The sequence below is a fragment of the Amycolatopsis sp. NPDC003865 genome (assembly GCF_053605345.1).
Genome location: NZ_JBSGJA010000011.1, coordinates 1 through 111,858, shown reverse-complemented (window position 1 = coordinate 111,858; position 111,858 = coordinate 1). Strand labels below are relative to the sequence as shown.

Below are 111,858 nucleotides of genomic sequence, written 5' to 3'. Positions count from 1 at the left end.
GACCCGACTTTGCCGGAACCCTGCCCGGGACGGGGTGGCCCGGGGGATGGCGGTGGCTCGTGGGTGGCTGGCAGTCTGCATGACAGCTGCTTGATCACCCACGAGAACGGACCCCCGCATGCTCCTCGAGACCGAACGGGCGGCCGTGTGCGCCTACGCGCGGCGGATGGTCGGGGATGGCCTCGTCGTCGGGACCTCCGGGAACGTCTCCGTCCGGGCCGGTGACCTCGTCGCCGTCACCCCGACCGGCGTGCCGTACTCCAGCATGAACCCGGCGGACGTCGCCGTCGTGGACCTCGGCGGCCAGGTCGTCGACGGCTCGCTCAAGCCGACCAGCGAACTGCCGATGCACCTGTCCGTCTACTGGGACGTGCGCGATCCCGACGGCGAGCCCGTCACCGCCGTCGTGCACACGCATTCGCCGCACGCCACGGCCGTCTCCACGCTCGTGCGCGAGGTGCCGCCCATCCACTACATCCTCGCCACGGTCGGCCCTTCGGTGCGCGTCGCGCGCTACGCCACCTACGGCACACCCGAGCTGGCGGCGGCGGTGCTGGCGGCCCTCGAAGGGCGCCGCGGCTGCCTGATGGCCAACCACGGCACCCTCACCTACGGCGACGGTCTGGAGGCCGCCTACCACCGGGCCCAGCAGCTCGAGTGGGCGTGCCGGGTCTGGCTTCTCGCGCAGGGCGCCGGCCGGCCCGCGCTGCTGCCGCCGCCCGAGGTGGCCAAGGTCGTCGACCTGCTGCGCGGGTACGGGCAGGGCTAGGACGCCAGCGCGTCGACGGCGTGGACCGCGTCCAGCAACTCCGCCACCGTCGGGTCGTCGACCGCCTCCTTGATGCACTGCCACAGCTGGAGGTTCGCCATCGCCCAGCGCGAATACGTCGCCGCCGCCTCGGGGTTGTAGAAGTAGTACCCCTCGTCGTGGACGTCGCACTGCTCGCCGACGATCTTGTCCGCCAGCTCGCGCAGGCTCAGCCCGTTCTCGCGCAGGTACCGGTGCGCGAGCACCACCGGTGTCACCGGCAGCGCCTTGAACAACGTGTCCGCGTCGCTCAGCGCCTGCGCCTCCAGCGAAATGTCGCGGCCGCGCGTGGCCATTTCGGCTTCGTCGACGATTTCGTCGATCCACCGGGCGACGCCGGCGGGCACCCCGCACTCCGCGAGGATCTCCAGCCGGAGGCTCCGGCCCGCCGCCGCGGGCGAATTGCGGAGCACCAGGTAGTTGACGTCGTGCACCAGCGCCGCGACCTCGACCACCGCGCGGTCGGCTCCGTTGTGCTGGGCGAAGCCGGCCGCCTTCGCGCGGACGAAGCTCACGTGGTGCCAGCCGTGGAACGGCAGCCGTTCGGCATAACGGCGGCAAAGCCGGTGAATCCGGTTTGCGACGGCGTCGACGATGACGTGGTCGATCGTGCTTTCCTGCGTGCGCATACACCTCTCCGATCCCGGCCGTGGTGTTCAGACGGGTGGAGTAATGGTAAGCGCCGCTGACGGCGGTGTGTAGCTAGATGCGGTCGGCCAATTCCCCCAATCGGACCTCTACCGGAACGTGACGATGGCCGATTCCCGTGGCGGGGTCGAAAGAAAGGCTGAAACTGCTCACCGGGCGTGATTTCACCAGGAACGTCATCGTGCCGTCCGCCGCTTCGGGGATGCGGTGGAATTCGTCGGCCAGCATGGTGATGCACGCGCCGGCCTGGCACAACGTGCTTCGCCGCCGCCGTGCGGAGGTGATCAGCCCGGTGCCGGCGTCGACCGTCGTCTCGTATCTCTCGTGCTGGTAGTCACCACGGAGAATGGTGGTGCAGAAGTGGTACCTGTGGTTGTGCACGGAATCCGCGTACCCCTCCCGCCAGTCCTCCTGCGCCTTGTATTCGTGCAGCCAGAAGGAAAACGGGTCGGCCGGCGAATCGAGCAGGCACCAGGCGAAGTGCGTGGTCGTTTCCCGGGACGAGCGCAGCACTTTCGCGGCCTGCTCGGACGACAGCGCGCGCAGTTGCGAACGCAGCTCGTCCCGCAGACCCGGCTGGGCGGCCCACGGCCGGAACCACTCGTCGACGGCGCGCCAGCCGGCGGCCGGCGGGAACTCGGCCGCGCGCAGGCGCGTGGCCAGTTCGGAAAGGGGGGACAGGCGGGTGAGCAAGGTCAGCTCCCTAGCTCGGCGACTTCGGAGAACTCCGCGCGGAAAGCGTGGAACTTGCCTTCCAGCTCACGGAACTGCTCCTCGGACAGGGGGGATCCGGTGATCTTTTCGAACAGCGCCAGGAAATCCGTCCGCGTCGTCGCGGACGTGATGCGGAAGTGGCGGCCGGTCCGGGACTGCGAGACGCGCACGAACTCGGCGCGCTCCATGTTGTAGAGGAAGGAACCCTCGGTGAACCGCAGGGACCGCGGGTACAGCTTCGTGGCGCCGCGGACGTCGCTGTAGAGCGACACCCACACACTGTCGTCGAAGATCTCGAGGCGGTCGAGCGGCGGGTCGGCGACGACGGTGATGTCGACCTGCGCGCAGCGGCTGCGCGCCAGGAAGAGGCCGACGAGCCCGATCCGGATCTCTTCGTCGAGCCGGGTCTGGATCTGTTCGGAGTCGACGTCGCCCGCTTCCCGGCGCAGCAGGTAGCGGGCGCGCCCGCTGATCGAGCTGGCGTCGCGGGGGTCGGCGATGACGGCCCGGAGTTCCCGTTCGGTGCGGGAAAGCAACAGGCGGGCGGCCGCGTGCCGCCCGGAGAAGCCGCGGAAGAAGTACTGCCGGGTCGCGTTGAGGTCGGCCATCAGCAACCGGTTGAAGCCGGGGTCGGGGTCGGTGGTCGCTTCGAACACGTCGGTGGGGAAGAACTCCTTGTTCAGCGCGCGGTATTCGGCGCTCAGGTCCTCCAGCGCGCGCCTGCTTTCCTCGATCACCGGGGTCACCAGCGCCTTCTGCGACGCGCTGGCGGTGATCAGCGTGGTGCCGAACCCCACGATCGCGGAGATCAGGGTGCCGGTGCCCAGCGACGTCACCAGGTTCTTCCCGGTGCCGGGGTCCATCAGGCCGGCGAGCCACAGGCTGAGGCCGGCGACGACGACGAGCACCGTGAGGAGCAAGCTCGTCCTGGTCCAGAAGATCTCCTGCAGTGGGGTACGGCGGCGGGATCCGCCGTCCGCGACCACGTGCTTCACCTCCCTCGAACCACCCGAACGGACGAATGCGTAAAGTGTCTGTTCGAGCGCGGGGAGTTACTTTACGCGCCCTACGGGACCTGCGAAATAAGAAGTTCGGGGGACAAGGATGACGGACAGGCGTCACTCTCGGCAATAATTAACCAGCTTGCGGAGGTTTTCGAAAATCGCGGAAAACCGGCTTCAGAGCGTGGCCGGGAGCCCCTTTTCGTACCAGCCCGGCCCGGGCCGGGCGGTCTTCAGGAAGTCCACGACGACCGGCGCGGGGGCCGGGTGGATCTCCGGGTGATCGCGTTCGCCGCGCGTGGAGTCCACCGGCCAGGCCAGTTTCTCCGTGTCGAGCGAAAACTCCCCGCGGGCGCCCGTGCGGTTGCCGCGGGCGTCGAGACGCCGCCATTTGCCGTGCAGGTACACGGCATTCAGCCCGTGCAGCGCGGACAGCTCCTGGTAGCAGAAACCGGCCGGAATCCCTTGTGCGCGCAGCAAAGCGGCGAGCAGGTGCGCTTTCGCGTAGCAGATCCCGACGCGCTCGCGCAGGACGTCCGACGCCCGCCAGGTGACGCGCGGATCGCGCGCGTCGATCACGTGGTCGACTTCGTCGCGGACGAACCGGAACGCGGCCTCGGCGCGGGCTACGGGGTCCTTCCCGACCGCCCGGAGATCGTCGGCGAGGGCGCGGATCGCGGGGTGCTCGTGGTCGACGACGGCGTCCGCGGCGAGGTAGTCGCTCAGCCGATCGGAGGTGGGCGACGGAACGGGACTCATCCGGCCATCCTGACAGGTGCGGCCATTCGGGCGAGCCTCCTTTTTCCCGGTGGCAACGCTACGCGTTCACCGGTTACGGAAGGTAAAAGTCGGGGGAGAAGCCCGTCCAGCGCAGATCCGCCGTCAGGTGAGCGACGTCGTTGTAGGTCAGCAGGGCCGCGGGGCGCCCCGGCGAGTAGCGGATCACGGTCAGGGCGGCGTTGGCGTGATTCAGGGCGAGCCACCGCCACGGCGGCGCGTCCTGCGAGGCGCGCACCAGCCAGCCGGCGAGGAAGTTGTGCGTGACGAGCACTTCGTACCGCGTCTCGGCGCCCGGCACGGGCCCGGTGAACCGCCGTTCGGCCTCGGCGGCGAGTTCCTCGTCGGCGGGCGGGAGCTGCCGGGTGAAGGCGTGCAGGAGGTCACCGGAGGTTTCGGGCAGTTCCTCGCGCATCGGCGTGTAGGGGACGAAGTCGTCGGCCGCCTTGTCGACGTAGATCGGGACACCGGGCAGCTGGGTGCCGATGAGCGCGGCGGTCTGGCTCGCGCGCGGCAGCGGACCGTGGTGCACGGCGTTGACGGGGATCTCGCGCAGCCGCCTGCCGAGCAGGAGCGCCTGCCGGCGGCCGGCCTCGGTGAGGTCGCCGGTGGGTGCCGCTTCGCCGTGGCGGGTGAGGAAGAGGTACCGCGTCGCGAGCATCAGCCGACGGGGACGAGTGCACCCTGCGGGCCGTGGCTCGGCGTGAACTGGGCGAGCAGCCGGATCGGGGCGGGGTGCGGTGGGAGGACGGTCGAGGCGAACGGCGTGATCGTGTGCTCGTAGCCGCTGTTGGTGTGCAGGTGGACGCTCACGTGGACGTTGCGGTCGGCGGGGATTTCGAAGCTCACCGAGCCCCACGAGACGACGTACTGGCGGCCGTCGATGCTGGCGATCGGGGCGTAGGCGCGGACGGTGTGGCCGAGGTGCGGGATCTCGACGGCGAGCAGCCGGCGGGGGCCGTCGTGGTGGTCCACGTACGGGATCACGCCCGGTGTCCTGGCCAGCTCGCTCATCGCGGTACCCCTCTCGATCGTGCTCATGCTGCCAGGTGGGCGTCGGAGCAGCAGGTTTGACTCATGTCAGGATCCTGACATAGAGTGCTTTGATGTAAGGAACCTGACATCAAAGGAGCACGACATGCCCGCCACCGGACCCGACTTCATTTCGCTCCAAGCGCGCGACCTCGCCGCGTCGCAGGCGTTCTACGAGCGGTACCTGGGCCTCGTCCGCTCGCCGGCCGGCCCGCCGCACGCGGTCGTCTTCGACACGAAGCCGATCGCGTTCGCACTCCGCGACGTGGTCCCGGGCACCGACCTCGACTCCGTCACCCAGCCGGGCATCGGCGCGGCGATCTGGCTCCACGCAACGGAAGTCCAGGCGATCCACGACGCTTTGGCCGCGGACGGCCACCCGATCGTGGCCGAGCCGATCGACGGCCCGTTCGGCCGGACGTTCACGTTCGCCGACCCCGACGGGTACCGGATCACCCTCCACGACCGCGCTTGACCGGCCGTCGCTGCGCGTCGGGCGGCGCTAGAACTGGTAGTACAGGAACGGGCTGAACGTGCCCGTCGCGATCAGGATCGCCGCGTAGACCAGGCCCACCGTCATCACGCCGATGCGCAGCGCCGTTGCCGGGCGGCTTCGGGACGACTCCAGCAGCGGGCCCGTCACCGGGTGGGCCGGCAACAGGAACACCGCCAGCGCCGCCAGGAGCAGCACCAGCCGCTGGTTCGTGAACGCCTCTTCCACCCCCGCGCCCAGGCCGTCGAAGTCCGGGATCAGCATGTGGCCGATCATCGACAGCGCGTGGCCCAGGTCCGCCGACCTGAAGAACACCCAGCCGAACACCACCAGCAGCATCGTCAGCGCCCGGCGGCCGATGCGCGACCAGCGGGAGGCCGGGTCCAGGTCGAAGCCGAAGCGGCGCTCGATCACCAGCAGTGCCCCGTGGTAGCAGCCCCACACCAGGAACGTCCACTGCGCTCCGTGCCAGAAACCCGTCAGCACGAACACGATGCACAGGTTGCGGTACGTGTGGGCCGCGCCGTTGCGGTTGCCGCCCAGGGGGATGTACACGTAGTCGCGGAACCAGCGGCTGAGACTCATGTGCCAGCGGCGCCAGAACTCCGTGATCGTCACCGACGAGTACGGGCGGGCGAAGTTCTCCGGCAACCGGAAGCCCAGCATGCGGCCCAGGCCGATCGCCATGTCCGAGTAGCCCGAGAAGTCGAAGAACAGCTGGAGCGTGTAGCCGATCGCGCCGAGCCACGCCGTCGCGAACGTCATCTCGTCCGGGGGCACCTTGAAGCACGCTTCGACCAGCGGGCTCAGCGAGTCCGCGATGATCGTCTTCTTGCACAGCCCCAGCGCGAACCGGGGGAAGCCCGCCGCGATGTCGTCCAGCCGGTGCGACCTCAGCTGCGGGAGCTGGTCGGCGATCTCCCGGTAGCGCACGATCGGGCCGGCCACCAGCTGCGGGAACATCGCGATGTACGCCGCGAACGCCACCGGGTTGCGCAACGCCTGGCGCTCGCCGCGGTAGATGTCGACCACGTACGAAATATGGTGGAACGTGTAGAACGAGATGCCGATCGGCACCACCAGGCTCGCCACCGGCACGCTGCCGCCGAACCAGTGCGCCACCGCCGCGATCTGCTGCGTCGCGAAGCCGGCGTACTTCCAGATCAGCAGCACCGTGACGTCCAGCGACACCACCGCGATCAGGATGCGGCGCCGCCGGACGCCGTTGACGTCGAACGGGTTCGGGGCCAGCAGCGGGCCGGCCAGGAAGTTGACCACCATGCAGCCCAGCAGCAGGAACACGAACGGCCCCGCGCCGATCGTGTAGAACAGCAGGCTGCCGACCGCGACGATGCCGTTGCGCCAGCTCCGCGGGCACACCAGCACGGCGACGAGCACCGCCGGCATGAAGTACCACAGGAACAGTGGCGATACGAACGACATCGGGTCCCCTCGGCTTTATCCGATGGTGACCTTAACCCGACCGGGTGGTGCCGTCAGACCCGACCGGCGACACGGCGGCGCCGCGCCACCTCGGCGAGCAGCACGCCGGCCGCGACCGAGGCGTTCAACGACTCCACGCCCGCCGCCATCGGGATCGACACCGTCGCGTCGCACGTCTCGCGGACCAGGCGCGACAGGCCGCGACCCTCCGAGCCCAGCACGATGACCAGCGGACCGTCGGCGAGGTCGAGCGAGTCGATCTCCACCGAGCCGTCGGCGTCCAGGCCCACCAGCATCAGGCCCTCGTTCGCCCACGACTTGAGCTGGCGCGTCAGGTTGGTCGCCACCGCGATCGGCAGCTTCGCCGCCGTGCCGGCGCTTGTCCGCCACGCCACCGCCGTCATGCCCGCGCTGCGCCGCTCCGGCAGCAGCACGCCCTGCGCGCCGAACGCGGCCGCCGAGCGGATCACCGCGCCCAGGTTGCGCGGGTCGGTGACGCCGTCCAGCGCGACGAACAGCGGGGTCTGGCCCGAGTCGCGCGCCGCCGCCATCAGGTCGTCCGGGTGGGCGTACTCGAACGGCGGCACCTGCAGGCCCAGGCCCTGGTGCACGGCCCGGTTCGTCTTGCGGTCCAGCTCCTCGCGCGGGATCTCCAGGATCGAGATGCCCTTGTCGCCCGCGAGCCGGACAGCCTCGTTGACGCGGTCGTCGATGTCGATGTTCAGCGCGACGTACAGCGCCGTCGCCGGCACGTCCGCGCGCAGCGCCTCGACCACCGGGTTGCGCCCGGCGATCAGCTCCGGCTTGTCGGCCTTCTTCTGACGGGCCTGCTCGCGCTTGTTCTGGGCGTTCGCCTGGCGGTACGCCTTGTGCCCGGGCCGGTCCTCCGCCTTCGGGGTCGGCCCCTTGCCTTCGAGGGCCTTGCGGCGCTGCCCGCCCGAGCCGACGACGGCGCCCTTCTTCGTGCCCGTCTTGCGGATCGCGCCCTGGCGCCGCGAATTGCCTGCCATGGTGAAAGTTTCCTTGCTTAGTAACGGGATCAGTCGGACTTGACTGTCCACTGAGGACCGTTGGGGGTGTCCTCCACCACGATGCCCGCCTGCGAGAGGCGGTCACGGGCGGCGTCCGCGCGGGCGAAGTCCTTCTCGGCGCGGGCCTGCTGGCGCTCGGCCAGCAGCCCTTCGACGATCCGGGACAAAGCTTCCTTGGTGGGCGTGTCGGAACCGCCCGCCTCGGACCAGCGCGCGGACAGCGGGTCGAGGCCGAGCACGTCGGTCATCGCGCGGACGGCCGCGGCGAATTCGAGTGCCTTGGGGGTGTCGCCCGCGTCGAGGGCGGCGTTACCGTCGCGGACCGTGGTGTGGACCACGGCGAACGCCTGCGGGGTGGCCAGGTCGTCGTCGAGCGCGTTGGCGAACGCCTCCGGGATCGTGCCGACCGGGACGGAACCCGACGCCGCGGCGCGCCGCAGGAACGTCTCGATCCGCCGGTAACCCTGCGCCGCCTCGGACAGCGCGCCGTCGGAGTACTCGATGGTCGAGCGGTAGTGCGGCTGGACCAGGTAGTAGCGCAGCTCCGGGGCCCGGTAGCGCTCCAGCATCGACGGGATCGACACGGTGTTGCCGAGCGACTTCGACATCTTCTCGCCCGACATGGTCACCCAGGCGTTGTGCAGCCAGAACCGCGCGAAGGCGTCGCCGGCCGCGTTCGACTGGGCGCGCTCGTTCTCGTGGTGCGGGAAGACCAGGTCGATGCCGCCGCCGTGGATGTCGAACTCCGCGCCGAGGTAGGCCGTCGCCATCGCCGAGCACTCCAGGTGCCAGCCCGGCCGGCCGTTGCCCCACGGCGTGGGCCACGACGGCTCGCCCGGCTTCGCGCTCTTCCACATCGTGAAGTCGCGCGGGTCGCGCTTGCCGCGGGTCGGCGTCTCGCCCTGCTGGACGTCCTCGAGGACCTGGCCGGACAGCTTGCCGTACTCGTCGAACGACTTGACCGAGAAGTAGACGTCGCCGTCCGCGACGTAGCCGTGGCCGCTCTCGATGAGGCGTTCCATCAGCTCGACCATCTGGGTCACGTGCCCGGTCGCGCGCGGGTTGATCGACGGCGGCAGGCAGCCGAGCTGCTCGTACGCGGTTTCGAAGGCGCGCTCGTGCGTCGCGCCCCACTCCCACCACGGCCGGTCGTGCTCGGCGGCCTTGGTGAGGATCTTGTCGTCGATGTCCGTGACGTTGCGGACCAGCAGCACGTCCAGTCCACTGTGGACGAGCCAGCGGCGCAGGACGTCGTAGTTCAGGACGCCGCGGACGTGCCCGATGTGCGGAACGCCCTGCACGGTGGCACCACACACGTAGATCGACGTTGTTCCGCTACGGACGGGGTGGAACTCCCGCACGCTCCGGGTCGCTGTGTCGAAAAGGTGAAGGGCCACCCTCAAAGGGTACGGGGTCGGGCAGGCGGTTTTTCGCTGGCCCTCACGCCACGCCGAAGCCGCGCAGGGCCGTGAGCAGGGCGTCCGGCCGCTCGGCCGTGGGCAGCGGGTCGACCAGCGCGAACTCGCAGCCGAGCGCGCGGGCGCCGCCGTCGGCCTCCTCGCTGTCGCCGACCATCAGCGTCTCGGTGGCCGGGACGCCGAGCGCCTGCACGGCCTTGCGGAAGATCTCCAGCTCCGGCTTGATGGCGCCGACCTCGAAGGACAGCACGAACTCGTCGACGTAGGCGTCCCACCCGCGCGCGGTGAAGGCCGGCCGGATGTCGAAGGCGATGTTGCTCAGCACGCCGACCTTGAGGCCCCGCTCGGACGCCGCCTTGAGCGCGGCTTCGGTGTCCGGGTACGGCGTCCACTGGCTGGGGTCGATGAGCCGGTTGTAGAGCGCTTCGGCCTGGTCGACGTGCGGGACGCCGGACTTCTTGAGCACCTCGAGGTAGACCTTCCGGTGCAGCCCGGGGTCGCGGTCGCGCTCCCGCCAGGCGTGCACGTGCTCGGCGTCCAGCTCGACGACCTGCCCGACGGGGGCGGTCATCCGGCGCATCAGCTCGGCCTGCGCCTCGATGTCGAGCGGCTCGCCTTCGTGGTTCGTCAGTTCGGTGAGCCAGGACTCGTCCTGCTCGAGCCGGAAGAGCGTGCCGGAGAAGTCGAACAACACGGCCCTGATCGTCATGGTTTCCAGCCTAACGGGACCGTCAGGCCGAATGCCCTGTGATGTGTTCGGGAAAAACGCGCACGAGCACGCGCACGACGCCGGCCGGCTCGGGCGGGAAGACGTCGCCGGTGTACTTGCGGGCCAGTTCGTCGTTCAGCTCGGCGCCGCCTTCGACGGTGACTTCGGCGCGGCCCCGGATCTCGACGTAGTTCTCGGGGTCGGCCAGGTCGAAGACCGAGAGCGAGACGCGGGGGTCGCGCCGGATGTTGCGCTCCTTGCGCCGGCCCTGGACGGTCACGAAGACCACGGTGTCGCCGTCCCGCTTCGCCCAGACGACGGAGCTCTGCGGCGAGCCGTCGGCGTTGGTGGTGGCGACGACGGGGTAGTTGGCGCCGTCGAGCAGGGCCTTGGTGGCTTCGTTGAACATGGTCCCCGACCCTACGTCCGGGCCAGCAGCAGGGCGGTGGCGAAGGCCGCGATCCCCTCGCCGCGGCCCGTGAGACCCAAGCCGTCCGACGTCGTGCCCGACACGCTCACCGGGCCCCCGACCGCCTCCGACAGCACTTTCTGGGCCTCTTCGCGCCGCTTGCCCACCCGCGGCGCGTTGCCCACGATCTGGACCGACGCGTTGCCGACCCGCCAGCCGGCCGCCTCGATCAGCCCGCGGACCTCCGCGAGCATGTCCGTCCCGTGGGCGCCGTCCATCCGGGGGTCGCCGGTGCCGAACACCGCGCCCAGATCGCCAAGGCCGGCCGCCGACAGGAGCGCGTCGCACAGCGCGTGCGCCGCCACGTCGCCGTCGGAATGGCCCGCGCAGCCGTCCACGTCCGGCCAGCGCAGGCCCGCCATCCAGCACTCGCGGCCCGCCTCCACCGGGTGGACGTCGACCCCGTTGCCGATCCTCACAGCGTCTCCTCGTTCTTCGGTGCCGCCGCGATCGCCTCGGCCAGGGACAGTTCGAACTCCGTTGTGACGCGCATCGCGTCCGGGTGGCCGGCCACCAGCGCCGCGCCCGTCACGTCCCACGGGTCGGCCGCCGAGAGGAACGCCGGCAGCGCGTAGCCGATCGGGGTCTGGGCCGTGCGCAACCGGTTCCGGTCCTCCGTGCCGACGATGAACGAGGCGTCGGTCACCTTCACCGTGTCCGCCATCGGCAGCACCGGGACGACGATCGGCGCGTCACCCACCGCGTTGATGACCTCACGCACGGTTTCCGCAGGAATGAAGGCCCGGAGAGCGTCGTGGAGGAGTACAACTGTGTCACGGGGAAGATCGGGCTCGACGGCGGCGAAGGCCTGCCGGAGCGAGCCGGGGACGACCCGGCAGTCCAGGCCGCGAACGGCCTCGGAAAACAACTGCGCACACCGCTGGGGGGCCGCCACGAGCACCAGATCGATTTCCGGTACGCCGAGCAGCCCCCGCACGGTGTGCGTGAGTAGCGCCTCACCATGGACCGGCGTGAGAGCGAGCTCTCCGTCGGAGGCATGATGTGCGACGGTCACGATCGCGATGACGTTCATCGGTTCGCGATCGTAGAGGCATCCACCCGCCCGTCGGGCGAACGCCCTGGGCTCAGACCGTCGCGGTTTCCAGAACTTCGTCGAGGAGGACTTCAGCCTTGTCCTCGTCGGTGCCCTCCGCGAGCGCGAGCTCGCTGACCAGAATTTGCCGCGCCTTGGCGAGCATGCGCTTCTCGCCCGCCGAAAGCCCGCGGTCCTTCTCTCGCCGCCAGAGGTCGCGCACCACTTCGGCCACCTTGTTCACATCGCCGGAGGCGAGCTTCTCGAGGTTGGCCTTGTACCGACGAGACCAGTTGGTTGGCTCCTCGGTGTGCGGAGCACGCAGAACGTCGAAGACCTTGTCCAGTCCTTCTTGCCCGACGACATCGCGAACACCGACGATCTCGGCGTTGTCAGCGGGCACGCGAACCGTGAGATCCCCTTGCGCGACCTTGAGGACGAGGTACTTCTTTTCCTCGCCCTTGATCACGCGGGTCTCGATGGCTTCGATGAGTGCGGCACCGTGGTGCGGGTAGACGACGGTCTCTCCGACCTTGAAAACCATGTGTCCTCTGCCCCTTTCGCTGACTCCATCCTAGCACGGTCCGCCAGTGCCCACCTAGCGGGCCGGACTCGTCCTCGCAGGTCAGCGGCCTGGGCGGGGGTTGACAAACGTCCGACGCCCGTGCTCATGCAGGTGACCGGGACGCGTTTCCCGAGGTGATGGGAATCCTTTGTGGACGGTTGATCTTGGGCGCAACGCGGACCGGTTCTGCCCGGGAGATCGCGCCCGGCTAGTCTTCGCGGTGACGAGGCCGTGAAAGTGGAAGGACTGCGACGTGAGGCTGCAGAATCGTCGCGTGCTCGGCGCGGGCGTGCTGGCGCTCGGTGCCGCGCTCGTGCTCGCCGGGTGCGGGGCCGGCCAGATCACCCAGACCGCCTCGCAGCAGCCTGCGGTCAATGGCACGTATGCCCAGGTCAAGACCATTGTCCTGCGTGACGCGGCGGTGCAGTACCCGACGTCGGGTCCCGGCTACCCGGCCGGCGCGACCCCGTCGCTGACGCTGACCGTCGTGAACATCGGCACCCAGGACGACTCGCTGGTCTCGGTGACGACCGAGGACGGCACCCAGGCGACCCTGGGCGGCTCGAAGGCCGTCGTCGCCGGGCACTCCCTGGTGATCGGCCCGGACGACGCGGTCGAGTCCACCAATGAGGTGCAGACCACACCGCCGAGCGCACCCTCCTCGACGGGCACGTCGGCCGGCTCGAGCGCCACGCCCACCAAGTCGGAGACGAACACGCCGGGCAGCCTGACGGCGTCGTCGACGTCCGAGGTCCCGTCGTCCGGCCCGGCCGCGACGCCGACGGCGCCGGAGAAGGTGGGCCAGGCCACGGTGCAGCTGCCGGCGCTGAAGCAGCCGCTGTGGCCGGGGCAGACCATCAAGGTGACGTTCGTGTTCCAGAACGCCGGCCCGGTGACCGTCGAGCTGCCCGTCGCGGCTCCGGCGCACGTCAAGGAGTAGGTCCCCGGTTTTGTCGGTGGTCGCCGCTAGCCTCGCGGGGTGAAGAAAGGGACCACCTACCGCTGCGGGAGCTGCGGGTACGAAGCGGCCAAGTGGCTGGGCCGGTGTCCGGAGTGCCAGGAATGGGGCTCCTTCGAGGAACGCGGGGCGCCGGTCAAACCGGCCATCCAGCGCGTCGCCGCCGGGGCGCCCAGCGCTCCCGCGCGGCCGATCGGCGAGGTCGACGTCGAAGCCGCGCGCGCCCGGCGCACCGGCGTCTCCGAGCTCGACCGGGTGCTCGGTGGCGGCCTCGTCCCGGGCGCCGTCGTCCTGCTGGCGGGTGAGCCCGGGGTCGGCAAGTCGACCCTGCTGCTCGAAGTCGCCTACCAGTGGGCGAAGACCGTCGACAGGTCCCTCTACGTCACCGGCGAAGAGTCGGCGGGCCAGGTCCGGTTGCGCGCTGAGCGAACGGGCAACGTCCACGACCGCATGTACCTCGCCGCCGAGAGCGACCTCTCGGCCATCCTCGGCCACGTCGACGACGTCAAGCCGGGCGTGCTGATCGTCGACTCGGTGCAGACGATGGCGTCGCCGCAGGTCGACGGCTCGCCGGGGGGTGTCACGCAGGTCCGCGCGGTGACGTCCGGGCTCGTCGCGCTGGCCAAGGAGCGCGGGCTGCCCGTCGTCCTGGTGGGGCACGTCACGAAAGACGGCTCGGTCGCCGGCCCGCGTGTGCTCGAACACCTGGTGGACGTCGTGCTGCAGTTCGAGGGCGACAAGCACTCGACGCTGCGGATGGTCCGCGGCATCAAGAACCGCTTCGGCGCCGCCGACGAGATCGGCTGCTTCGAGCTGCAGGAAGAAGGCATCGTCGGGGTGCCGGACCCGTCCGGGCTGTTCATCAGCCGCACGGCGGAGCCGGTCCCCGGCACGGCGATCACCGTGTCCCTGGAGGGCAAGCGGCCGCTGCTGGGCGAGGTCCAGGCACTGGTGTCGTCGACGTCGGCGCCGCAGCCCCGGCGCGCGGTGAGCGGGCTCGATTCGGCGCGCGTGGCGATGGTCCTGGCCGTCCTCGAGAAGCGCGGCGGCCTGAAGCTCGGCGACAAGGACGTCTACACCGCCACCGTCGGCGGCATGAAGATCACCGAGCCCGGGATCGACCTCGCGCTCGTGCTGGCGCTGACGTCGAGCTTCGAAGACGTCGCCTTGTCACCCCGCTTGGTGTCCGTGGGCGAGGTGGGGCTGGCGGGTGAGATCCGCCGGGTGCCCAGCGTCGGACGGCGGCTCGCGGAGGCCGCGCGGCTGGGCTTCACGCACGCCCTGGTCCCGCCGGACTCGGGGAAGCCGCCGGCGGGGATCCGCGTGCTGGAGGTGGCGAACGTCGCGGACGCGTTGAACGCGGCCAGTCACGCCCGCTGATCACCCCGAGGTCCAGCTGATCGAGAACGAGTACACGGCGTCCGGCTCGCCGAACTTCTGCGCGGTCGGGGGGGCCGGCGGGATCTCCGAGGACATCGTGACGGTCGTCGAGGGGAACGACTCGGAGCTCGGCGGTGGTATCCGCGACGTGCTCAGCGGGACGTTGGTGGACCCGCCCGTCACCGAGAACACGCCGTCGGCCGCGGCCATCAGCTGGGCCGTCGTCGGGTCGAGGTACAGGCGCTGGCCCTTGTCCTTCCCGACGACGACCGTCGCGGAACGCCCGTCGGGGGTGTGCCCGGCCTCGGCGTAGACGCCGGGCATCGCGCTCAGCGCGTCCCGCAGGGCGATCCGGACGTCCTTGCCGACCAGGCCCAGCGCCAGCACGCTGCGCACCATCGTGATCGACTCGGCCGGGCCGCCGTGGTTGTCGCTGAGCAGGGCCTTGGCGACCTCTGCGCGATCGGGGGTCAGCGAGGCGACGAACGCCGCGTCGGGCGCCAGCCAGTTCGTGGGCGGCTGGCCGGGGAACACGCCGCCGGGGCCGTATTCGTCGCGGGGCGTCCGATCGACGCGGACCTTGGCCTGCGTGGTGGGGTCCAGCCCGGTGATCCCGCCCGTCCACCTCGTGCGGCGGTGCCAGACGCCGGTGGGATCGGCGGGGATCCACAGCTCGACCATCTGCTGGAACTTCGACGGCAGCCCGAAGGTCATCTGGGTCACCCACGCGAGCTTCTGCGCGTAGTGGAATTCGCCGGGCGCGAGCGGCCGGTCGGGGTCGGCGAGCTGCGCGGCGGGCTGCGCCGGTTCCGGCGCCGACGGGCGCAGCGAAACGACGATGCCGAGCCCGCCGACCAGCGTGACGACGGCCGCGGCGACCGCGATCCACCGCCAGGTGCCACGCCGGCGGGGCTGGGGGGCTGCTTCGGCGGTGCCGGCCGCGGCCATCAGGGACGCGCGCGCGAACGCCAGCCCGTCGTCCTCGCCGACGTCGTCGTGCAGATCGGACAGGGCCGCGTCGAGTTCGGCGTCGGACCAGATCTTCCGGACGTTGTCTTCACGCAAGGTCCTGCACCTCCTCTTGCTCTTGAGCCGGGGCGTTCGTCCTGAGCCAGCGTCTGATCCGGTGCAGCCGGGACCGGACGGTACCGGGCGGGATGCCGAGGGCCTCGGCGACCTCGGCCGGTTCGAGCCCGGCCCAGGAGACGAGCAGCAGGGTGTCGCGGTCGGCGGGGCTGAGCTTGGCCAGCGCGCCGGCGAGCTGCGCGGCGCGGACCTGGGCATCGACCTGCTCGGCGACGCGGCCGTCGTGCCCGGCGTGGGTGTGGTCACCGGTGCGCGCGAGCCGCACGGTGGCCTGCAGCCCGCGCAGTTCGGACCGCACGTGGTGGCGCAGCAGGTTGGTGGCGATGCCGTAGAGCCACGACCGCGCGGTACCGAGTTCCGGCCGGTAGGACTCCCGCCGCCGCAGCGCGACGAGGAAGGTCTCGGCGACCAGGTCGTTGGCCGGCTCGGGCCCGACGCGCCGGGCGAGGTACCGCCGCAGCGCGGCGGCATGGGCGTCGAAGAGCCGCCCGAACGCCGGCCCGGGCTCGCTTCCGCCCAGGTCCGGGCGGTCGGGCCCGCCGATCTCCGATCCCTCGTGGATCACCTGCATGCCCCCAGTTGCCCGCAGCGCACGCGAGCGTTCACGGGCAGCCGGCCGCCGCCGATTACCTGGTGCGCTCAGTGCGGTCGTCGTACTCTTCGCGGGCTGCGATGACTTCTCCGATGTGCGCCACGGACCACTCCGTAAGCGCCTTCAGCGGTTCCCGCAGCGTCTGGCCGAGCGCGGTCAGCTCATACTCCACGTGCGGCGGCACCTCCGGGTACACGGTCCGGCTGACCAGCCCGTCACGTTCGAGGGTGCGCAGCGTCTGGGTGAGCATCTTCTCGCTCACGCCCGCCAGCGCCTGCCGGAGATGACTGAACCGGGAGGTCCCGTTCCGGCCGAGTTCGCCCAGCACGAGGACCGCCCACTTGCTGCCGATCTGGTCGAGCAGGTCCCGCGACGGGCAGCCGCGCTCGTACGGATCGAACGACGGTATGGGCCCGGTCACGTTCTCGACAGCAGTCATCCGGCTCACCTCAATGCTTTCGCTGCGGTAAGTACCCTACCAACAAGTGGCTACTCCCCAGCAGAGAGTGCGCAGGTCATCCTGTGTTCCACCCCGCGGAGGACCGCGGCAGGCGTGCCAGGCACGCGCGGAAGGAAGGAATGACCATCATGCCGATCGTCGTCACCGGAGCCACCGGCCAGCTGGGCAGGCTCACCGTGGAGGCACTGCTGCGGCGCGGGATGCCGGCCGCGGACATCATCGCGACCAGCCGGGACATCGCCGGGATCAAGGACCTGGCCGACCGGGGCATCACGGTGCGCCGCGCCGACTTCGCGGACCCCGACGGCCTGGCCGGGGCATTCGCGGGGGCGGACAGGCTGCTGCTGATCTCGGCCTCGGTCCCCGTGGGCGAGCGGGTCGCCAACCACCGCCGCGTGATCGATGCCGCGGCGTCCGCGGGCGTGTCGCTGGTGGCGTACACGAGCACGACGCACGCGGACACGGCCACCACCATCATCGGTGCCACGCACGGCGAGACCGAGGCGTACCTGCGGGACCGCGGAATCCCGAGCGTGCTGCTGCGCAACGGCTGGTACCTGGAGAACTACACCAGCCAGCTGCCGCAGATCCTGCTGAACGGCGCGGTCGCCGGTGCCGCGGGCGACGGGCGGATCAGCGCCGCGTCCCGCGCCGACTACGCCGAGGCCGCAGCGGTCGTCCTCACGACCGAAGGTCACACCGGCGCCGTGTACGAGCTCGGCGGCGACGAATCCTTCACCCTGACCGAGCTCGCCGCCGCGATCTCCGCCGCGGCCGGGAAGCAGGTCACCTACGCGGACCTCCCGGTGGCCGACTTCGCCCAGGCACTGGCCGCCGCTGGCCTGCCCGCCGAACTGGCGGAGGTCCTCGCTGACGCTGACCGCGGGATGAACCGCGGCGAGATGTACACCGACTCCGGCGACTTGCGCCGCCTGATCGGCCGCCCGCCCGTGACCTTGGCCGAGGCACTCGAGGCCGCCTTGCGTCACTGATGCGGAACTCGTGGTGTGACCGCGTGCCCCGGCGGCGGGACCACCTTTCGGCGTGATCCATCCGGGGTGGGGTGAGAGACGAACTGCACCCCGGACCCTGATCATCCTCGTGAGGCGCCAACAAACCGGCGTCACAACTGGGGAAGGATCGTCATGCGTAGATTCCGCGCGGGGTTCGTCGCGCTCGTCGCCACCCTCGGGCTCGTCGGCCTGCCCGCCGTCGCCCAAGCCCGTACCGAGGCCGTTCTCACCATCCAGTACCAAGTCCAGGAGACCGGTTATTGGTGCGGCCCGGCCGCCACGCGGATCGCCATGTCCGCGCGGACTGCGAACCTGCCCAGCCAGAGCACGCTCGCCTCGCAGCTCGGCACCACCACCAACGGCACCGACTGGGTCGGGCAGGTCACCGGCGTCCTGAACGCCGACCTCGGCACCTCCTGGTACGAGACCAAGGAGATGCCGAACGACCCGCCCACCCAGGCCCAGCGCGACCTGCTCTGGCGCGACATCACCCTCGATATCAACAACGGCTACGCCGTCGTCGCCAACATCGTCGCGCCCGCGAACAACCACCCGCCCGGCTACCCGAACTACACGATCTACCACTACTTCACCGTCATCGGGTACGACAGCTCGGACATGACCGTCAAGATCGCGGACCCGGCGAGCTTCGGCGGGAACCAGATCTACTGGCTCAGCTTCGACCAGCTCGCGACGCTGATCCCGCCGAAGGGCTATTCCGCCTAGACCCCCAGCAGTCCCCAATAGACCGCCCAGGGGATGAACACCGCGCCCCCGGCCAAGGCCACGCCGAGCCGTGGGGTCCGGTGCCGCCACCACGTCACGGCCGTGGCGATGGTGGCGGCCACCGTGCCCACCGCCAGCAGCTGCACCGCCAGCCACGGCACCGGCCGGCCCAGCACCACCGGGCCCAGGCCCTTGCCCATCGACGTCTGGATCAGCACGTCGACGGCCAGGAAGCCCACCACCGTCAGCAGGCCCGTGATGCCCAGCCGGCGCGTGCCGCGGCCCAGGCCGAAGCCGAACGCCACCAGCAGGAACACCAGTACCGCCAGCTGGAGCCACGTCGACTCGTACCAGGCCAACGGCGTCACCGCGGTGCTCGGCCGGTCCTGCGGTGGCGGCGCGTCGGCCGAAGAAGCCGCGGGCAGGTCGTGCACCCACGTGCCCACCAGCTCGAGGTAGCCCGGCGCGTACCCCGGCAGCTTGTCGTAACCGTCGGTCGTACGGCGCAATTGGTGCTGGGCGTCCGGGAACACCCGCAACGTGTAGTGCGCCAGTGACTCCTGGAGGATCCGGACGGCCTCGCCCGGTGGCGTCAGGACGTCCTTCGCGCCCCACAACCCCAGCACCGGCTGGCGCAGGCTCTTCAGCACCGGCACCGGGTCGTAGTACGCCTCCGGGAACACGCCGCCGCCGACCAGCTGGCGCATCATCGTCGACGACGCCATCCGGACCATCGAGCCGTCCATGTCCAGGCGCCGCAGCTGGTTCTCGATCGCCCACGCCTGTTGCCGCGACGGTTCCACGCCGTTCGCCCCCAGCGTCACGACGAAAGCGACGTCAGCGGACCGGGAAACCGCCAGCGGCGCCACCCAGCCGCCTTCGCTCAATCCCCACACGCCGACCCGCGACGGATCGACCTCCGGCCGTTTCCGCAACGTCTCGACGGCCGCCAGCGCGTCGTCCGCCAGTGTCGGATACGACCGCGAGAACTGCGAATACCCTTCGGTCCGCTTGTCGTAGATGAGCGTCGCTATCCCTTGCCGGGCAAAGGCTTCCGCCTGGTCGCGGTAGTCCTCACGGCTGTGCGCCCCCGAGCCGTGGACCATCACCAGGCCCGGCAGTTTCGTTCCCCCGGGTGGTGCGACGACGCTGCCGTGCAACGTCACGCCGCCGTTCGTGAAGGTCACCTCCGAGCTGTCCGCCGCCGAAGCCGGCGGCGGCACCGAAAGCGCCAGCATCACCCCGGCCACCAGTAGTAGCGCCCCTTTTCGCATGTGAGATCCCCTGTCATGTCGATTCCCCTGGATCCGGGAACGCGAGCAGGCGCACGAGCACGCGCCGCGCTTCCGGTGACCGGTCGTCCTCGGGCCGCCAGTACCGGCGGAACAGCTCCATGTAGTCGTCCCAGAACCGCTTCAGTTCCTCCGCGGTGAGCCACGTGCCGCCGCGGGCGTAGAGCAGCGCGTCCGGCCAGTCGCCGGGCAGCTCCTCGCGCGTTTCCGCGAACCGGTTCAGCTTTTCGAGGTCGTCCTCGAACCCCTGGCGCTGCATGTCGTCGAACAGCACGCGGGATTCGGCGCTCTGCGAGCTGCGGCGCGGCCACCGGATGTCCCGCGGCCGCGTCCGCCACCACCGTTCCTTGCCCTTGGCCAGCTCCGGGACGTCTTCGACGAACCCGAACCGCGCCAGCTCCCGCAGGTGGTAGCTGGTCGCGCCGGTGTTCTCGCCGAGGGTCTGCGCGAGCTTCGTGGCTGTCGCCGGCCCCGCGGACAACACGCCGAGTATCCGGCGGCGCAACGGGTGCGTGACGGCCTTGAGGACGTCGGGGTCCAGTTCTTCCGGTGGTGGAGCGCTGGTCATGCCGCCACTGTAGCCGTGCAAAGAAAGTTGTGCAAAGAAATCTGTGTATGCGGGAATCCCAGATTGCCGGACCCGGGCCTTACTATCCGTGCCCATGTGGTTCCGAGGGGTCAGCCGTGGGTGAGCCGAACCTGCCCGCCCGGCAGCTGGGGCGTCAGCTGAAGCGCATGCGCGAACGGCTCGGCATGACGCAGGACGAAGCCGGCGCGCCGCTGCGCATGTCGACGAGCAAGATGTCGCGCATCGAGATGGGGTACCTGCCGCCGTACCACGACTTCCGCGCGCTCCTCGACCGGTACAACGTGGTCGTTTCGGACTGGGACGAGTACATCGCCGCCTACGACCGCGCCAAGGAGAAGGGCTGGTGGCACCACTACGGGGTGGGGAATCGCGGGTTCCTGCCCATCGAGGCCGAAGCGAGCGCGGTGAAGGTCTTCCAGTTCGGCTACATCCCCGGGCTGCTCCAGACCGAGGCCTACATGCGCGAGGTCTTCGCCGCGGCGCGGCGGCCGATGAAGCCGAAGGTGCTGGAGAACGAGGTCACCGTGCGGCTGCTGCGGCAGCTGCGGCTCACCGACAAGCCGGTCCTGAAGTACCACGCGATCATCGACGAGCACGCGCTCCGCAAGCCGATCCTCGGGCGGGCGGAGCAGAAGGAGCAGCTGCGGCACCTGGTCGAACGGGCGCGGCTGCCGAACGTGACCCTGCAGGTGGTGCCGGAGGATGTCGGCGCCTACGCGGGCCAGAACGGCAACCTGATCATCGCGAGCTTCGACGACCCCCAGGAGCCTGACATCGCCTACGTCGAGCACATCTTCGGCTCGGTTCACGTTGAGAAGGAGGCAGAGGTCGCCGCTGCTAAGCTGGCCTTCAAGGATTTTGCCGATCGGGCCCTGGATGCGGAGGACTCGATCGCGCTGATCGAACGGCTCTGAGCGGGAGGCTGCGGTGTCCACTGTAGACGCACGGTGGGTCAAGAGCAGCTACAGCACAGATGGCCAGGGCAGCGACTGTGTCGAGGTGGCGCTCGGTGCGCGAGTGGGCGTCCGGGACTCCAAGGCACCCGCGGGCGAACTCCACCTGAGCCCCGCCGCCTGGGCCGCTTTCCTCACCACATCGGGTGATCGCTGAACTTCCGCAGCGTCTGCACCGACGGCCGCACGAAGAACGTCCCGGCCACGTACCCCAGCGTGGCGAAGGCGAACGTCGCCACCGTCGTGAGCACGTCCGGCCGCAGCCGGAACACGATCGGCGCCGCGAAGAGCCCGAGAATCAGCACGAGCGTCAGCACGTACGCGAACAGCAGCGCGGTACGCGCCGTCGCGGCGGTCGCGACCACCAGGTAGTCACCGCGCAGGCAACGCCGTGACGTGAGGACCAGCACCGCGATCGCCAGCACGCCCAGCGGCGGCAGCACCGCCGCGCCCTTCCCGATCAGCGAGTCCGGCAAGAGGTGCCCGTCGGCGAGGATCTCCAGGAACGTCGTGAGGCCGACCAGCAGCACCATCGCGGCGATCATCGTGCACCCGACGACCACCGAGCCCGCGCGCACCCGGTCGGCGAAGCGCGGCGGCAGGGGCACGAACTCGACCTGTCCGAAGGTTCCCTGCACCGACCCCACCTCCGAACGCCGTGAAGGCCACCATAAGGAACTCGAGCTTCCTCATGGTGGCCTCGACGGCGATTCAGACCGAAAGGGCTAACTGGCCGCCAGCAAGTTGGCGCACCGGATCAGCCCGATGTGCGAATAGGCCTGCGGATGGTTGCCGAGGGACCGTTCCGCGATGGGGTCGTACTGCTCGGGCAGCAGCCCCGTCGGGCCGGCGGCCGCGACGATCTGGTCGAACAGCTCCTGCGCCTCGGTGCGCCGCCCGGTGAGCAGGTACGCCTCGATCAGCCACGCCGCGCAGATGTGGAAACCGCCCTCACCACCGGGAAGGCCGTCGTCGCGGCGGTAACGGTACACAGTGGACCCACTGCGCAGCTCCGCCTCGATCGCGGTCACCGTCTGCTGGAACCGCTCGTCGGCCGGGTCGATCAGGCCGGTGAGCCCGACGAAGAGCGAGGCCGCGTCGAGGTCCGTGCCGTCATAAGCCGTGGTGAAGGCCTGGACCTCGTCGTTCCAGCCGTGCGTGAGGACATCGCGGGAGATCTCCTCGCGCAATCCCTGCCAGTTGCCCGGGATCTCCCGGCCGTACTGCTCGCCGAGCTTGATCGCGCGGTCGATGGTCACCCAGCACATGACGCGGGAGTAGACCCGGTGGCGCGGCACGTGCCGCTCCTCCCAGATCCCGTGGTCGGGCTCGTTCCAGCGCCGCGTCACGGCTTCCGCCATCGCGCGGACCAGCTGCCAGTCCTCGTCGCGCAGGTCGCTGCGCGCCGCGGCCAGCGTGCCGACGAGCTCGACAACCGGGCCGAAAACGTCCAGCTGCACCTGGTGGTTCGCCAGGTTGCCGACGCGAACCGGGCGAGAACCGGCATAACCGGGCAGCGATTCGATGACCGCTTCGGCGCCGATCACGCTGCCCGCCAAGGTGTACAGCGGGTGCAGCCGCTCCGGGCCGGCCAGCGTGGCGAGCACGCCGTGCAGCCACCGCAGGTAGCCCTCGGCCTCCTCGATCGAGCCCAGGTGCACGAGCTCCCGCACGGTCATCGCGGCGTCGCGGATCCAGCAGTAGCGGTAGTCCCAGTTGCGGACGCCGCCGATCTCCTCCGGCAGCGACGACGTCGCCGCCGCCAGCACGCCGCCGGTGTCGGTGTTGACCAGGCCGCGCAGGGTCAGCGCCGAGCGCAGCACCAGGTCGGTCTGCACCGTCGGGAGCTTCAGCTTCGACGTCCACTCGCTCCAGTACCGGCCGGCGCGGTCGCGTCGCTCCACTTCGGACAGTTCGTGCGGGCCGAGGTCGGTGGTGCCGCAGCGCAGCTCCAGCACGACCGGCTGGGTCGGCGTCGGCTGGACCAGCGCGCTCGCGGTGTCGTGCAGGCCGTCGGAGGTGATGGTCCACTCCACGCCCGGCGAGTACAGCACGAACGGTTCCGACGTGCCGAGGACCCGCACGCCGCCTTCGACGATCTCCAGCTTCACCGGCACCCCGCCGAACTCGGGGCGCGGGGCGAACTTGACGCTCGCGACCGCCTCGCCCGAGATCACGCGGACCAGGTCGGTCCGGTGCTGCGGGCTCTCCGGCTCGAGGTAGTCGGTGACGAGCAGGCGCGACCAGCGCGTCTCGACCGTCATCGTGTTCGGCAGGTAGCGCTGGCCGAGCGGCAGCCCGTTGCGGTGCGGCTTGATGGAGAAGTGGCCCGCTCCCTCGCCGCCGAGCAGGTCGGCGAACACCGCGGGCGCGTCCGGGCCCGGGTGGCACAGCCAGGTCAGCTTGGCGTCCGGCGTCAGCAGCGCGACCGACCGCTCGTTGGCCAGCATCGACAGCCGCTCGATGGGCGGCGCCGACTCGCCGTAGAGCCAGTTGCGCCGCTCCTCCAGCATGAACGCGAGCACCAGCGCGACGTCCACGGTGTCGGGCACCCGGAAGCCGGCGAGCGTCTCGCCGTCGCCGACCTTGATGCCCAGGTCCGGGCCGGACAGGCGGGCGAAGGCCTTCTCGTCGGTGACGTCGTCGCCGAGGAAGATCGCCGCGGTGGCGCCGACCTGGTGGCGCAGGATGTCGAGCGCGCGCCCCTTGTCCGTCTGGACGACCGCGAGCTCGACCACCTCCTTGCCGTCGGTGGTCGACACACCCTCCCATGTGGACGGTCCGGAGTGGACGGCCGCGAGCACGCGGCGCCCGGCCTCGTGCTCGGCGCGGCGCACGTGCACCGCGATGCTGGCCGGCTTGACCTCCAGCGACACGCCTGGGACGTCCAGCACGAGCTGCTCCAGCTCGGCCTCCAGCCGCCGGTGCAGCTCCCGCGCCTTCTCGTCGAGGGCGTGGATGAAGCCGATGTCGAACTCCGAGCCGTGGCTGCCGACGAGGTTGACCTCCGACGGCAGCCGCGACAGCGTCGCGAGGTCACGCAGCGCGCGGCCGGAGATGACCGCGGTCGTCGTCTCGTGCAGACCGGCGAGCGATCTGAGAGCGCCGACGGACTCGGGCAGCGGGCGTGCCTCGTCCGGGTTGAGGGTGATGGGTGCCAGCGTGCCGTCGTAGTCGCAAGCGACCAGCAGGCGCGGCGTGCGGGCGATCTGGACGATCGCACGCCGCAGCTCGGCGGGCAGGGCCTCGGCAGTCAACACTCCTCCTCAGGAGCTCGTGCGTGGTCGTTCGGTCAGTCGACCGCTTCGGCACCCAAAGCCTGCAGGAAGGAGCGCGCCCAACGATCGACATCGTGCGTGAGGACCTGGCGACGCATGGCGCGCATCCGGCGACGGCCCTCAGCCGGGTCGAGCGTAATGGCTGCGACCAAAGCGTCCTTAACCCCGTCCAGGTCGTGGGGGTTCACGAGGAATGCGCTAGAGAGCTCGGCGGCCGCGCCGGCGAACTCCGAGAGCACCAGCGCGCCCCCGAGGTCGTGCCGCGCGGCGACGTACTCCTTGCAGACGAGGTTCATGCCGTCACGCAGCGGCGTCACGACCATGACGTCCGCGGCCGAAAAGAAGCCGGCCAGCTCGGTGCGATCGACCGATTGGTGCAGGTAGTGCACGACCGGGTGGCCCACCCGGGAGAACTCGCCGTTGATCCGGCCGACCATCTGCTCGATCTCGCCGCGCATCCGCTGGTAGTGCTCGACGCGCTCGCGGCTGGGGGTGGCGAGCTGGACGAACGTGACGTCGTCGGGCTGCAGCCGTCCCTCGTGCAGCAGCTCGTGCAGCGCCTGCAGCCGCAGGTCGATGCCCTTGGTGTAGTCGAGGCGGTCCACGCCGAGCAGGACCGTCTTGGGGTTGCCGAGGTCGCGGCGCAGCTGCGCGGCCCGCTCCTGGACGCCCTTGGTGCGGGCGAGGGTGTCGAGGCCGGCGGCGTCGATGGAGATGGGGAAGGCGCCGACCCGGACGGTCCGGTCGCCGACCTGCATGGTGCCCGGCCGCGACCGGACGCCGACCGCGCCGCGCGTCGACTCGAGGCCGATCAGCTGGCGGCACAGCCACAGGAAGTTCTGCGCCCCGCCGGGGCGGTGGAAGCCGACCAGGTCCGCGCCGGTGAGGCCGCGGATGATCGCGGCGCGCCACGGCATCTGCATGAACAGCTCGACCGGCGGGAAGGGGATGTGCAGGAAGAAGCCGATGCGCAGGTCCGGTCTGAGCTCGCGCAGCATCGCCGGCACCAGCTGCAGCTGGTAGTCCTGGATCCAGACGGTCGCGCCCTGGGCGGCGACCTCGGCGCTGGCCTTCGCGAACCGCTGGTTCACCTTGACGTAGCTGTTCCACCACGCGCGGTCGAACACCGGGCGCTCGACGACGTCGTGGTAGAGCGGCCAGAGCGTGGCGTTGGAGAAGCCCTCGTAGTAGTCGCGGACCTCGTCGGCGCTCAGCGAGACGGGGTGCAGCACCAGGCCGTCGTCGTCGAACTCCTCGACGTCGACGTCCGGGATCCCCGGCCAGCCCACCCAGGCGCCCTTGCGCGACCGGAGGAACGGCTCGAGCGCGGAGACGAGCCCGCCGGGGCTGGCCGTCCAGCGGCGTTCGCCGTCTGTCGTGCGTTCGAGGTCCACCGGTAGCCGGTTCGCCACTACGACGAAGTCGGCCTGGTTCCCGTTCTCCCGTTCAGTCACGTGCTGCTCCTCGCGTCCTGGGTCGCGGCCCCAGAGTGAAACCCTATCGCGTGAGCGATGAACAGCCGGTGACCGTCGGGTTACTCCAAGCTTCGTTCGGTCGGTTCGAGCGGACCAGCCATGCGTGGTCCGGCGAACCGCCGCTCGAGCCTGCCCAGGCCGGTCCGCACCGGCTGGGCGAGCCATTCCCCGAGTACCACGCCCGCTGCCAGCGCAAGCCCGATCGCGACGGCCGTCATAAGCGTCGAGATGTTCCCGCTGGGCTCTACCCCGATCTGATACAGACCACGGTAGGTGGACAGGCCCGGAAGCAGCGGAGTGATCCCGGACACGGCTACTACCAGTGGAGTAACACCGAGTCGCCGGGCGAGCACACCACCGCAGAACCCGACGAGCGTCGCGGCGATCGCGGAGGAGCTGACGCCGTCCAGCTGGGCGAGCGTGAGCGACCCGTAGACGGCGGCGCCGATCCCCCCGGCGGCCGCGGCGACCAGCATCGCCCGCATCTTGGAGTAGCTGGCGAGCGCGAAGCAGGCGGCGGCGCCGGCCCCGCCGAGCACGACCATCGGCAGCTGCGTCGCGGTCGACGTCGGCACGTCCGGCAGCGGGGTGCGCGGCAGACCGAGCATGACGGCGATCCGCAAGGCGAGCACGACCCCGGCGATCAGGCCCGCGGACATCAGCGCGGTCTCCATGGTGCGGCCGGCAGCGGTGACGTTGTAGCCGGTGATGGCGTCCTGCACCGCGGAGACGGTGGAGAGCCCGGACAGCAGCACGGTGACCGCGGCGGCGACCACGAGCGTCGGTTTGTCGGTGGTCAGGACGTTGAAGCTGACGATGGCCATGGCCGAGAGCGTCGCGACCAGGCCGCCGATGACCTGCTGGAAGAAGAAGGGGAGGCCGTAGCGGTTCACGAACCGCCCGATGCGGTCGATGACACCGGAGATGACGAAGGCGACGAGCGCGATGTCGAGGCCGCCGCCGAGCAGCAGGGTGATGAAGGCGGCGACGCCACCCCAGGCGAGCGTGGCGGTCCAGCGCGGGTAGGGGTGCGAGGCCTGCGTGATCCGTTCGAGCTCCTGCTGCGCCTGCTCGGCCCCGACGTTGCCGCGCACGATCTGCCGGATGAGCTTCTCGGTCTCGGTGAGCCGGGTGTAGTCGAGGCTCCGGCTCCGCACGACCCGCAGCGCGGTCACGGGCGTGAGGTCGCTGCCGCGGTGGCAGGTGACGGTGATCGAGGTGAAGATGACGTCCACCTCGCAGTGCGGCAGCCCGAGAGCCCCGGCGATGGCGATGATGGTGGCGGTGACGTCGGACGCGCCGGCCCCGCTGGCCATCTGGACCTCACCGATCCGCAGGCTCAGGTCGAGGACGAAGTTGACGGTGGCCTCGTCGGGCAGCTGAGGCCCCACGGGAGCCTCGGCATCGACGGCGGGGAACTCCCCGGTGGGTGCCTCGAGGACGTGCCAGGGGCGGCGCTTGAGGAGGTTCGGGCCATGCACCCGCGGCTTCTGCTCGGGCGGTTCGAGGAGGGGCCATCTGGTCGTGCCGTGCCCGTTGCTGTCGATCTTCAAGATCCACCTCCTCGCTCTGTCGTCCTCCTCCGGGTGCATCGACGGGGGTGTGTCCATCGTTGCAGTGGCGTTGACCACGTTGCTCCATAGTGGCCTGGAGCTGGTGATCTTGCCTCTTGACGGGGCCTCGGGGCGGGGCCGATACACTGGGGTCGGCGCTCTCGGGTGCCAGGCCGCTATAGCTCAGCTGGTAGAGCATCTGTCTTGTAAACAGAAGGTCAGGGGTTCGAGCCCCCTTGGCGGCTCAGGAGATGTTCTCAACCTGCGAATCTCGCAGGTTGGAGACCGCGGAGTGCGGTGAGGATCGACTGGGCCGCACGTCCTCTCCGTGACGCTGAGTCATCCCCTACTGATGCGACCTTCTCCTTGAGCGACGGTCACAGTCGGTGCATCACCCTGCGGGCAGGGCAAGCGGTCGGCCGTGTTCTGTTTCGGCGTACTGTGACGATCGAAGACGAACCGCTCGCTTCCACGGCATCTCCATTGATTGTCACCGCTTGCATGAATTCGCAAGAGGTCCTGGGTTGACACGGCGTTGCGTCTTTGGCAGCGCGAATGATCACAGTCAGTCAATGATCAAGTGGCCGCCTCACCTGGCCTGCTGGTGCGGTCGCCAGTAAAGCGGGATGGGATCGACGTTCCCGACCTCCGGAAGCCGCACTAAACCCTCCGACCCAACCTGCAAGTGCGAGAGTGGTAGGAATCCGGCCGATGTCCGATGCGACGGCGTTACGTCGCATCAGCTCTTCAAGGATTCAGTGAGAGCTTAAGGCCGGCCGTCGAAGTAGCACTGCTCCGGCCGCGCTCGGCGGGCAGCGTACGACTGACTTGAAGTTCTATCGAGGGTGCCCGCCGCGGTCAGCCGACCGTTCGTCGACTGGGTCATGGACAGCCTCAAGTTGCCGACTGTGCAAGCCGATACCTGAGTATCGAGACCCGAAGCAGCTATTTCGCACAGCCGACACATAGAAGGAGGCGCCGGCTTTCGAGCGCACGACGCCTACCTCGTCACAGGCAGCTGCAACCTCCCGGTGAGGTCGTAAGCGATATCTGGATGTGGCGCGGGTCAGGGGCAACCAGCCTTGCGGAGTAGTGCAGAGTCGATCATGTTGGGGAAAAACATGTTGAGCAAGATGGCGGTGAGTCATTGCTGTGCGGCGGATGCGGCGTCGCCCGGCAGGTCACCCGCCCGGGGCAAAGTTGTATCGATCACGGTCACGCTCAAGGAAATGGTGTTGTCGGCAGAATGCTAAATTCTGGATCGGATGATAATACTCCCAGCGGCAGTGATACCGAGTTGTCGGCGGCATTTTTTTCCGAAAATCCCGGTTTCATCGCCAAAATTCACAGGTACACCTGCCGGAGAATGCCCAGCCGACAGTTGGCTGATAAGCTAAACCGGGAAATAATGACGTCTTTCGTGGCTTTTGTTGAGAATTGCGATGTCTCCGAAGATGAGCTGCCGGGAGTACTGTATGCGATTGCGTCGAAGAAAGTAGCCGAATTTCGGAAGCGAGAACATCGAAGTTTAGAGAATTTTACTGACTTTGCCGGTTTTTTTCGACGACGCGATAAGGTTTTGATTGTCAATCTTCGGCGCGACGTCAAGAAAGCCTTGGAAGCCTTGCCGAGCAGGCAGCGGAGAGTGCTCGAACTTCGCTATATCGATAGCTTTACTGCTGCGGAAACTGCCAAAATAATAGGTAAGTCTGTAGCCTGTGTCACGAAACTAACGGACAGTGCGATTCGTTCGATAGAGCTTGGTGGAATGCTTATAGGAAATGATAGTTCAGGCTGGCGGACAGAGGCTTCGGAGGCGCAGGAATGAGCAAAAAAGAGTTCGATTCCATTGTGCACATTCTTAGACAGGTGAGCGTAGTGGTGCCTTCGCAGCAACCTCGCTTGTGGCTGAATCTGGCGAATGTTCGCGCCGATGTGGCCGCTTTGCCGGCTGAGGTGCGGGAGCGATTGGTTCGGGGAGCCGAAGATGCGTACTGCGCACATATAGTCGAGTGTTGGACCGACTACTGTGAACTCGACGACCTTTGGGCCTGTCAGCCTCCGGAGGACTTTGCGCCTCGAATTGCGTATCCAGGTAAGAATTCGGCTGCCGGCTCGACTGGTTCGATATCTGTCGAAAATGCAGGATTCTCGCTGGAAGATCATTCGGGGAAACCGGTCACTAGCGTCCGTGACGCGTCAGACTCTGCCCGGAAGCGTCGAGTTCATGCGAGAATTCTGGAGTTTCAGCCGAGTTCGCGGCCGGGTGCAAAGCTTGCGAGGGGGCCTATCTTCATATTGGGGGCGCTCGGCGGTCTCCTTGCGCTGATTCTTGGAGTGAGTCAAGCTCTGGGTGTCACTGGGGTGCCAACGATTAAACCGGCCTCCGAGGAGCCGTCAATTGTTGACGACTCGGGGTTCGATGGCGTTGATCATGTTTCGCCCGACAGCGCACCTCTAGGGGCTCGAAGTAGCGCCCCTCCGACAGAAAAGCGCAGTTTATCTGCGTCGGCAGATGGTCGCTCCGAAAATGGAATTGCTCGTATGCTGCAGGAGGGGGCTGGGTCGAGTTCGGCCCCATCGTCGGAAAGTGCGCGGATCGCGCCGATGTCAACATCTCAGGTTTCGCCAACGGCGAGCGTGTCGGCTTCAAGTAAAAGCTCGAATTCGGCAACTCCCCGCGTGGATCCCAGTTCGAAAGTCGAGTCATCGAGTGAATCGGTCGCGCCGTAGCCTGCGGTAGTGCTCCAATCTTTGTCGCTCCCCTTTGTGGCGGAGAATAATCGATGAACCGAGCTGATTTTGCGGAATGTCCGATGAGTCCGGAAAATTTCTCGAAATACTGTCGGAGTTTGCCGCGTGCGCACCACCTGTAATTTCAGTGTTCGAAATCACCAAATGAATCAGGATGGCGTGTGTGATGCCTGTTAAATCATCATCCTCGATGCGGCGCGGACGTGCCTTACCTGGCTCCTGGCTGGGCATTGCGCTGATCGTCGCGCTGCCGGTAGTGTTGTTCGCCGCGGCGGCGATATTCATCCTGTCGTTGACCGTGCACCCGGTGAGTGCGCAGGATCGAATTGAGCTGGTCAAGGCCGGTCTGGGTGTAGGGGCTGGTACTGGCGGTGTGGTGGCTTTGGTTCTCACTGGTCGACGCCAGTGGGCAACTGAATATGCCAACCGTGAGACCGAGCACGACGCAACTGAGCGCCGAGCAACTGAACTCTATGCCAAAGCTGCTGAACAGCTTGGCTCCAGCTATGCGCCGGTGCGTCTCGCCGGGCTCTACGCCTTGGAACGGCTCGCCGACACGCACGCTGGCCAACGACAGACTGTTGCCAACCTTCTGTGTGCATATCTGCGCATGCCCTTCGACCATCGCGGTGAATTCGCTGGAGCCGAGGGTGAGGATGCCGGTTCTGCCACGCTCCGCCTTGGTGCGGAGCATCGGCATGAGCGTGAAGTGCGGCAAGCTGCTCAAGCCATCTTGACTGCCCATCTCTCGACCGACGAGCGGCCCGACGCGCTGACCACCGAGCACTGGGACAAGATCAGGTTGAATCTGGTCGGCGCTACCCTTATTGATTTCGATCTTGGGTACGGCTCGGTCGCTCGCGCCGATTTTACTGGTGCAAAATTCGTCGGTGATGTGACTGAATTTTCATATACCGCATTTGAGGAAGGGGCAATATTCATCGATGTCCAATTTCTAGGAGCTGCATCATTTTATTGCAGCAATTTCTTCGACGCGACCCATTTTAGTCGAGCATCTTTTCGTGGTCACGCCAACTTTCGCGGCGCCCACTTTTGGCACCAAGCGTTCTTCAATGAGTCATTTTTTGGCGGCAATGCCAATTTTTCCGAAGTTGCATTTACTGTGGGCGCGACTGGGGCGCCTGGTGTGTGGTTCAACGATTCTCGATTCGAAAGTGTTGCCACCTTTCGGGAAGTTACGGCGGCTGATGCGGTCGTAACTTTCGAGCGAGCCAGCTTTGCTAGTGCAATTTTTGATAAGGCTGTGTTTGATCAGGGTATCGTTGGACTGCATGAAGGCTCTGCTACAAAAGGAATCTCGGTTATTGACGCGACCAGTGTTGGAAAGAATATCACGCTGAATCGGCCATCGTCTGAATGATCGGGTTCCTTTAGTGTTGTGCCGAGGTGACGTAAATAGGACTCGTCGAGACCGTGCGAGTAATCGAAATTTGTGGTGGGGGGCTCTGCCTTTTCCAAAACCTGCAGACTGGCTTGGCACCTTCAATGCCATGCCGGTCACGCCAAGTAGGAACCCACTGTTTGGCCACCTCCGCTCGAAGGTGGTCAGGTGACGGTTGTCCCCCGTGCGAGCTACTCGCAACTGTCCACTCCACGGTGACGTCCCGAGCCGTCGAAATCCCTAGCGTTCTCCACGTCCCCGGCACTCCCGCCAGGGGTTCTCGCTAAGGAGTCGTCGTGCGACTGTTCTTGCAGCTCGTCACCGTCGTGGCCGTTGCCCTCGCCGGTAGCCTGGCCGTTGGCGCCGTTCAGTGGAACGTTCCGCTCACCCTCGTCCTCGGGCTCGGCAGTGCCGCCCTCGCCGTGGTTGCCTACCGGTGGATCGTCCGCAAGACCGAAGACCGCGTGCCGGCCGAAATCGCCAAGAACAACGCGGCTCTCGGGCGGGGGTTGCTCATCGGGTTCTCGCTCTTCGCCTGCGTCATCGGGAACATCGCCCTCCTCGGTGACTACGACGTGCTCGGCTGGGGTTCCGTCGGTGGGGCCCTCGCGCTCTTCGGGTTCAGCGCCGCCGCTGCCGTCACCGAAGAGCTCCTCTTCCGCGGCATCCTCTTCCGGTTCGTCGAACGGTGGATCGGCACCTGGCTCGCGCTGACGCTCACCGGCCTGCTGTTCGGGCTCTCGCACCTCTTCAACGCCCACGCCACGTTCTGGGGCGCCCTCGCCATCGCCGTCGAGGCCGGTGGCATGCTCGCCGCCGCCTACGCCGCCACCCGGACGCTCTGGCTGCCGATCGGGCTGCACTTCGCGTGGAACTTCGCCGAGGGCGGGATCTTCGGCACCGGCGTCTCGGGCACCGACGCTCCGCAGGGACTGCTCCACGCCGTCACGTCCGGCCCGGCCGCGCTCACCGGCGGGGAGTTCGGCCCCGAAGCGAGCCTCTACTCGGTCGTCGCCGGCGTCGTCACCACCGCGGTCTTCATGGTGCTCGCCCGGCGGCGCGGGAACATCGTTCCCCTTCGCCGGCGCACCGCCGACACCGCTACTGTCGTCGCGTGATCGACCTCTGGCGGCGGCTCGACGTCACGGTCCGGGACCTCTCGCTCGGGCTGCTGCTCGCCGGCCTGGCGCTGATCCCGGCCCTCGGCGGCTACGGCACCCAGGTCGGCAACCTGCCGACGCGGCCGATGGACGCCTTCGCGCTCGTGGTGGTCGCCGTCGAGTGCCTGCCGCTGGCCCTGCGGCGGCGGTGGCCCGCCGGGTGCCTCGCGCTCGTGTCGGCCGGCTTCGCCGTCGACCAGCTTTGGGGCTACCACACGGTTTCCGGCACCGCGCTGCCGATCGCGCTGCTGAGCGCGGCGGCTCACCTGCCGCGGTACCGGTGGACGACCGTGGCCATCGCTTCGGCGGCGTACGCGGCACTCGCCGTCGCGCTCGCTTCGCGCGGGTCGTCCGAGGGCTGGGCGGGGTTCGTGACGTTCTACTTCGCCCTCGCCCTCGCGTGGGGAATCGGCGCGTGGCTGCGGCAATCGCGCGCCGCCGAGGCGGAGCACCGCCGCCACGTCGCCGAGACGACCCGCACCGCCGAACGCACCCGCATCGCGCGCGAACTCCACGACGTCGTGACCCACCACGTGACGGCGATGGTCGTGCAGACCGAGGCGGCGCGCTACCTGACCGCGGCGCCGGAGCGGCTCGACCAGGCGCTGACCGCGATCACCGACACCGGGCGGCTGGCGATCACGGACCTGCGCCACCTGCTCGACCTGCTCAACCCGGACTACGGCACCGAGCCGCGCACGTCCGGCTCGCTGGAGACGCTCATCGAGCAGACGCGGCGCGCTGGACAACCGGTCGAGTTCACCGAGGTCGGCTCGCCCGCGGCGCCGGGGAGTGCGGAGGCGGTGGCCTACCGCGTGGTCCAGGAGGCGTTGACGAACGCGCTCAAGCACGCGCACGGCAGCCGCACCGACGTCCGCGTGGAGCACGGCCCTCGCGAGATCGTCGTGGTGGTGACTTCCGGGGCACCGAAACTGTCGGTGCCGTCCGGTAGCGTGGAAAACGGGGGCGCCCCCGCGGCCCCGGTGGTGTTGCGCGGCAGCGGGCGGGGCCTGGCGGGGCTGCGCGAACGCGTCGGCGTGCTCGGCGGGGAGTTCACGGCGGAGCGTCGTGAGGGCGGATTCGTCGTCGAGGCAAGGATTCCCGCGGGGAGGGCTTCGTGATCCGGGTGCTGGTCTGCGACGACCAGGCGTTGATCCGCACGGGCTTCGCGACGATCATCGACGCTCAGCCCGACCTCGAGGTGGTCGGCGAATGCGGCGACGGGCGCACGGCGGTCGACCTCGCCGGCTCGCTGCGCCCGGACGTCGTGGTGATGGACGTCCGGATGCCGGTGCTCGACGGCATCGAGGCGACGCGCCTGCTGGCCGGCGCCGGGGTCGCGCGGCCGGTGAAGGTGCTGGTGGTGACGACGTTCAACCTCGACGAGTACGTGTACGAGGCGCTGCGCGCGGGCGCCAGCGGGTTCCTGCTGAAGGACGCCCCGCCGGCGCAGCTGCTGCACGGGATCCGCACCGTCGCGACCGGCGCGGCGCTGCTGGACCCCGAGGTCACGCGCCGGCTGGTGGGGAAGTACGCCGCGCGGATCCGGCCGGCCGCGTCCGGCGAAGTCGCCTTGGCGCCGCGGGAACTGGAAGTGCTGCGGCTGATCGCCGACGGGCTGTCCAACAGCGAGATCGCCGCCGCGCTGGTGATCAGCCAGGAGACCGTGAAGACGTACGTGTCGCGGATCCTGACCAAACTGGACCTGCGGGACCGGGTGCAGGCCGTGGTGTACGCGTACCGCACCGGGCTGGTCGGTTAATGCGTTGACGCTGTTCGGCCGGATGGGTGAGGATGGTTCCTATGCGAGAACACAATCTTGGAAGGCTCCTCGTGCCGGCGTAGTACGCCGCCACGTCAAGGAGCCGCCCATCGAGCAATCGATCCGGGCGGCTTTTTTGTGCCTTTTTCCTGCGCTCGTCTTCGCCGCGGATGCGGTGGACGCGAGCGCGCCCGCGGCCGTGGTGAACTCGGCGGACACACCGGTCTTCCAAACCGGAGCAGTGGGTTCGATGCCCACCGGCCGCTCGTTTTGCAAGGCGCGTTGGTCCAGCGGTACGGATTCCCGGTTCTCACCCGGGGGACCCGGGTTCGACTCCCGGACGCGCTGCGAGTCCGCCCACCCCACCGCGCGCGGTTCGGCAACCAGCGGGGTCTCATACCCCCCGCCCACGTGGATCGACACCACGGCGCGCGACCACCCGAAACTGTCGGTGCCCCCGGCTACGCTTCCCCAACGTCCGAACTGGGGAGGCACCAAATGACCACGCACACACTGGAAACACCCGAGGCCGACATCGTCTACGACGTCCACGGCCCCGCGCCCGCCGACAGTCCGCGCCCGCCTCTGCTCATGGCCGGGCAGCCCATGGACGCCACCGGGTTCAGCACGCTGGCGTCCTTCTTCCCCGACCGGACGGTCGTCACCTACGACCCGCGCGGGCTGGGGCGCAGCAAGCGCAAGGACGGCCGGGAAGACCACGATCCCGCCACCCAGGCGGGTGATCTCCACGCCGTCATCCAGGCGCTCGGCGCCGGCGCCGTCGAGGTGTTCGGGAGCAGCGGGGGCGCCGTCGCCGCGCTCGCGCTCGTCTCCGCCCACCCGGACGACGTCTCCACGCTCGTCGCGCACGAGCCGCCGCTCGTCGGGGTGCTGCCCGACGCCGACGCGGCCGACCGGGCCGGTAAGGCCTTCCGGGACGCCTACGCGGCGCGCGGCTTCGGGGCCGGCATGGCGGCGTTCATCGCGATGACCTCGTGGAAGGGCGAGTTCACCGACGACTACTTCGCGCAGCCCGCGCCGGACCCGGCCCAGTTCGGCCTGCCCACCGAAGACGACGGCCGCCGCGACGACCCGCTGATGAGCGAGCGCTCGGTGGCCGTCTCCGCCTACCGGCTCGACGTCGACGCGCTGAACGCGGCGCCGACGCGGATCGTGATCGCCGTCGGCGAGGAGTCCCTCGACGTCATGACCGGGCGCGCCGCCCTCGCCACCGCCGCCCGCCTCGGCCAGGAGGCGACCGTCTTCCCCAGTCACCACGGCGGTTTCCTCGGCGGCGAATTCGGCTACGCCGGCCAGCCCGAGGCGTTCGCCCGGAAGCTGCGGGAGGTGCTCGAAGGCTGATAGTCACCCCTCTGGCGAACTGAATCAAACAACTGGTTGACAGAGTAAGTCGACTGGTTGATGCTTGCTGCGTCGAGTTCGCTCGTGGAGCAAGGGGGTCGTCGTGGGGAAGCACGCGCTCAGGTGGTGGGCACTGGCGGTCGTGGTGCTGGCCGTCCTGGTGGACATGATCGACAACCAGATCGTGGCGGTGGCGCTGCCGACCGTCCAGCGGGAGCTCGGCGCCGGAGGTGCCGCGCTGCAGTGGATTTCGGCCGGCTACGCGCTCGGGTTCGCGCTGACGCTGATCACCGGCGGCCGCCTGGGCGACCGGCACGGCACGAAGAAGCTGTTCGTCGCCGGCATGCTGGTGTTCACCGCGGCGTCGCTGGCCGCTGGTCTCGCCGGGCACGTCGGCGTGCTGATCGCCGCGCGCGTCGTGCAGGGCGCCGGGTCCGGGCTGATGGTGCCGCAGGTGCTTTCGTTCGTCCAAGCGGAGTTCGACGAGCGCGAACGGCCGAAGGCGATGGCCTGGTACGCGGGCGCGTTCCCGGTCGGCGGGCTCGCCGGCCCGCTGCTCGGCGGCGCGCTGACCCAGGCCGACCTCTTCGGCACCGGCTGGCGCGCGATCTTCCTGGTGAACGTGCCCGTCGGCGTGCTCGCGCTGGCCGGCGCGGCGGTGACGATGCCGAACCGGCCCGGGTTCCTCCGGCACCGCCTCGACGTCGTGGGCCTCGCGCTGCTGACCGCCGTGCTGTTCGCGGTGTTCTACCCGCTGGTGCAGGGCCGCGAGCTGGGCTGGCCGGTGTGGTCGGTCGTGCTGCTGGTGGCGGCCGCTCCGCTGGCCGGGCTTTTCGCGCTGTACCAACGGTTCCAGGCGCGTCGCGGCGGCGAACCGCTGGTGCCGGCGGACCTGGTACGGCGGCTGGCGAGCGGTCAGGCGGTGCTGTTCTGCGTCAACACCGGCGTCGGCGTGTTCTTCGTCCTCACCCTGCACCTGCAGCTGGGCCTCGGGTTCTCGCCGTGGGAGGCGGCGGTGACGTTCGCGCCGTCGACGCTCGGCATCGTCGCGGGCAACGTCCTGGGCATGCGGCTCGCGCCGTCGCTCGGGCGGTCGTTCGCCGCGGGGGCCGTCGCGGTGCTGCTCGCGAGCCTGGTCGCGGTCGCCGTTCTGGTGCTGTCACAGGGCGCGGCGCTGAGCGGGTGGGCGCTGCTGGGGCCTGTCGTCGGCGTCGGGGCCGGGCTGGGCGCGGTGCTGAACGCGCTGTTCGCGTCGGCGATGGGCGAGATCCGTCCGGACCAGGCGGGCGCGGCGTCCGGCGTCGTGAACACCACCGTCCAGCTGGGCACGGCGACTGGGATCGCGCTCTTCGGCACGGTGTTCTTCTCCCGGCTCGACGGCGGGTACGCGGCCGCGACGGCCGGGGCCGTCCTGGTCAGCGCGGGCGTGCTGGTGCTGGCGCTCGCGCTGACAGCGGCGTTGCCGGTTCACTCATCCGTTCCGCAGAGTCAAGTGGTTGGTTGACGTATAGTCGCGGGCGTGACCGCCTCGAAGCCCCGTCGTTCGCCGAAACCCCAGGAGCGGCAACGGGATCCGGAACGCACTCGCCGGCTGATCCTGGAGGCGGCGGGTGCGGAGTTCGCGGCGAAGGGCTACGCGGGCGCGCGGATCGCGTCGATCGCGGGCCGCGCGGGCGTGAACCAGCAGCTGATTTCGTACTACTTCGACGGCAAAGAGGGCCTGTACCGGGCGTTGTCGGAGCAGTGGACCGAGCAGCAGCGGGACATGGTCGCGCCGGACGTGCCGCTGGCGGAACAGGTGCGCCGGCACGCGCTGTCGAGCCGCGACGGAATGCGGCTGGTGGCGTGGTCGGGCCTGGAGTACGAAGGCGCGGAAACGGATCCCGACCACGCGCCGAGAACACAGCGCCTGGCCGGGACGGTGAAACTGATAGCGTCGATGAAGGCCGAGGGCCGGCTGCCGGAATGGGTCGACCCGGAATGCCTCACGATCCTGCTGATGGCGGCGGCCATGGCCCCGGTGACCCTGCCGCACGTGACCGAGGGACTGACGCGGACCGCGCCGGACGACCCGGAGTTCGTGGAGCGGTACGCCGACCAGCTGGCCAAACTGGTCGAGCACCTGGCGCCGGGCACCTGAGCTCAGTGTTCGACGGGCTCGGAGGTCGCCACGGCGGGCCCCTGGCCGGGCGTGCCCGACGGGGCGCTGGGGCCGTGGAGCGAAAGGCCGGCGACGAGTGCCACCGCGACCAGGAAGAGCGCGGCGCGGACGAGGGTGGAAAACGAACAGACGACCATCATGATTCGCTCCTCGGGATTTCCCCGTTCAACGGGGGTTCGGCGATTCCGGAACTCTATTGATGGTGCGCTTTCGCGGGCCCGGGGAACAAGGCGTTTCCGTTGCCGGAAACGGGTTGTGCGAGGGAAACCCCGCGGGCGTCAGCCGACCGCCGCGCGGTCCCGGTACTCGGCCTCGCCGAGCACTCTCGGATCCAGCGTGACCCGGTACTCCGCCGCCTCGGTCCACCAGCGAGCCGCCGCCCGGCGGTCCCCGCGGCCGGCCGCGGTGTTGCCCAGACCCGTCAACGCGCGGGCCCGCTCGTACTCGCTGCCCGCCTCGTCCGCCAATTCGGCCGCACGGCGATAGCACCCCTCGGCTTCCGCCCACTGGCCCGCGCGAAACCGCACCCAGGCCTCGCAGTTGACCGACATGACCCGGTCCACCGGCAGTTGAGCGAGCCGAACCGCTTCCTGCGCACTGGACAGCGCGGAATCGAACCGCTCCAGCACCGTCGACGCGAGCGCGATGCCGCGAAGCGCGATGACGACGTTGCGCGTGCGCCCGGTCCGGCGGTAAACGGCCAGCACCGTCGTCAAATCCGCCAGCGTCGCTTCCGCCTCGCCGCGGTACAGGCGCGCCCACGCCAGGCTGGACAGCGCGTCGATCGCGCCGCGGTCGTCGCGGGCGCGGGCGAAGCACTCCTGTGCCCGCTCGTGGAAGCGGACCGCCTCGTCGACGCGCCCCGATTCGACGTGGGCCATGCCCAGGTTGTTGAGGATCATGCCGGTCGCGCTCGGGTCGCCGAGCGCGCGCGTCGCTTCGAGGGCGCGTTCGTGCGTCCGGACCCACGGCTCGAACAGCTTCTCCCGGAAGAAGAACGCGCGGAGCACGAACGCGAGCTGCCAGCAGCGATCGTGCAGCCCGTGCCGGAACGCGGAATCGACGAGCTCGGCGAGCGTCGGCCACTGCGCGGCCAGCCAGGCCAGCGCGCCGTCCGCGTCGGTGAACGGGACACCCACCGCCGGGAGGCCGGTGGCCGGGCGGAACCGGTACGGCTCCGCCAGTTCGTCGGCCGCCAGCGTCGCCGCGAGCGCGTGGTCGACGAGCCGGGCCACGGCCGACGAACGGTCCTCCGGCTCGACGCCGGGCAGCGCGTGGGTCGACGCGAACATCCGCATCAGGTCGTGGAGCTCGACGTACCCGCGCTCGTCGCGGACGACCAGGTGGGCGTCGTGCAACCGGTCGACCAGCCGGTCCGCTTCACCGGGCCCGAGGCCCGCGAGCGCTTCGACCGCCGCGGTTTCCGCCGCGGTCGCGGGGTGCAGGGCGAGCAGGCCGAGCAGCCGCCGCTGGTCACCGGGCAGGGACTCGTACGACACCGCGAACGCCGTCGCGACGCTGCGCTCGCCGTCGTCCAGCGTGCCGAGGCGGGTCGTTTCGTCGGCGAGCCGGTCACGCAGCCGCGCCGCCGTCCAGCCGCCGGCGACGAACCGGGCGGCGACGATGCGCACGGCGAGCGGGAGCTGCCCGCAGTACCGGACGATCTCGGTCGCCACGCCCTCGTCGTCCGGTGCGTGGTCACCCGCGACGGACCGCAGCAGCGCCACGGCGTCGCCGAGGGGCAGCACGTCGACCGGGAAGTGCCAGGCGTCGTCGAGCGCGGGGAGCCGGCCCCGGCTGGTCACCAGGATCCGCGACGACGTCTCGCCGGGGACGATCGCGCGGATCTGCTCGGCGGAGCGCACGTTGTCCAGCACGAGGATCATCCGGCGGCCGCGCAGCTGGTCGCGGACCAGGTTGGCCAAGCCGTCCTCGTCGGCGGGCAGCTGGTCGGCCGAGACGTCCAGCAGCCGCAGCAGCCTGCCCAGCGCCTCGCCGGCCGACAGCTCGGCCGCGCCGGGCGTGTGCCCCCGGAGGTCGAAGAACAGGCAGCCGTCCGGGAAGGACCGTTCGACCCGCCGGGCCGCGGCGACGGCCAGCGCCGTCTTGCCCGCGCCCGCCATCCCGTGCACGACGCCGACCCGGGCGTCGTCCGGGTCGAGCAACAGCGCGGAAAGCGCGTCGAGTTCCGTTTCCCGCCCGACGAAGTAGCGGCCGGCGGCCGGCAACCCGGCGATGCCGCCGGCACTGCGCCGCGCGGACGATGCCGGCTCCGTGACGAGGGCGAGCAGTTCGCCGCCCGCGCCGAGTGCTTGGTCGCAGGCCTTGGCCAGTTCCCGGTTCACCCGGGTCTTGCCGTTCTCCACCTTGCTCAGGTAGCCCTTGGTGAAATGCACGGCCGCCGCGAGTCCGGTCAGTGACATGCCGACCGACGTCCGTCGACGTTTCAATTCCGCTCCAAAGTCCGGCATCGGTCAATCATCCTGTATCGGTCGAACGGGGGGAAGGTGAGACCGGCGGCCCGGGCCCGCCGGCCGGTTCCTGATCAGCCCAGCAGGGAGACCAGCTGGCTCAGCACGATGACGATGTGCGTGTGCATCGCTTTCCCCTTTCCGCATCGGATTTCTTGTTCCGCCGAACGGTTTCGGCGGAACAAGCATCACCCGGTGAATGCGGAGCGGACAGGTGTTTCCCGTTGCCGGCCAGGGGGAAACCGTTGCCACCGGATCGGCCTGCGCTGTTTCCCGGTTCCGGAAACCGGCCGGAAACGGGTGACGGCGCGGGCCGCGGCGGAGCACCATGAGTAGACTTCCCCGCAGCGACCAAGACGGAGGTGCGGCTTGGCTCAGGAGGCGGCCGAAGCGAAGATCAACGCTCTCTCATCGGAGCTGAAACTGCTTCGCAAAGGTCTGGGCGTCCAAGCGAAGAACCTGCCGGGGGACGTGGGCGAAGCGCTGCGCGAGGTGTGCGGTGTCGGCGAGGACGACGCGCCCGGAACGGTCCGCGCGAAAGTGGTCGCCACGCTTGTTTCCTTGATCGAAAAGCTGCCCGAATCGCAGCGGGAAACGGCGCGGATCGTGCTGGGGTTCGGCACCGGCGCGAACGAGCGCTACACCGCGCGCCTCGAGCTGCTGGGCACCGGGGCCGACCGCAACGTCCGCACGATGCAACGCCGGGCCGACGACGTCCTGTACCTGATCGCCGAGACCGCCTACCAGTCGCCCGCGGCGTTCGGCGGCGTGCCGCCCGACAGCCGGGACCCGTGGCACACGTCGGCGCTGGCGGTCCGGCTGACCCTCACCGGGGTCGCGGCCGAAGTCTTCGAAACCCGGCGCATCGTCAGCCACGTCGCCGGGCTCGAGGAGATCGAGCACGGCGTCTCCCTCGCGCGGCCCGCCAGCACGACCGCCCCGCCGGACCTCTCCAAGCTCGGCATCGACGTCGTCGCGGGCGGCGAGGTGCACTCCGTGCGGCTGGTGTCCTCCACCCGGGTGGCGTTCCGGCTGCGGCCGCCGCGGCCGCTGGACGCCGGTGACCAGCACGAATTCTTCTTCCGCATCCGGCTGGCGGAGCTGCCGGTGCCGTTCTACTGCTGCACGCCCGAGTTCCCGTGCGACAGTTTCGACCTCAACGTCCGGTTCGACCGGAACGAGCCGCCGCAGCGGATCTGGCGCATCGACGGCGACCTGTCGAAGGACGCGGCCGACCCGGTGCCGGCGCGCAAACCCCTGTTCCTCGACAGCGCGGGCGAAGTGCGCACCCAGTTCCACGGGCTGCAGCCCGCGAGGTCGTACGGGGTGGGCTGGCAGCCCGCCGGCTGACCGCGTCATGCTCCTCCTCACCGTGCGCGTCTTCTCCCAAGATGCCCTATCCGGCGACGGAAAGCCGCACCGGAAACGCGACAGAACCACGACAATTCCCGCGCTCGCCCGCTGACGTCTTTTTCTTTGGATTTCACCGGTCGCTTTTGAAGCGGTGACGATCCGGTCAAGGGGCGTGGCGCCGGTAACGTGTCGAGCTAATGCGGCGACGTCCGCGGCAGAATCATCCAGCGAGGCGCCGTAAAACCGCGAGGAGGTTCGATGCGCCCCCATGATGTCTTCCTCAGTTTCACCTGGTCGGACACCGCCGAGGTGAACGCGCTCGAGAACGCTCTCCGCGCCGCCGGGCTGCGGGTGTTCCGGGATCGGGGAATCGACAGGTTCGATGGTGTCACCGAGAAGCTCGTCTCCGCCCTCGCCGAGTCGAAGGTGCTGCTCGCCTACTATTCCCGCCACTTTCCGACCCGGTACGCGTGCCAATGGGAACTGACGTCCGCCTTTCTCGCGGCCCAGCGCTCCGGCGATCCCCGGCGGCGGGTGCTCGTGGTCAACCCCGAGCCCGACGGGAACCACATCGCGCCGGTCGAACTGGCGGACGCCGCCTACTTCGGACGGCCGCGCACCGAGCAGGACCTGGCCCGCATCGCCGACCGCGTCGCCGAGATGGTCCGGGCGGCGGACACCCCGCTGGGCGCGGTGCGCAGCACGGCACCGCTGCTGCCCCGGCTGCTGCGGCCGCGGCGGTTCGTGGGCCGGTACCGGCAGCTCTGGGCGGTGCACAGCGCCCTGCACGCGCGCGACCTGCCTGCCACCACGCCGCGGACGTCGGCCGCGCTCGCCGTCGTGCGCGGGCCCGCCGGCCTGGGGAAGACCAGCCTGGCCGAGCAGTACGCGTTCCTCTTCCGGGACGCCTTCGCCGGTGGGGTGCGCTGGCTCGACCTGTTCGGAAAGGACGATCCCGCCGGCGCGCTCGCGCGGTTCCACGCGCACCTCCGCACGATCGCGGCGGACCTCGGCGCCGACGTCGGCGACCGGTCGCCGGAAGAGATCCGCGACATGGTCGCCCGGCACATCGAAGCCGCGCGGAAACCGCAGCTGTGGGTCATCGACGACGTCCCGCCGGACCTGCCGGCCGCCGTGCTCGACGAGCTGGTGATGCCGACGTCCTACGTCCGGACGGTGCTGACCACGAGGTCCGGCCACCCCGGGTGGCCCGCACCGGTCGTCGACCTCGGTGGCTTGACCGAGGACGAGGGAACCGAGCTCTACACCGAGATCGCCGGGTCGGCGGACCCCGTCGAGCTCGCGGCCGTGCGCCGGCTCGTCGAGCGGTGCGGCGGGCACCCGATCGTGCTGACGAGCGTGAGCACGGCGCTGCGCGACCGCCGGAGCGCGACCGGCATCGCCGGCGCCCTCGACGCCGTGACCGGCCCCGCCGCCGACGTCCTGCGGCGGGCGGCGACCGCGCGGGCACCGGTGCGGCGGGTCCGGCGGGGGGAGCCGGTCGGCGAGCTCGTCCGGCAGGCTCTGCTGAGCCACTTCGGCGCGGACGGACTGGCTCTGGTCCGCGACACGACGGCGAACCGGCTGATCAAGGCGGTGCGTGCCATCATCGGGCATGGTCACCCTTCGCGACACCCGTGAGCCGGAGCTCAACAGCGGGGTCCTGCCCGGGAACGTGCGGGCCGACGACTGGATCATGCTCGCCCTCGCCGCCGGTTCGGTCGGGTTGCTCGGGTTCATGCTGCTGAGCCCGCCCGCGCGGGACGTCGGCCTGGTGATCTTCTTCGTCGACTGCGGGATCTGCGGTGTCTTCTTCCTCGAATTCCTGTGGCGGTGGCGGAAGCGGCGGTGGGCCCGGAAGTTCCTGGTGCGCAACTGGTACGAGCTGTTCGCCATGATCCCCGTCGCGCACCCCGCGATGGCCGCGCACAAGTTCGTCAGCGTCGTGCTGCTGCTGATCCGGGTCGGGCGGGCGGCGGACCGGGCCGTCGGCGAGCAGTTCACCTACCGGCTCGTCGACAAGCTGTCCGAGCCGATCGTGAAGGCGATCAAGAAGCCGGTGACCATCGCCGTGCTCGACGAGGTCGTCAAGGTGCTCGAAACCGGGAACTACCCGGAAAACCTCGCCAAGTCGCTCAACGCCAGCAAGGCCGAGCTGCGCACGATCATCGCCGAGAAGATCGCCGAAGACCCGCAGCTCGGGAAGCTCAAGCGGCTGCCTTTCCACGACGAAATCGTGCGGACCGTCGTCGACACGTCGTTCCGCGTGCTGCTCGAAGTCCTCGTCGACCCGCGGATCGACGACTTCTTCTCCGCCGTCGTCCGCGACAACCGCGAGCAGATCCGGCAGGCCGTGCAGCTCGGCCTGCACGAGACCGAGGACGACGAGAAGGAAAAGGCGCTGCGCGTGCGCACCCAGCACACGGCCGCGCTCGAGTACGACCGGCTGCACCCGAAGTCACGGCCGTGACCGCAGGTACGCGCCGAGCGGGCCCGCCGCGTCGAGCATGGCCACGCCGCGGGCGGTGAGCTTCTCCCGCCAGGCGTCCAGAGCGTCCACGAGGGACTCCGTGCCGCCGGCGGTGCGGACCTGGGCGACCACTGTGGCGATGTGGTCCAGCGGGTAGCCGCCCCGGCGGAGCAGGTGCGTCAGTTCCGCGTCGCGGATGTCGGCGGCGGAGAAGACGCGGTAGCCGGTGGCGGGGTTGCGGCGCGGTACGAGGATGCCGGCGCGCTCCCACGCCCGCAGGGTCGCCGCCGTGACGTCGAGGCGGTGGGCCAGTTCGCCGATCGACCAGCCGGTGGCGGCCGGTTCCGGCGCCGCTCCGGTGGTCAGGTGGCCGATGGCCGTCTCCACGGCGTTGAGGGTTTCGCGGTCGCGGAGCAGTTGTTCGTGCCCGCGGTCGATGAGGTTCAGCGCGCGATCGAGGTCGTCGTCGTGGACCGCGGTCATGATGCCGCCGGCGGTCGCGTGCCCGTAGGCGGGGACCAGGGCCAGGAACGCACGCAGGGCCGACGCGTGGAGCTCCGTGTAGATCCGGTACCCGCTGGGGGTGCGGGCGGCCGGCGGGAGGAAGCCGTCCTGCTCGTAGTTGCGGACCGCCTGCGTGGAGATGCCGTGCTCGCGGGCGAGGTCAGCGGGTCTCAATCGGATGTTCAAGGATACGATTCAACCACATGGACATCACGGACTGCACCGCCGAACTGCTCGCCTTCGGTGAGCCGACGCACTTCGAACCGGCCTTCGCGCGGATCCGCAACGACCTCTTCGCGCGGCTCGCCGAGCACGGCTTCCGGTCGATCGCGCTGGAGACCGACCGCGTCGCCGCGCTCGACGGCGGGTTCTCGCACGGCTTCGGCGAACAGGACGCCAATCAGGAGCTGCTCGCCTGGCTGCGCGAGTACAACGAGACCGCCGCCGAACCGCTGACCTTCCACGGCTTCGACGCCCCGACGGAGACGTTCAGCGCGCCCAGCCCGCGGACCTACCTCGAACACGCCCGCGACTACCTCGGCGTCAGCGTCGACATCGCGACCCTGGCCGGGGACGACGAACGGTGGAGCCGCTCCGAAGCGATCCTCGACCCGGCCGCGTCGCCCGGCGCGTCACCCGAGGCCCGGGAGCTGCGGGTCATCGCCGACGACCTGCTCATGGCTCTCGACGCCCGCGTCGAGCCGGCCGCACGCGCCGCGAGGATCCACGCCATGGCCGGGCTCGACCTGCTGCGCTACCACGCGGCGTCGGCGTTGCCCGGCGAGCGGGACACGAGGATCGCCCGCCTCGCGGGCGCCCGCGCGGTCATCATGGCCCGGAACCTCTTGGACATCCACAGTTCGCAGCCCGGCCGGACGCTGGTGTTCGCGCACAACGCCCACCTGGGCTCCGGCGCGGGGGCGATCGTCGCGTCGCGGCTCGGCGAGCGGTACGCGTTCATCGCGGGCAGCCTCGGCCACAGCGAAGCCCTCGGCCTCGGCGAGCCCGACCCCGCCACCTACGAAGGCCACCTGCAGCGCGGCACCGGCACCTGGCAGCTGACCGCGGAAATCCCGGCCGGCCGCCCTCGCGAAGACGCCGACTACCGGTACGCGCCGCTCACCCGGGAGCTGCTGGAAAACGCCGACGCGATCCTGCACGTCGCATGAAAAAGCGGCCCCGCACCGGGTCGGGTCCGGTGCGGGGCCGCTGTTCACCCGGGTTACGGGTAGTTCACCACGTTGACCGGCACCGTGCCCGAAGGCGTGACGCCGCCGGTGTCGTTGATGACGTGGGTGATCGTGCCGCGGTAGTTGAGCGACACCGTCAGCAGGCTGTGGAACCGGACGCCGCTGGTGTTCGGCACCTCGAACGCGTGGTAGCTGGACACCGCCGGGTTCGTGTCGAAGAAGCAGTAGCTCCCGAGCCCCCACGCCTCGTGGGACGTCACGTTCGACGCGACCTTGTAGGCGGCGTACCCGGCGACTCCGGACGGCGCGTTCCACGACGCCTGGTTCGGCACGTCGTAGGGCATCTCGTTCTGGAAGAAGATCGTCTTCCCGCCCTGGCCGTTCCAGATCACCTGGTACTTCTGGTAGTGCTCGACGAACAGGCCGGTCGCCGTCACGTTCGCGCCGTTCACCACCAGCCCGGTGTCGGCGGTGTTGGTGGTCCAGCCGACCGTGCCCGAGTTGCCGTGGTCGGCCCGCCACGCCCAGATGTGGTCGATGATCGTGTCGGCGCTGTTGACGATCAGGCTGTTCGTCGCCTTGCCGGCGATCGCGCCGCCGATCCGGAAGAACACGTCCTGGACCGTCGTCGGGTTCGACGCGTGCGACGCCGACGAGCCGGACTGCCCGACCGTGAGCAGGGCCTGCGAGTTCGTCGTGCCCGCGTCGAAGAGCAGGCCCTTGAGCCGCACGCCGTCCACATCGGACACCTGCATCGCGTTGACGCCGTTGTCCGGAACCAGCGTCGGGTAGCCGATGCCGAGGATGGTCGTGTTCGCCTTGGTCACGTTGAGCGTCTGGTTGAGGTGGTAGACGCCCGGCGTGAAGAACAGGTTGCAGCCCGCGGCGAGCGCGTTGTTGATCGAGGAGGCCGTGTCGCCGGACTTCACGACGTAGAACTGGCTCATCGGCGCCGAGGTGCCGGGCGTGCTGCCGTTCGCCCAGCTCGGGCCGGACGCGTTGGTGCGCAGGGACGGCAGGAACACGCGGTACTTGCCGGTGCCGTCGACGTAGAGGTAGGGCACGTCGCGGGACACGGGCGTCGTCGCCAGCGTCGTCTCCGGCGGGTTCGGGAACGTGGTCGCCGGCGCGCCGCTGGTGCCGGAGAAGACCATGTTCCAGACCCCGCCGTTCCAGCTGCCGAGCTGCGAGTCGCGGGTGTACCACTGCTGCTGCGAGACCGACGCGGCCTGACCGGCCACCTTCGTGTCGGCGATGTAGCCGCCACTGGCGTAGCCGTAGCTCGCCGGGTACAGCTGCAGCCCGCCGCGGACGTCCATCCGGCGGAACGGCGCGGCCTGCGCGACGGCCCACCGCTCGTTGCCGCCGGACGGGTTGACCGCCATGTTCTCCGCGGAGCGCCAGAAGTTCTGCAGCGCGACGCCGTTGTCGGACGCGTTGAAGGCGTCGACCGTGACGTCACCGTTGATCAGCACGTCGCCGGGGTTCTGGCCGAGACCGGCGACCGAGGTGTAGAAGCCGACGTTGTCGTGGACGTTGTTGTACGTGCCCGGCTTGAACAGGTGGGCGACGCGCCGGTCCGCCATCTGCGCGGTCAGCGTGTCCTTCTGGTTGTTGAAGTCGGTGTCGAGCTGCGCCTGGATCGTCGCCGCCGACATGCTCGGGTCGAAGATCCGCACGTTGGAACCGAAGTTCGGGGTGTCGGACTGCGTCGGGCAGCCCGCCTGGGTGCCGATCGTGTAGCTCGCGCTCGACACCGCCGACGTCGTCATGCCGGACTTGAGCGCGATCGCGTTGACCGTGCGGGAGTTCGGGACGCTGATCGGTCCACTGTAGAGCGTGGAGGACGCGGTCGGCGTCGAGCCGTCCACCGTGTACCGGATGGTCGCGCCCGAAGTGGCGCTGCTGATCGTCACCGTCTGGGCGGAGGAGTACGTGCCGCCGGGCGGGCTGAACGTCGGGGCCGCGACCGTCGTCGTGCCGCCACCGACGGTGTAGCTGAAGTGCGGCGTGTCGTACTGCGGGCCGCTCTTCTCGTAGGTGAACCAGTAGTCGAGGACGTTCCCGGTGCTCAGGCCGCCGACCGTGGTCCGCCAGGTGCCCGAGCCGTTGGTCATCCGGACGTTCTGCTGGCCGAGGCCCGGGACGCCGGTGTAGTGGACGTCCACGTACAGCGCCGGGGTGGTCGGGGTGAAGTTGATCTGCACCTGCGTCGAGCTCAGCTGGCTGACGCTCTGGGTGTAGTCGTCGGCCGCGAGGGCCGCGGGGGCGCTCAGCCCGGCCGCCACCAGCAGCGCCGATGCGACGAGCGCCAGCCTTGGGCTGTGCCGTCGAAACTTGTCCAAGGTCCGGTTCACGCCGTGACACCTCCGCCGTTGGGGATCCACGAGCCATTTGTTGCGAGTCACAACAAAGTAGCTCCCGCTCAGCGGGCTTTTAGTCACTTTTCGGTAACACTTGTCTGGACCAATAACTCGACCGGGTGAGAAGGTTCGTGACCGTTCGTCCGGTTCGCCGTCCGGTGGGCGAATGACTGAACCGAGAAACATCCTCTTGCCGGGTGACCTCCATCGAGTGACATGCGACGATCCCGTGCCACACCCGGTCCCCTACCGAGGAGTAGCATGGCTCGTTCCCGGCTGTTCCGATCCCTGATCGTCCTTTCCCTCGTGGCGGCCCCGCTTTCGGTGGCCGTCGCCGCGCCCGCCGACGCCGCCCCGCTGAAGAGCGGCGGCGTCGTGAACTTCGGCTGCGCCACCTCCGGCAAGTTCCACTGCCTCGGCAAGGCGATCCGGTCGCCGAAGGGCTCCGGCCCGTTGCTGAACTCGACCCCGGTCGGCTACGGCCCGGCCGAAATGCAGGCCGCCTACAACCTCGGCGGGCTGCACGCGAACGGCCGCACAGTGGCCATTGTGGACGCCCAAGACGCCCCGACCGCGGAGGCGGACCTGGCGAAGTTCCGCGCGGCGCGGGGACTTTCGCCGTGCACGACGGCCAACGGCTGCTTCAAGAAGGTCAACCAGAACGGCGCGGCGAGCCCGCTGCCCGCGCCGGACTACGGCTGGGCGATGGAGATCAGCCTCGACCTCGACGCGGTGTCCGCGACCTGCCCGGACTGCAAGATCCTGTTGGTGGAAGCCAACTCCCCGGACACCGACCCGCTGATGACGGCGGTCGACACGGCCGCGGCGACGCCGGGCGTGGTGGCCATCTCCAACAGCTACGGCGGCACCGAGGACTCGACGATCCTGGCCGCGGACGCCCACCTGAACCACCCGGGCATCGCGGTGACGGCGTCCTCGGGTGACTCCGGCTACGGCGTCAGCTGGCCGGCGTCCTCGCCGTACGTCACGGCCGTCGGCGGCACGACGCTGAAGAAGTCGACGAGCACCGCCCGCGGCTGGACCGAGACGACGTGGAAGGGCAGCGGCAGCGGGTGTTCGGCCCTGGAAGCGAAGCCGTCGTGGCAGCACGACACCGGGTGTGCCAAGAGGACGGTCGCGGACGTCTCGGCGGTCGCGGACCCGGCCACCGGGCTCGGGGTCTACGACACGTACAACAGCTGCGGCAGCTCGTCGTGGTGCGACCTGCTGCTGTCGCTGGGCCTCGCGCAGGGCGCGGACGGCTGGGTGCAGGTCGGCGGCACGAGCCTGTCGTCGCCGGTGATCGCGAGCGTGTACGCGCTGGCGGGCAACTCGGTGACGTCCGGGTCGTACCCGTACGCGCACACCGGCGGGTTGTACGACGTGACGTCCGGGTCGAACGGCAGCTGCGGCGGCAGCTACCTGTGCACGGCGGGCACCGGGTACGACGGGCCCACCGGGCTGGGCACGCCGAACGGCACGTCGGGGTTCTGACCGGGCCGCACGGACGGGTGACGTTCGCTCGGCGCATTTTCGCTGGTCCCCGGCCGGGGTAAGGATGTCTGCATGCTGGACACCGAAGTGCTGGCGCGGACGGCTCCGCGGGCGCTCGACGTCGTCACCCCGCTCGGGGACGTGCGGTTCGCCGTCCGCGCCGGTGGCTGGGACGTGCCCGCGAGACCCGAGCTCACCTGGGGTCTCGGCTCGGGCGCGCGGCTGTGCCGGTGGCGGCACCAGTCCGTCCGGCTCGACGTGCTCTCCGGAGCCACCGGTTCGGGCGAACCCGGCGTGACCCGCGAGACGACGATCTTCCGGGTGCTGGCCAGGGAAGACGTCAGCGAGTTCGTCGTCCAGGCCGAGCTGGCCGGTGCGCCCGAGGACGTCCGGGGCGGGGAAAGCGCCTTCACCATCGAGACGGCCGAAGCCGCGGTGAGCGTCGGCGGCCCGAGCGCCGAAGAGCTGCGCCACTGCTCCCGCGCCGGGCAGCACGTGCCGCCGTACTGGTCGAAGCAGCTGGCCGACGCCGTCGAACTCGGCGGCGGCCGGCTCACCTGGCAGCTGCCCGGCGTCGAACGCGGCGACTACGCCGAGCTCTGGGTGACCGTCGCCTGGAGCGCGGCGGGCGGGGACCCGGGCCGGGCGGTCGACATCGACCCGGCCCGGGTCCTGCGCGAGCTAACCCAGTGAAACCCGATCCAGATCCGGTGCCCCGCCGGAGTCGTTGCCGATCCGGATCGCATTGGCGCCCGCGGTCAGCGTCACCGGGACCGAAGTGGTGTACGGCGTGCTGTTGCCGGCGCCGCTGACCTTCACCTCGACCGGCGCGCCGCCGTTGACCGAGACGAAGTACGACCGGTCGCCGTTGACGGTGAAGTCGAGGTACAAGGTGTACTGACCGGCGGCGCCGGCCGTGACGCCCGGGAACGTCACCGCCGCGCCCGCGCTGCCGCCGATGTTGCGCACCTTCTGCCCGCCCGAGCACGCCGAGCAGCTCGTGACACCGGCGTCGCCGATGTCGTTCGCCGAGTCCTCGGCCTCGCGCATGAACACGCGGTCGGCCGGCCGTTGCCGGACCTGCACCGGCTTGCTGACCGACTTCGCGCGCCCGAGTGTCGTGAAGTTCGCCGTCACCGGGACGGTGACGTCCTGGGCGGCCGGGGCGGTCACCGTCCACGATCCACTCAGGACCTGGCCGAGCCGCAGGTTCGCCGCGGTCACCGGGGCGCCCTGGAGCGTCCAGCCGGCCGGGAGGACCGGGGCCAGCGACACCTGGCCGATCGGGTCGTCGACGTCCAGCCGCAGCGAAGCCGTGATCTTCAGGACCTGCTGTCCCGGCGAAACCCATTGCACCCCGGCCGGTTCGACGGTCAGCGTCGTCTTCGGGGTGTACGACTCGGGTGGCAGCGGTGCCACCGCGATCCGGTCGAGGGCGGCCGTGCCCGACACCTTGATGGTGTTGGCGCCGGCGGTCAGCGGCGCGGCGATCGCGGCCGGGGCGTCGACGGTGATCGGCGCGGCGCCGTTCACGCTCACCGAGAGCGTGCCCGGCGCGGCCGTGTCCAGTTGCAGCCTCGACGGACCCGTGGCCTGGACGTTCCGGTAGACGACCGCGCCGCGGTCGAGGCCGGTGACCGCCGCGGTGCCCGAGCACGCCTCGCACCACACCGGGGACGCCTTGCCCTCGAAGCCGTTGCGCCACGACTCCGCCTCCAGCGGCACCTCGCCGCGGGGGTCGGGGTAGCCGTAGGCGACGTCGATCTCGTCGATCGCGAGCTGGTGGAAGAACGGCTTGGCCTGCGGGCCCGACCACGTGTTCAGCACCTCGAGCTTGAGGTAGCGCGCGTGCACCTCGCCGACGTCGACGAACTGGACGCCGCGGGTGCTCGGCAGGGCGCCGGTGCGCACCGGCGTGCCCCAGTTCTTCCCGTCGTCACTGGCGTAGACGCGGTAGTCCTTGATCCGCGCGGAGTCCTCGGCACGGCCGAAGGATTCGCGTGCGGCCGTCGGCGACGACTCGCGCTCGTGCACCGCCAGGTACGCCGTGGACCGCTTCTTGCCGAGGTCCAGCGTCACCGACACCGGCTGCTGACCGCCGGCGTCCCAGTAGTTCAGGTAGCTGCCGTCGGTGAGGTTCGCCGCGGGGTGCCCGGGCGCCGACGCCGACGCGGTCGCCTTGATCGTGCTCTTGTCGTAGAAGTACTGCTGCCCCGCGGTGTCCACTTGGAACACGGTGTCGTAGGCGTCCCAGTCCGTGATGTCCAGAATGGACAGGTAGCCGCCGGACTGGGCGAACCGCATCGGCTTGCCGGTGCGCACATCGGACACTCCCGTGACGCGGTAGCCGTTGTCGCGCAGGCGGACCAGGTTCGTCGACGGCCGCGTGACGACGTGCACGTACTGGGTTTTCCCCTGCACGGTGATGACGCCGTGCGCGCCGTCGTTCCAGAAGCCGGGCTGCATCCCGCCGTACATGTAGCCGCCGCCTTCGGTGCCTCCCAAGGTCTTCCTGATCGGCTGGGTCCAGGACGCCATGAAGTTGTTGAACGCCTCCTGCTGCGGCGGGAACTTCCCGTTCAGCATGGCGGTTTCGGCCATCAGCGACTTGATCGACGAACCGGCGTTCGTGATGTAGCGGCCGGTGGAGAGCCGGAAGTCGACGGCCTGGTCGCCGCCGCTGTACCACCAGTCGCCGTTGGTCGGCAGCTTGTAGTCGGCCTCGGTGAGCCGCGGCATCGGCGTGTAGATCGCCTGCGGGTAGTCGTAGGACGGCGTCATGCCGGTCTTCTGCTCGTTGCTGACCGTGTCCATGATCGGCGTGTCCTCGTTGTTGTTGCTCAGCAGCCAGGACGGCCGCTTTTCGCGGATGTGCTCGTAGAGCCCGTGCTGCTCCCAGTACTCGTTGTCGTTGTCGATCCAGAAGCCGGCCAGGCCGGAGTAGCGGTCCATGACCTCGTCGAACAGGTCGTAGCTGTACTCGCCGAACCCCGGACGGGTGGTCAGGTCGACGGGGTGCCCCTTGTACGCCGAGTAGGCGGCCGAGTCGAGCGACTCGTGGCCGGTCTCGTTGTGCCACTGGGGGTCGTCGGTCATGTAGAGCATGACGCGGACGCCCTTGGCCTGGCCCGCGGCGATCAGTTCGCCGAGGAAGTCGCGCTGGGTCGAGCAGCTGCCCGGGATCTTCGACGGCCACGGCCGCGCGTAGCCCAGCCGGCTGTGGAAGGTGGTGAGGACGACGTAGGACGCGCCGAGCTTGGTCGCCTCGTCGATCCAGTAGCCCGGCGTCCAGCTGCCGGCGGTGACGTCGCGCTCCCAGGCGGCGCAGTCGGTGTGCCGCGGCGCGGTGAACATGCCCCAGTGCAGGAACAGGCCGGCGGTCGACGCCCGCAGCCAGTCCTGGCGCGGGTGGTACAGCTCGGCGTGCGCGGGGGTGACCAGGGTCGCCAGCAGCACGATGACCGCGGCGAGGCAGGCTCGGACTCTCATGGCCTCTCCTTCGTCGGAGAGATCCGATGATTATGCGGTGATATATCGTACGTCAAGGGAAGATGCCGCTCAGCGGGATGCAGTCGTCAGACCTGTCACAACGCTGTCGTGGGATACGTCAGAGTGGTGACGCGAAAGGACGTGCCCGTGAACGACGAGATCCTGGCCCGCGGCTTCGAGACCCACCGGAGTCACCTGCGCTCGGTCGCCTACCGGATGCTGGGCTCGCTGAGCGAAGCCGAGGACGCCGTGCAGGAGACGTGGCTGCGGCTCAGCCGCAGCGACACGACCGCGGTCGAGAACCTCGGCGGCTGGCTGACGACGGTCGTCGGGCGCGTCTGCCTGGACATGCTGCGCTCGCGCAAGGCCCGGCGCGAGGAGCCGTGGGACGTGGTGGTGCCCGACCCGATCATCAGCCGCGACGACGCCGGGCCCGAGCACGAGGCGCTGATGGCGGACTCGGTCGGCCTCGCGCTGCTGGTGGTGCTCGACACGCTCACCCCGGCCGAGCGGCTGGCGTTCGTGCTGCGGGACATGTTCGCGATGCCGTTCGAGGAGATCGCCCCGATCGTCGGCCGCTCCGAGGCGGCGACCCGCCAGCTGGCCAGCCGCGCCCGGCGCCGCGTCCAGGGCGCCCCGGTCGCACCGGACCCGGACCTCTCCCGGCAGCGCCAAGTGGTCGAGGCCTTCCTGGCGGCGGCCCGCGAAGGCGACTTCGACGCGCTGGTGTCGGTCCTCGACCCGGAGGTCGTGCTGCGCGCGGACCGCGGCACGGCGATGGGCGGCTCGGTCGAGGTCCACGGCCCGGCGGCGGTGGCAGGCCAGGCGCTGACGTTCTCCCGCCTCGGCGCGGACGGCGCGGCGGTCCGCCACGCGGTGGTCAACGGCGCGGCGGGCGTGGTGGCGACCCGAGAGGGGAAGCCGTTCTCGGTGCTGGGCTTCACGGTGGCCGGCGGGCGCATCGTGGAGATCGACATCCTCGCGGATCCCGAGCGCCTCAACCGCCTGGACCTGGCGGTGCTGGACTGACCCGCTCGGGTCAGGGAGCCTCGATGACCGCGCCGGTGCCGTCGGTGATCAGGGCTACCTCCGCGTGCTCGTCGAAGTGCAGGTACTCGCGGTGGCCGTCCGCGTGCTGGCGGACCGTGCCCGCCACCACGACCACCAGCTCGCCGTCCTCGATCGCGTACAGGTCGTCCGGGGTCAGGACCTCGTGGATGTGCGTTCCGGTCGTCGTCAGCGTGCGGACCCGGCGGCCCGAGTGGTCGTAGCCGTACAGCGCGTTGACGCCGTCGTCGCCGTGGACCCCGCGCAGCCTGCCGAACGCGTCGCGGATTTCGCTGCCCTGCCGCGGTTGCGCCGGCGTCCCGGGTGCGATCGGGCGCAGCAAACCACCCGGTCCGCGGACCACGTGCTCCGGCGTGAAGTGCTCGCTCACGCCGTTCGCGTAGTGCACCGCCGTCCGGCGGCCGCGCAGGTCGTACTGGACGGCGTCGACGAACCCCGGCACGCTCACCAGCCGCCCGACCTCGTCGTACTGGTGGCGGACGGTCAGCCGTCCGTCGCCCGCGTCCGGGTAGACCACTTCGGACAGCCGCCCGTCGGCTCGGCGGGTGACGTCCAGCCGGTACTCGACCGCGATGTGCGCCGGCCGCCAGCGCCGCTGGACCGGGTGGCCGAGCGGGTCGTAGCCGAACAGCGTCACGCCGGACTCGTCGGCGACGCGCACGAGCCGCCCGCAGCTGTGCGGACCCGCTTCGAGGGGCACCGGGAGCCCGCCGTCGTGGTAGGTGAACGTCGTGACCGGGGTGCCGCCCGGGTCGTCGACCAGCACCGCGACCACCCGGTCGGCCGCGTCGTGCACGCGGTACACCGTGTGCCCGCTCGCGGTCCGCGTCTCGACCGCGTTGCCGGCGGCGTCCCTCGCGTGCACGACGCCGTCCGCGTCACGCAGTTCCCGGCCCAGCAGGTCCCGCACGACCACCGCCGGATCGTCCGATGTGGACGTCCCCAGTGGACGGCCGAGGGCGTCGTACCGGAACGTCTCGAACGAGCCCGGCGGCTGGGACGCGGGGAAAGCCCGGCTCGTGCGGCACACCAGGCCGCGCGCGCAGTACTCGTGGTGCTCGTCGACGACGTCGCCGAGCAGCTCCGCGTGGCGGCGCTGCACCAGCCGGCCGGCGCCGTCGCGCAGCTCCGAGGTCACCAGCACCTCGGCCTCGCCGGACACCGCGCGCTGCTCGGTCGTCACCCGGGCCCCGTCGTAGCGGTACCGGACGGTCGGCAGGTCCGCCGAATCACCCGGCCGCACCACGGTTTCCGGCCGGCCCAGCGGATCGTGCGTCACCGCGGTCACCGCGCCCGCCGGGTCGGTCACCTCGCACACGCGCGCCGTGCGGACGTCGTGGCGCGTCGTCGTCACGTTCCCCAGCGGGTCCGAGAACACCTCGGGGAAGCAGCGGTCGGCCGAATACCGCACCTCGTGGGTGTGACCGTGCGGCCCGGTCGTCGTGGTGCGCAGCCCGGCGACGGTGTCGAGCCGCCCGTGGAACGTCGTCACCCACCAGCCGTCCTCGCCGGCGCGGCGGTGGTAGCCGTGGTGCCGGAAGTCCGGCACGACCGGGCCGTAGACGGCGGCGACGAGCGCGTCGGTGAGCGCCAGCTCCTCCCGCGCGGTCAGCAGGCCGTGGGAACCGGCGGCGCCGTCGGGCCGCTCGTCGTACCGGAACACCCGGTCCGACAGGACCTTCCCAGCGCCGTCCACGGCCCGGACGCGCGCGGGCAGCGCGGCGAACCGGCGCTCGGGAGCCGTCGCGTACGTCGTGCGGGTGTCGCGGACGACCGGCTCGCGGCCGGGCCGCTTGACGGTTTCCACCTCCCGGACCGGGTTGCCCGCGGTGTCGAAGTCCGTCTCCGTCGTGGTCACCGAGACCGGCCGGTCGCGGCGCTCGAAGTCGGTCGTCACCGACCGGGTCCACTTCGGACGGCGAGCGTGCTCCACCCGGACGTACGGCCGATCCTCCACAGTGGACCCGTCGAGACCGTAGACCTCCTCCTTGTCGAGGAGCCCGCCGTCGCCGAACCAGCGCACGGTCCGCAGGGTCGGCGCGTACTCGTCGCCGAGCTCGTCCTGGACGACGCGGCCGAAGCCGTCGTGGTAGGAGAACTCCGTCACGCCCGTCTGTCCCGTGCCGGCCTCGTGCCGCGTGACGCGCCGGACCACCGGGACCGTCCCGACGGTCGCGTACTCGACCGACGTGTGCAGCCCGAGCCCGTTGTCGATCTCGCTCAGCCGCCCGGTGCGCGGGAGGCCGACGGGGTCGAGGGAGAAGCCGGGCACGGAGTCGTCGAGCAGCAGCACGCCGGCACCCCCGCCGCCGCTACGGGCCGGAGCGGCGACGTGGACCCGCCGCGGCGCCGGCGGTTCCGAGCGGGCGTAGGCCAGTCGCAGCACCGGCGCGGCCGCCTCGGCGCCGTGCGCGTCGAACCCGGTGAGCGCGACCGATGTCAGCAGCGAAGCACCGGTGACCTCGTCCTCGTCGTAGCCGAGGTGCCACCGGCGGACGAGCGGCCGCGCGTCCGACGGCACCCGCAGGTCGACGCGGGTGCACCGCAACGCCGTCGTGACGAGGGTGCCGCTGCGGCCCCAGCGCAGCACGTCCGGCCGTTCCTCGTAGGTGAAGTCGACCTCGTACGGGCCGTAGGACACGCGCGCGAGGTACGCCTGCCCGCTGTGGTGCGCCCAGCCGAAGTCGACGGCGTTCCCGAACGCGTCCTCGGTCCGTTCGAGGTACCAGGCGGTGCCGGCGGACCGGCCGCCGTCGGTCGTGCCGAGCAGGTGCCGGACCCCCGAACGGGTGGTGAGCACGAACCCGTCGCCGCGGCGGACCAGCCTGCCCTCGGCGCCGGAGCGCGCCCGGCCGTCGCTCAGCCGGACGTGCGGCAGCGGGAGCGCGAACCCGCCGCCGAAGACGCCGTTCGGCGCGCCGGTCGTGTAGCGCAGGGCCAGCGCGGGCGCGACGCCGCCGGGACCCGGTGGCAGGTCGAGCGGTACCGCGAAGCTGCCACCACCGGTCGCCGGGTCCGGGGTGAACGCGCCGCCCAGCCCCCGGACCGGTGCGGGCCGCTCCGCCTCCTGCGCGCTCGACCGGAGCACAACCATGCTGATCTCCCCGAATGCATCCGTGACTTCCGGGGGCCAAGTGGGTGAGCCGGACCCGTCAGATACGTCTTCACCCGTTTGCCGTCACCGTTATCCATTCGTGATGCCGGTGTCGTATCCCGGTGGCGGCCCACGGGTCTTTCCCGGGTGCCATCAGTGATCAATGGCGGAGGGTGGACCCGATGGTCGTCAAGTTCGTGCGGGACGAGACCGCGGAAACGGCGGCGGAGGACGCGAGCACGCTCAACGAGCTCCCGACCCCGCCCAGACAGTTGCTCGACCGGCACGGCGCGCGGGTGCTCGACCCGGCCACGGCGGTCGTCGCCGCCGGGCAGCCGGTTCCGCGCACGACCGTGTACCGGCCGGGCGCCTTCCTGCTCCCCAACCGGTACCTGCGCGACCAGGAGACCCTGGCCGCGATCAACCGGGTGCTCGCCCGCATCGGCGTCTACGCCGTCCCCGCCGACGAGGGCGGCGACTCGCAGGAGTACGCCCGCGCCCGGCAGCTCGACGACCTGCCCGCCCGCGCGCTGCTGAACGTCCGCCAGGACTCCGACCCCGTCGTCGTCGACTGCTGGAAGGCGCTGCAGCTGCTGCGCGCGGCCGCGTCCGGGGAGAAGCCCGAGATCGACCCGGAGATCGTCGCGAACGTGTCCGTCGAGCACCTGCTGTTCACCTCGCCGGTGTTCGGCGGGGTGCCGTGGGAGACCAGCGGCCTCGGCGGCACGCCGTGGGAGACCAGCGGGTTCGGCGCGGGCAGCTCGTACGGGCGCACGCACGGCGCCAACCGGATCCCGGTGACGCTGGCCGCGGACCCGCCCTACCGCAGCAAGAAGCCCGCCCACCGGCGGCCGGTCGTCGCCGTGCTCGACACCGGCATCGGCCCGCACCGCTGGTTCGGGGTCGCCGACCGCGGCGGCCCGCCGCCCGCCGGGTCCGGCCTCCGCGTCGCCCCCGACATCCAGGCGGCGATCCTGCAGGCCGAGCTCGCGTCGAGCTCCCTGCCGACCCAGCTGCTCGCGGACTACTGGGACGCGCCGACGACCGGCCAGCCGCTGATCGGCGACATCGACACCGACACCGGGCACGGCCTGTTCATCGCCGGCATCATCCGGCAGGCCTGCCCCGAGGCCGACACGCTCGCGATCCGCGTCGTGCACAGCGACGGCGTCGCGTACGAGGCCGACGTGCTGCTGGCGCTGCACCTGCTGGCCGACCGCGTCCGGAACGCGCAGGCGAACCACCGGCCCGAGGACATGGTCGACATCGTCTCGCTCTCGATGGGCTACTACGTCGAGGACCCGGCGGACGTCGCGTTCACAGGCCTCTTCGGCGCGGCGATCGCCGACTTGCTCTCCTTGGGCGTGCTGGTCGTCGCGGCCGCGGGCAACGACGCCACCACCCGCCGCTTCTACCCGGCGGCGTTCGCCGACCAGCCGCTCGGCAGCGGCTGCGGCCCGCAGGTGATCAGCGTCGGCGCGCTCAACCCCGACGCCGGCGCGAGCCGGGCGCTGTTCTCGAACGAAGGCCCGTGGGTGCGCTGCTGGGCGACCGGCGCCGGCATCGTCAGCACGTACCCGGACGACGTCCGCGGCAGCGCCGCCGCCGACCACGAGCTGCCCGGCCGCGGGTCCTTCGACCCGGACGACTACAGCGCCGGCTTCGCGGTCTGGGACGGGACGTCGTTCGCGGCGCCGCTCGCCGCCGCCGAGATCGCCAAGGCCCTGGTCCACTCCGGCGACCTGGCGACGGTCGACCGCGACACCGTCGTCAAGCGCGCCTGGACCGCGCTGGGCTCGCTGTGAACGTGGCCAAGACCGATCACAGCCGGGTAGCGGCACTGTTCGACGCCGCGCGGTCGGGTGACCGCGCGGCGCTGGACGAACTGGTTTCCCTGCTCACGCCGCTGCTCTGGCAGGTCGCGCGGGACCAGGGGCTGGACGCCGATCAGGCCGCCGACGTCGTGCAGACGACGTGGCTGCGCCTGCTCGGTTCGTTCGCGGAGATCCGCTCGCCGGTCGCGCTGACCGGCTGGCTGATCACCGTGACCAAGCGGGAGGCCTGGCGGGCTGGGGAAAAACGCCAGGTCGAGCGGCCGTTGCCGGAGCTTCCGGAGCGGCTGGCCGAAGCGTCACCGGCACCCGAGGAGGGGGTGCTGAGGGACGACCAGCGCGTGCGGTTGTGGCGCGCGGTCGATTCCCTGCCCGAACGCTGCCGCAGCCTGCTGCGGATCGTGGCGTTCGTGCACCGGCCGGACTACGCCGAAGTGGGCGCCCGGCTGGGAATGCCGAGGGGGAGTATCGGCCCGACCAGGGGACGTTGCCTCGCGCGCCTGCGCGAGCAGCTACTCGCCAACGGCGAAGGAGATTGGCTGTGACCACCGTCGAACCACCCGGCGCGAACGAGCCGTTGGACGAGCTCGACTTCCGGCTGCTGGCCGGAGTGCGCGAGCTGTGGGAAGACGCCGACCCGATGCCCGCCACGCTGGTGGAGCAGATCCGCTTCGCGATCCAGCTGGAGGACGTCGACCTCGAAGTGATGCGGATCCGGGAACAGGAGGAACTGGCTAGCGCGCGAAGCGCCGCGGAGCAGGGCCGGCTGATCACGTTCGACAGCGAGAGCCTGACGATCATGGTGAACGTGAGCCCCGAGCCCGGGGGGACGATCCGGCTGGACGGCTGGCTGACCCCGCCCGCGGAACACCCGATCGAGGTACGCACGGCGGGTGGCCCGCTGACGACCACATCGGACGCCGAGGGGCGGTTCGCGGTGAGCGGGGTGCCGCACGGGATGGTCCAGGTGCTGGTGCGGACCTTGGGACGGTCGAGGACGGTGAGCACCCCGGCTGTCGAGCTGTGACGGGTTGCGGCTCCCCGATCGCCGCGCCCACAAGTGAAAAGCTGTCCACCCGGCGAAAACCCCCGGACCGCCACGGCCCGGAGGTACGATCCGGGACGTCCTTCTCGGCCGAGGGGGACGGCCCCGGCCGGAAGGGCAGCCTGTGGTCGCGTCGCCGAGGGCGGAAGACCGGGTGCGCGACCTGCATCGGCGTGCGGTCGCGGCGACCAACAACGGCCAGCCCGTCGTCGGCGGGCGCCTGATCCGTTCCGCCGCAAGGCTGCTCGGCCTGCCCGCCGCGCAACCGCCGCCGGAATGGCCCGCCTGGACCGATCTCGCCACGCGCGTCCTCGGCACGTACGCCGCCGTCGAAACCGCGCTCGGCAACAGCACCCGCGGCCTCGCCCTGCTCGACGAAGCCGACGTCCTCGTCTCGGACGCCGGGCGCGGGATCCTGCGCCAGCAACGGGGTCTCGTCTTCATCCTGATCGGCCGGATGGACGAAGCGCTGGTCTGCTTCGACGAAGCGATCCCGTTGCTGCGCCAGGCCGGCGAGTTCGTCGTGCTCGCCAGGACGCTGCTCAACCGCGCCATGCTGCACCAGTACGCCGGCCGCGTCCGGCTCGCGCTCGCCGACCTCGACCAGTGCGAGCAGATCGGCGCCGGGCAGGCGTCGGAAGAAGGCTTGGAACGGATCTTCGCGAAAGCCGCGCACGGCCGCGGCCAAGCGCGTGTCCTCACCGGAGACATCCCCGGCGCGCTCCGGGACTTCGACGCGGCCAGCGGGTTCTACGCCGAACAGAGCGTCGGGATGCTGCCGGTGCTGGCCGTCGACAAGGCCCGCGCGCTGCTCGCCGCCGGGCTGCCGCAGGAGGCCGCCGCCGAACTCGACGCGGCGCTCGAGCAGTTCCCGCGGCTGCGGATGAACCAGGAGCACGCCGAAGCCGAGCTGACCCGCGCCCTGGCCGCGCTGGCGAGCGGTGACCCGGCGGCCGCGCGCGGCTGGGCCGGCCGCGCCGAACGGCGGTTTCGCCGTCGTGGCAACGAAACCTGGGCCGCGGTCGCGCAGCTGACCGTGCTGCGCGCGGACTTCGCGGCCGGACGGCGGATCGCCCGCGTCGCCACCGAGGCGACCGCGCTGGCCGCTCGGCTCACCGGGCTGGGGCTGCGCAACGACGCCGAAATCGCCGCGCTCCTGGCCGCCCGCGCGCGCATCGCGCTCGGCGACCTCGACGGCGCCCGCGCCGGCATCGCCCCGCGCGACCGCCGGACGGCGCCCCTGGAAAACCGGTTGGTGCGGCGGCTGGCGCTGGCCGAACTCGGGGCCGCGACCGGCGACCGGCGCGTCACGTTCGCGAACGCGCGCGCCGGGTTGACGCAGCTGGAGCGCCACCGCGGCCGGTTCGGCAGCATCGACCTGCAGACCGGGACGACGTCGCTGGGCAAGGAGCTCGCCGACGCCGGTCTCGCCGCCGCGCTCGCCCAGCGCTCGCCCGGCGTCGTGTTCCGCTGGCTCGACCGCTCGCGCGCGCAGGCGTTCCGGTTCCGGCCGGTGCGCCCGCCCGCGCACCCGGAGACCGTCGACGCCGTGGCGGAGCTGCGGTACCTCTCGATGCAGATCCGCGCCGGTGAGCTGTCCGGGAAGCCGGACGCCCAGGCCGTGAAGCGGTGCGCCGCGCTGGAACGCGAGATCCGCGCCAAGGGGTGGCAAGCCGAAGGCACCGACATCGACCACCCCGAGGCGAAACTGCGCGAAGTCGGCGACGAGCTCGCCGAAACCGGCAGCGCGATGGTCTGCTTCCTCGCCGACCACGGCGCGTTGTGCGCGCAGGTGATCGCGAACCACCGGGTCGCGCTGATCGAGCTGGGCCCGGCGTCGGCCGTCGCCGAACCGGTCGCGCGGCTGCACAGCGACCTCGACGCGTTGTGCGGGCGCCAGCTGCCGGCGAAGCTCGACCAGGTCATCCGCCGGTCGGTGCGGACGCAGGTCACGGCGCTCGACTCGATCCTGCTGGCGCCGCTGGCGTCCCGGCTGGGCGACCTCGACGTCGTCGTGGTGCCGACCGGCGCGCTTTCGGCCATCCCCTGGGGTCTGCTGCCGACGTTGCACGGCCGCCCGGTGACGGTCACGCCGTCGTCGTCGGCCTGGCTCGACGCGGGCCGCCGGCCACGCCGGGCGGCCGGTGCGCCGCTGCTGGTCGCGGGCTCCGACCTGATCCACGCGGAGACCGAGGTTTCGTCGCTGGCGCCGCTCTACCCGGAGGCCGAGGTGCTGACCGGGCCGGACGCGACGGTCGCGGCGACGCTCAAGGCGTTCGACGGCTGCCGTCTCGCGCACTTCGCCGCGCACGGCCACCACGAACAGGAGAACGTGCTGTTCTCCCGGCTCAACCTGGCCGACGGGCCGCTGATGGCCTACGACGTCCAGCAGCTCGCGACGGCGCCGGAGCAGGTGGTGCTGTCGTCGTGCGACGTCGGGCAGGCGGTGGTCCGCGCGGGCGACGAGGTGCTCGGCTTCACGGCGGCGTTGCTCTACGGCGGCAGCCGGACCGTGGTTTCGAGCGTGGCGCGGGTCGACGACCGGACGGCGGGCGGCGTCATGCTGGCCTACCACCGCGCGCTGTCGGCGGGCACGCCCCCTGCGCGTGCCCTGGCCGACGCGGCTCAGGCCGAGCCGTTGATGCCGTTCGTCTGCTTCGGCCGCAGCTGACATTCCTTTTGACGTATCGGGTTCGCCGAGGTTGCTTTCCGGTGATCGACCCCATCCCGGCGCATCCCGGGGCGGGCCCTGGGCATCTCCTCCAGTGAGTCCAGTTGATCACGGAACGAGGGAGGACGACCATGAAGCGCACTGCGACCGCGTTGCTCACCGGGGGTCTGGTGGCCGGCGGGCTGGTGCTCGCGGCGGGGGCCGCGAACGCCATGCCGAGTGACCACCCGTGCGGGGCTTCGGACGTCCGCGTGTCGGTGGCGCCGGACCCGTCGCACGCGGCCGGGCACGAGGCCTACGTGCTCACCTACACCGCGGCGGCGCCGACGACGAACTGCAAGCTCGAAGGCGCGCCGACGGCCGTGGCGTTCCTGGCCGGCGGGCAGCGGCTGGCGGTCTCCGCGACGCCGGACGGCAGCGAGTCCGTGCCGGTGAACCTCCGCGCGGGCCACCCGGCCGAGTCGCGGATCGTCCAGCGCTCGGCGGCGACGCCGTCGGCCACGCCGGACTTCGTGACCTTCGACCTGCCGACCGGGCCGTTCGGCCAGCCGGTGAGCGTCGCGTGGCCCGCGGGTGCGGGCGTGAAGGGCGATTCCGTCCAGGTCACGCCGGTCGGCAACTGAATCCGGGGAGGGGAATCCACATGAAGCGCATTTTGCTCGGGATCGGCACGGCGGCCGGCGCGTTCGCGCTGGCGGCGTGCGGGACTTCGACGGCCGCTCCGGCTGCTGTCCAGCCACCGGCGGGCGGCTCCGGGGGCGGGGTCGCGGCGGCGTCGACCGCGACGCCGCGCTGCACGACGGCGGACCTGGAGGTCCTGCTGGGCAAGCCGGCGGAGAAGAACGACGCGCCGGGTCAGTACGACATCCCGCTGACCTACCGGAACACGACGGACCACACGTGCGGCCTGTACGGCGTGCCGGGCGTCGACCTGGTCGGCCCGGACGACGCGACGTTCGGCCCGGTCTACCACCTGCCGCGCGTCGACAACGGCGTGAAGTACAACGAGGTGACGCCGGGGACGACGGCGTCGGCGACGATCACGGTGCTCAAGCCGGCGGCCGGCGAGCCGGCGTGGACGCCGACGAAGCTGAACACGATCCCGCCGGGTTCTACATCCGCGCTCACCGCACAGTGGCCGGCGGACCTGCCGGTCCTGCGCCAGGACGCGGCCACGCACCCGGGGTCGTACGTGAACGGGATCCTGGCCGACCCGGCCTGATCCGTCTTTGTCACTCGATCGGGTGAAGCGGGGGGCCGCGCGTCATTCTTGGCGTGCGGCCCCCTCTTTCTTCGTGCGGCGGTAACCGGCCGGCACGCCCCCCGACTGGCCGGTTACCGCTGCGGCCTTTCTACGCACGGTGGAGCAGCACGACCGAGTCCGTCTCGTCGACGCGCCGATACCCCGTGGCCTCCAGTTCCGTGACCGCGAGAGCCTTCGTGGCCAGCGTCGTCGGCCACGACTGCTCCGGGCGGGCCACCACCACCCACTCCGGCCGCTCCCGCGTCACGCCGTCGAAGAACAGCACCGTGCAGCGGGACGTCAGCCGCGGGGCCAGCCGGTTCGACGCCAGCACCGTGGCGCCGTCCGGGATGCGCGTCAGCACCGCCTCGATGCCCGCCCGCTGCGACGGCGTCCAGACGCCGCTCGTCAGGTGGGCCGCCTGGAGGGCCAGCGAAGCCAGCCCGGCGACCAACGCGCACGCCGGCAGCAGCCGGGCCGCCCGGCGGGCGCCGTGCAGGCCCGCCAGGAACACGATCGGCATCAGGACCGCGCTGTAGTGGTAGCCCATGCCCCAGTAGCGGTCGTTCGCCGAGACCAGCCGCCACAGCAGCGTCGGCACCGCCAGCAGCACCAACGGCGACCGCAGCGCTGCGAAGGCCGTCGGCACCAGCAGGGCCAGCAGCATCGAGACCTTGACGATCGCGCCGCCGAAGGGGTTCAGACCGCCGCTGTGCGCGTACGCGCCGGCCGGGTTCAGCGCCGGCAGCACCACCAGGAACAGCAGCGCCGAGCAGGCCACGCCGAAGCCGATCACCGCCCAGCCGAGCCGTCGCTGCCGCTTGAGCACCAGCACGACCCCCACCGCGGCGAGCGTCAGCGGCAGGTCCTCCTTGACCAGCACCAGCGGCAGTGCACACCAGACCGCCGCCCGCCAGCGTTCACGCAGCAGGTGCTCCGCGGCGAACGCCACCATCGGGACGGCGAAGCAGACCTCGTGGAAGTCGAAGTTCACCGCGGACAGCAGCCCCCACGACAGCACGTACCCCGCGCCGACGACCGCGCCCCGGCGAGGGCCGAGCAGCTGCACTGCGCACCGCGTCACCGGGACCGCGGACAGCGCGAACAGGAACGCCTGGGCGAGGAGCAGGCACGCCGGCGACGGCCAGAGCAGGTAGAACGGCGCCAGCAGCGCCAAGATCGGGTGGAAGTGGTCGCCGAGCGCCGGCGCGCCCCTGCCGAGCAGGTCCGCCACCGGCCAGTGCCCGTGCGCGTACGACCGGACGACCTGCTCGAAGATCCCCAGGTCGAACCCGCTCGCGTCGAACGTCCGCAGCCGCTGCAGCGACCAGCCGGCGTACCCGGCGAAGGCGACTGCGGCGACGACGTGGGGGACCGTGCGCGTACGCACCTGGACCGGTGCGAAGTCGATCAGCATGGCGGGATGCTCGTGAGCCCACGCTGAACCGGAGCTTAAGCAAGCTGAAGACGTCTTCAGGCAAGCGGGAGCCGCAGCTCGAAAAGCGCTCCCGACGTGCTGTCGGCGACTGCCAAGGTGCCGCCGTGCGAGCGCGCGATCTCCGCGGCGATCGCCAGGCCCAGCCCGGCGCCGCCGTCGTCCTCCCGCGCGCGGTCGGCGTCCAGCCGCACGAACCGGTCGAACACGCGCTCGCGCTCTTCGGCCGGGATGCCGGGGCCGTCGTCCTGAACTCCGAGCACGGCTTGGCCATCGGACGCGGTGATCGTGATCGTGACGCGGCTCCTCGCGTGGCGCTCGGCGTTGTCGACGAGGTTGCGCAGCAGGCGCTCCAGCCGTCCGGCGTGGCCGCGGACCACCGGCATCGCCTCGACGCGCACCTCGACGCCGTCCCGCGCGGTCACCAGGTCCGCCAGCGCCACCGGTTCCGAGCGGGCCGGCTGGTCCGCGTCGAGCTTGCTGAGCAGCAGCAGATCCGCGGTCAGGGTCTCCATCCGCGTCACGTCGAGCACGGCGTTTTCGCAGCTGCGCCGCCAGTCGAGGCGATCGGGGTGGGCGAGCTGCACCTCGAGCTGGGTGCGCAGGGAAGCCAGCGGCGTCCGCAGCTCGTGTGACGCGTCCGCGGTGAACTGGCTCTGCCGCCGCACCGACCGGTCGAGCCGGCCCAGCATCGCGTTCATCGTCACGGCGAGCTCGGTGATTTCGTCGCCGGAGTCGGGCACCGGGACGCGGCGGCCGAGGTCGCCCGCGCGCACGCCGTCGACCTCGGCGCGGATCGCGCCCACCGCGCGCAGCGACCGCCGGACGGCGAACCAGGCGACCCCGCCGACGAGCAGCGCGGCCGCGGGCACGCCACCCCAGAGGATCCGCTGGGCGGTGGCGACGGTTTCGAGGCCGACCGGGTCGAGCTGCTCGCCGGCCGAGACGTGGTAGCGGCCGTCACCGGTCGCCGCGCCGCTGTACTCCTGGTCCTCGAGGCCGTACGGCAGGACGATGACGCAGTCCGGTCCGTAGACCTGGACCGGCTGGTCGTCGGGGAACTGCTCGGCCCGCCCGGTCGAGCAGCGGTTGACGATCTCCGTGCTGATCATGTAGCCACCGCCCTTCGCGTACCGCCGCGGCAGGTCCTCCGGAGCGACCCCGGAGTTCAGCAGCGCGACCAGTGCGTCGACCTTGTCGCTCGCCCGGGCCCGCGCGCTGGTTTCGAGGCCCCCGCGCAGGGCCTGCACGAACCAGTACGACCCGAGGCCGAGGACGAGCGCCGACGCGAGCGCGGCGAAGAGGGCGACCCGCCACCGGGTCGACCGGGGCAGGAGCCGGATCATGCCCCGAAGATAACCGCACCGTGGGAGATCCGGGTCGGGCGTCCGGGCTCCTACCGTCGAACCCGTGACGGTCGAAAAGTGGCGGGCGGTGCGCGCGGCGCTGCCGGAGACCGGCGCCCGGTTCGCGGACCTGGTGGCCGGCGTGCGGGACGGGAACGCGAGGTCCCTCGGCGCGTGGACGATCGCCGAAACGGCGGCCCACGTGGGGATGATCGCGCTGATGTACACGGCGATGATCCGCGGCGACGGCGGTCCGCTGCCGCTGCCGGGCCTGGCGGAGCCGATCGACACGGCGAGCGTCGACACGATTTCGCTGATGAACGCGCTGGCGCTCGAGCTCTACCCGGAACGCGGCCCGGTCCGGCTGGCCGAGCGGCTGCGCGCGGACATCGCGGAGGTGCTGCTGGTCAGCCAGGACCTGGACCCGGAGAAGCCGGTGTGGTGGCTGGGCGGTTCGCGCGTACCGGTGGCCGGGGTGCTCGCGCACCTGGTCAACGAGATGCTGATCCACGGCTTGGACATCGCCCGCGCGGTCCGTCGGCCGTGGCCGGTCCCGGCGGAGCACGAGGCGTTGTTCCTGGAGCTGTTCCTGTTCGGCATGGTGCGCAACGACATGGGCCGCCTGCTCGACGACGCGACCCCATCCCCGCGCCGGATCGCGGTGGAGTTCCGGTCGGCTTCGACGACGCCGGGCGTGCTGGCGCTGCAGCACGGAAGGTTGCGGTTCGAGGAGCCCGACGGGACGGCGGACGTGCGGTTGACGTTCGACCCCTCGGTGCTGGTGCCGATGATGTTCGGCCGGGTTTCCCGCGTGCGCGCGGTGCTCGGTGGTGGGGTGCGGATCGGCGGGCCGCGGCCGTGGCTGTTGCCGGCGTTCCTGCGGACCGTCCGGATGCCTTAGTTCAACACCCGGACGCCGGGACCGTCACCACCCGTCCCCCCATTCCGCGTCGCGGGCAGCCCGGTACCGCGGGCCCTGCTTCTTCGAGACCGCCACGCCGGGCGCCAACCCGTCGGCCGCCGTGCACAAATCGAGCGCCACCCAGCCCTTGTGCTTCTTCGGGTGCCGGATGATCCGCGCGGACGGCCGCTCCGGCACCGACCGCGAAGCGACGACGTAGGCGAACTTCTCGTCCTCGAACCCGAGCGTGCCCGCCTTGAGCCGCCGGTGCAGGCCCGAGCGGGGGAGCCGCGCGGCGAAGTGGCACCAGTCCTCGCCCGGCACGATCGGGCACGCCGCGTCGTGCGGGCACGGTGCCACCACATGCAGGCCCAGCTCGATCAGCTGCGCGCGGGCGGCGCGGATCCGTTCGTACCCCGCCGGCGTCCCCGGCTCGATCAGGGCAACCGCCCCGGCCGACCCGGCCAGCCAGCGCACCACGTCCGCGCGGGTGGCCTCCGGCAGTTCGCCGAGCACGTACGACAGCGTCACAAGGTCGGCGTCCGGCGGCGGCGCGGCCGGGTCGACGAACCCGCGCCGCCACTGCGCGTCCCGGACCGCCGGCAGCGAAGCGCCCGCCGCGAGCCGCTTGCCCAGGCCGATGGCCCCGGCGACCTGCTCCAGGACCGTGCACTTCGCCAGTGACGGCCACACCGCGGCGGCGGCCCAGACCGCGGCACCGGTTCCACCGCCGACGTCGATCTGGGTCCGCGGCTCGAAGCCGGGAGCGCGCGAAGCGGCTTCGGCGAGCACCGCGTGTACAGCGGCGTACGTCGCCGGCATCCGGTAGCCGGCGTATGCGGCGACGTCGGCGTCGGAGGTGAGGATGGGTGAGGTCGCCGCGTCACCTTGGCGGTAGCGCGTGCTCAGCCGGTCGACGGACTGCGTCAGCCGGGTCAGCGGGTGCCGGGCCAGCTCGTCGTCGAGCGCGGAGGAGAGGTCGTCGGGGAGTACCGCCACGGCTGACGATTCTCCCCTGTCCGAATTGCCCGCCCGGACCGGCCCTGAGCTGCTAGTTTTCCCGCGCGGAAGTTTTCCGGCGGACGTTGTCGATCCGGGGCGTGGCCGTTCGACGCGTAGGCAGCAAACGAGCGAAGGGAGACCGCTGTGCGGTTCATGGTGATCGTCAAGGCGAACGAGGAGTCCGAGGCCGGGCACGGCCCGAGCGCCGAGCTGCTGGCCGAGATGGGGAAGTTCAACGAGGAGCTGGTCAAGGCCGGCGTCCTGCTCGCCGGCGAGGGCCTCACGCCCAGTTCGGAAGGCGCCCGGGTCGTCTTCTCGGGCTCGGAGACCCCCAAGGTCGTCGACGGTCCGTTCGCCGAGACCAAGGAGCTCGTCGGCGGTTTCTGGATCCTCCAGTGCCGCGACCGCGACGAGTGCGTCGAGTGGATCAAGCGGATGCCGAACCCCGACGGCCAGGCCGGTGTCGTCGAGATCCGGCGCGTCGCCGAGGCGTCCGACTTCGAGAACATGACGCCCGAGGTCGAGGAGTTGGAAGGACGGCTTCGCGCGCAGAGCGCCAAGGAGGCGTGATGCGCTTCCTGGTGATGGTCAAGGGCAGCCCGGAGTCCGAAGCCGGCGTCGGACCCAGCCGCGAAGAGCTGGAGACGATGTCGAAGTTCAACGAGGAACTGCTGAACGACGGCCGGATCGTCCTCGCCGAAGGGCTGACCCCGAGTTCCGAGGGCGTGCGCGTCCTCTTCGAAGGACACGCCGAGCCGAAGGTCATCGACGGCCCCTTCGCCGAGTCGAAGGAACTCGTCGCCGGGATCTGGGTGCTGAACGGAGAATCCCTCGAGGACGTCGTCGCGCTGATGAAGCGCGCGCCGAACCCCGAGGCGAAGGGCGGTGTCATCGAGATCCGCCCCATCAGCGAGTAGTGGGTTGCACCGCATCCGATCACCCTGTCGAATGGCCGGGTGACGGTTGCGGACGCCCAGAGAACGGTCGAGACGGTGTGGCGGATCGAGTCGCCGCGGCTCATCGCGGGCCTGGCCCGCATGGCGCGCGGCGACGTCGGGCTCGCCGAGGAGCTGGCGCAGGACGCGCTCGTCGCGGCGCTGGAGCAGTGGCCCGAGTCCGGCGTGCCGCGCAACCCCGGCGCGTGGCTCATGACCATCGCCAAGCGCCGCGCGATCGACCAGTTCCGCCGCAACGAGCGGTACGCGGAGAAGCTCGAGGAGGTCGGCCGCGGCGAGCGGGTCGGGGAGGGCGTCCTGCCCGACTTCGACGCCGCGCTCGACGACCACATCGAGGACGACCTGCTGCGCCTGCTGTTCGTCGCCTGTCACCCGGTGCTGAACACGCAGGCCCGCGTCGCGCTGACGCTGCGGATGCTCGGCGGCCTGACCACGGACGAGATCGCGCGCGCGTTCCTGGTCCGCGAGTCGACGATCGCGCAGCGGATCGTGCGCGCGAAGAAGGCCCTCGCCGCGGCGAAGGTGCCGTTCGAAGTCCCGGAGGGCGACGAGCGCGTCGCCCGGCTGTCGTCCGTGCTCGAGGTCATCTACCTGGTGTTCAACGAGGGCTATTCGGCCACCCGCGGCGACGACTGGATGCGCCCGGCGCTGTGCGAGGAGGCGATGCGCCTCGGCCGCGTGCTGGCCGGGCTGATGCCGGGGGAGTCCGAGGTGCACGGCCTGGTCGCGCTGATGGAGCTGCAGTCGTCGCGGTCGAAGGCCCGCACCGGCCCGAACGGCGAGCCGGTGCTGCTGCTCGACCAGGACCGCACCCGCTGGGACCGGTTCCTGATCCAGCACGGCCTGGCGGCGCTGACGCTGTCGGAGCAGATCGCCAACGGCGCGTACGGCCCGTATTCGGCCCAAGCGGCGATCGCGGCGTGCCACGCCCGCGCCCGCACCGCCGACGAAACGGACTGGGCCCGGATCGCGGCGTTGTACGAGGGGCTCGGGAAGCTCCAGCCGTCCCCGGTGATCGAGCTGAACCGCGGGGTGGCGGTGGCGATGGCGGACGGCCCGGCGGCGGGCTTGGCGGTGGTGGACGCGGTGGCCGACGACCCGGCGCTGAAGGAGTACCACCTGCTCCCGAGCGTCCGGGGAGATCTGCTGCAGAAACTGGGCCGGCTCGAGGAGGCGGAGCAGGAGTTCCGGCGAGCGGCGGAGATGACGGAGAACGCGCGAGAGCGGGCGCTGCTGCTGGACCGCGCGAAAGCGGTGGGCCGCTGACGCCGTGCTCGCCTCGCTGCTACCCGGGTTCCGGGAAGTCCGTAGCGCGCTGGTGGCGGGCTACATGTGGTTCTGCGCCGGCTGGCTGCTGATCGGCCACTACCACCCGCCGTCGGCCGGACTGCTGGGCCGGCCGGCGCTGGAGCTGCTGGAGCTGTTCGGGGCCGGCGGCCGGCTCGCGGCGATCAGCGTGCTGTGCCTGCTGATCGGCGAGGTGACCGGCAGCCTCGTCGCGGCGACCTTCGGCCGGCTGAGCCAGGCCTACCTGCACCGGCTCACCGCGGCGGACCTCGACCACCTACCCAGTGGCCCGCTGTCCGTGTTCCGGCCGGTGAGCGGCCGGACCGTAGACCGCATGCGCGGCCGAATCCGGCAGGAGCACCGGCAGCGGCAGGAGCAGCTGGCTTCCGACGCCACGCCGCGCGGCATCGACCCGCACGAGGTCGACCGGATCGCGCTCGACGCGGTGCGCGAGGTCCTGCACGTGTCCCCGCGGCTGATCGTCGCGAAGCCCGAGTTGTTCGCGGAGTACAGCCGGTTCAAGGCGGAGAGCGAATTCCGCGACGCCATCCTGCTGCCGCTGCCGGTGCTCGCCGTGGCGGTGTGCGTGAACCTGACCGCGTCGGCGTGGCTCAAGGCGATCATCATCGCCGCGGTCCTGCTGGCCGACGGTTACCTGTTCGCCCAGTCGCGCAAGCGGTTCCGCCAAGCGCACAGCCTGATCGGGCACAGCGTCGCCGACGGGACGATCAGCTCCGCGGCGATGAGCGACTAGCGGTCCCGCCAAGCCATCGGTGACAGCGTCAACGCGGCTTCCGCGACCCGCTTCGCGGTCTCCGTGGTGAGCCCCTTCCGCGCCGACTCGATCCACTCGTCCACCCGCCGCACCCCGACGTCCCGGTACTCCAGCGCCTGCAGCAGCATCTCCAGCTTGTCGGCGTCCTTGGCGCACAACGCTTCCGCCGACTCGCGGGTCTCGTACTCGTCCACCGCCGCCCGGACCAGCTCACGGGACCGCGAAGGCAGCCCCGCCGTCTGGTCCGCCGTGATCGCCCGCGGTTCGGGCTTCTTCAGGTAGTCGACCGCCGTCAGCGGCAGGTCACCCGTCCGGGTCTCCTGCGTGTCGTGCCACAGCGCCAGGAACGCCGCCCGCTCCGGCGACGCTCCCTCCTCCGCCGCGATCAGCGCCGCCAGCTGGGCCGCCCGCAGGCTGTGCTCGCCCACCGACTCCGGGTCGCGGACCCCCGCGTGCCACCAGCCCGACCGCCGGACGCGCTTCAGCAGCCCCAGCTCGTAGCCGAACGCGGCCAACCCGTCGGAAGTCATGCCGCCCAGCCTAGGGCGTCGGGATCATCGCCGTCAGGATCGTCGCCTGGAGCAGGGAGATGACCCCGACGACCGCGGTCAGCAGCAGCGACCACAGGAAAGTCTGGCGCAGCAGCGACCCTTCCTTGCCGCTCTGGCCGATCGCCGTCGCGCCGATCGAGAGGTTCTGCGGCGAGATCATCTTGCCCATCACGCCGCCCGAGGTGTTCGTCGCGCCGGCCAGGATCGGGTTCAGGTTCAGCTGCTGGGCCGAAATCACCTGCATGGGGCCGAACAGGCTGTTCGTGGACGCGTCCGAGCCGGTCAGGAACACGCCCAGCCAGCCGATGTAGGCCGAGAACAGCGGGAAGACCGCGCCCGTCGTCGCCAGGGCCAGGCCCAGCGTCTGCGTCGCGCCCGAGTAGTTCATCACGAACGCGATCGCCAGGATCATGAAGATCGTCGCCAGCGCCCAGCGCATCTGGAACAGCGTTTCGCGGTACGTCTTGAGCAGCAGCCCCGGCCGCGCGCCCATCGCGAAGCCGGCGATCACCGCCGCGATCAGCGCGACCGTGCCCGGTGAGAACAGGAAGTCGACCGTGAACGTCGCCGCGTACGGCGCGTTCTTCGCGGTGATCGGCGGGTGCTGGACGACGTGGTTGTGCAGCCCCGGCCAGGCGAAGACCCAGTCGGCCTTGTGCAGCAGCTTCGTCAGGTCCAGCCAGACCGGGAGGTTCTTGAAGATCGTGCCGACGCGGGACAGGAAGATCGCCAGGATCAGGATGATGTAGGGCATCCACGCGTAGAGCGCGCCGCGTTGGGACTGCGCCGCGCCGAGACTCTTGACAGCGCTTTCTTCGCCTTCGAAACGCCACACCGAGGACGGCTGCCAGAACCGCGTCAGCACCCACAGCGCGGCCATCGCGGTGAGCGCGGCGAGGACGTCGACCAGGCTCGCGCTGATGTAGTTGGACGCGACGAACTGCATGGCCGCGAACGCGAGCCCGGCGGTCAGCACCGCGGGCCACACCTCGAGCATGCGCTTCCAGCCGGCGAGGACGACGACCAGGAACGCGGGGATGATCAACGCCAGCACCGGAACCTGGCGGCCGACGGCCGCCGAGAACAGCTCGGTCGCCTGGTCCTGCTTGAGGTGCATGATCGGCGCGGTCAGCCTGCCGAGCACGATCAGCGGGTTGCCGAGCCCGCCGAACGCGACCGGCGCGGTGTTCGCCAGCAGCGCCAGCACGACGGCCTTCACCGGCGGAAACCCGAGCGCGGCCATCATCGCGGCGGTGATGGCGATCGGTGACCCGCCACCCGCGACCCCTTCGAGCAGCGCGCCGAAGCCGAACGCGATGAGCAGCGCCTGCAGCCGGCGGTCTTCGCTGAAGCCGGCGAGGACGCGCTTGATGGCGTCGAACCGGCCGGTGGCGACGGTGACGTTGTGGAAGTAGACGGCGTGGAACGCGATCCACGCGACCGACCACACGCCGAAGACGACGCCCATGGCCGCGGAGTCGAACGCGAGCGCGGCCGGCATCCGGTACAGCAGCAACGCGACGCCGAGCGCGGTGACCAGCGCGAGGGCGGCCGAAAGGTGCGCGGAGAGGCGGACGACACCGAGCGCGACCAGCAGCACGACGATCGGGAGCGCGGCGAGCAGCGCGGAGAGCCACAGGCCGCCCGCCGGCTGGTAGTCCTGGATCCAGGTCATGCCCGCTGCCCCCGGACGTACCCGAGCCGCAGCGAAAGGGCGGCGGCGGTCCCGGCGACGGAGGCACCGAGCTCGTCGAGCCGGCGCAGCACGCGCGGCGCGGGCCCGGCGATGCTGATGGCGGCGATGGGCCGCCCGGAGTGGTCCCGCACGGCGGCGGCGACGCACCCGACGTCCGGCTCGTTCTCGACCTCGTCAACCGCCCACCCGCGGCGGCTGGTCCGGGCGAGCTCGTCGAGCAGGCGCAGCGGATCGTTGATCGTCCTGAGCGTGAGCGAGTCCAGTTTCATGCGCCGCACGCGCTCGGCCCGGTCGGCTTCGGGCAGCGCGGCGAGCCAGGCTTTCCCGAGCGAGGTGGCGTGCTGCGGCCGCCGGGTGCCCAGCCGGCAGGCGAGCGTGACGGCGCTGGCACTGCGTTCGGTGGCGACGTAGACCATGGTGTCGTTGTCGGGAACGGCGAGGTAGGTGGTCTCCCCGGACCGTTCGGCGAGCGAGGCGAGGTACCGGGGCGCACAGCGGTGCAGATCGGTGGCCGCCATGGCCCGCGCCCCGAGTTCGACCAGCCGCGTGCCGAGCCGCACCCGCCCGGTGACCTGGTCCGCTTCGAGGTATTCGAGGCTCTTCAGGGTGCCGACGATGCGGTAGGCGGCACTGCGGGAAAGCCCCAGTTGCCGCGCGATCGCATTGGTGGAAATCTCCTGGTGCCGACCCACGTGCTCGAGCACCGCGAGCCCGCGTTCGAGAGTTCCGCTGTTCTCCAGCCCGCGCTCCGGTCCCACGCTGCCCTCCGTTGGACGTTCCCGGTTTCCGCTCAGCGGTACGCATTTCCGCTGGGTGGGGTTGGACGGTAACACCTCCGATGTATGTGCGGAAGATCTTGAAACGCTTCACGGAGAATGCGGTTACTTGCGCGTGCTAATTGGTACAACCTCCGATGGTTAAGTTTCCTACCTATGGCGGTTGCGGAGCCTGTTCCGGGGGCGTTCGACAAGTTCGACAGGCGCCGGTTCAGATTCGTGAATGGCTCGTGAAGGGAGTAGAGGAGTTGTCAACAGGGCGGCCGTAATGTGGACAACCGGGCTTGGGGAGCAGCATTCGGCGCCTTTTTGTCCGAGGGGGTCGATACGCTGGAAGCGGGGACGCCCCCCAGGGAAGGGCGGGGCCGCGGACGGGCGGCGGCCAGGCGGACAGGTGGCGGCCGGGCAGCCGGGCAGGCGGCCAGGCGGACGGATGGCGGCCGGGCTGGCCAGGCAGGCGCAGGCAGGCAGGCGGCCGGGCAGGCAGACAGGCGGCCGGCCAGGCAGGCGCAGGCAGGCAGGGGCAGGGCAGGCAGCCAGCCAGCCAGCCGGGCGGCCGGGCAGGCAGGCGGCCAGGCGGACGGGCGGCGGCCGGGCGGCGGCCGGGCTGGCCAGGCAGGGGCCGGGCAGGCAGGCGGCCGGGCTGGCGAGGTAGGCGGCCGGGCAGGCAGGCAGGCGGCTTGGGCAGGCAGGCAGGCAGGCGCAGGCAGGCGGCCGGGCCGGCAGGCAGGCGCAGGCAGGCAGGGGGCCGGGCAGGCAGCCAGCCAGCCGGGCGGCCGGGCAGGCAGGCGGCCAGGCTGGCGAGGTAGGGGGCCAGGCAGGCGAGCAGCCGGGCAGGCAGGCGGCCGGTCGGGTGGTCGGCGACCACGCAAAGCCACAGCCACGCGGCCCGACCGGTGGCCCGGGTCACGGACTCAGCGAACTCACAGCGCCCACCGAGCACCATCCACCCGGTGTCCGCCCGCAGCCCCCTCCGTACCCGCGCGTCCGTGTCCGCCGGGCGTCTCACCGCCTGGCTCTCGCGCAGCGCCGGCGTCGGCCAGGGCGGGGTCATCGGTGGCCGGGTCGCTCTGGCGCTCGATCCGAAGGCGCTCAACAACCTCGGCCGGGAGCGGACCGTCGTGCTCGTCACCGGCACCAACGGCAAGACCACCACCGCCCTCATGATCACGAAGGCCCTCGAAGCCCTCGCCGAGGTCGCCGCCAACAGCGGTGGCGCGAACATGCCCGACGGCGTTCTCGCCGCCCTCGCCGCGCGCCCCGAAGCGCCCTACGCCGTTCTCGAAGTCGATGAAACCTACGTCCCCTGGGTCGCCGACCAGCTGAACCCCGCCGTTCTCGTCCTGCTCAACCTCAGCCGCGACCAGCTCGACCGCGTCGGTGAAGTCCGGTCCACCGAAAAAGATCTCCGCAAAGCGATCGAGAACCATCCCGAAACCACGATCGTCGCCAATTCCGACGACGTTCTCGTCACCTCCGCGGCGACCGTGGCCGGCAAGCGGCTCTGGGTCGCCACCGGACGGCGCTGGACCGGCGACTCCACCGCCTGCCCGCGCTGCGACGGCCTGATCGCCCACACCAAGGACCACTGGAGCTGCGCCTGCGGCCTCGCCCGCCCCGAGCCCGCCTGGACCCTCGACGGCGACCTCGTCCGCACCCCCGGCGGCCGCCAGGTCGACCTGGACCTCCGGCTGCCCGGCGACGCGAACCGCGCGAACGCCGCCTTCGCGCTCGCCGCCGCGCACCGGCTCGGGGTTCCGCCGCACACCGCCGCCGCGCGGCTGCGGACCATCACCGACATCGGCGGCCGCTACCGGACCATCCGGCGGTCGCGGCACTCCGTGCGGCTCATGCTCGCCAAGAACCCCGCCGGCTGGGTGGAGACGCTGCGCGTGCTCGACGAAGACACCCCGGTCGTCGTCGCCGTCAACGCTCAGGAAGCCGACGGCCGCGACCTGTCCTGGCTCTGGGACGTCCACTTCGAACGGCTGCGCGGCCGCCAGGTCGTCGTCACCGGCGAGCGCCGCGCCGACCTCGCCGTCCGGCTCTGCTACGCCGAGGTCGCGCACTGGGCCGAGCCCGACCCGGTCGCCGCGATCGACGCGCTGCCGCCCGGCGGCGTCGAGCTCGTCGCCAACTACACCGCCTTCCGCGACCTCGTCGGCAGGCTGCCCGGTGCCTGACTCAACCGTCCACATCGGACTCTTGCTGCCCGAGGTGCTCGGCACCTACGGCGACACCGGCAACGCGCAGGTCCTCTGCCAGCGGCTGCGCTGGCGCGGGTTCGACGCCGAAGTCGTGCCGGTCGGGCTCGGCGAGCCGGTGCCGTCCACTTTGGATCTTTACCTGCTCGGCGGCGGCGAGGACGGCGCGCAGGCCCTCGCCGCGGCCCACCTGCGGAAGTACCGGCGGGCCCTGTCCCCGGACGCGGTCGTCTTCGGCGTCTGCGCCGGCCTGCAGGTGCTCGGCACCCGCTTCCGCGGGCTCGACGGTGTCGACCACGACGGCCTCGGCCTGCTCGACGTCACCACCGGGCCCGGGCCGCGGCGGGCTGTCGCCGAGCTGATCGCGACGTCGCCGCGGATCGGCGAGCCGCTCACCGGCTTCGAGAACCACCTCGGCGTCAGCGTGCTCGGCGCCGACAGCGAGCCGCTCGGGCAGGTCGTGCGCGGCACCGGCAACGGGGACGGCACCGAAGGCGCGGTCACCGGCCACGTCGTCGGCACCTACCTGCACGGCCCGGCGCTCGCCCGCAACCCCGCGCTGGCGGACCAGTTGCTGGCGTGGACGGCCGGGCACCCGTTGCCGCCGCTGGCGCTGCCCGAAGTCGACCGGCTGCGCGGGGAGCGGCTCACCGCCACGCGCCGTCGGCGGACGTCGTGACGACGGCTCCGCGTGGTTACGCTGAGTCGGTGAAACTGATCGCCGCGACCGGCGTGCGGATGCGGACCACCGCGGTGGCCGTCTTCGCGCTCGCGCTGGCCATCGCCGCCGCGCTCGCGGTGGTCGTCGTGCTGCTCGAAGAGTCGCTCGACCGCAGCGTCACCGAGAGTGCCCGCAGCACCGGCCGCCAGGTCGCCATCCAGCTCGTCCGCGAGGGCGCGCGCGACCTGAGCGCGTCCGACGTCGCCAGCACCGGCGACACCGAGGCCGTCACCCAGGTGCTGAACGCCCAGGGCGTGCCGATCGCGAGCGACCCGGCGATCGTCGGGCACCCGCCGCTGACCGCCGCCCGCCCGGCGGTCGGGCAGGAGGCCATCGAGACCCTCCCGCTCGGGCTCAACGGCGACAGCGACGACTACCGCGTCGTGTCGCAGCAGGTCAACGGGCCGGGCGGGCCGTACACGGTGATCTCCGCGCGGTCGCTGGAGCCGGTGACCGAGGCGTCGACGCGCCTGACGCTGCTGCTCGGGCTGATCGCGATCCCGCTGCTGGCGATCTCCGGCCTGGCCGTCTACCGCGCGGTCGGCTCGGCGCTGCGCCCGGTCGAGCGGATGCGCCGGACCGTCGCCGAGATCTCGACGCGCGACCTCGCCGCCCGCGTTCCGCTGCCGCCGGGCGGCGACGAGGTGCACCGGCTGGCCGTGACGCTCAACGAGATGCTCGGGCGGCTCGCGTCGGCGCAGGCGGCGCAACGCCGGTTCGTCGCGGACGCCAGCCACGAACTGCGCTCGCCGCTTTCGACGATCAGCACGGCGCTCGACGTCTCCGGGATGCACCCGGAAAGCACCGGGGACCTGGTGCCGGTGATCGCCCGCGAAACCGCGCGGCTGCGGGAGCTCGTCGACGACCTGCTCATGCTCGCCCGCACCGACGACACGACCGACCGGCCGTCGCGCACCGAGGTCGACCTCGACGACATCGTGCGCGCCGAGGCCGAGCGGGTCCGCGGCGAATGCGGGCTGGACGTCGAGGTCCGCGCCGGGCCGGCGAAGGTCCGCGGCAGCGAGGCCCAGCTGCGGCGGGCGGTGCGGAACCTGGTCGACAACGCCCGCGGGCACGCGCGCACGCACATCCGGGTGGCCAGCTCGGTGCGCGGCGACCTCGCCGTGGTCGAGGTGAGCGACGACGGCCCCGGCGTCGCGGAAGCCGACCGCGACCGGATCTTCGAACGGTTCGTCCGGCTCGACGCCTCGCGGCAGCGCGAACACGGCGGTACTGGGCTGGGCCTGCCGATCGTCGCGGGGATCGCGGCGCGCCACGGCGGAAGCGCGCGGTACGCCGCGTCGGACGGGCCGGGCGCGCGGTTCGTGCTCGAGCTGCCGGTGCTCGAACTGCCGGAGGAGGACTAGTGCGGCTGCTGATCGTGGAAGACGAGCGCGAGTTCGCGGAGACGCTGCGGCGCGGCCTGGTCGCTGAGGGCTTCACCGTCGACGTCGCGCACACGGGCCGGGAAGGCCTCTGGCGGGCGACCGAGCAGGAGCACGACGTCGTCGTGCTCGACATCATGCTGCCCGAGCTGTCCGGCTACGAGGTGCTCAAACGCCTGCGCGCGGCCGAAAACTGGACGCCGGTGCTGATGCTCACCGCGAAGGACGGCGAGTACGACGAAGCCGACGCGTTCGACCTCGGCGCCGACGACTACCTGTCCAAGCCGTTCTCCTTCGTCGTGCTGATCGCCCGGCTGCGCGCGCTGCTGCGCCGCGGCGCGCCGGCGCGCCCCGCCGTGCTGGAGGCGGGCGACCTGCGGCTCGACCCGTCGGCCCGGACCGTCCACAGGGGACAGACGCGGATCGAGCTGACCGCGCGCGAGTTCGGACTGCTGGAGTTCCTGTTGCGGCGCCCGGGAACCGCGTTGACGAAGAACGAGATCCTCGGCCACGTCTGGGACGCGCACTACGACGGCGACGAGAACGTCGTCGAGGTCTACATCGGGTACCTGCGGCGCAAGATCGACGTCCCGTTCGGCACCCGGACCATCGAGACGGTCCGGGGCGTGGGCTACCGGCTGGTAGACGTTACCTGATCGTGATATTACGGGAGAAATCCCGGAATTGGTTCCGCTGGGCGTGCCGGTGCTGCGCCGTTTGCCGCCGCCGGTTGCCGCAGATCGCCCAGCCGTTCCCGCGAACCGGTGAAAAATACCGTGCCGCGGCTCACCTGCGCGTGGTTGTGCCCGTTGCTACGGTGGGCACCCACCCGAGACCAGGAAAGCGATGACGGAATCGCCGCAGCCGTTCCTTGCCCAAAACAACAATATACCTGAAAGCTCCGGGAAATCCGTTTCCCGGCTTCGTGCCGTCGACGCCATTCGCGAAGCGACGGCCCAGTTCGGCGTGGTCACGGGGATGACCCCGCACGCCGTGACCGGGGTCCGTACCCGCGCCGACGGCGGCTGGTCCGTGCTGGTCGACGTCGTCGAGCTGGCCCGGATCCCGGACTCCACCAGTGTGCTGGCCACCTACCGGGTCGACGTCGACGCCGCCGGTGAGCTGACCGCGTGCGAACGGCTGCGGCGGTTCACGCGGGGCACCACCGATTCCTGAAAGGAAGGGTGACACGATTGGCCGCTTCGTCCGATTCGCTCGCGGACATTCTGGAGCGCGTGCTCGACAAGGGCGTGGTGATAGCCGGTGACATCGGCGTCAGCGTCGTCGACGTCGAATTGCTGACGCTGCGGATCCGGCTCTTCATCGCCTCCGCGCAGACCGCCCGGGAAATGGGCATGGACTGGTGGACGAACGACCCGTTCTTCGCGCCGAACGCGGCGCGCGGCGAACTGGCCGACGACGCCGGGGAAAAGCCAGACCTGGCGGCGCGCGTCGCCGAACTCGAGGCTCGGCTGCCCGTGCCGAGCGGAAGGGAAGAACCCCGGTGACCACCCGCGACTGGCTCTGCGCCTACGCGATCACCCGCAACCGCGACGGGCTGGACCTCGGCCCGGCACCCCGGCTCGTCGGCTACCGCGACCTCGGCGTCGTCGTCTCGGAGGTGAGCCCGGCGCGCTTCGACCGGATCGACACGCTCGACCCGGTGGACGGCGCGCTCGCCGAGCTGGCCCGTGAACACGACGCCGTCGTGCGCGCGGTCTTCCGCCACGAACCGGTGCTGCCGCTGCGGTTCGGCACGGTCCTCGACGGCGAAGCCTCGGTGAAACGGCTCCTGGAGGTCGCCTACGACCAGGCCCGGGACTGCCTGGACGAGGTCGAAGGGCACCGCGAATGGGGCGTGCGGGTCCGGCACGTCGAGCCCGCCGCCACCACCCGGCCGGACACCGAGGGCCTGACCGGTACGCAGTACCTGGTCCGGCGGCGCGAGCGGCTGAAGGCGCTCCAGCAGGCGCGCGAGGACGTCGTCGGCGCGGCCGGGCGGCTGCAGGGCGCGTTGCGCCGGCACGCCGCCGACAGCATCGACCGGGCGCGGCCGCACGGCGTGCTGGTCAACACCGCCTACCTCGTCGAAGCCGGCCGCGAGGCCGCGTTCCACGCGGAGTTCGAATGGTTCGCCCGCGAGCTGCGCGCGGCGGGCGCGACGGTGGAGACGTCGGGGCCGTGGCCCCCGTACTCGTTCACCGACGTCGAGCTGGGGGTGCCTGCCGATGGCTGACGCCGCCGTGGAGTCCGTCGCCGACCTGCTCGACCGGGTCGTGCACCGCGGAGCCGTCGTGACCGGGGACGTGATCATCTCGCTCGCGGGCATCGACCTGGTGCGCCTCGACCTGCGGCTGCTGCTGCTCGGGCTCGAAGGGTGAGCGAGCCCGTCCGGATCCCGGCCGACGCCGGCCGCGGGCTCGGCCACCTCGTCGTCACCGTGCTCGACATCCTCCGCGAAGTGCTCGAACGCCAGGCGCTGCGGCGCATGGAAACCCTGACCCCCGCCCAGGTCGAAGACCTCGGCCAGGCCCTGATCGCGCTGGAACTCCGGTTCGAGGAGATCCGTGCGGTCCTCGACGAAAGGCTTTAGGTGACCAGACCGGGACAGACCGGCGGCGGGCTCGCCGACACGCTCGACATCCTGCTCGACAAGGGACTCGTCATCGACGCCTCGGTCCGGGTCTCGGTGATCGGGATCGAGCTGCTGGCGATCGAGGCGCGGATCGTGATCGCCAGCGTCGACACCTACATCCGCTACCTCGAAGCCATGCAGCGGCTGCAGAGCACGCCGGTACCCGGGCAGATCTCCCAGGGACTCGGGCAGACGACGGGGCTCATCCCGCCCCCGCCGCCGACTCCGGCGGTCGCCGTGCCGGTGGAGCCCGCGCTGCCGGCCGAACAGCCGTGACGCTGCAGCTCTACGGCGTCGTGCGCGCCGGGCACCCGCGGGCGCCGCGGACGGTGGACTGGGAGGACCTGGCGATGGTCGTCGGCGACCCGGAGCCGGACCCGGCCGTGCACCTGGCGGTGGTGTCCGCGCTGGTCGAGGGCGGGCCGGTGCTGCCGGTCCGGTTCGGCACGGTGGCCGACGACGAGGACGCCGTCCGCGCCGAGGTGCTGGCGCCGTCGGCCGACACCTACCGCGCCGACCTCGACCGGCTCGACGGCCTGGCCGAGGTGCACGTCTGCCTGCGGTTCACCGAGCCCGGCTCGGCGTGGCGGGCCGCCCGCTCCGACGTGCTGCTTTCGGAGGTCGCCGAGCGGGCGCGGGATTCGGTGGCGCTGCCGGCCGGCGAGTCCGCCGACGAGCGCTGGGCGTTCCTCGTCGGGATGGGCGACCTGCTCGTCGTGCGCGACGCGGTGACCGGGCTCACCCGCGGCGGCGGCGTCCAGGCCGACTGGGTCGGGCCGCTGCCGGCGTACAGCTTCCTGGACCGGCGGCGGTGCTCCCGGTGGACCTGATGAGCGACGGCCGAACAGTCGCTGAACACTGCTTTCGGTACTGGCCGCCGTGGCTCGCCGTCGGCGATCCTGACGTCGTGGCCACCAGTGAAGCCGCGGCGCTCCCGCGGGCGTTCGGCGGACCCGGCGCCGGGCCGGGTCAGTTCCGCGCGCCGTCCGGGATCGCCGTCGACGTCCGCGGCCGGGTGTGGGTGGCGGACACCGGCAACGACCGAGTCCAGGCGTTCACCCGCGACGGCGCACTCGTGCGCGTCCTGGCCGGGCGGCTCAAGGCGCCCGAAGGGGTCGCGGTCGACGCGGCGGGCCACGTGTACGTCGCCGACACGGGCAACCGCCGCGTGGTGCAGTTCTCGTGGTGGGGCGGGTTCGTGCGCGAGTTCGGCGGCCTGGACCGGCCGCGCGGGCTCGCGCTGGACCCCGCGGGCCGGCTGCTGGTCGACGACACCGGCAGGGTGGCCCGCTTCGACACCCGCACGGGTGCGGTGCTGCCCGACACGACCGAGCCGATCAGTTCACCGAGGGACATGGCCGACGACGGCGTGTGCGGCGTTTGGGTGGCCGAGACCGGGAACCACCGCATCGTCCACTTCGGAGCGTCGGCTTAGTTCTTGGAGATCGCGGCCGTCGCGCGCACCACCGCCGTGCAGCGGTTTTCGACGTACTCGAGCCCGCCTTCTTCGGCGATCCGGCGCGCCTCGGCCGAGACGATGCCTTGCTGCAGCCACAACGCCTTCGCGCCGATCTCCACGGCTTCACGCGCGATGCCCGGCGCCTCGGGGGACGGCCGGAAGACGTCGACCAGGTCGACCGGCTCCGGGATGTCCTTCAGGGATCGGTAGACCTTCTCGCCGAGCAGCTCGGTCGCCGTCGGGTGGACCGGGATGATCCGGAACCCGTGCGCCTGCAGGACCGCCGGAACGCCGTGCGCGGCCTTGGCCGGATCGCGGCTCAGGCCCACCACGGCGATCGTCTTCGCGCCTTCGAGGATTTCCTCTGCCTTCATACCGATGAGAACGCGCGGCGCGCGTCAAAGCTTCCAGAGGCGCAGGCCACGCACCCGGTAGACGGGCCAGAGCACGTGCCACGGCTTGCGACGGGCGAAGGTCGCGGCGCACGTCAGGATGTTGCGGGCGGACGTCACCGCGACGTCGTGCTGGTCGGGCCACGCCGCGCCCTTGGCGCCGACGGCGATGCGGAACACCGTCAGCAGCCCGCGGCCCTGGAGGTCGTACTTCGCGCCGGTGTCCCCGGAGTCCGGGGCGAGCTCGGCGATCTCGGCGCCGAACGCGCGGGCGGCCTGCGGTGCCACTTCGGCGGGCACCACGCCGACGCTGCGCGTGATCGCCTTGCCGTGCATCCGCCGCGCGTACCGGAACAGCAGCGACCGCTCCCACCACGGCAGCAGCCGGTGGTGCGCCAGCAGCGCGGCGCACTCGCCGTGCCCGATCGCGAAGATGCTCGTGAGCTCGTCGTAGGCGCCGTTCGTCGCCGGCTCGTTCAGGTGCAGCCGGACCTCGAAGCGGGTGCGCGCGGTGAGTTCGTCGAGCTGCTCACGGCGATCGAGCCGCGCCTTCGCGCGGGAAAGCGACCAGTCGGGCATCGGACCTCCAGGCGTCGCGCACAGGCTAAACGCCGCGCGGCGCCGGGAACACGGTTTCAGCCGATCTTCTCGCCGTACATCTCGCCGAGCGGGTCGGAGATCAGCTCGACGCGGGCACCGTCCGGATCGGACAGGTAGATGGAGGTCTTGCTCTCCAGCAGGTACTGCACCCCGGCCTCGTCGAGCTTGTCCTTGATCGCGCTCCACCGTTCGGGCGTGACGGACAGGGCCAGGTGGTGCAGTCCACCGAGGACTTCCGCGTACGGGCCGAGGTCCAGACCGGGCAGGTCGAAGAACGCGACCGCGTTGCCGTTGCCGACGTCGAAGAAGAAGTGGCTGGAACCCGGGTAGTCGCGGTTCTCGATCAGCTCGGTGAGCGGGAAGCCCAGGATGTCCTGGTAGAACTCGATGGTCCGCTCGACGTCGCTGGAGATCAGCGCGGTGTGGTGGATGCCCCGCCCGTTCGTCGCCGGTCGTTCGGCGGCCGGGCGCAGGTGGCGCTCGCGCAGCTCGTCGCGGATCTCGGCGAGCTTGGTGACCTCGGCCTGGGTCGGTGCCATGTCCCTCACGTCCCTTCCTGGTGGTGCTCCCCAAACTACGCTCCATTTATCTCGCGCGCAAGAGGTTGCCTGGCGAGAGTTCCGTTGGACGGAACACCGAGGCTTGTGCCGGCGATGCCCGCACGGCAGAGTCCGGTGCGTGGATGCCAGCTTGGTGCAGGAGGCCGCCGCCGTACTGGCGCGGGCCTACGCGACGCGCGAACCGATCGAGCCGCTGATCAAGACCTACCCGGACGCGGGGGTCGAGGACGCCTACCGGATCCAGCAGGAGCAGGTGCGGCGCTGGGTCGAGGGCGGGGACGCGGTCCGCGGGCACAAGGTCGGGCTCGCGTCCGCCGCGATGCAGCGGCAGATGGGCGTCGACCAGCCCGACTACGGGCACCTCACCGGCAGCATGTTCCACCTGGAGCACCAGCCGATCCCGACGTCGGCGTTCCTCCAGCCGCGGATCGAGCCGGAGATCGCGTTCGTGCTCGGCTCGGCACTGCGCGGCCCCGGCGTCACGGTCGCCGACGCCGTGCGAGCGGTCGACTTCGTGCTGCCGTCGCTGGAGATCGTCGATTCGCGGATCCAGGACTGGAAGATCTCCCTGTTCGACACGATCGCGGACAACGCGTCGTCCGGCGGGGTCGTGCTGGGCAGCCGTCCGACGGCGCTGCGCGACGCCGACCTGCGGCTCGCCGGCTGCGTGCTGCACCAGAACGGGGCGGTGGCGGCCACGGGCGCGGGCGGCGCGGTGCTCGGGTCGCCGTTGAACTCACTCGTGTGGCTGGCGAACACGGTCGGGCCGCTGGGCGTCACCCTCGAGCCCGGGCACGTCGTGCTGCCGGGCTCGATGACCCGCGCGATCCCGGTGTCGCCGGGCGACACGATCGTCGCGACCATCGCCGGGCTGGGCAGTGTCACCGCGGTCTTTTCGGAGGAATCGTGAACGTGCGGGAGGCGGCCGCCGCGCTGCTGGGGACGACTTCGGAGCGTTCGCCGCTCTCCGAGGAGTGGCCCGGACTGGACGTCGACACGGCGTACGCGATCCAGGACGAGGCGTTGCGGCAGCGGCGGGCTCGCGGCGAGACGCTGGTCGGGCTGAAGCTGGGCCTGACGTCCCGGGCCAAGCAGGAGCGGATGGGCATCGACGCGCCGCTGCTGGCGTGGCTCACCGACGCGATGGTGCTGCCGGCGGGAGTCCCCGTGCCGCAGCTGATCCACCCCCGCGCCGAGCCGGAACTGGTCTTCGTGCTGCGGGACCGTCTGGCGGGCCCGGGTGTGACGGCGGCGACGGCACTGGCCGCGGTCGACCGCGTCCACGGCGGCATCGAGATCATCGACAGCCGGTACACGGACTACCGCTTCACGCTCCCGGACGCGGTCGCCGACAACGGGTCGTCGGCGTACTTCGGCGTCGGGCCGGTGGGCCTGCCACCCGCGTCGCTGGACCTTTCGCTGGAAGCTGCGCTGCTGGAGGTCGACGGCCAGATCGTCGACACGGCGACGGGCGCGGCGGTCCAGGGCCACCCGGCGGAGGCGCTGGCACTGGCGGCGAATGCGCTGGGCGCGCGGGGACTGGCGCTGGAGCCGGGCTGGATCGTGCTTACCGGCGGCATGACGGACGCGGTCCCGCTGCGGCGCGGATCCCGGGTGGCGGCCCACTTCTCGCACCTGGGCTCGATCACGCTCTCCGGGTGACCTCCGCCCGGTCCGCGATCCGGGCGATGCCCTGGATGATCCGCGGCCAGACTTCGCGGGGCAGGTCGTGGCCCATGCCCGGGACGACGTCGAGGTCGGCGCCCGGGATGGCTCTCGCCGTCGCGCGGCCACCCGACACGTGGACCAGCGGGTCGCGAGCCCCGTGGACCACCAACGCGGGGGCGCGCACCTTCCGCAGCCGGGGAGCCCGGTCGCGCTCGGCCATGATCGCCGCCAGCTGGCGCAGCGTGCCGCCCGGGTGGACCCCGCGGTCGAAGGTGCGCTCGGCGCGGTCGCGCATGCGAGCCTCGTCGAACGGGTAGCCGGGCGAGCCGATCAGCCGGAACGTCCGCACGAGCGTTTCGACGTACTCCGCGCGGCCGCGGGGCGGTGCGGCGAGCAGCATCGACATCGCCTTGCCGCTCGGGCGCCCGACCAGCCGTCCGCCGGTGCTGGACATGATCGACGTCAGCGACAGCACCCGCTCCGGGTGCCGGATCGCCAGCGTCTGCGCGATCATCCCGCCCATCGACGCGCCGGCGACGTGCGCGGCCGGGATGCCCAGCGCGTCCAGCAGCCCGGCGGCGTCGGCGGCCATGTCGGCCAGCGAGTAGGGCGCGCTGTGCAGCAGGTACGCCTGCGCGAGGTTGGCCCGCCCGCGCATCCGGCTGGACCGCCCGGCGTCCCGGTTGTCGAACCGGATGACGTGGAACCCTTGTGCGGCAAGCGATTCGCAGAACTCCTCGTCCCACCAGATCATCGGCGCGCCGAGACCCATCACGAGCAGCAGTGGACGGCCGCCGGCGTCGCCGAACGTCTCGTGGCACAGCTCGATCCCGCCGACTTCGGTGACCCGCTCCGCCATCAGACCTCCCGGGAGTGCTCGGCGGCCAGCTTGGTGAGCTCGGCCAGCGCGTCGTGCAGGTGGTCGATCAGGTCCCAGACGTCCGGGATCAGCTCGCGGCAGGCGACGAACCCGAAGTCCAGCTTGCCGTCGTAGGACATCACGGTGATGTTCAGCCCGCCACTCGCGTCGGTGATCGCGGACACCGGGTAGTTCGCGAGCAGCCGCGCGCCGGCGAGGTACAGCGGCTTCTGCGAACCCGGCACGTTCGACACGACCAGGTTCACGACCGGCGCGGTGGCGCCGAGGAACTTCATCGTGGCGCGGGCGGCGAGCCCGCCGAGCGCGGCCGGCAGCATCCCGCTGAAGTCGACCAGCCACGACGCGGGCAGCGGCTGGTACCGCTGCTTCGCGGCGACCATCGCACTGGTGACCTCGGCCAGCCGTGCGGCGGGATCGGCGAGGTGCGTCGGCAGCGGCGCGAGCATGACCGAGACCTGGTTGCCGGCGTCCTTCGCCTGCGCGGGCGTGCGCACCGACAGCGGGACGAGCGTGACGAGCGGCTGGTCGGGCAGGGCGTCGTGGTCGGCCAGCCACCGGCGCATGACGCTCGCGCACAACGCCATGACGACGTCGTTCACCGTGACGCCGAAGGTGTTCTTGACGTGCTTGACCTCGTCGAGGGGCAGCGAGCCGTACGCGAAGCGGCGGTGCGGGCTGATCGGCCCGTTGAACGGCGTGTCGGGCGCCACGAGCCGCGGCCGGGCGGCCTCGTGGCGCCCGGGTCCCTGGCGCGTGACGCGGTTGAGGACGCTGCCGGCCTTCGCCAGCAGCCCGACACCGGGGTAGCGCCCGAGACCGGGGACCTCGTCGAGGTGCTGCAGCAGTTTCGGGACCTGCAGCGCGGCTTTGACGGGGTGCAGCACGAGCTTCTTGGTCCCGTTGAGGGCGAGCGCGACGGGCGTCGGGACGGGCTCCTTCTGCGGCGTCTTCGGCGGTTCCGGCGGTGGCGGTTCGGCGGTGGTGTCCATCAGGACGCCGATGAGCTCGGCCCCGGAGACGCCGTCGATGGCGCTGTGGTGGACCTTCGTGTAGACGGCTTTGGTGCCGTCGTGCAGGCCGTGGACGAGGTAGGCCTCCCAGAGCGGGCGCCGCCGGTCCAGCGGCCGCGCGGTGAGGCGGGCGATCTGTTCCCCGAGCTGTTTCGGGTCGCCGGGAGCGGGCAGCGCGATCTCGCGGACGTGGTACTCGAGGTCGAACTCGGGATCGTCGATCCAGTAGGGGTGGTCGAGCCCGAGCGGCACGGGCAGCAGCCGCCAGCGCAGCGGTTTCGCGAGGTGCAGCCGCGAGCCGATGAGCTCGCGCAGGCCGTCGAGGGTGAGGGTCCGGTCCGGCGCGGTCAGCGGGTCGAGGATCGACAGACCCCCGACGTGCCCGGTGGTGGTGGTCGACTCGGCGTTGAGGAACTGCACGTCCAGGGCGGTGAGCTGGCGCATCAGGCCTCCTCGGGCTCGGCAGGCCAGTCTGCCCCGCGGGGTGGGCGGGGTAAATCCGCTGGGCGGGTGTGCGGATCGGCCCGCCGGCGGACGAGCCGGCTCGGCTGCTCGCCGCTACCTGCCCGGTGCCGGGCGTGGCTCCTCCCGGGGTGGCGTCACCTTCCTCTTCGCCCGCGGCCGCGGCACGTCCACGCCGTACGCGCGCGCCTGGATTTCGTACAGTTCGTGGTACACCCCGCCCGCCGCGATCAGCTCCTCGTGGGTGCCCTGCTCGATCAGCATTCCCTTCTCCAGCACCAGGATCCGGTCCGCCGAGCGGATGTTCGCCAGCCGGTGGGTCACCAGGACCGTCGTCCGCCTGCCGTCGTGGGACGCGCTCGCGTGCCGCAGGCCGGCGAACACCCGGGCCTCCGCGCGGGCGTCGAGCGCCGCCGTCGGCTCGTCGGCCACCAGGACCGCCGCGTCGCGGTAGATGCCGCGGGCGATGCCCATGCGCTGCCACTGGCCGCCGGACAGGTCGTGGCCCTCGTCGAACTTCTTGGACAGCACCGTGTGCTCCTTGGCGGGCAACGACTCGATGACCTCGTCCGCGCCCGAGTAGCCCACCGCTTCGCGCCACGCGCGGCCGTCCGGGTCCGCGCGGCCGAGGCGGCCCACCGTGACGTTGTTCGCCGCCGTCATCGGCCACTCCGCGGGGTCCTGCGCGATCACCGCGATGTTCGCGTGCACCGACGCCGGGTCGGCGTGCGCGAGGTCGACGTCGTCCCAGCGCACCACCCCTTCGTCCGGTGGGTAGAGCCCGGTCAGCAGCTTGCCGAGGGTCGTCTTGCCCGAGCCGTTCTCCCCGACGAGCGCCACCACCTCGCCGCGCCGGATCGTCACCGAGATGTCCCGCAGCGCCGGTCGCTGCTGGCCGGGATAGGTGAACGAGACGCCCTCCAGCCGGATCTCGCCGGGGTCGGCCGGCGCGGCCAGGCCGGCCGGCGGAGGCTGCCGCCGCACCGACTCCACCAGCAGCTGGTTGTAGAACCCGATGTAGAACGAGTCCTCGTACAGCGAGTTGACCGCGCGCATGGTGTTGGACAGCGCGGTCGACGCCGTGCGCATCGCCAGCACCGCCGTGCCGGCCAGCGCCAGCTCCATCCCGCCGGTGTACAGCAGCCAGCCGAGCACGAGGTAGGCGACGGCGGTGCCGAACCCGGCCGCCGCCCGGCCGGTCGTGCGCACCAGGTTGCTGCGGTGCGCCAGCCGGACCTCCTCGCGCGTCAGGCTGCGCGAGATGCGCCGGTATTCGCCCAGCAACGGCTCCTGCAACGTCAGCGCGTGGCGTTCGAGGGCCATCGACCGCCAGGTGGCGACCTCTTCGACGACCGACTTCCGGATGTTGCGCCCGACCGTGTCGATGAAGTGCCGGTAGTTCAGCTTCGCGATGCGCGCGGCCGCGAAGCCGTCGGCCGCCGCGGCGAGCAGCAGGACCGGCGCCAGCCACGGGTTGAGCAGCCCCGCCGTCAGCATCGCCGCCGCGAGCGAGATGACCGACGAAGTCAGGTCCGCCAGCCGGCGCAGGCTCGTCTCGATCGCCCGGACGCCGAACCGCGCGCCCTGCCGGGCCAGCTCGCGGAAGTCCGCGTCCTCGAACGCGATCAGCCCGACGCGCACGACCGCCGCCGTCACCGCGTCGTCCGCCGCCGCGGTGACGCGGGGCCGCAGCGCGCCTTCGACGGCCGCGACGGCGGAGTCGAGCAACGCGCGCGCCGCGTACGAACCGGTGACGACCACGATCGCGGGCAGCGACTGCAGCACCCGCTCCGGCGTCGGGCCCTGTTCGAGCAGTGCGGTGAAGACGTTCGCGGTGGCGAGCAGCCCGAACGCGGTGACGCAGCCCGACACGACGTGCACGAAGCCGGCCAGCAGCGTCAGCCGTGGCGAGGTCCGCCAGGCCAGCCGCAGCACGACGGCGATCGCGGCCGGCAACGCGCGCACGGCCTGGCCGAAGCCGGCCGCGGCCACGCGTTCGTCGACGCGGGCCCATTCGGGCATCTTCACGTTCTCGACCCCGATCAGCGGGGCCGGGCCCGTGGCGTCCTGGGGTGTTCCGGCGGGTCTGCGCACGGAACCATCTCTACTCCGGGGGTCTGACAATTCCGGGCTTCCGCGGTTCGCCGAGGCACCGGTGAGTGGGTGCGGACGTTAGGCCGTCCGGGTGAAAGTAATCGATTTCCCTGGGACTCCGGCGGCTTCGGGGACACACTCGCAGCAGGTGGTAAATGAGCACGGCTGAATAACTAATAATTGTTGTGAAATTGCCCCGTCGCCGGACCGCGCGGGTCCGCGGGCGTGCGAATGTGGTGCCAGAGACCGGAAACAGGTGACGTCCTCAGGCAAGGGGGGAGGGGCGTCGCCTGTTTCCTCCTATCCGTTTTCCCGGGTGTACCGGGCGCGCAGAAATGGGCTGAATTCGCGCTCTTCACCCATCCTGACATCGATTTCGTGCGTGAGCGTGTCGCCGTCCGGGGTGAGCCGGTGCCGGGCCACCCCGCGAGCGGTCCGCTTCTCGAGGACGAGCGTCGTGCCGGACCAGTCCCCGCGCGCGGGCGACTCGGGCGGGAAGCCGTAGCTGTCGAAGCCGTACCAGAGCGTCTCGCCGGTCCGCGGATCCACGGTGAAGACGTTGTGGCCCAGGAACTCCGTGCCGTCCGCGCGGAGTTGCCGGTAGTCCTGGACCAGCGCGAAGCCGTTGAGCTGCGGGCGGTACCGGCACTCGGCGCGCGCGGTCGAGGCCGGCGCCCACGGCGAAGCGGCGAGCTCCTCGGTGCCGGTCCAGTCGCCGGCGAAGGCCTTCAACGCGTCGTGCGCGGGCCCGAGGGTGGGCATGTCCATGGTCGTCGTCTCCATTTCGACAGGTACCTGTCGATGTGCGAGACTAGCACGCATGCGGTCCGAGCGAGCCGAAACGTTCACGCGGGTGATCGACGCCGTCTTCGCCTGCAACGGCGGCTTCCTGGCGGCGGGTGACGCGCTGACCGAGCCGGTCGGGCTGACCGCGGCGCAGTGGCAGGTCCTCGGCTTCATCGAGGACGGACCGGCAACCGCGGCCGAGGTGGCGCTGCGCCGCGGGCTGCGGCGGCAGAGCGTCCAGGAGACGGTGAACCGCTTGCTGCGCAACGGAATGCTCGACCGCCTGCCGAACCCGGCCGACGCGCGGGCGCCGTTGCTGACGCTGACGCGGCGGGCGAAGGCGGCGATGCGCGAACTGGGAGCGGCGCAGGTGGAGTGGGTCGAAGACGTGGCGGGAGCGGTGTCCCGGGAAGACCTGGAAACGACGCTGCGGACGTTGCGACGGCTGCGCGAGGTCGTCGCACAGCCGCGGTTGCGCTAGTCACCGCCCGGCGCCGGGGCCGGGCAGCGGGTCGACGTTGCCCGCGTTCATCAGTTCGCCGCAGTGGTTGCAGCGGAGTTCGACGCTGCTGATTTCACCGCAGGCGTGGTGGCGGTAGAGCACCGGCGGGCCGGCTTCGCCCGCGAGCCACTTGTCGCCCCAGCGGGTCATGACCATCAGCATGTCGACCAGCTCGGCGCCCTTTTCGGTCAGGACGTACTCGTAGCGCGGCCGCCGGTCGTACGGCCGGCGCTCGAGGACACCCTGGTCGACGAGGTGGTGGAGCCGCTCGGTGAGGACCTTGCGCGAGATGCCGAGGTCGGCCTGGATCTGCTCGAACCGGCTGAGCCCGGCGAAGACGTCCCGCAGGATCAGCGGCGACCACGGCTCGCCGATGACGTCGAGCGTGCGCGCGATCGAGCACGCGGCCAGTTCGCTGAAGTTCGTGCGCTGCATGAAGCCACTTTAGCATTTGGGGTTCCCTTAGGGAACTTGTACTGCTACGGTTACGGAGTCTCCTCAAGGAACTCCGAAAGGATCGCGATGAGCAAGGTCTTCAGCGCCCACGCCGTGTCGGTCGACGGGTACATCACCGGCCGCGGCGCCGGTCCCGGGCACGGCCTCGGCGACGGCGGGACGCTCTTCGACTGGTACACCGACGGCGACACCCAGAGCCGCGTGTTCGACTTCTTCAAGCTCAGCGCACCGAGCGCCCGCGTCTTCGACGAGCTGGCGGGGCGCGTCGGAGCGATCGTCGCGGGCCGGAACACCTACGAGGACTCGGACCACTTCGGCGGCGGCAGCCCGCACCCGGGCGCCCCGCTCTTCCTGCTCAGCCACCGGCCGGCACCCGAGCTGACTCCGCGGCAGACGCTGGTCGGGGACATCAAGGAGGCCATCGAGGCCGCCCGCGAGGCGGCCGGCGGCAAGGATGTCGGCCTGATGGGCGGCGGGGTCCTGACCTCGGCGCTGGCGGCGGGCCTGGTCGACGAGGTTGTCCTCCACCAGGTCCCGGTCCTGCTCGGCGGCGGGCGCTCGTTCTTCCAGGAGCTGCCGTCGCACGTGCGGCTGCGGCTGGTCGAAGCCGTCCCCGCGCCCGGCGTCACCCACCTCCACTACTCGGTCGCCTGAACCCACTCAAGGAGAAAGTCATGCTGAACGAAGACGTCCGCCGCATCATCTCGACTAACGTGGTGGCTCACCTGGCCACCGTCCTGCCCGACGGGGCGCCGCACTCGGTCCCGGTCTGGGTCGACCCGGAGGGCGACCACATCGCGATCATGACGGGCCCGGACTCGCGCAAGGCCCGCAACATCGAGCGCGACCCGCGCGTGGCGCTGTCCCTGACCCCGGCGGACAACCCGTTCGAGCCGGTGATCATCCGCGGCCGCGTGGTCGAGTGGATCGACGGCGACGCGGGGTGGGCGATCGTCGACCGCATCGCCACGAAGTACATCGGGCAGGGCTATCCGCGGGAGCAGGTGCGGGTGGTCGGGCTGATCGAGGTCGAGCGGCAGAGCATCGGGATGGGCTGACCTACTTGCGTTTTCCCCAGCGTTCGTCGTCCGGTTCTTCGCCGCGCCGCAGCGTCTCGAGGTAGGCGCGGTCGGTGGCGAAGCGGGCCGCGATCTCTTTTCCTTCGGCGACGGAGCCGTGGCCGGGGATCAGGACGTCGACGTCCTTGGCAGCCGTTTCGAGCCGGTCGAGCGCGGCGGGGTAGGCGTCCTCCTGGCCGGAGCGGCGGGGGTCGAGAAGCGGGATGAGGACGTCGGAGAGCATGTCGCCGGCGAGCAGGACACCGCGGTCGGCGAGCAGCAGGGCGGCGTGGCCGACGGCGTGGGCGTCGTGCTCGATCAGCTCGCCGGGCAGGGGGTTGCCGGCGGGCAGCGGGGTGACGAGCGCGACCAGGTCGAGGGGGATGTCGGGCGCGGTCTCGGCCGCCATGGCCTTCGCGCGCTCACGGGCTTCGGTGGCGAGTTCGGCCGCGGGGGCGGTGGCGTAGCGCGGGACGTCGCCGAACCGGGGGTGCCAGAGCAGGTGGTCGAAGTGCGGGTGGGTGCAGAACCCCGCGACGACCGGGAGACCGAGCCGGTCGAGGTCGTCGGCGAGGTCGTTCAGCTCGGCACCGGTGATGCCGGGGTCGACGAGGACCAGGCCGTCGTCGGTGCGGATGACGGTCGTGTTGCTCCAGACCCACTCGCTCTGCCGGACCCAGACGTCGTCGGCGACCTGCTTCAGCATCGGACCACGGTGTCAGGTGGTTCGGCCGGGCGCAATCCCGTCGAGGGCGTCAGCCCGGTTTGACGCCCAGCAACGTCAGGAACGTGCGGAACCCGGCCGACATGTCGACCTCCGACGGGTCCAGCAGCCACTGCAGCTGCAGCCCGTCCAGCACCGCGATCGCGATCGGGGCCAGCTGTTCCGGTGTCGTTCCCGGTGGCAGCTCGTCCCGGTGGCGCTCCAGCATCTGCGTCATCCCCGCGCGCACCCGTTCGTACCGGTCGTGGAAGTACTCCCTCGCCGGGTGGTCTTCCGTGACGCTGTCCGCCGACAGCACCGTGTACGTCTGGACGATCCCCGGCCGCGTGGCGTTGTAGTCGACCAGGTCGGCCAGCTGGTTGACCGTCATCGCCGACTCGTCACCCGGCGGGGCGTGCCCGAAGTGCAGCAAGTCCCACTCGTCGCGGGTCTCCAGCACCGCGGTCAGCAAATCCTCCTTCGTCGGGAAGTAGTGCATCAGCCCCTGCTGCGTCAGCCCGACGCGGTCGGCCACCGCCGCCAGCGAAGTGCCCCGGTAGCCGCGTTCGGCGATCACCTCGAACGCCGCTCGGACGATGCTCGCGCGGCGGTCGGCGCCCCTGGCCCGGGTCATGATCCCGAGCCTACGGGACTTGCTGTCACGAAACCGTAACGTTCGCTACTCATCGCCAGGTACAGTAGGCGCTCATGAGCTTCGACGTCGACGCGCTGCTGGCCGGGCTCGACCTGGACGCCAAGGCGAGCCTGCTCGCCGGCCAGGACGTCTGGAGCCTGCCCGCCTTGCCGGACATCGGCCTGGCTTCCCTCGTGCTCTCCGACGGCCCGGTCGGCGTCCGCGGGGTCCGGTGGAGCCCGGACGACCCCTCGGTGACCCTCCCCAGCCCGACGGCGCTCGCCGCGAGCTGGGACCCGCGGCTGGCCGTGCGCGTCGGCCGGCTGCTCGCGCAGGAGGCCCGTCGCAAGGGCGTGCACGTGCTCCTCGCCCCGACCGTCAACCTCCAGCGCTCGCCGCTGGGTGGCCGCCACTTCGAGTGCTACTCGGAAGATCCCCTCCTCACCGGGATGATCGGCGCCGGCTACGTCACCGGCGTGCAGGACGGCGGGGTGGCCGTCACGGTCAAGCACTTCGTCGCCAACGACTTCGAGACCGAACGCTTCACCGCCGACGTCCACGTCGGCGAGCGCGCGCTGCGCGAGCTCTACCTCGCGCCCTTCGAACTCATCGTCCGGCGGGCGAAGCCGTGGGGGATCATGGCCGCCTACAACAGTGTCAACGGCACCACGATGACCCAGCACGCCGAGCTCCTCAACGGCGTGCTCCGCGACGAATGGGGCTTCGACGGCTTCGTCGTGTCCGACTGGCTGGCCGCGCGCGACACCGTCGCCTCCGCCAACGGCGGCCTCGACGTCGCGATGCCCGGCCCCCGCACGGTTTTCGGCGAACGGCTCGCGGAAGCCGTGCGCGGCGGCGAAGTCGACGAAGAGGTCGTCGACGACATGGTCCGCCGCGTGCTCCTGCTGGCCCACCGGACCGGCGCGCTCGGCGGGAGCGCCACCACGGCACAGTCCACTGTGGATGGGGAGGCGATCGCGCGCGAGGTCGCGCACCGGTCGTTCGTGCTGCTCAGCAACGAAACCGGGGTGCTCCCGCTCAAGCAGCCGCAGAGCATCGCCCTGATCGGCGCGCTGGCCGCGGACCCCAAGATCCTCGGTGGTGGCAGCGCCACCGTGTTCCCGGACCACGTCGTCTCCCCTCTCGACGGCCTTCGCAAGGCCGTTCCTCCTGGCACCGACCTGGCGTTCGCCATCGGTGCCGATCCGCGCACGACGCTACCGCCGGCCACCGACAATTTCCGGCTCCGCGCGACCGCCAAAGCCGCGGATGGCACCCGATTGGCTGAATTCCCGCTCAGGGAAGCCAAAATCGACTGGATCGGCGAGCTGCCGGACGGGCTCGACCTGGCCACGCTCGCGTCGGTCGAGATCCACGGCACCTACCTGCCGGAACGCGGCGGCACGCACACCTTCGCCGTCACCGGCCCCGGCGACCTCCGCCTCACCGTCGCCGGCCAGACCCTCTTCGACGGCGTCAACCTGCCCGAAGGCGGCGACGTCTTCACCTCGATCATGCAGGTGCGCGAGCAACGCCGGGAGATCGAGCTGACGGCGGACGAACTGGTCGAGGTCAGCCTGACCTACTGGATCCCGTCGGAGATGGCGGAGTTCGCGCGCGGCACGTTCGCCTGGGTGACCTTCGCGCTCGGCCACCGCGGCCCGGTTCCCGCGCCGGACGCCGCCCTCGACGAAGCCGTTGCCCTGGCGGCGAAGTCGGACGTCGCCGTGGTCGTGGTCGGCACCACCGCCGAGGTGGAGAGCGAAGGCTTCGACCGGACTTCCCTGGCGCTGCCGGGGAGGCAGGACGAACTCGTCGCGCGGGTCGCGAAGGCCAACCCCAACACGGTCGTCGTCGTCAACGCCGGCTCCCCGGTCGAGCTGCCGTGGCGCGCCGACGTCGCCGCGGTGCTGCTCACCTGGTTCCCCGGCCAGGCGGGCGGCGACGCGCTCGCCGACGTCCTCTTCGGCCGCGAAGAACCCGGCGGCCGCTTGCCGACGACGTGGCCGGCGAAGCTCGAAGACGCGCCGGTCACCGACGTGACACCGGAAGAGGGCGTTCTCGAGTACGGCGAAGGCGTTTACATCGGCTACAGCGCCTGGGCGCGCACGGAAACGCGACCCGCGTACTGGTTCGGGCACGGCCAGGGCTACACGACGTGGGTGTACGAGGAACTCGACGGCTACCCGGACGACGAAGGCGGCGCACGCGTCCGAGTCCGCTTGCGCAACTCCGGGACGCGCCGGGGCCGCGAAGTCGTCCAGCTCTACCTGGCCCCGACCGAGCGCGGCGACCGGCCGCCCCGCTGGCTGGCCGGCTTCGCGAGCGTCGAAGCCGGGCCGGGCGAGGCCGTCGAGACCGACATCGTCCTCACGCCGAGGTGCGCCGAGGTCTGGCGCGACGGCTGGCAGCACATCGCCGGCGAGTACGTCCTGGAGGCCTCGCACTCCTACGACCAGCCGCGGTTGAGCACGCGGGTCGTCCTCCAGAAAATACGTTGACGCCCGGTGCAGGAGGCCCTAGCTTCACGCAGGCACCCATGATCAGCGAAAGGAGGTGGGACCGATGATCACGCAACCGATCACGCGCTCCCACCCCGGATCGAGGGTGCCGGGTCTGTAGACCGGGAGCGCACTTTCCCGGAAGGACCTCCGTGACCGAACTGGTCATCCGCCCGCTCGAAGCGGGCGAAGAAGCACTGTTCACCTCCCTGCCCGACTGCGGTCTCGTCGGCCGCAAGCTGCTCGGCGACGACTTCACCGAGATGGCGGCGAAGGGCGAGTACCGGCCCGGGTGGGTCTGGGTCGCCCTGCGCGACGACGTCGTCGTGGCGCGGGCCGCTTGGTGGGGCACACCGAAAGACGAGACGCCGATCGCGCTCGACTGGTTCGACTTCACCGACTTCGACGCGGGCGTCGAGCTGCTGAAGAAGGTGCCGCTGCGTGCGGAGTACTCGCTGACCACGCCGCCCGCGTGGCAGGACGACCCGGACGTCGCGCACGAGGTCGCCATCCGCCTCGAAGCGGCCGAGCAGGCGGGCTATCGCAAGCTCGTCGAGCGCTACCGGTTCTGCTGGACGCCGGAAAACGGCCTGCCGGAGAAGCCGGGCCGGCTCGAGTTCCGGCCCGAGCCGGACGACGACGTCATCCTCGAGGTCTTCAAGCGCGTGCACGTCGGCAGCCTCGACGCGCACGTCCGCAAGACGGTCGAGGAGCACGGCCTCGACGCCGCCGCCCAAGAGGACCTCGACATCATGAAGTGGATGCCGGCGCCCCGAGACTGGTGGCGGCTGGCGTACACGCCCGACGGCGAGCTCGTCGGGCTCACGCTGCCGAGCCGCAACGCCTACGACCCGGTCGTCGGCTACATCGCCGTGGTGCCCGAGCAACGTGGGAAGGGCTACGCCTACGACCTGCTGGTCGAGGCCACGCACGACCTCGTCGGGTACGGCGCGGAGCGGATCGTCGCGGGCACCGACGTCGGCAACGTCCCGATGGCCAGGACGTTCGCCAAGGCCGGCTACCCGGTGACGCAGCACCGCATCGACCTCGTCTGAGCCGTCGCTTTCACGTGAAAGTGCCGCGCGGCACTTTCACGTGAAAGCGGCACGCGGTACTTTCGCTAGAGCGATCTATCAAATCGGGGGTTCGAGATGGACGTTCTGCACGAAAAGGGGCTGACACCGCTCAGGGTGATCCTCGGCTTCTCGCTGCTCAGCACCGCGCTGCACTACGCGCACAACGTCGTCCGGGCGGCGGACTACCCGCAGGTCCCCGGCATTTCGGTGCCGGTCACCCAAGTCGTGGTCGCCTTCGCCTGGGTGCTGTTCACGGCGTTCGGCTGGCTCGGCTACCGCGCCTACCGGCAGGGCAGGTACCCCCGTGCGCTCGCGTTCCTGCTGGTCTACTCGCTGTCGGGGCTCGCCAGCGCCGGTCACTTCCTGGTCGGCGACGTCGACGTCCCGGCGTTCTGGTTCGCCACGATCTTCACCGACTCGGCGGCAGCGCTCGCCCTGTGGGTGTTCGTAACGTGGGCGTGGTCGGTGCTCAACCGGGTGACCTCGCGAGATCAAGTTTCTACACAACATTGACGTTCGTCTGACTCATGTAGACAATCGGGAGAGTGACCACCACCACACCGGTGACCTTCGACCGCCGTCCGGACGAGTACCGCCACTGGCGGCTCAACGTCGACGGGGAGGTCGCCTGGCTGGAAATGGACGTCGACGAGCAGGGCGGGCTCGTCGAGGGCTACGAGCTCAAGCTCAACTCCTACGACCTCGGCGTCGACATCGAGCTGTACGACGCCACCCAGCGGCTGCGGTTCGAGCACCCCGAGGTCCGCGTGGTGGTGGTGACCAGCGCGAAGGACAAGGTCTTCTGCGCCGGGGCGAACATCCGGATGCTCGCCGCGTCCGAGCACCACTGGAAGGTGAACTTCTGCAAGTTCACCAACGAGACCCGCAACGGCATGGAGGACGCCACCGAAAACTCCGGCCAGACGTATGTGGCTGCGGTGAACGGGACCTGCGCCGGCGGTGGCTACGAGATCGCGCTGGCCTGCGAGAAGATCCTGCTGATCGACGACAACTCTTCGACCGTCGCGCTGCCCGAGGTGCCGTTGCTCGGCGTGCTGCCCGGCACGGGCGGGCTGACGCGGGTCGTCGACAAGCGGCGCGTCCGCCGGGACCTCGCCGACGTCTTCGCGACGCGCCCCGACGGCGTCAAGGGCAAGACGGCGGTCGACTGGCGGCTGGTCGACGAACTGGTTCCGCGCCAGGGGTTCCGCGATGCCGTGGCCAAGCGGGCGCGGGAGATCGCGCGCGAATCCGACCGCACCGGCGAGGGCGGCATCGAGCTGACACCGCTGGAACATCGCTATGTCGACACAGAAGTAGTCGAACACCAGGTGACCATCACCATCAAGGGTCCCGAAAACGACCCGGGTGACCTGCACGAAGAAGGCGCGAACGGCTGGTTCCTCGCCATGACCCGCGAGCTGGACGACGCCATCCTGCGGCTGCGCACCAACGAGGTCGAAGCCGGTACGTGGATCCTGAAGACGCAAGGTGATCCGGAGAAGGTGCTCGCGCACGAGCGGGCCGTCCTCGGTTCGAAGGACTGGCTGGGCAACGAGATCACGCACTACTTCAAGCGCACGCTCAAGCGGCTCGACGTCACCAGCCGCACGCTGATCGCGCTGATCGAGCCCGGCAGCTGCTTCGCCGGGTCGCTGCTGGAGCTCGCGCTGGCCGCCGACCGCCAGTACATCCTCGACGGCCCGCCGATCGACGACGAAGACAGCGACGAACGGGCCACGATCCGCCTGTCCGAAGCCAACTTCGGCCCGTTCCCGATGGGCAACGGGCGCACCAGGTTGCAGACGCGCTTCTACGGCGACGACGACCACCTCGCCTGGCTCGCGCGCGAAAAGGACCACGAGCTGAGCGCCGCCGAAGCCGTCGAACTCGGCCTGGTCACCGACGCGCCGGACGACCTCGACTGGGAGGACGAGATCCGGATCGCCCTCGAAGGCCGGGCGTCGCTGTCGCCGGACGCCCTCACCGGGATGGAGGCCAACCACCGGTTCGTCGGCCCCGAGACCATCGAGACCAAGATCTTCGGCCGGCTGGCGGCTTGGCAGAACTGGATTTTCACCCGGCCCAACGCGTCCGGGCCGGAAGGCGCGCTGCGCCGATACGGTACCGGTCAGAAGGCCGTCTTCGACAGGAAGCGGGTCTAGCGCAGATGCCCGAGAAGATCGACTACGACGCCAAGATCCCCAACAACGTCAACCTCTCCGAGGACCGGCGTTTGCAGCGGGCGCTGGAGGGCTGGCAGCCGAAGTTCATGCACTGGTGGGGCGAGATGGGCCCGACGCTGGAGACCCAGGGCGTCTACCTGCGCACCGCGGTCAGCGTCGGCCGCGAGGGCTGGGCGCACTTCGACCACGTCAACGTCCCGGACTACCGCTGGGGCATCTTCCTCGCCGAGCGCGACCCGGACCGGCGGATCGCCTTCGGCGAGCACCAGGGCGAGCCGGTCTGGCAGCAGGTGCCCGGCGAGTACCGCGCCGACCTGCAGCGGCTGATCGTCATCCAGGGTGACACCGAACCCGCGTCGGTCGAGCAGCAGAAGCTCCTCGGGCTCACCGCGCCGAGCCTCTACGACCTGCGCAACCTGTTCCAGGTCAACGTCGAAGAGGGCAGGCACCTGTGGGCGATGGTGTACCTGCTGCACGCCTACTTCGGCCGCGAAGGCCGCGATGAGGCCGAAGGGCTGCTGCTGCGCAACTCGGGCAGCCCCGACGCGCCCCGCATCCTCGGCGCGTTCAACGAGGAGACCGCCGACTGGCTGGCCTTCTACATGTTCACCTACTTCACCGACCGCGACGGGAAGTACCAGCTCGGCACGCTCAAGGAGTCCTCCTTCGACCCGCTCTCGCGCACCTGCGAGTTCATGCTCAAGGAGGAGGCGCACCACATGATGGTCGGCACCACCGGCGTCGACCGCGTGGTGACCCGCAGCGCCGAGCTCATCCGCGAGCACGACACGCTCGACATCGGCCCGCACGGCGGCATCCCCCTCGACGTCATCCAGAAGTACATCAACTTCCACTACACCGTCTCGCTCGACCTGTTCGGCAGCGAGACGTCGACGAACGCGGCGAACTACTACACCGCCGGGCTGAAGGGCCGCTGGCAGGAGACCCGCCGCAAGGACGACCACAAGCTCACCGACGACGCCCGCACGCTGGAGAAGCCGGCCGCCGACGGCACCTGGACGTCGGAGGAGCTGCAGGCGATCCTGCTGCTCAACCTCGACCTGCGCAGCGAGTACGTCGCCGACTGCCAGACCGGCGTCAACCGCTGGAACAAGATCCTCTCCGAGGCCGGCATCGACCGTTCGTTCAAGCTGCCGCACCCTGGCTTCAACCGCGAAGTCGGCATAAACTCCGGCCACCACGTCACTCCCGACGGCACCATCGTCGACGAGGCGACCTGGGAGGCAGGCAAACGCAAGTGGCTGCCCACCACCGAGGACCTCGCGTTCGTCCGCTCGCTGATGCACCCGGTGTACGAGCGGGGGAAGATCGCGAGCTGGGTGGCCCCGCCGCGGCAGGGCATCAACGGGAAGCCCTTCGACTACGAGTACGTGTACCTCACGTAGGAGGTCTGGTGGCGACAGCGTTCAACGCCGCGGAATACCTGCTCCTCGCCGGGCACCCGGACGCGACCGCGGTCGTGTCGCCCCGCCGCACCCTCACCTACGCCGAACTGGCCGAGGAGTCCCGCCGCGTCGCGGGCGGGCTCGTCGAGCTCGGTGTGCGGCCCGAAGAGCGCGTCATGTTCTGCATGGTCGACGACGTCGAGCTGCTCACCGGCATCCTCGGCGCGATGCTGGCCGGCGCGGTGGCCGTGCCGGTCTCGACCATGGTCACCGGGCTCGAGCTCGGCAAGATGCTGGCCGACTCGCGGGCACGCGTGCTCTGCGTGTCCGGTGAGTTCGCCGAGCAGGCCGTGACGGCGGTGGGGCTCGCGCCCGAGGTCACCGACGTCCTGCTCGACCGGGCCGACGCCGACGGGTTCACGGTCCGGACCCACCAGTGGTCGTCGCTGGCGGGCGCGTTCCGGGATGGACGGACGTGGGCGGACTCGCCCGCGTTGTGGCTGTACACGTCCGGGACGACCGGGCAGCCGAAGGGCGCGATGCACCGGCACGCGAGCATCCGCGCGGTGTGCGAGACGTACGCGCGAGGCGTGCTGGCGACGACGCCGGCCGACCGGTTCCTGTCCGTGCCGAAGCTCTTCTTCGCCTACGGGCTCGGCAATTCGTGCTTCTTCCCGCTGGGCGCGGGCGGGACGACGCTGCTCGAGCCGTCGCGGCCGACTCCGGCGTTGTTCGCCAGACGCGCGCGTGAAGAGCAGCCGTCGTTGTTCTTCGCCGTCCCGACGTTCTACGCGGCGCTGCTGGCCAGCGACGTCCCGGACGACTCGTTCGCCTCGGTGCGGCACGCGGTTTCGGCGGGCGAGCCGCTGCCCGCCTCGCTGTTCGAACGGTTCCGCGCCCGCTTCGGCCTGGAGATCCTGGACGGCATCGGGTCGACCGAAGCGTTGCACATCTTCCTGTCCAACCGGCCGGGCGCGGTGCGGCCGGGCACCACCGGGGTCGCGGTGCCGGGGTACTCCCTGCAGATCCGCGACGAGGCGGGCGCGGTGATCGACGCCGCGGGCAAGCCGGGCGAGCTGTTCGTCGCCGGCCCGTCCACGGCGACCGGCTACTGGGCCCGCTACGACGCGACGAAGCTCGTGTTCCAGGGCGAGTGGCTGCGGACCGGCGACAGCTACGTGCGCAACGAGGACGGCACGTACTCCTGCCTCGGCCGCTTCGGCGACATGCTGAAGGCGGGCGGGATCTGGGTCTCACCGTCCGAAGTGGAGGAACGGCTGCGGCAGCACCCGGCGGTCGCGGAGGTCGCGGTGGTCGCGGCGCCGGACGCCGACGGGCTCGACAAGCCGGTGGCGTGCGTGGTGGCCGCGCCCGGTTTCGCGGTGGACCCGGACGAGCTGATCGAGTTCTGCCGCGAGGGCCTCGCGGCGTTCAAGCGCCCGCGAGGAGTGGTCGAACTGGCGGAACTGCCGAAGACGGCGACCGGCAAGATCCGCCGCAACGTGATCCGCGAGCAGGTCCGCGACGTGCTGCGGGTGGTGCCCAGTCCGTGATCGACGGGTACTTCGTGGTCGACGCGCACGTCCACACACCGCGCCTGCCGACGCTCAAACCCGCCTGGCTGCAGTGGGCGCACGACTTCGCGGGGGCGTACCCGTGGCGTTCGGTGTACTCCGCCGACGGCTCGGTGATCCCGTCGGCGATGGACGAGCTGATGGCGTCCGAGGGCGTCGACCGGGTGCTGTTGTTCTGCGAGTACAGCCCGCGGGCGACGGGGATCCAGTCCATTGAGGACAACCTGCCGCTGGTGGAGCACAACCCGGTGCGGTTCCGGCTCGTGGCGAACGTCAACCCGTACCTGCACCACCCGCCGGCGTCGGAGGTGGCGCGGCAGCTCGACCTGGGCGCGGTGGCGCTGAAGATCCACCCGGTGCACGGCGCGTTCTCCCCGGCGGACAAGGAGCTGTACCCGGTTTACGCGTTGTGCGCCGAGCGCGGCGTACCGGTGATCCTCCATTCGGGCACGTCGAGCTTCCCGGGTTCCCGCACGAGTTTCGGGAATCCCGAGCTGATGTCCGATGTGGTCGAAGACTTCCCTTCGCTGCAGTTCGTGTTCGCCCACGGCGGCCGCGGCTGGTGGTACGACGTGGCGGCGTTCCTCGCGTTGGCGCGCGAGAACGTCTGGCTCGATCTGGCCGGGCTGCCGCCGAAGAAGCTGCCGGAGTACTACCAGCGCTTCGACCTGGCCAGGCTGGCCGGGAAGTTCGTGTTCGGCACGGACTGGCCCGGCGTGCCGTCGGTGGCGGCGAACGTCCGGACCCTGATCGGGCTGGGCTTGCCGGAGGACGTCCTGACCGGCGTGCTGTCGGGCAACGCGATCAAGCTGATGCCCTCGCTGGCGTAACCTGGCCCCATGGGGGGACGCGTCGCGCTGCTGGCGGTCGCCGTGGCGCTGTTCTTCGCGGGCGGGGCCGCGCCGGTCCGGTCGCACACGCCCGCCGAGTTCCTGAACCGGACGATCGCCCTGATCCGCGCGAAATCCCTCGACTCGGCTGGGGTGGACTGGCCGCGCGTCGAGGCGCGGGCGGCCTACCTCGCGCGGGGCGCGGCAGCCGACATCGGGACGCTGACGGCGCTTCAGTACGTCGTCGGCGAACTGCACGATCCGCACACGATGCTGGTGTTCCCCGGGCAGGGGCTCACTGCGCCGAGCGACCTGCCGACGGTGGGGATCGACCGCGGCGTCGCGACCCTCCGCCTGCCCGGCCTGGCCGGGGACGAAGCCGCTGAACGCCACTACCTCGACGCGGGGTTCACGGCGCTCGGCGGCGTGCCGCCGATGTGCGGCTGGATCGTCGACCTGCGGACGAACACCGGCGGCACGGTGTTCCCGATGCTCACGGTGCTCGCCCCGCTGCTCGGCGACGGTCCAGCCGGTTCGTTCGTCACGCCGGGCGGCGATCGCACGCCGTGGGAAATCCACGACGGGCAGTTCTGGCTGGCCGGCCGTTCGATGTCCGCGCTCCCCAACCCCATCCGGCTGCCGCGGCGACCGATCGCCGTGCTCACCTCGGGAAACACCGCCAGCTCCGGGGAAGCGTCGCTGGTGGCCCTGCGCGGCCTCTCGCGCTCCTTCGGCGTACCGACCGCGGGGTTCGCGACCGGCAACGACGTCGTCGACCTCGGTGGTGGGATCCGGTTGCTGCTCACGGTCGCTCGGGAAGCCGACCGGACCGGCCGGCTCTACGGCAATACCCCCATTCCGCCGGACCAGCCGGCCGCCGACGCCGAAGCCGCCGCGCGGGCGTGGCTGCGCACGCGGGGGTGCCCGTGACGGGCACCCCCGCGCCCCCAGAGGCTCAGCTCAGGAGCTGGTGCAGGCAAAGCACATTGCCCTCGGAGTCGGTGAACCACGCCGCCCGTTCGTTGCCCAGCTCGGCGATGTGGTCCACGGTCTTCAAGCCCTCCAGCTCGAAGTCCTGGAACCGTACCCCGTGGCCTTCGAGGGCCGCGATCTCCGCGGGGAGGTCCGAAACCTCGAAGCTCAACGCCGTGTTTTCGCTCTGGGCGCCCGCCGGCATCGGGCGGAGGCCGATCGCGCCCGCGCCCGCCGCGAAGTACAGCGTTCCGTCCTCGCCCTTCCCCGTCTGCTTCAGGCCCAGGGAGTCCGCGTAGAAGTGGCCGGCGCGTTCGCTGTCGGTCACCGGGAGCATGGTCGTGATCGTCGATTCGGTCAGCATGGACCCATCGTGCGCGCCGGGAAAGCCGCTGGCCAGCGGGGGTTTTTCAACGTCAGGCGTTGAACGCGCGCAGTGTCCGCATCGCTTCCGCGAGTGCCTGCGCGTCGTCACCCAGCGGGGTCAGCACGATGCGCCGGAGGATCTCCGCGGCCGCCGAGCGGGCCTTGTTCGCCATGTCCAGCCCGTGGTCGGTCAGCGCCGCGAACGTGACGCGGCGGTCGTCCGGGCTCGGCACGCGGCAGATCAGGTCCGCCGCGACCAGGCGGTCGGCCACCTTCGTGAAGCCGCCGCTGGACAGCGCCGCCTCGGTGGCCAGCTTGGTCATCGGCATCCGGTGCTCGGGCGAGCGGACCAGGCGCAGCAGGATGTCGAACGACGCCGGCGCGAGGCCGAGGCGGTCGTTGATCTCGCCCATCAGCTTGTCCTGCGTGGCCAGGTAGCCCTCGATCACCAGGCCCCACCACGTGACGATCTCGTCGTCGTCGGTCTTCGGATCCACCGCGCCAGCCTACCGGAAAGTCTGCACGGAATATATCTTGCGCGCGAGAGGTTCTGCCGTTACCTTGAACCGAGGAGGCAACCATGTCGATCAAGACGTCCGGCCTGCACCACGTCACCGCGATCGGCGGCGACCCGCAGCGCAATGCCGACTTCTACCTGCGGACCCTGGGCCTGCGGCTGGTGAAGACCACCGTGAACTTCGACGACCCGGGCACCTACCACCTCTACTACGGCGACAGTTCCGGCAAGCCCGGCTCGCTGATGACCTTCTTCCCGTGGCCCGACGCGCCGAGCGGCCGCCACGGCACCGGCCAGGCGACGACCACGTCGTTCTCCATCCCCGAAGCGTCTCTCGGCTGGTGGAAGCAGCACCTGGCCGCGAACGGCGTCGAGACCGGTCAGGTCCGCAACGCCGACAACGAGGAAACGATCACGTTCCGCGACCCCGACGGCCTCGAGCTCGCCCTGGTCGCGCACCCGCAGGGCGACCCGCGCGACCCCTGGGACACCGAACTGGTCCCGGCCGCGCACGCCATCCGCGGCCTGCACTCGGTGACACTCTCGGTGACCAAAGAGGACGCCACCGCCGGCATGCTCACCGACGGCCTCGGCCTCACCTTCGCCACCCAGGACAGCAACCGCCTGCGCTTCGCCGCCGGTGACGGCGGGCCGGGCGCGCTGGTCGACGTCCTCGTGACGCCGGACGCGCCGCGCGGGCTGGTCGCCGCGGGCACTGTGCACCACGTCGCCTGGCGCGCGCCCGACGAGGAGACCCAGAAGACCTGGCGCGAAGAGCTCGTCGACCAGGGCGTGCACGTCACGTCCATCCTGGACCGCCAGTACTTCCGCTCGATCTACTTCCGCGAGCCGGGCGGCACGCTGCTGGAGGTCGCGACCGACGAGCCGGGCTTCGCCATCGACGAGCCGCTGCTGGAGCTGGGCCGTGCGCTCAAGCTGCCGCCGTGGCTGGAGCCCCGCCGCGAAGAGATCCAGCACATGCTGCCGAAGCTCAACCTCCCCGCCGAAAACAACCCGGAGCTGTCATGACGCTCGAGCACAAGTACGTCGAGGGCTCCCCGGACGCGCCGCTGCTGCTCCTGCTGCACGGCACCGGCGGCAGCCCGGACGACCTGCTCGGCCTGGCGCGCGAGCTGAGCCCGGACTCCGCCGTGCTGGCCCCGGCCGGCCCGGTGTCCGAGCACGGCGCCGCGCGCTGGTTCCGGCGGCTCGCCGAGGGCGTCTTCGACCACGAGGACGTCGTCAAGCGCGCGAACGAGCTCGCGGACTTCGTCGTCGAGGCCCGCGAGAAGTACGGGCTCGGCGACCGCCGGCTGGTCGCCGTCGGGTTCTCGAACGGCGCCAACATCGCGGCCGCGGTGACGCTGCTGCGCCCGGAGGTCGTCCGGGAAGCCGCGTTGTTCGCGGCGATGTCGCCGGTCCCGGAGCCGCCGTCGCACGACCTGAGCGCGACGCGGGTCTTCCTGGCCAACGGCGAACGCGACCCGATGGCGCCGCTGGCGTCCACCGAGGAGCTGATCCGGCTGCTGCGCGAGCGCGGCGCCGACGTCGTCACGCAGCGCCACCCCGGCGGTCACCAGATCACGCTCGAAGGGGTACGCGCGGCCGCGAAGTGGATCATGACCTGATGTTTGTACGGAGCGTATATCCACGCGCCCTACGATCGGGCGATGACTAACGAGGCACTACAGCGTGCTACCAAACTGCTGGACGCGGTCATCCTCGCGGACGGGCACAACGACCTGCCGTGGGAGCTGCGGCAGCACGGCGGCCCGAACCCGGTCGAGGCGGCGGCGTCGCTCGACCTGACCGTGCGGCAGCCCGCGCTGCACACCGACTTCCCGAAGCTCGCGGACGGGAAGCTCGGCATGCAGTTCTGGTCGGTGTACGTGCCGTGCGAGTTCGAGGGCCACAGCGCCGTGACGGCGGTGCTGGAGCAGATCGAGGTCGTCCACCAGCTGGCCGAGCGCTACCCCGACCGGCTGCGGCTGGTCGACACCGCGGACGAGGCCGAGGCCGCGTTCGCCGACGGCCGGATCGCGTCGCTGCTCGGCGCCGAAGGCGGGCACAGCATCGCCGAGTCGCTCGGCGTGCTGCGGGCCCTGCGCCGCCTCGGCGTCCGCTACATGACGCTGACGCACAACTACAACACCACCTGGGCCGACTCGGGCACCGACGAGCCGGCCCACGGCGGGCTCACCGAGTTCGGCCGCGACGTCGTGCGCGAGATGAACAAGATCGGGATGATGGTCGACCTCTCGCACGTGGCGCCGACGACGATGCGCGACGCGATCGAGGTCAGCTCGGTGCCGGTCATCTTCAGCCACTCCTCCTGCCTCGCGGTCAACGACCACCCGCGCAACATCCCGGACGACGTCCTGGCGCTGCTGCCCGGAAACGGCGGTGTCGCGATGACGACGTTCGTGCCGGCGTTCGTCTCGCCGAAGGTCACCGCGTGGGACCACGAGCTGAAGGCCGCGATGGAGGCGGCGGGCCAGGACTACCGGAACCTCGGGCTCCGGGGGAAGTTCGCGAAGGAGTGGGACGGCCCGGCCAAGCCGAAGGCCACCGTCGAGGACGTCGTCGCGCACGTCGAGCACGCCCGCGAGGTCGCCGGCATCGACCACATCGGCCTCGGCGGCGACTACGACGGCGTCGGCTCGCTGCCGGAGGGGCTGGAGGACACGTCCAAGTACCCGGTGTTGTTCGCGGCGCTGCTCGAGCGCGGGTGGAGTGAGGAAGACTGCGCGAAGCTGGCCGGCAAGAACACGCTCCGCGTGCTGCGGGAGGTCGACGGCTTCGCCCGTTAGGGGGTTTGACACGGCGCACCCCGCGCGCCCGGCGGACACTGAGGACATGACGCACGCGCGCGGGGGCGCGGCCGACCGCCCCACCGGCCCCACCAGCCACGACCTGCCCGGGAGCGACGGCCCCGGCCGCCACCAGCTGGGCGAGAACGACGTGCCCGAGGGCGCTCTCGAGCCCGCCGAGCTGCGTGCCGGCGACGTCCGGCCCGGTGCCGAGGAGGTCACGCCGGTGCGGCCGGCGCCGTCCCGGCCCGCGCCCGCGAAGATCAAGCGGACCCGGATCAGCGGGACCTGGGTCGCGGTGATCGCCGGGCTCGTCGTGCTGGTCCTGCTGCTGATCTTCATCCTGCAGAACCTGGACTCGGTGACCGTGCACTTCTTCGGCGGCGAAGGCAGCCTACCGCTGGCCATCGCGATGCTGTTCTCCGCGATCGGCGGGGCGGCGCTGGTCGCGTTGATCGGCGGCGCCCGGATCCTGCAGCTGCGGAAGCAGGCGCGCCGCCGCTGAAAGCTACGTCTCAGACGATGATCGACGTCATCGTCAGCAGCTGCGCGCAAACGTTTTCGTCGCCGGTCGTCCGGACCCGGCCGAGGTCGGCGGCGTTGCGCGTGCAGAGCCGCCAGAACGTGTCCAGGTCCGTCGTCACCGCGGCCAGCGGTGTGCGGGACGGCGGGGCGCCGCGGTCGAGCGTCCAGCCGTCGCGCTCGCGGCGGGCGTACCACTTCCCGGCGCCGGTGACCGTGTAGCCCACCTGCTTGCCGACGCGCGCGTCGACGTCGCGCAGGGTGTGCGGCAGCGCGCGGACGAACGTGTCGGCGATCGGTTCGGCGTACTCGGCCTCCAGCGGCGTGTGTTCGAGGGCTTCGCGGATCTGGACGTGGTGGACCCAGAACTCCGAATAGTCGCGGGCCGCGTCCAGCCAGCGCGGCGCCGGCTCGTCGCCCGCCCAGCTCACCGGCTCACCGACGACGTCGAGGTCGAGCTTCGCCCAGTACTCGGTGGTCTGGCCCATGAACTCGTACATCATCGTGAGCAGCACGTCCGTCGAGAGCCGGCGGCAGGCGACGACCCACTCCTCGTTGATCCGGTCGATGAACCGCGGGAAGGACTCACCCGGACGGGGGGATTCGGACGTGTGCCCGTCGCGGCCGCGGGACAGCCGGCCGACCTTGTCGCCCAGCAGGTGGGCGGCGATGTCCTTGACCGTCCAGCCCGCGCACATGGTGGGCCGCGTCCAGTCTTCGTCGGTCAGCGCGCCGAGCAGCGTCATCAGCGCTTGCTCTTCCTTCGAGAAGTACGGGAGGACGTCGATCGGCGGGCCCCAGCGCGTCGGACTCATGGCGCACATAATGCCGGTCATCACACCACCGTTCGGCCTACCCGCAGGTAGCATCAGCCCGTAAGCAGAGGGGAGTCCGCCGGTGAACGCAGAGCGACCGAACGGCCGGGGCACCGGCGACGAGGTGGCCGACCTCGCCCGCCGCGCCGGGCAGCTGGCGGGCTGGGCCGCGCGCACGAGCTTCGCGCTCGGGCGCAAGCTCCCCGGCGTCGAGACCGCCGAACGCACGGTCCGCCAGGTCGAGCACTCGCTGCTGAGCGAGCTGCGGCGCCGGCTCGACGAGGTCGACGACCCGTACCACGCCGCGCTGACGGCGGCGTCGGCGATGAACCGCCCGGCGGTGCCCGGGAAGGTGGAGGCCACCGTCACGCTCGTCCCCGCGCGCGACAACCACGCCGAGCCGTTGCGCGCCGCGATGGCCGAGCTGCTCAACCACTCCATCGGCTTCGGCCGCGACCGGGCCCGCGAATACTTCTACGCGATCATCCTGCGCCAGCTGACGCCCGACGAGGCCCGCATCCTGTCCGCGCTGTCGGACGGCTCGCCGTTCCCCGCGGTGGACGTCGTCGAGCGGACCGGCATCGGCGGCACCGGCCGGGTGGCGCTGCGCAACGCGTCGACGGTCGGCAAGGCGGCCGGGGTCTCGCTGCCCGACCAGGTCCCCGGGTACGTGACGCGGCTGATCGGGCTGGGCCTGGTCGACCTCGACGAAGAGGTGCCGTCGCTGGAGACGCAGTACGAGATCCTGCTGACCGACGAAACCGTGCGCGACGCGGAAAAGCACGTCAAACGCGCGAAGCACGTCCGGCGGACGATCCACATCTCGCGCCTGGGGGCGCAGTTCTGGCAGGCCTGCGACCCGAGCTTCGCCTAGAGCCTGTTTCAATGGCGTAGCCACTCGTTGATCGCCGCGATGTGCACGGTCGCCTCGTAGCGAACCGCGAGTTTGTCGAACCGTGTGGCCA

Annotated in this window: 112 protein-coding genes and 3 tRNA genes; 67 read left to right on the top strand and 48 right to left on the bottom strand. The window is 70.8% G+C overall.

The window, feature by feature from the left end:
- Positions 1–118: 118 nt before the first annotated feature.
- Entirely contained in the window at positions 119–769 is a 651-nt protein-coding gene (locus ACWEVP_RS25590) for a class II aldolase/adducin family protein (protein WP_452065092.1), read from the top strand.
- On the opposite strand, the gene ACWEVP_RS25585 is transcribed toward ACWEVP_RS25590, so the two are convergent.
- The 6 genes from ACWEVP_RS25585 to ACWEVP_RS25560 all read right to left on the bottom strand — a co-directional run bounded on the left by ACWEVP_RS25585 (position 766) and on the right by ACWEVP_RS25560 (position 4,989).
- Positions 766–1,437 (bottom strand): HD family phosphohydrolase, encoded by a 672-nt coding sequence (locus tag ACWEVP_RS25585; RefSeq protein WP_452065091.1) that lies wholly within the window; start codon positions 1,435–1,437, stop codon positions 766–768. The two genes, ACWEVP_RS25590 and ACWEVP_RS25585, sit on opposite strands and share 4 nt — an antisense overlap.
- Before the next feature lie 73 nt (positions 1,438–1,510).
- A complete protein-coding gene (locus tag ACWEVP_RS25580; protein WP_452065090.1) occupies positions 1,511–2,149 on the bottom strand; it encodes a hypothetical protein in 639 nt (212 codons plus the stop codon).
- 2 nt (positions 2,150–2,151) lie between these two features.
- Positions 2,152–3,165, bottom strand: a complete 1,014-nt coding sequence (locus tag ACWEVP_RS25575; RefSeq protein ID WP_452065089.1) for a hypothetical protein — start codon at positions 3,163–3,165, stop codon at positions 2,152–2,154.
- 183 nt (positions 3,166–3,348) lie between these two features.
- Positions 3,349–3,930: a transglutaminase-like domain-containing protein gene (locus ACWEVP_RS25570; protein ID WP_452065088.1), complete on the bottom strand. Its 582-nt coding sequence runs from the start codon at positions 3,928–3,930 to the stop codon at positions 3,349–3,351.
- 73 nt (positions 3,931–4,003) lie between these two features.
- Positions 4,004–4,609 (bottom strand): histidine phosphatase family protein, encoded by a 606-nt coding sequence (locus ACWEVP_RS25565; RefSeq protein ID WP_452065087.1) that lies wholly within the window; start codon positions 4,607–4,609, stop codon positions 4,004–4,006.
- On the bottom strand, positions 4,609–4,989 hold the full coding sequence (locus ACWEVP_RS25560) for a hypothetical protein (RefSeq protein ID WP_452065086.1): 381 nt from the start codon (positions 4,987–4,989) through the stop codon (positions 4,609–4,611). The genes ACWEVP_RS25565 and ACWEVP_RS25560 overlap by 1 nt, the downstream gene beginning before the upstream one ends.
- Before the next feature lie 97 nt (positions 4,990–5,086).
- On the opposite strand from ACWEVP_RS25560, the gene ACWEVP_RS25555 reads away from it, so the two are divergent.
- Positions 5,087–5,455, top strand: coding sequence for a VOC family protein (locus tag ACWEVP_RS25555; RefSeq protein ID WP_452065085.1), 369 nt, complete (start codon positions 5,087–5,089; stop codon positions 5,453–5,455).
- Between the two features lie 27 nt (positions 5,456–5,482).
- Here the strand turns inward: ACWEVP_RS25555 and ACWEVP_RS25550 are convergent, their stop codons facing one another.
- From ACWEVP_RS25550 to ACWEVP_RS25515, 8 genes are read right to left on the bottom strand one after another with little or no spacing between them, the layout of a single operon-like run.
- A complete protein-coding gene (locus ACWEVP_RS25550; protein ID WP_452065084.1) occupies positions 5,483–6,916 on the bottom strand; it encodes an MBOAT family O-acyltransferase in 1,434 nt (477 codons plus the stop codon).
- Between the two features lie 53 nt (positions 6,917–6,969).
- Positions 6,970–7,926 carry a 23S rRNA (guanosine(2251)-2'-O)-methyltransferase RlmB gene (gene rlmB, locus ACWEVP_RS25545; RefSeq protein ID WP_452065083.1) on the bottom strand — a complete coding sequence of 319 codons (957 nt, stop codon included), beginning with the start codon at positions 7,924–7,926 and terminating at the stop codon, positions 6,970–6,972.
- A 29-nt stretch (positions 7,927–7,955) separates the two neighbouring features.
- Positions 7,956–9,344, bottom strand: coding sequence for a cysteine--tRNA ligase (cysS, locus tag ACWEVP_RS25540; protein ID WP_452065082.1), 1,389 nt, complete (start codon positions 9,342–9,344; stop codon positions 7,956–7,958).
- Positions 9,345–9,387: 43 nt separating this feature from the next.
- On the bottom strand, positions 9,388–10,074 hold the full coding sequence (locus ACWEVP_RS25535; RefSeq protein ID WP_452065081.1) for an HAD family hydrolase: 687 nt from the start codon (positions 10,072–10,074) through the stop codon (positions 9,388–9,390).
- A gap of 22 nt (positions 10,075–10,096) precedes the next feature.
- A complete protein-coding gene (locus ACWEVP_RS25530) occupies positions 10,097–10,483 on the bottom strand; it encodes a PPOX class F420-dependent oxidoreductase (RefSeq protein ID WP_452065080.1) in 387 nt (128 codons plus the stop codon).
- 11 nt (positions 10,484–10,494) lie between these two features.
- Positions 10,495–10,962, bottom strand: a complete 468-nt coding sequence (gene ispF / locus ACWEVP_RS25525; protein ID WP_452065079.1) for a 2-C-methyl-D-erythritol 2,4-cyclodiphosphate synthase — start codon at positions 10,960–10,962, stop codon at positions 10,495–10,497.
- Positions 10,959–11,576 carry an IspD/TarI family cytidylyltransferase gene (locus tag ACWEVP_RS25520; RefSeq protein ID WP_452065078.1) on the bottom strand — a complete coding sequence of 206 codons (618 nt, stop codon included), beginning with the start codon at positions 11,574–11,576 and terminating at the stop codon, positions 10,959–10,961. The genes ispF and ACWEVP_RS25520 overlap by 4 nt, the downstream gene beginning before the upstream one ends.
- A gap of 52 nt (positions 11,577–11,628) precedes the next feature.
- Positions 11,629–12,120, bottom strand: a complete 492-nt coding sequence (locus ACWEVP_RS25515; protein ID WP_004559016.1) for a CarD family transcriptional regulator — start codon at positions 12,118–12,120, stop codon at positions 11,629–11,631.
- A gap of 274 nt (positions 12,121–12,394) precedes the next feature.
- Here ACWEVP_RS25515 and ACWEVP_RS25510 point away from each other — a divergent pair, with 274 nt between their 5' ends.
- On the top strand, positions 12,395–13,081 hold the full coding sequence (locus ACWEVP_RS25510; RefSeq protein ID WP_452065077.1) for a hypothetical protein: 687 nt from the start codon (positions 12,395–12,397) through the stop codon (positions 13,079–13,081).
- A gap of 39 nt (positions 13,082–13,120) precedes the next feature.
- Complete coding sequence (radA, locus tag ACWEVP_RS25505) at positions 13,121–14,479, top strand: DNA repair protein RadA (RefSeq protein WP_452065076.1); 1,359 nt, start codon at positions 13,121–13,123, stop codon at positions 14,477–14,479.
- On the opposite strand, the gene ACWEVP_RS25500 is transcribed toward radA, so the two are convergent.
- From ACWEVP_RS25500 to ACWEVP_RS25490, 3 genes are read right to left on the bottom strand one after another with little or no spacing between them, the layout of a single operon-like run.
- Positions 14,480–15,544, bottom strand: coding sequence for a CU044_5270 family protein (locus tag ACWEVP_RS25500; protein ID WP_452065075.1), 1,065 nt, complete (start codon positions 15,542–15,544; stop codon positions 14,480–14,482).
- Positions 15,537–16,136, bottom strand: coding sequence for an RNA polymerase sigma factor (locus ACWEVP_RS25495; protein WP_452065074.1), 600 nt, complete (start codon positions 16,134–16,136; stop codon positions 15,537–15,539). Before ACWEVP_RS25495 ends, ACWEVP_RS25500 begins: the two co-directional genes overlap by 8 nt.
- A 55-nt stretch (positions 16,137–16,191) precedes the next feature.
- Positions 16,192–16,596 (bottom strand): winged helix-turn-helix transcriptional regulator, encoded by a 405-nt coding sequence (locus tag ACWEVP_RS25490; protein WP_452065073.1) that lies wholly within the window; start codon positions 16,594–16,596, stop codon positions 16,192–16,194.
- A gap of 149 nt (positions 16,597–16,745) precedes the next feature.
- Here ACWEVP_RS25490 and ACWEVP_RS25485 point away from each other — a divergent pair, with 149 nt between their 5' ends.
- Together ACWEVP_RS25485 and ACWEVP_RS25480 are read left to right on the top strand one after the other, a co-directional pair.
- Positions 16,746–17,609: an SDR family oxidoreductase gene (locus ACWEVP_RS25485; protein WP_452065072.1), complete on the top strand. Its 864-nt coding sequence runs from the start codon at positions 16,746–16,748 to the stop codon at positions 17,607–17,609.
- A 153-nt stretch (positions 17,610–17,762) separates the two neighbouring features.
- The gene (locus tag ACWEVP_RS25480) at positions 17,763–18,356 is read left to right on the top strand and encodes a C39 family peptidase (RefSeq protein WP_452065071.1); all 594 of its coding nucleotides are present in this window, start codon (positions 17,763–17,765) and stop codon (positions 18,354–18,356) included.
- Here ACWEVP_RS25480 and ACWEVP_RS25475 read toward each other — a convergent pair.
- A complete protein-coding gene (locus ACWEVP_RS25475) occupies positions 18,353–19,630 on the bottom strand; it encodes an alpha/beta hydrolase family protein (RefSeq protein ID WP_452065070.1) in 1,278 nt (425 codons plus the stop codon). The two genes, ACWEVP_RS25480 and ACWEVP_RS25475, sit on opposite strands and share 4 nt — an antisense overlap.
- Before the next feature lie 13 nt (positions 19,631–19,643).
- Complete coding sequence (locus ACWEVP_RS25470; protein WP_452065069.1) at positions 19,644–20,216, bottom strand: ArsR/SmtB family transcription factor; 573 nt, start codon at positions 20,214–20,216, stop codon at positions 19,644–19,646.
- A gap of 116 nt (positions 20,217–20,332) precedes the next feature.
- Between ACWEVP_RS25470 and ACWEVP_RS25465 the strand changes: the two genes are divergently transcribed.
- A complete protein-coding gene (locus ACWEVP_RS25465) occupies positions 20,333–21,151 on the top strand; it encodes a helix-turn-helix domain-containing protein (RefSeq protein WP_452065068.1) in 819 nt (272 codons plus the stop codon).
- Between the two features lie 13 nt (positions 21,152–21,164).
- Positions 21,165–21,347: a DUF397 domain-containing protein gene (locus tag ACWEVP_RS25460; protein WP_452065067.1), complete on the top strand. Its 183-nt coding sequence runs from the start codon at positions 21,165–21,167 to the stop codon at positions 21,345–21,347.
- Here the strand turns inward: ACWEVP_RS25460 and ACWEVP_RS25455 are convergent.
- From ACWEVP_RS25455 to ACWEVP_RS25440, 4 genes are all read right to left on the bottom strand, one after another.
- Positions 21,325–21,828 carry a hypothetical protein gene (locus tag ACWEVP_RS25455; protein ID WP_452065066.1) on the bottom strand — a complete coding sequence of 168 codons (504 nt, stop codon included), beginning with the start codon at positions 21,826–21,828 and terminating at the stop codon, positions 21,325–21,327. The two genes, ACWEVP_RS25460 and ACWEVP_RS25455, sit on opposite strands and share 23 nt — an antisense overlap.
- Positions 21,829–21,915: 87 nt before the next feature.
- Positions 21,916–24,447, bottom strand: a complete 2,532-nt coding sequence (gene otsB, locus ACWEVP_RS25450; protein WP_452065065.1) for a trehalose-phosphatase — start codon at positions 24,445–24,447, stop codon at positions 21,916–21,918.
- 35 nt (positions 24,448–24,482) lie between these two features.
- Positions 24,483–25,922, bottom strand: a complete 1,440-nt coding sequence (locus ACWEVP_RS25445) for an alpha,alpha-trehalose-phosphate synthase (UDP-forming) (protein WP_452065064.1) — start codon at positions 25,920–25,922, stop codon at positions 24,483–24,485.
- An 80-nt stretch (positions 25,923–26,002) separates the two neighbouring features.
- Entirely contained in the window at positions 26,003–27,535 is a 1,533-nt protein-coding gene (locus tag ACWEVP_RS25440; RefSeq protein WP_452065264.1) for a threonine/serine ThrE exporter family protein, read from the bottom strand.
- 133 nt (positions 27,536–27,668) lie between these two features.
- Here ACWEVP_RS25440 and ACWEVP_RS25435 point away from each other — a divergent pair.
- The 11 genes from ACWEVP_RS25435 to ACWEVP_RS25385 all read left to right on the top strand — a co-directional run bounded on the left by ACWEVP_RS25435 (position 27,669) and on the right by ACWEVP_RS25385 (position 38,076).
- A tRNA-Thr gene (locus tag ACWEVP_RS25435) sits at positions 27,669–27,741 on the top strand.
- 902 nt (positions 27,742–28,643) lie between these two features.
- The gene (locus tag ACWEVP_RS25430; protein WP_452065063.1) at positions 28,644–29,324 is read left to right on the top strand and encodes an RNA polymerase sigma factor; all 681 of its coding nucleotides are present in this window, start codon (positions 28,644–28,646) and stop codon (positions 29,322–29,324) included.
- A 1,116-nt stretch (positions 29,325–30,440) separates the two neighbouring features.
- Positions 30,441–31,631: a pentapeptide repeat-containing protein gene (locus ACWEVP_RS25425; protein WP_452065062.1), complete on the top strand. Its 1,191-nt coding sequence runs from the start codon at positions 30,441–30,443 to the stop codon at positions 31,629–31,631.
- Positions 31,632–31,948: 317 nt separating this feature from the next.
- Positions 31,949–32,770, top strand: a complete 822-nt coding sequence (locus ACWEVP_RS25420) for a CPBP family intramembrane glutamic endopeptidase (protein ID WP_452065061.1) — start codon at positions 31,949–31,951, stop codon at positions 32,768–32,770.
- Complete coding sequence (locus ACWEVP_RS25415; protein WP_452065060.1) at positions 32,767–33,933, top strand: sensor histidine kinase; 1,167 nt, start codon at positions 32,767–32,769, stop codon at positions 33,931–33,933. The genes ACWEVP_RS25420 and ACWEVP_RS25415 overlap by 4 nt, the downstream gene beginning before the upstream one ends.
- Positions 33,930–34,574, top strand: coding sequence for a response regulator (locus ACWEVP_RS25410; protein WP_452065059.1), 645 nt, complete (start codon positions 33,930–33,932; stop codon positions 34,572–34,574). The genes ACWEVP_RS25415 and ACWEVP_RS25410 overlap by 4 nt, the downstream gene beginning before the upstream one ends.
- A gap of 193 nt (positions 34,575–34,767) precedes the next feature.
- A tRNA-Gly gene (locus ACWEVP_RS25405) sits at positions 34,768–34,840 on the top strand.
- Positions 34,841–34,850: 10 nt separating this feature from the next.
- Positions 34,851–34,922, top strand: a tRNA-Glu gene (locus tag ACWEVP_RS25400).
- Between the two features lie 150 nt (positions 34,923–35,072).
- A complete protein-coding gene (locus ACWEVP_RS25395; RefSeq protein ID WP_452065058.1) occupies positions 35,073–35,936 on the top strand; it encodes an alpha/beta fold hydrolase in 864 nt (287 codons plus the stop codon).
- Positions 35,937–36,039: 103 nt separating this feature from the next.
- Complete coding sequence (locus ACWEVP_RS25390) at positions 36,040–37,440, top strand: MFS transporter (protein WP_452065057.1); 1,401 nt, start codon at positions 36,040–36,042, stop codon at positions 37,438–37,440.
- Between the two features lie 15 nt (positions 37,441–37,455).
- On the top strand, positions 37,456–38,076 hold the full coding sequence (locus ACWEVP_RS25385) for a TetR/AcrR family transcriptional regulator (RefSeq protein ID WP_452065056.1): 621 nt from the start codon (positions 37,456–37,458) through the stop codon (positions 38,074–38,076).
- 2 nt (positions 38,077–38,078) lie between these two features.
- On the opposite strand, the gene ACWEVP_RS25380 is transcribed toward ACWEVP_RS25385, so the two are convergent.
- Complete coding sequence (locus ACWEVP_RS25380) at positions 38,079–38,237, bottom strand: hypothetical protein (RefSeq protein ID WP_452065055.1); 159 nt, start codon at positions 38,235–38,237, stop codon at positions 38,079–38,081.
- 138 nt (positions 38,238–38,375) lie between these two features.
- A complete protein-coding gene (locus tag ACWEVP_RS25375) occupies positions 38,376–40,568 on the bottom strand; it encodes an NB-ARC domain-containing protein (RefSeq protein WP_452065054.1) in 2,193 nt (730 codons plus the stop codon).
- 369 nt (positions 40,569–40,937) lie between these two features.
- Between ACWEVP_RS25375 and ACWEVP_RS25370 the strand changes: the two genes are divergently transcribed.
- From ACWEVP_RS25370 to ACWEVP_RS25360, 3 genes are all read left to right on the top strand, one after another.
- A complete protein-coding gene (locus ACWEVP_RS25370) occupies positions 40,938–41,918 on the top strand; it encodes a hypothetical protein (protein ID WP_452065053.1) in 981 nt (326 codons plus the stop codon).
- 261 nt (positions 41,919–42,179) lie between these two features.
- A complete protein-coding gene (locus ACWEVP_RS25365) occupies positions 42,180–43,562 on the top strand; it encodes a TIR domain-containing protein (protein WP_452065052.1) in 1,383 nt (460 codons plus the stop codon).
- The gene (locus tag ACWEVP_RS25360) at positions 43,537–44,391 is read left to right on the top strand and encodes an ion transporter (protein WP_452065051.1); all 855 of its coding nucleotides are present in this window, start codon (positions 43,537–43,539) and stop codon (positions 44,389–44,391) included. Before ACWEVP_RS25365 ends, ACWEVP_RS25360 begins: the two co-directional genes overlap by 26 nt.
- On the opposite strand, the gene ACWEVP_RS25355 is transcribed toward ACWEVP_RS25360, so the two are convergent.
- Complete coding sequence (locus tag ACWEVP_RS25355; RefSeq protein ID WP_452065050.1) at positions 44,380–45,069, bottom strand: TioE family transcriptional regulator; 690 nt, start codon at positions 45,067–45,069, stop codon at positions 44,380–44,382. The two genes, ACWEVP_RS25360 and ACWEVP_RS25355, sit on opposite strands and share 12 nt — an antisense overlap.
- 29 nt (positions 45,070–45,098) lie before the next feature.
- Here ACWEVP_RS25355 and ACWEVP_RS25350 point away from each other — a divergent pair, with 29 nt between their 5' ends.
- Positions 45,099–46,064, top strand: coding sequence for an erythromycin esterase family protein (locus ACWEVP_RS25350; protein ID WP_452065049.1), 966 nt, complete (start codon positions 45,099–45,101; stop codon positions 46,062–46,064).
- Between the two features lie 53 nt (positions 46,065–46,117).
- Here ACWEVP_RS25350 and ACWEVP_RS25345 read toward each other — a convergent pair whose 3' ends face one another.
- Entirely contained in the window at positions 46,118–48,442 is a 2,325-nt protein-coding gene (locus ACWEVP_RS25345) for a chitobiase/beta-hexosaminidase C-terminal domain-containing protein (protein ID WP_452065048.1), read from the bottom strand.
- A gap of 267 nt (positions 48,443–48,709) precedes the next feature.
- On the opposite strand from ACWEVP_RS25345, the gene ACWEVP_RS25340 reads away from it, so the two are divergent.
- Both ACWEVP_RS25340 and ACWEVP_RS25335 read left to right on the top strand, forming a co-directional pair.
- Positions 48,710–49,942: a S53 family peptidase gene (locus ACWEVP_RS25340; RefSeq protein WP_452065047.1), complete on the top strand. Its 1,233-nt coding sequence runs from the start codon at positions 48,710–48,712 to the stop codon at positions 49,940–49,942.
- 72 nt (positions 49,943–50,014) lie between these two features.
- On the top strand, positions 50,015–50,635 hold the full coding sequence (locus tag ACWEVP_RS25335; protein WP_452065046.1) for a hypothetical protein: 621 nt from the start codon (positions 50,015–50,017) through the stop codon (positions 50,633–50,635).
- Here the strand turns inward: ACWEVP_RS25335 and ACWEVP_RS25330 are convergent.
- Positions 50,624–53,431, bottom strand: a complete 2,808-nt coding sequence (locus ACWEVP_RS25330) for an alpha-L-fucosidase (RefSeq protein ID WP_452065045.1) — start codon at positions 53,429–53,431, stop codon at positions 50,624–50,626. The genes ACWEVP_RS25335 and ACWEVP_RS25330 overlap by 12 nt on opposite strands.
- 147 nt (positions 53,432–53,578) lie before the next feature.
- Between ACWEVP_RS25330 and sigJ the strand changes: the two genes are divergently transcribed.
- On the top strand, positions 53,579–54,460 hold the full coding sequence (gene sigJ, locus ACWEVP_RS25325; protein ID WP_452065044.1) for an RNA polymerase sigma factor SigJ: 882 nt from the start codon (positions 53,579–53,581) through the stop codon (positions 54,458–54,460).
- Between the two features lie 10 nt (positions 54,461–54,470).
- Here the strand turns inward: sigJ and ACWEVP_RS25320 are convergent, their stop codons facing one another.
- Entirely contained in the window at positions 54,471–57,593 is a 3,123-nt protein-coding gene (locus ACWEVP_RS25320) for a SpvB/TcaC N-terminal domain-containing protein (protein WP_452065043.1), read from the bottom strand.
- Positions 57,594–57,775: 182 nt separating this feature from the next.
- On the opposite strand from ACWEVP_RS25320, the gene ACWEVP_RS25315 reads away from it, so the two are divergent.
- From ACWEVP_RS25315 to ACWEVP_RS25290, 6 genes are all read left to right on the top strand, one after another.
- The gene (locus ACWEVP_RS25315; protein ID WP_452065042.1) at positions 57,776–59,398 is read left to right on the top strand and encodes a S8 family serine peptidase; all 1,623 of its coding nucleotides are present in this window, start codon (positions 57,776–57,778) and stop codon (positions 59,396–59,398) included.
- On the top strand, positions 59,395–59,970 hold the full coding sequence (locus tag ACWEVP_RS25310; protein WP_452065041.1) for an RNA polymerase sigma factor: 576 nt from the start codon (positions 59,395–59,397) through the stop codon (positions 59,968–59,970). Before ACWEVP_RS25315 ends, ACWEVP_RS25310 begins: the two co-directional genes overlap by 4 nt.
- Positions 59,967–60,452 (top strand): hypothetical protein, encoded by a 486-nt coding sequence (locus tag ACWEVP_RS25305; protein ID WP_452065040.1) that lies wholly within the window; start codon positions 59,967–59,969, stop codon positions 60,450–60,452. The genes ACWEVP_RS25310 and ACWEVP_RS25305 overlap by 4 nt, the downstream gene beginning before the upstream one ends.
- 172 nt (positions 60,453–60,624) lie before the next feature.
- Positions 60,625–63,141: a CHAT domain-containing protein gene (locus ACWEVP_RS25300; protein ID WP_452065039.1), complete on the top strand. Its 2,517-nt coding sequence runs from the start codon at positions 60,625–60,627 to the stop codon at positions 63,139–63,141.
- A gap of 131 nt (positions 63,142–63,272) precedes the next feature.
- Complete coding sequence (locus ACWEVP_RS25295; protein ID WP_452065038.1) at positions 63,273–63,764, top strand: DUF4232 domain-containing protein; 492 nt, start codon at positions 63,273–63,275, stop codon at positions 63,762–63,764.
- A gap of 20 nt (positions 63,765–63,784) precedes the next feature.
- A complete protein-coding gene (locus ACWEVP_RS25290; protein ID WP_452065037.1) occupies positions 63,785–64,363 on the top strand; it encodes a DUF4232 domain-containing protein in 579 nt (192 codons plus the stop codon).
- A 130-nt stretch (positions 64,364–64,493) separates the two neighbouring features.
- Here the strand turns inward: ACWEVP_RS25290 and ACWEVP_RS25285 are convergent, their stop codons facing one another.
- Together ACWEVP_RS25285 and ACWEVP_RS25280 are read right to left on the bottom strand one after the other, a co-directional pair.
- On the bottom strand, positions 64,494–65,801 hold the full coding sequence (locus ACWEVP_RS25285; protein WP_452065036.1) for a DUF2079 domain-containing protein: 1,308 nt from the start codon (positions 65,799–65,801) through the stop codon (positions 64,494–64,496).
- Between the two features lie 56 nt (positions 65,802–65,857).
- Positions 65,858–67,165: a sensor histidine kinase gene (locus tag ACWEVP_RS25280; protein ID WP_452065035.1), complete on the bottom strand. Its 1,308-nt coding sequence runs from the start codon at positions 67,163–67,165 to the stop codon at positions 65,858–65,860.
- Between the two features lie 64 nt (positions 67,166–67,229).
- On the opposite strand from ACWEVP_RS25280, the gene ACWEVP_RS25275 reads away from it, so the two are divergent.
- On the top strand, positions 67,230–68,066 hold the full coding sequence (locus ACWEVP_RS25275; protein WP_452065034.1) for a maleylpyruvate isomerase N-terminal domain-containing protein: 837 nt from the start codon (positions 67,230–67,232) through the stop codon (positions 68,064–68,066).
- Positions 68,067–68,090: 24 nt separating this feature from the next.
- On the opposite strand, the gene ACWEVP_RS25270 is transcribed toward ACWEVP_RS25275, so the two are convergent.
- Complete coding sequence (locus tag ACWEVP_RS25270) at positions 68,091–69,065, bottom strand: small ribosomal subunit Rsm22 family protein (protein ID WP_452065033.1); 975 nt, start codon at positions 69,063–69,065, stop codon at positions 68,091–68,093.
- Positions 69,066–69,212: 147 nt separating this feature from the next.
- Here ACWEVP_RS25270 and ACWEVP_RS25265 point away from each other — a divergent pair, with 147 nt between their 5' ends.
- The 4 genes from ACWEVP_RS25265 to ACWEVP_RS25250 are packed head-to-tail and all read left to right on the top strand — an operon-like array spanning position 69,213 to position 72,065.
- A complete protein-coding gene (locus ACWEVP_RS25265; RefSeq protein ID WP_452065032.1) occupies positions 69,213–69,638 on the top strand; it encodes a YciI family protein in 426 nt (141 codons plus the stop codon).
- Complete coding sequence (locus ACWEVP_RS25260) at positions 69,638–69,985, top strand: YciI family protein (RefSeq protein ID WP_452065031.1); 348 nt, start codon at positions 69,638–69,640, stop codon at positions 69,983–69,985. Before ACWEVP_RS25265 ends, ACWEVP_RS25260 begins: the two co-directional genes overlap by 1 nt.
- A gap of 39 nt (positions 69,986–70,024) precedes the next feature.
- Positions 70,025–71,290: an RNA polymerase sigma factor gene (locus tag ACWEVP_RS25255; RefSeq protein WP_452065030.1), complete on the top strand. Its 1,266-nt coding sequence runs from the start codon at positions 70,025–70,027 to the stop codon at positions 71,288–71,290.
- 4 nt (positions 71,291–71,294) lie between these two features.
- Positions 71,295–72,065 (top strand): hypothetical protein, encoded by a 771-nt coding sequence (locus ACWEVP_RS25250; RefSeq protein WP_452065029.1) that lies wholly within the window; start codon positions 71,295–71,297, stop codon positions 72,063–72,065.
- Here the strand turns inward: ACWEVP_RS25250 and ACWEVP_RS25245 are convergent.
- Genes ACWEVP_RS25245 through ACWEVP_RS25235 form a run of 3 tightly spaced genes read right to left on the bottom strand, consistent with a single transcriptional unit; the run spans position 72,062 to position 75,091 of the window.
- Positions 72,062–72,616, bottom strand: a complete 555-nt coding sequence (locus tag ACWEVP_RS25245; protein ID WP_452065028.1) for an HD domain-containing protein — start codon at positions 72,614–72,616, stop codon at positions 72,062–72,064. The two genes, ACWEVP_RS25250 and ACWEVP_RS25245, sit on opposite strands and share 4 nt — an antisense overlap.
- Before the next feature lie 10 nt (positions 72,617–72,626).
- Positions 72,627–74,312, bottom strand: coding sequence for an L-lactate permease (locus ACWEVP_RS25240; RefSeq protein WP_452065027.1), 1,686 nt, complete (start codon positions 74,310–74,312; stop codon positions 72,627–72,629).
- The gene (locus ACWEVP_RS25235; RefSeq protein WP_452065026.1) at positions 74,309–75,091 is read right to left on the bottom strand and encodes an IclR family transcriptional regulator; all 783 of its coding nucleotides are present in this window, start codon (positions 75,089–75,091) and stop codon (positions 74,309–74,311) included. The genes ACWEVP_RS25240 and ACWEVP_RS25235 overlap by 4 nt, the downstream gene beginning before the upstream one ends.
- A gap of 1,007 nt (positions 75,092–76,098) precedes the next feature.
- Here ACWEVP_RS25235 and ACWEVP_RS25230 point away from each other — a divergent pair.
- The 12 genes from ACWEVP_RS25230 to ACWEVP_RS25175 all read left to right on the top strand — a co-directional run bounded on the left by ACWEVP_RS25230 (position 76,099) and on the right by ACWEVP_RS25175 (position 83,489).
- Positions 76,099–77,292 (top strand): MurT ligase domain-containing protein, encoded by a 1,194-nt coding sequence (locus ACWEVP_RS25230; protein WP_452065025.1) that lies wholly within the window; start codon positions 76,099–76,101, stop codon positions 77,290–77,292.
- The gene (locus ACWEVP_RS25225; protein ID WP_452065024.1) at positions 77,285–77,992 is read left to right on the top strand and encodes a type 1 glutamine amidotransferase; all 708 of its coding nucleotides are present in this window, start codon (positions 77,285–77,287) and stop codon (positions 77,990–77,992) included. Before ACWEVP_RS25230 ends, ACWEVP_RS25225 begins: the two co-directional genes overlap by 8 nt.
- A 29-nt stretch (positions 77,993–78,021) precedes the next feature.
- On the top strand, positions 78,022–79,401 hold the full coding sequence (locus ACWEVP_RS25220; protein WP_452065023.1) for an ATP-binding protein: 1,380 nt from the start codon (positions 78,022–78,024) through the stop codon (positions 79,399–79,401).
- A complete protein-coding gene (locus ACWEVP_RS25215) occupies positions 79,401–80,075 on the top strand; it encodes a response regulator transcription factor (protein ID WP_452065022.1) in 675 nt (224 codons plus the stop codon). Before ACWEVP_RS25220 ends, ACWEVP_RS25215 begins: the two co-directional genes overlap by 1 nt.
- A gap of 190 nt (positions 80,076–80,265) precedes the next feature.
- The gene (locus ACWEVP_RS25210) at positions 80,266–80,595 is read left to right on the top strand and encodes a gas vesicle protein GvpO (protein ID WP_452065021.1); all 330 of its coding nucleotides are present in this window, start codon (positions 80,266–80,268) and stop codon (positions 80,593–80,595) included.
- Between the two features lie 17 nt (positions 80,596–80,612).
- Positions 80,613–80,927, top strand: a complete 315-nt coding sequence (locus ACWEVP_RS25205; RefSeq protein WP_452065020.1) for a gas vesicle protein — start codon at positions 80,613–80,615, stop codon at positions 80,925–80,927.
- Positions 80,924–81,655, top strand: coding sequence for a GvpL/GvpF family gas vesicle protein (locus tag ACWEVP_RS25200; RefSeq protein WP_452065019.1), 732 nt, complete (start codon positions 80,924–80,926; stop codon positions 81,653–81,655). The genes ACWEVP_RS25205 and ACWEVP_RS25200 overlap by 4 nt, the downstream gene beginning before the upstream one ends.
- A complete protein-coding gene (gene gvpJ, locus ACWEVP_RS25195) occupies positions 81,648–81,800 on the top strand; it encodes a gas vesicle protein GvpJ (protein ID WP_086674556.1) in 153 nt (50 codons plus the stop codon). Before ACWEVP_RS25200 ends, gvpJ (ACWEVP_RS25195) begins: the two co-directional genes overlap by 8 nt.
- Complete coding sequence (gene gvpK, locus ACWEVP_RS25190) at positions 81,797–82,012, top strand: gas vesicle protein GvpK (RefSeq protein ID WP_452065018.1); 216 nt, start codon at positions 81,797–81,799, stop codon at positions 82,010–82,012. The genes gvpJ (ACWEVP_RS25195) and gvpK overlap by 4 nt, the downstream gene beginning before the upstream one ends.
- Positions 82,013–82,330: a gas vesicle protein GvpJ gene (gvpJ, locus tag ACWEVP_RS25185; RefSeq protein ID WP_452065017.1), complete on the top strand. Its 318-nt coding sequence runs from the start codon at positions 82,013–82,015 to the stop codon at positions 82,328–82,330.
- Positions 82,327–82,884, top strand: coding sequence for a GvpL/GvpF family gas vesicle protein (locus tag ACWEVP_RS25180; protein WP_452065016.1), 558 nt, complete (start codon positions 82,327–82,329; stop codon positions 82,882–82,884). Before gvpJ (ACWEVP_RS25185) ends, ACWEVP_RS25180 begins: the two co-directional genes overlap by 4 nt.
- Before the next feature lie 77 nt (positions 82,885–82,961).
- Positions 82,962–83,489, top strand: a complete 528-nt coding sequence (locus ACWEVP_RS25175) for an NHL repeat-containing protein (protein ID WP_452065015.1) — start codon at positions 82,962–82,964, stop codon at positions 83,487–83,489.
- Here the strand turns inward: ACWEVP_RS25175 and ACWEVP_RS25170 are convergent.
- From ACWEVP_RS25170 to ACWEVP_RS25160, 3 genes are read right to left on the bottom strand one after another with little or no spacing between them, the layout of a single operon-like run.
- Complete coding sequence (locus ACWEVP_RS25170) at positions 83,486–83,887, bottom strand: CoA-binding protein (RefSeq protein WP_436384769.1); 402 nt, start codon at positions 83,885–83,887, stop codon at positions 83,486–83,488. The genes ACWEVP_RS25175 and ACWEVP_RS25170 overlap by 4 nt on opposite strands.
- A gap of 24 nt (positions 83,888–83,911) precedes the next feature.
- Positions 83,912–84,484 (bottom strand): hypothetical protein, encoded by a 573-nt coding sequence (locus ACWEVP_RS25165; protein WP_452065014.1) that lies wholly within the window; start codon positions 84,482–84,484, stop codon positions 83,912–83,914.
- Positions 84,485–84,540: 56 nt separating this feature from the next.
- Entirely contained in the window at positions 84,541–85,044 is a 504-nt protein-coding gene (locus ACWEVP_RS25160) for a VOC family protein (RefSeq protein ID WP_452065013.1), read from the bottom strand.
- 139 nt (positions 85,045–85,183) lie between these two features.
- Between ACWEVP_RS25160 and ACWEVP_RS25155 the strand changes: the two genes are divergently transcribed.
- Both ACWEVP_RS25155 and ACWEVP_RS25150 read left to right on the top strand, forming a co-directional pair.
- Entirely contained in the window at positions 85,184–85,975 is a 792-nt protein-coding gene (locus ACWEVP_RS25155) for a 2-keto-4-pentenoate hydratase (protein ID WP_452065012.1), read from the top strand.
- Complete coding sequence (locus ACWEVP_RS25150) at positions 85,972–86,727, top strand: 2-keto-4-pentenoate hydratase (RefSeq protein WP_452065011.1); 756 nt, start codon at positions 85,972–85,974, stop codon at positions 86,725–86,727. The genes ACWEVP_RS25155 and ACWEVP_RS25150 overlap by 4 nt, the downstream gene beginning before the upstream one ends.
- On the opposite strand, the gene ACWEVP_RS25145 is transcribed toward ACWEVP_RS25150, so the two are convergent.
- The 4 genes from ACWEVP_RS25145 to ACWEVP_RS25130 all read right to left on the bottom strand — a co-directional run bounded on the left by ACWEVP_RS25145 (position 86,711) and on the right by ACWEVP_RS25130 (position 91,962).
- Positions 86,711–87,592: an alpha/beta fold hydrolase gene (locus ACWEVP_RS25145; RefSeq protein WP_452065010.1), complete on the bottom strand. Its 882-nt coding sequence runs from the start codon at positions 87,590–87,592 to the stop codon at positions 86,711–86,713. The genes ACWEVP_RS25150 and ACWEVP_RS25145 overlap by 17 nt on opposite strands.
- Positions 87,592–89,067, bottom strand: coding sequence for a WS/DGAT/MGAT family O-acyltransferase (locus ACWEVP_RS25140; RefSeq protein ID WP_452065009.1), 1,476 nt, complete (start codon positions 89,065–89,067; stop codon positions 87,592–87,594). Before ACWEVP_RS25140 ends, ACWEVP_RS25145 begins: the two co-directional genes overlap by 1 nt.
- Before the next feature lie 114 nt (positions 89,068–89,181).
- Positions 89,182–91,107 (bottom strand): ABC transporter ATP-binding protein, encoded by a 1,926-nt coding sequence (locus tag ACWEVP_RS25135; RefSeq protein ID WP_452065263.1) that lies wholly within the window; start codon positions 91,105–91,107, stop codon positions 89,182–89,184.
- Positions 91,108–91,479: 372 nt separating this feature from the next.
- Complete coding sequence (locus ACWEVP_RS25130) at positions 91,480–91,962, bottom strand: DUF1579 family protein (RefSeq protein ID WP_452065008.1); 483 nt, start codon at positions 91,960–91,962, stop codon at positions 91,480–91,482.
- Positions 91,963–91,999: 37 nt separating this feature from the next.
- On the opposite strand from ACWEVP_RS25130, the gene ACWEVP_RS25125 reads away from it, so the two are divergent.
- Complete coding sequence (locus tag ACWEVP_RS25125) at positions 92,000–92,446, top strand: MarR family winged helix-turn-helix transcriptional regulator (RefSeq protein ID WP_452065007.1); 447 nt, start codon at positions 92,000–92,002, stop codon at positions 92,444–92,446.
- Here ACWEVP_RS25125 and ACWEVP_RS25120 read toward each other — a convergent pair whose 3' ends face one another.
- Entirely contained in the window at positions 92,447–92,902 is a 456-nt protein-coding gene (locus ACWEVP_RS25120) for a winged helix-turn-helix transcriptional regulator (protein WP_452065006.1), read from the bottom strand.
- Between the two features lie 87 nt (positions 92,903–92,989).
- Between ACWEVP_RS25120 and ACWEVP_RS25115 the strand changes: the two genes are divergently transcribed.
- Positions 92,990–93,577: a dihydrofolate reductase family protein gene (locus tag ACWEVP_RS25115; protein WP_452065005.1), complete on the top strand. Its 588-nt coding sequence runs from the start codon at positions 92,990–92,992 to the stop codon at positions 93,575–93,577.
- 20 nt (positions 93,578–93,597) lie between these two features.
- A complete protein-coding gene (locus ACWEVP_RS25110) occupies positions 93,598–93,981 on the top strand; it encodes a TIGR03618 family F420-dependent PPOX class oxidoreductase (protein ID WP_452065004.1) in 384 nt (127 codons plus the stop codon).
- Position 93,982: 1 nt separating this feature from the next.
- Here ACWEVP_RS25110 and ACWEVP_RS25105 read toward each other — a convergent pair whose 3' ends face one another.
- The gene (locus ACWEVP_RS25105) at positions 93,983–94,687 is read right to left on the bottom strand and encodes an MBL fold metallo-hydrolase (RefSeq protein WP_452065003.1); all 705 of its coding nucleotides are present in this window, start codon (positions 94,685–94,687) and stop codon (positions 93,983–93,985) included.
- A 49-nt stretch (positions 94,688–94,736) separates the two neighbouring features.
- Positions 94,737–95,318: a TetR/AcrR family transcriptional regulator gene (locus ACWEVP_RS25100; RefSeq protein ID WP_452065002.1), complete on the bottom strand. Its 582-nt coding sequence runs from the start codon at positions 95,316–95,318 to the stop codon at positions 94,737–94,739.
- Between the two features lie 74 nt (positions 95,319–95,392).
- Here ACWEVP_RS25100 and ACWEVP_RS25095 point away from each other — a divergent pair, with 74 nt between their 5' ends.
- The 8 genes from ACWEVP_RS25095 to ACWEVP_RS25060 all read left to right on the top strand — a co-directional run bounded on the left by ACWEVP_RS25095 (position 95,393) and on the right by ACWEVP_RS25060 (position 105,821).
- The gene (locus tag ACWEVP_RS25095) at positions 95,393–97,819 is read left to right on the top strand and encodes a beta-glucosidase H (protein ID WP_452065001.1); all 2,427 of its coding nucleotides are present in this window, start codon (positions 95,393–95,395) and stop codon (positions 97,817–97,819) included.
- A 152-nt stretch (positions 97,820–97,971) separates the two neighbouring features.
- Positions 97,972–98,874, top strand: a complete 903-nt coding sequence (locus tag ACWEVP_RS25090) for a GNAT family N-acetyltransferase (protein WP_452065000.1) — start codon at positions 97,972–97,974, stop codon at positions 98,872–98,874.
- A 96-nt stretch (positions 98,875–98,970) separates the two neighbouring features.
- Positions 98,971–99,408 (top strand): hypothetical protein, encoded by a 438-nt coding sequence (locus tag ACWEVP_RS25085; protein ID WP_452064999.1) that lies wholly within the window; start codon positions 98,971–98,973, stop codon positions 99,406–99,408.
- Positions 99,409–99,440: 32 nt separating this feature from the next.
- Complete coding sequence (gene boxC, locus ACWEVP_RS25080; RefSeq protein WP_452064998.1) at positions 99,441–101,060, top strand: 2,3-epoxybenzoyl-CoA dihydrolase; 1,620 nt, start codon at positions 99,441–99,443, stop codon at positions 101,058–101,060.
- 5 nt (positions 101,061–101,065) lie between these two features.
- The gene (gene boxB / locus ACWEVP_RS25075) at positions 101,066–102,487 is read left to right on the top strand and encodes a benzoyl-CoA 2,3-epoxidase subunit BoxB (protein WP_452064997.1); all 1,422 of its coding nucleotides are present in this window, start codon (positions 101,066–101,068) and stop codon (positions 102,485–102,487) included.
- Positions 102,488–102,495: 8 nt separating this feature from the next.
- Positions 102,496–104,040, top strand: a complete 1,545-nt coding sequence (locus ACWEVP_RS25070) for a benzoate-CoA ligase family protein (protein WP_452064996.1) — start codon at positions 102,496–102,498, stop codon at positions 104,038–104,040.
- Complete coding sequence (locus ACWEVP_RS25065; RefSeq protein ID WP_452064995.1) at positions 104,037–104,891, top strand: amidohydrolase family protein; 855 nt, start codon at positions 104,037–104,039, stop codon at positions 104,889–104,891. The genes ACWEVP_RS25070 and ACWEVP_RS25065 overlap by 4 nt, the downstream gene beginning before the upstream one ends.
- A 9-nt stretch (positions 104,892–104,900) precedes the next feature.
- Positions 104,901–105,821 carry a S41 family peptidase gene (locus ACWEVP_RS25060; protein WP_452064994.1) on the top strand — a complete coding sequence of 307 codons (921 nt, stop codon included), beginning with the start codon at positions 104,901–104,903 and terminating at the stop codon, positions 105,819–105,821.
- A 25-nt stretch (positions 105,822–105,846) separates the two neighbouring features.
- Here the strand turns inward: ACWEVP_RS25060 and ACWEVP_RS25055 are convergent, their stop codons facing one another.
- Both ACWEVP_RS25055 and ACWEVP_RS25050 read right to left on the bottom strand, forming a co-directional pair.
- Positions 105,847–106,227, bottom strand: coding sequence for a VOC family protein (locus ACWEVP_RS25055; RefSeq protein ID WP_452064993.1), 381 nt, complete (start codon positions 106,225–106,227; stop codon positions 105,847–105,849).
- Positions 106,228–106,279: 52 nt separating this feature from the next.
- Complete coding sequence (locus ACWEVP_RS25050; RefSeq protein ID WP_452064992.1) at positions 106,280–106,726, bottom strand: MarR family winged helix-turn-helix transcriptional regulator; 447 nt, start codon at positions 106,724–106,726, stop codon at positions 106,280–106,282.
- 83 nt (positions 106,727–106,809) lie between these two features.
- Here ACWEVP_RS25050 and ACWEVP_RS25045 point away from each other — a divergent pair, with 83 nt between their 5' ends.
- Genes ACWEVP_RS25045 through ACWEVP_RS25030 form a run of 4 tightly spaced genes read left to right on the top strand, consistent with a single transcriptional unit; the run spans position 106,810 to position 110,061 of the window.
- Positions 106,810–107,775: a ring-cleaving dioxygenase gene (locus tag ACWEVP_RS25045; protein ID WP_452064991.1), complete on the top strand. Its 966-nt coding sequence runs from the start codon at positions 106,810–106,812 to the stop codon at positions 107,773–107,775.
- Positions 107,772–108,374, top strand: a complete 603-nt coding sequence (locus ACWEVP_RS25040) for an alpha/beta hydrolase (protein WP_452064990.1) — start codon at positions 107,772–107,774, stop codon at positions 108,372–108,374. The genes ACWEVP_RS25045 and ACWEVP_RS25040 overlap by 4 nt, the downstream gene beginning before the upstream one ends.
- Before the next feature lie 42 nt (positions 108,375–108,416).
- Positions 108,417–109,556 (top strand): dipeptidase, encoded by a 1,140-nt coding sequence (locus ACWEVP_RS25035; RefSeq protein ID WP_452064989.1) that lies wholly within the window; start codon positions 108,417–108,419, stop codon positions 109,554–109,556.
- 46 nt (positions 109,557–109,602) lie between these two features.
- Positions 109,603–110,061 (top strand): LapA family protein, encoded by a 459-nt coding sequence (locus tag ACWEVP_RS25030; protein ID WP_452064988.1) that lies wholly within the window; start codon positions 109,603–109,605, stop codon positions 110,059–110,061.
- A gap of 10 nt (positions 110,062–110,071) precedes the next feature.
- On the opposite strand, the gene ACWEVP_RS25025 is transcribed toward ACWEVP_RS25030, so the two are convergent.
- Positions 110,072–110,893, bottom strand: coding sequence for a maleylpyruvate isomerase family mycothiol-dependent enzyme (locus ACWEVP_RS25025; protein ID WP_452064987.1), 822 nt, complete (start codon positions 110,891–110,893; stop codon positions 110,072–110,074).
- A gap of 82 nt (positions 110,894–110,975) precedes the next feature.
- Between ACWEVP_RS25025 and ACWEVP_RS25020 the strand changes: the two genes are divergently transcribed.
- Entirely contained in the window at positions 110,976–111,767 is a 792-nt protein-coding gene (locus ACWEVP_RS25020) for an Abi-alpha family protein (RefSeq protein WP_452064986.1), read from the top strand.
- Positions 111,768–111,858: the final 91 nt, after the last annotated feature.

Bases quoted from the DNA above. Each gene is read 5' to 3' on its own strand.
- ACWEVP_RS25590 (WP_452065092.1), top strand. From the start codon at position 119: ATGCTCCTCGAGACCGAACGGGCGGCCGTGTGCGCCTACGCGCGGCGG.
- ACWEVP_RS25585 (WP_452065091.1), bottom strand. From the start codon at position 1,437: ATGCGCACGCAGGAAAGCACGATCGACCACGTCATCGTCGACGCCGTC.
- ACWEVP_RS25570 (WP_452065088.1), bottom strand. From the start codon at position 3,930: ATGAGTCCCGTTCCGTCGCCCACCTCCGATCGGCTGAGCGACTACCTC.
- ACWEVP_RS25565 (WP_452065087.1), bottom strand. From the start codon at position 4,609: ATGCTCGCGACGCGGTACCTCTTCCTCACCCGCCACGGCGAAGCGGCA.
- ACWEVP_RS25560 (WP_452065086.1), bottom strand. From the start codon at position 4,989: ATGAGCACGATCGAGAGGGGTACCGCGATGAGCGAGCTGGCCAGGACA.
- ACWEVP_RS25555 (WP_452065085.1), top strand. From the start codon at position 5,087: ATGCCCGCCACCGGACCCGACTTCATTTCGCTCCAAGCGCGCGACCTC.
- ACWEVP_RS25550 (WP_452065084.1), bottom strand. From the start codon at position 6,916: ATGTCGTTCGTATCGCCACTGTTCCTGTGGTACTTCATGCCGGCGGTG.
- rlmB (WP_452065083.1), bottom strand. From the start codon at position 7,926: ATGGCAGGCAATTCGCGGCGCCAGGGCGCGATCCGCAAGACGGGCACG.
- ACWEVP_RS25535 (WP_452065081.1), bottom strand. From the start codon at position 10,074: ATGACGATCAGGGCCGTGTTGTTCGACTTCTCCGGCACGCTCTTCCGG.
- ACWEVP_RS25530 (WP_452065080.1), bottom strand. From the start codon at position 10,483: ATGTTCAACGAAGCCACCAAGGCCCTGCTCGACGGCGCCAACTACCCC.
- ACWEVP_RS25520 (WP_452065078.1), bottom strand. From the start codon at position 11,576: ATGAACGTCATCGCGATCGTGACCGTCGCACATCATGCCTCCGACGGA.
- ACWEVP_RS25515 (WP_004559016.1), bottom strand. From the start codon at position 12,120: ATGGTTTTCAAGGTCGGAGAGACCGTCGTCTACCCGCACCACGGTGCC.
- ACWEVP_RS25495 (WP_452065074.1), bottom strand. From the start codon at position 16,136: ATGCAGGTGATCCACGAGGGATCGGAGATCGGCGGGCCCGACCGCCCG.
- ACWEVP_RS25490 (WP_452065073.1), bottom strand. From the start codon at position 16,596: ATGACTGCTGTCGAGAACGTGACCGGGCCCATACCGTCGTTCGATCCG.
- ACWEVP_RS25485 (WP_452065072.1), top strand. From the start codon at position 16,746: ATGCCGATCGTCGTCACCGGAGCCACCGGCCAGCTGGGCAGGCTCACC.
- ACWEVP_RS25480 (WP_452065071.1), top strand. From the start codon at position 17,763: ATGCGTAGATTCCGCGCGGGGTTCGTCGCGCTCGTCGCCACCCTCGGG.
- ACWEVP_RS25475 (WP_452065070.1), bottom strand. From the start codon at position 19,630: ATGCGAAAAGGGGCGCTACTACTGGTGGCCGGGGTGATGCTGGCGCTT.
- ACWEVP_RS25470 (WP_452065069.1), bottom strand. From the start codon at position 20,216: ATGACCAGCGCTCCACCACCGGAAGAACTGGACCCCGACGTCCTCAAG.
- ACWEVP_RS25440 (WP_452065264.1), bottom strand. From the start codon at position 27,535: ATGCACCCGGAGGAGGACGACAGAGCGAGGAGGTGGATCTTGAAGATC.
- ACWEVP_RS25425 (WP_452065062.1), top strand. From the start codon at position 30,441: ATGCGGCGCGGACGTGCCTTACCTGGCTCCTGGCTGGGCATTGCGCTG.
- ACWEVP_RS25395 (WP_452065058.1), top strand. From the start codon at position 35,073: ATGACCACGCACACACTGGAAACACCCGAGGCCGACATCGTCTACGAC.
- ACWEVP_RS25380 (WP_452065055.1), bottom strand. From the start codon at position 38,237: ATGATGGTCGTCTGTTCGTTTTCCACCCTCGTCCGCGCCGCGCTCTTC.
- ACWEVP_RS25375 (WP_452065054.1), bottom strand. From the start codon at position 40,568: ATGCCGGACTTTGGAGCGGAATTGAAACGTCGACGGACGTCGGTCGGC.
- ACWEVP_RS25365 (WP_452065052.1), top strand. From the start codon at position 42,180: ATGCGCCCCCATGATGTCTTCCTCAGTTTCACCTGGTCGGACACCGCC.
- ACWEVP_RS25360 (WP_452065051.1), top strand. From the start codon at position 43,537: ATGGTCACCCTTCGCGACACCCGTGAGCCGGAGCTCAACAGCGGGGTC.
- ACWEVP_RS25350 (WP_452065049.1), top strand. From the start codon at position 45,099: ATGGACATCACGGACTGCACCGCCGAACTGCTCGCCTTCGGTGAGCCG.
- ACWEVP_RS25340 (WP_452065047.1), top strand. From the start codon at position 48,710: ATGGCTCGTTCCCGGCTGTTCCGATCCCTGATCGTCCTTTCCCTCGTG.
- ACWEVP_RS25335 (WP_452065046.1), top strand. From the start codon at position 50,015: ATGCTGGACACCGAAGTGCTGGCGCGGACGGCTCCGCGGGCGCTCGAC.
- ACWEVP_RS25330 (WP_452065045.1), bottom strand. From the start codon at position 53,431: ATGAGAGTCCGAGCCTGCCTCGCCGCGGTCATCGTGCTGCTGGCGACC.
- ACWEVP_RS25320 (WP_452065043.1), bottom strand. From the start codon at position 57,593: ATGGTTGTGCTCCGGTCGAGCGCGCAGGAGGCGGAGCGGCCCGCACCG.
- ACWEVP_RS25315 (WP_452065042.1), top strand. From the start codon at position 57,776: ATGGTCGTCAAGTTCGTGCGGGACGAGACCGCGGAAACGGCGGCGGAG.
- ACWEVP_RS25295 (WP_452065038.1), top strand. From the start codon at position 63,273: ATGAAGCGCACTGCGACCGCGTTGCTCACCGGGGGTCTGGTGGCCGGC.
- ACWEVP_RS25290 (WP_452065037.1), top strand. From the start codon at position 63,785: ATGAAGCGCATTTTGCTCGGGATCGGCACGGCGGCCGGCGCGTTCGCG.
- ACWEVP_RS25285 (WP_452065036.1), bottom strand. From the start codon at position 65,801: ATGCTGATCGACTTCGCACCGGTCCAGGTGCGTACGCGCACGGTCCCC.
- ACWEVP_RS25280 (WP_452065035.1), bottom strand. From the start codon at position 67,165: ATGATCCGGCTCCTGCCCCGGTCGACCCGGTGGCGGGTCGCCCTCTTC.
- ACWEVP_RS25260 (WP_452065031.1), top strand. From the start codon at position 69,638: ATGCGCTTCCTGGTGATGGTCAAGGGCAGCCCGGAGTCCGAAGCCGGC.
- ACWEVP_RS25245 (WP_452065028.1), bottom strand. From the start codon at position 72,616: ATGACTTCCGACGGGTTGGCCGCGTTCGGCTACGAGCTGGGGCTGCTG.
- ACWEVP_RS25240 (WP_452065027.1), bottom strand. From the start codon at position 74,312: ATGACCTGGATCCAGGACTACCAGCCGGCGGGCGGCCTGTGGCTCTCC.
- ACWEVP_RS25210 (WP_452065021.1), top strand. From the start codon at position 80,266: ATGACGGAATCGCCGCAGCCGTTCCTTGCCCAAAACAACAATATACCT.
- gvpJ (WP_086674556.1), top strand. From the start codon at position 81,648: ATGGCTGACGCCGCCGTGGAGTCCGTCGCCGACCTGCTCGACCGGGTC.
- ACWEVP_RS25170 (WP_436384769.1), bottom strand. From the start codon at position 83,887: ATGAAGGCAGAGGAAATCCTCGAAGGCGCGAAGACGATCGCCGTGGTG.
- ACWEVP_RS25165 (WP_452065014.1), bottom strand. From the start codon at position 84,484: ATGCCCGACTGGTCGCTTTCCCGCGCGAAGGCGCGGCTCGATCGCCGT.
- ACWEVP_RS25160 (WP_452065013.1), bottom strand. From the start codon at position 85,044: ATGGCACCGACCCAGGCCGAGGTCACCAAGCTCGCCGAGATCCGCGAC.
- ACWEVP_RS25145 (WP_452065010.1), bottom strand. From the start codon at position 87,592: ATGGCGGAGCGGGTCACCGAAGTCGGCGGGATCGAGCTGTGCCACGAG.
- ACWEVP_RS25140 (WP_452065009.1), bottom strand. From the start codon at position 89,067: ATGCGCCAGCTCACCGCCCTGGACGTGCAGTTCCTCAACGCCGAGTCG.
- ACWEVP_RS25135 (WP_452065263.1), bottom strand. From the start codon at position 91,107: ATGCCCGAATGGGCCCGCGTCGACGAACGCGTGGCCGCGGCCGGCTTC.
- ACWEVP_RS25130 (WP_452065008.1), bottom strand. From the start codon at position 91,962: ATGGAGACGACGACCATGGACATGCCCACCCTCGGGCCCGCGCACGAC.
- ACWEVP_RS25125 (WP_452065007.1), top strand. From the start codon at position 92,000: ATGCGGTCCGAGCGAGCCGAAACGTTCACGCGGGTGATCGACGCCGTC.
- ACWEVP_RS25120 (WP_452065006.1), bottom strand. From the start codon at position 92,902: ATGCAGCGCACGAACTTCAGCGAACTGGCCGCGTGCTCGATCGCGCGC.
- ACWEVP_RS25115 (WP_452065005.1), top strand. From the start codon at position 92,990: ATGAGCAAGGTCTTCAGCGCCCACGCCGTGTCGGTCGACGGGTACATC.
- ACWEVP_RS25110 (WP_452065004.1), top strand. From the start codon at position 93,598: ATGCTGAACGAAGACGTCCGCCGCATCATCTCGACTAACGTGGTGGCT.
- ACWEVP_RS25105 (WP_452065003.1), bottom strand. From the start codon at position 94,687: ATGCTGAAGCAGGTCGCCGACGACGTCTGGGTCCGGCAGAGCGAGTGG.
- ACWEVP_RS25100 (WP_452065002.1), bottom strand. From the start codon at position 95,318: ATGACCCGGGCCAGGGGCGCCGACCGCCGCGCGAGCATCGTCCGAGCG.
- ACWEVP_RS25095 (WP_452065001.1), top strand. From the start codon at position 95,393: ATGAGCTTCGACGTCGACGCGCTGCTGGCCGGGCTCGACCTGGACGCC.
- ACWEVP_RS25085 (WP_452064999.1), top strand. From the start codon at position 98,971: ATGGACGTTCTGCACGAAAAGGGGCTGACACCGCTCAGGGTGATCCTC.
- boxB (WP_452064997.1), top strand. From the start codon at position 101,066: ATGCCCGAGAAGATCGACTACGACGCCAAGATCCCCAACAACGTCAAC.
- ACWEVP_RS25060 (WP_452064994.1), top strand. From the start codon at position 104,901: ATGGGGGGACGCGTCGCGCTGCTGGCGGTCGCCGTGGCGCTGTTCTTC.
- ACWEVP_RS25055 (WP_452064993.1), bottom strand. From the start codon at position 106,227: ATGCTGACCGAATCGACGATCACGACCATGCTCCCGGTGACCGACAGC.
- ACWEVP_RS25045 (WP_452064991.1), top strand. From the start codon at position 106,810: ATGTCGATCAAGACGTCCGGCCTGCACCACGTCACCGCGATCGGCGGC.
- ACWEVP_RS25040 (WP_452064990.1), top strand. From the start codon at position 107,772: ATGACGCTCGAGCACAAGTACGTCGAGGGCTCCCCGGACGCGCCGCTG.
- ACWEVP_RS25035 (WP_452064989.1), top strand. From the start codon at position 108,417: ATGACTAACGAGGCACTACAGCGTGCTACCAAACTGCTGGACGCGGTC.
- ACWEVP_RS25030 (WP_452064988.1), top strand. From the start codon at position 109,603: ATGACGCACGCGCGCGGGGGCGCGGCCGACCGCCCCACCGGCCCCACC.
- ACWEVP_RS25025 (WP_452064987.1), bottom strand. From the start codon at position 110,893: ATGAGTCCGACGCGCTGGGGCCCGCCGATCGACGTCCTCCCGTACTTC.